72 protein-coding genes are annotated in these 91,776 nt (G+C 42.8%); 48 read left to right on the top strand and 24 right to left on the bottom strand.

The window, feature by feature from the left end; all coding sequences use genetic code 11:
• Positions 1–303: 303 nt before the first annotated feature.
• Positions 304–720, bottom strand: coding sequence for a GxxExxY protein (locus GL182_RS22605; RefSeq protein WP_163382077.1), 417 nt, complete (start codon positions 718–720; stop codon positions 304–306).
• A gap of 442 nt (positions 721–1,162) precedes the next feature.
• On the opposite strand from GL182_RS22605, the gene GL182_RS22600 reads away from it, so the two are divergent.
• From GL182_RS22600 to GL182_RS22570, 8 genes are all read left to right on the top strand, one after another.
• Positions 1,163–1,561 (top strand): (deoxy)nucleoside triphosphate pyrophosphohydrolase, encoded by a 399-nt coding sequence (locus tag GL182_RS22600; protein WP_163382075.1) that lies wholly within the window; start codon positions 1,163–1,165, stop codon positions 1,559–1,561.
• 57 nt (positions 1,562–1,618) lie between these two features.
• A complete protein-coding gene (locus GL182_RS22595) occupies positions 1,619–2,944 on the top strand; it encodes a S8 family serine peptidase (protein WP_163382073.1) in 1,326 nt (441 codons plus the stop codon).
• 5 nt (positions 2,945–2,949) lie between these two features.
• Positions 2,950–3,180, top strand: a complete 231-nt coding sequence (locus tag GL182_RS22590) for a hypothetical protein (protein WP_163382072.1) — start codon at positions 2,950–2,952, stop codon at positions 3,178–3,180.
• 170 nt (positions 3,181–3,350) lie between these two features.
• Entirely contained in the window at positions 3,351–3,593 is a 243-nt protein-coding gene (locus GL182_RS22585; protein WP_163382070.1) for a hypothetical protein, read from the top strand.
• The gene (locus GL182_RS22580; RefSeq protein WP_163382068.1) at positions 3,593–3,988 is read left to right on the top strand and encodes a type II toxin-antitoxin system VapC family toxin; all 396 of its coding nucleotides are present in this window, start codon (positions 3,593–3,595) and stop codon (positions 3,986–3,988) included. Before GL182_RS22585 ends, GL182_RS22580 begins: the two co-directional genes overlap by 1 nt.
• 751 nt (positions 3,989–4,739) lie before the next feature.
• A complete protein-coding gene (locus GL182_RS24535) occupies positions 4,740–5,045 on the top strand; it encodes a GldL-related protein (protein WP_410492724.1) in 306 nt (101 codons plus the stop codon).
• Positions 5,046–5,350: 305 nt separating this feature from the next.
• On the top strand, positions 5,351–5,650 hold the full coding sequence (locus GL182_RS22575) for a hypothetical protein (protein ID WP_163382066.1): 300 nt from the start codon (positions 5,351–5,353) through the stop codon (positions 5,648–5,650).
• Positions 5,651–5,703: 53 nt separating this feature from the next.
• Positions 5,704–7,092, top strand: coding sequence for a BNR repeat-containing protein (locus GL182_RS22570; protein ID WP_163382064.1), 1,389 nt, complete (start codon positions 5,704–5,706; stop codon positions 7,090–7,092).
• 401 nt (positions 7,093–7,493) lie between these two features.
• On the opposite strand, the gene GL182_RS22565 is transcribed toward GL182_RS22570, so the two are convergent.
• Positions 7,494–8,024 (bottom strand): CIA30 family protein, encoded by a 531-nt coding sequence (locus tag GL182_RS22565; protein WP_205603717.1) that lies wholly within the window; start codon positions 8,022–8,024, stop codon positions 7,494–7,496.
• Positions 8,025–8,411: 387 nt separating this feature from the next.
• Between GL182_RS22565 and GL182_RS22560 the strand changes: the two genes are divergently transcribed.
• From GL182_RS22560 to GL182_RS22500, 13 genes are all read left to right on the top strand, one after another.
• Positions 8,412–9,167, top strand: coding sequence for a helix-turn-helix domain-containing protein (locus GL182_RS22560; RefSeq protein ID WP_163382063.1), 756 nt, complete (start codon positions 8,412–8,414; stop codon positions 9,165–9,167).
• A 366-nt stretch (positions 9,168–9,533) separates the two neighbouring features.
• A complete protein-coding gene (locus tag GL182_RS22555) occupies positions 9,534–10,907 on the top strand; it encodes an FAD-binding oxidoreductase (RefSeq protein WP_205603716.1) in 1,374 nt (457 codons plus the stop codon).
• A 48-nt stretch (positions 10,908–10,955) separates the two neighbouring features.
• A complete protein-coding gene (locus GL182_RS22550; RefSeq protein ID WP_163382062.1) occupies positions 10,956–14,255 on the top strand; it encodes a hypothetical protein in 3,300 nt (1,099 codons plus the stop codon).
• A 41-nt stretch (positions 14,256–14,296) separates the two neighbouring features.
• Complete coding sequence (locus GL182_RS22545; RefSeq protein ID WP_163382061.1) at positions 14,297–16,000, top strand: phospholipase D-like domain-containing protein; 1,704 nt, start codon at positions 14,297–14,299, stop codon at positions 15,998–16,000.
• 62 nt (positions 16,001–16,062) lie between these two features.
• Positions 16,063–16,620, top strand: coding sequence for a hypothetical protein (locus GL182_RS22540; protein WP_163382060.1), 558 nt, complete (start codon positions 16,063–16,065; stop codon positions 16,618–16,620).
• Between the two features lie 313 nt (positions 16,621–16,933).
• On the top strand, positions 16,934–17,980 hold the full coding sequence (locus GL182_RS22535) for an alpha/beta hydrolase (RefSeq protein ID WP_163382059.1): 1,047 nt from the start codon (positions 16,934–16,936) through the stop codon (positions 17,978–17,980).
• Positions 17,981–18,088: 108 nt separating this feature from the next.
• The gene (locus GL182_RS22530) at positions 18,089–18,616 is read left to right on the top strand and encodes a nuclear transport factor 2 family protein (protein WP_163382058.1); all 528 of its coding nucleotides are present in this window, start codon (positions 18,089–18,091) and stop codon (positions 18,614–18,616) included.
• A 48-nt stretch (positions 18,617–18,664) separates the two neighbouring features.
• Positions 18,665–19,183 (top strand): VOC family protein, encoded by a 519-nt coding sequence (locus tag GL182_RS22525; protein ID WP_163382057.1) that lies wholly within the window; start codon positions 18,665–18,667, stop codon positions 19,181–19,183.
• Between the two features lie 341 nt (positions 19,184–19,524).
• Positions 19,525–19,767: a DUF4160 domain-containing protein gene (locus GL182_RS22520; protein WP_163382056.1), complete on the top strand. Its 243-nt coding sequence runs from the start codon at positions 19,525–19,527 to the stop codon at positions 19,765–19,767.
• Between the two features lie 12 nt (positions 19,768–19,779).
• On the top strand, positions 19,780–19,959 hold the full coding sequence (locus tag GL182_RS22515; RefSeq protein WP_163382055.1) for a DUF2442 domain-containing protein: 180 nt from the start codon (positions 19,780–19,782) through the stop codon (positions 19,957–19,959).
• A gap of 640 nt (positions 19,960–20,599) precedes the next feature.
• Positions 20,600–23,713 (top strand): SusC/RagA family TonB-linked outer membrane protein, encoded by a 3,114-nt coding sequence (locus GL182_RS22510; protein WP_163382054.1) that lies wholly within the window; start codon positions 20,600–20,602, stop codon positions 23,711–23,713.
• Positions 23,714–23,731: 18 nt separating this feature from the next.
• A complete protein-coding gene (locus tag GL182_RS22505; RefSeq protein ID WP_163382053.1) occupies positions 23,732–25,288 on the top strand; it encodes a RagB/SusD family nutrient uptake outer membrane protein in 1,557 nt (518 codons plus the stop codon).
• Positions 25,289–25,404: 116 nt separating this feature from the next.
• Positions 25,405–25,629 (top strand): helix-turn-helix domain-containing protein, encoded by a 225-nt coding sequence (locus tag GL182_RS22500; RefSeq protein WP_163382052.1) that lies wholly within the window; start codon positions 25,405–25,407, stop codon positions 25,627–25,629.
• 70 nt (positions 25,630–25,699) lie between these two features.
• Here GL182_RS22500 and GL182_RS22495 read toward each other — a convergent pair whose 3' ends face one another.
• Positions 25,700–26,578, bottom strand: a complete 879-nt coding sequence (locus GL182_RS22495) for a mechanosensitive ion channel family protein (protein ID WP_163382051.1) — start codon at positions 26,576–26,578, stop codon at positions 25,700–25,702.
• 13 nt (positions 26,579–26,591) lie between these two features.
• On the opposite strand from GL182_RS22495, the gene GL182_RS22490 reads away from it, so the two are divergent.
• Together GL182_RS22490 and GL182_RS22485 are read left to right on the top strand one after the other, a co-directional pair.
• Complete coding sequence (locus GL182_RS22490) at positions 26,592–26,786, top strand: hypothetical protein (protein ID WP_163382050.1); 195 nt, start codon at positions 26,592–26,594, stop codon at positions 26,784–26,786.
• Positions 26,787–27,128: 342 nt separating this feature from the next.
• The gene (locus GL182_RS22485; RefSeq protein WP_163382049.1) at positions 27,129–30,329 is read left to right on the top strand and encodes a chemotaxis protein CheB; all 3,201 of its coding nucleotides are present in this window, start codon (positions 27,129–27,131) and stop codon (positions 30,327–30,329) included.
• Between the two features lie 217 nt (positions 30,330–30,546).
• Here GL182_RS22485 and GL182_RS22480 read toward each other — a convergent pair whose 3' ends face one another.
• Positions 30,547–30,966 (bottom strand): hypothetical protein, encoded by a 420-nt coding sequence (locus GL182_RS22480; RefSeq protein ID WP_163382048.1) that lies wholly within the window; start codon positions 30,964–30,966, stop codon positions 30,547–30,549.
• 617 nt (positions 30,967–31,583) lie between these two features.
• Here GL182_RS22480 and GL182_RS22475 point away from each other — a divergent pair.
• From GL182_RS22475 to GL182_RS22460, 4 genes are all read left to right on the top strand, one after another.
• Positions 31,584–34,643, top strand: coding sequence for a SusC/RagA family TonB-linked outer membrane protein (locus GL182_RS22475; protein ID WP_163382047.1), 3,060 nt, complete (start codon positions 31,584–31,586; stop codon positions 34,641–34,643).
• Between the two features lie 2 nt (positions 34,644–34,645).
• Positions 34,646–36,247 carry a SusD/RagB family nutrient-binding outer membrane lipoprotein gene (locus tag GL182_RS22470; protein ID WP_205603715.1) on the top strand — a complete coding sequence of 534 codons (1,602 nt, stop codon included), beginning with the start codon at positions 34,646–34,648 and terminating at the stop codon, positions 36,245–36,247.
• Positions 36,248–36,603: 356 nt separating this feature from the next.
• Positions 36,604–37,578: an aldo/keto reductase gene (locus GL182_RS22465; protein ID WP_163382046.1), complete on the top strand. Its 975-nt coding sequence runs from the start codon at positions 36,604–36,606 to the stop codon at positions 37,576–37,578.
• A 196-nt stretch (positions 37,579–37,774) separates the two neighbouring features.
• The gene (locus tag GL182_RS22460) at positions 37,775–37,969 is read left to right on the top strand and encodes a hypothetical protein (RefSeq protein ID WP_163382045.1); all 195 of its coding nucleotides are present in this window, start codon (positions 37,775–37,777) and stop codon (positions 37,967–37,969) included.
• Here GL182_RS22460 and GL182_RS22455 read toward each other — a convergent pair.
• The gene (locus GL182_RS22455) at positions 37,955–39,409 is read right to left on the bottom strand and encodes a sodium:solute symporter (RefSeq protein WP_163382044.1); all 1,455 of its coding nucleotides are present in this window, start codon (positions 39,407–39,409) and stop codon (positions 37,955–37,957) included. The genes GL182_RS22460 and GL182_RS22455 overlap by 15 nt on opposite strands.
• A gap of 214 nt (positions 39,410–39,623) precedes the next feature.
• Between GL182_RS22455 and GL182_RS22450 the strand changes: the two genes are divergently transcribed.
• On the top strand, positions 39,624–42,554 hold the full coding sequence (locus tag GL182_RS22450) for a glycoside hydrolase family 3 N-terminal domain-containing protein (protein ID WP_240469933.1): 2,931 nt from the start codon (positions 39,624–39,626) through the stop codon (positions 42,552–42,554).
• A gap of 35 nt (positions 42,555–42,589) precedes the next feature.
• Here GL182_RS22450 and GL182_RS22445 read toward each other — a convergent pair whose 3' ends face one another.
• Positions 42,590–42,991 carry a response regulator gene (locus GL182_RS22445; protein WP_163382043.1) on the bottom strand — a complete coding sequence of 134 codons (402 nt, stop codon included), beginning with the start codon at positions 42,989–42,991 and terminating at the stop codon, positions 42,590–42,592.
• A gap of 323 nt (positions 42,992–43,314) precedes the next feature.
• On the opposite strand from GL182_RS22445, the gene GL182_RS22440 reads away from it, so the two are divergent.
• The gene (locus tag GL182_RS22440) at positions 43,315–43,737 is read left to right on the top strand and encodes a Dabb family protein (protein WP_163382042.1); all 423 of its coding nucleotides are present in this window, start codon (positions 43,315–43,317) and stop codon (positions 43,735–43,737) included.
• Positions 43,738–43,796: 59 nt separating this feature from the next.
• Here GL182_RS22440 and GL182_RS22435 read toward each other — a convergent pair whose 3' ends face one another.
• The 6 genes from GL182_RS22435 to GL182_RS22410 all read right to left on the bottom strand — a co-directional run bounded on the left by GL182_RS22435 (position 43,797) and on the right by GL182_RS22410 (position 52,191).
• On the bottom strand, positions 43,797–45,563 hold the full coding sequence (locus GL182_RS22435) for a capsule assembly Wzi family protein (RefSeq protein WP_163382041.1): 1,767 nt from the start codon (positions 45,561–45,563) through the stop codon (positions 43,797–43,799).
• Entirely contained in the window at positions 45,538–45,828 is a 291-nt protein-coding gene (locus GL182_RS22430; protein WP_163382040.1) for an MTH1187 family thiamine-binding protein, read from the bottom strand. Before GL182_RS22430 ends, GL182_RS22435 begins: the two co-directional genes overlap by 26 nt.
• A 3-nt stretch (positions 45,829–45,831) precedes the next feature.
• Positions 45,832–46,392 (bottom strand): aminoacyl-tRNA hydrolase, encoded by a 561-nt coding sequence (gene pth / locus GL182_RS22425; RefSeq protein ID WP_163382039.1) that lies wholly within the window; start codon positions 46,390–46,392, stop codon positions 45,832–45,834.
• 116 nt (positions 46,393–46,508) lie between these two features.
• Positions 46,509–47,099, bottom strand: coding sequence for a 50S ribosomal protein L25/general stress protein Ctc (locus GL182_RS22420; protein WP_163382038.1), 591 nt, complete (start codon positions 47,097–47,099; stop codon positions 46,509–46,511).
• Between the two features lie 24 nt (positions 47,100–47,123).
• The gene (locus GL182_RS22415) at positions 47,124–48,053 is read right to left on the bottom strand and encodes a ribose-phosphate pyrophosphokinase (RefSeq protein ID WP_163382037.1); all 930 of its coding nucleotides are present in this window, start codon (positions 48,051–48,053) and stop codon (positions 47,124–47,126) included.
• Between the two features lie 124 nt (positions 48,054–48,177).
• Positions 48,178–52,191 (bottom strand): response regulator, encoded by a 4,014-nt coding sequence (locus GL182_RS22410; protein WP_163382036.1) that lies wholly within the window; start codon positions 52,189–52,191, stop codon positions 48,178–48,180.
• Positions 52,192–52,544: 353 nt separating this feature from the next.
• On the opposite strand from GL182_RS22410, the gene GL182_RS22405 reads away from it, so the two are divergent.
• The 4 genes from GL182_RS22405 to GL182_RS22390 all read left to right on the top strand — a co-directional run bounded on the left by GL182_RS22405 (position 52,545) and on the right by GL182_RS22390 (position 55,795).
• Complete coding sequence (locus tag GL182_RS22405) at positions 52,545–53,354, top strand: endonuclease/exonuclease/phosphatase family protein (protein WP_240469932.1); 810 nt, start codon at positions 52,545–52,547, stop codon at positions 53,352–53,354.
• A 76-nt stretch (positions 53,355–53,430) separates the two neighbouring features.
• A complete protein-coding gene (locus GL182_RS22400) occupies positions 53,431–54,390 on the top strand; it encodes a glycosyl hydrolase family 18 protein (protein ID WP_205603714.1) in 960 nt (319 codons plus the stop codon).
• Positions 54,391–54,408: 18 nt separating this feature from the next.
• Complete coding sequence (locus GL182_RS22395; protein WP_163382034.1) at positions 54,409–55,368, top strand: nitrilase family protein; 960 nt, start codon at positions 54,409–54,411, stop codon at positions 55,366–55,368.
• Between the two features lie 4 nt (positions 55,369–55,372).
• Positions 55,373–55,795, top strand: a complete 423-nt coding sequence (locus GL182_RS22390) for an NUDIX domain-containing protein (RefSeq protein WP_163382033.1) — start codon at positions 55,373–55,375, stop codon at positions 55,793–55,795.
• Between the two features lie 10 nt (positions 55,796–55,805).
• Here the strand turns inward: GL182_RS22390 and rocF are convergent, their stop codons facing one another.
• Positions 55,806–56,756 carry an arginase gene (gene rocF, locus GL182_RS22385; protein WP_163382032.1) on the bottom strand — a complete coding sequence of 317 codons (951 nt, stop codon included), beginning with the start codon at positions 56,754–56,756 and terminating at the stop codon, positions 55,806–55,808.
• Between the two features lie 222 nt (positions 56,757–56,978).
• On the opposite strand from rocF, the gene GL182_RS22380 reads away from it, so the two are divergent.
• Together GL182_RS22380 and GL182_RS22375 are read left to right on the top strand one after the other, a co-directional pair.
• Positions 56,979–58,313 (top strand): aminotransferase class V-fold PLP-dependent enzyme, encoded by a 1,335-nt coding sequence (locus GL182_RS22380; RefSeq protein ID WP_163382031.1) that lies wholly within the window; start codon positions 56,979–56,981, stop codon positions 58,311–58,313.
• Positions 58,314–58,726: 413 nt separating this feature from the next.
• Positions 58,727–60,604 carry a sensor histidine kinase gene (locus GL182_RS22375; protein ID WP_163382030.1) on the top strand — a complete coding sequence of 626 codons (1,878 nt, stop codon included), beginning with the start codon at positions 58,727–58,729 and terminating at the stop codon, positions 60,602–60,604.
• A 65-nt stretch (positions 60,605–60,669) separates the two neighbouring features.
• Here GL182_RS22375 and GL182_RS22370 read toward each other — a convergent pair whose 3' ends face one another.
• Genes GL182_RS22370 through GL182_RS22360 form a run of 3 tightly spaced genes read right to left on the bottom strand, consistent with a single transcriptional unit; the run spans position 60,670 to position 65,689 of the window.
• Positions 60,670–61,971 (bottom strand): acetyl-CoA hydrolase/transferase family protein, encoded by a 1,302-nt coding sequence (locus GL182_RS22370; protein ID WP_163382029.1) that lies wholly within the window; start codon positions 61,969–61,971, stop codon positions 60,670–60,672.
• Positions 61,968–64,613 carry a cation-translocating P-type ATPase gene (locus GL182_RS22365; protein WP_163382028.1) on the bottom strand — a complete coding sequence of 882 codons (2,646 nt, stop codon included), beginning with the start codon at positions 64,611–64,613 and terminating at the stop codon, positions 61,968–61,970. Before GL182_RS22365 ends, GL182_RS22370 begins: the two co-directional genes overlap by 4 nt.
• Positions 64,610–65,689, bottom strand: coding sequence for a site-2 protease family protein (locus tag GL182_RS22360; protein WP_163382027.1), 1,080 nt, complete (start codon positions 65,687–65,689; stop codon positions 64,610–64,612). The genes GL182_RS22365 and GL182_RS22360 overlap by 4 nt, the downstream gene beginning before the upstream one ends.
• A 244-nt stretch (positions 65,690–65,933) precedes the next feature.
• Between GL182_RS22360 and GL182_RS22355 the strand changes: the two genes are divergently transcribed.
• From GL182_RS22355 to GL182_RS22340, 4 genes are read left to right on the top strand one after another with little or no spacing between them, the layout of a single operon-like run.
• The gene (locus GL182_RS22355) at positions 65,934–66,350 is read left to right on the top strand and encodes an OsmC family protein (RefSeq protein ID WP_163382026.1); all 417 of its coding nucleotides are present in this window, start codon (positions 65,934–65,936) and stop codon (positions 66,348–66,350) included.
• A complete protein-coding gene (locus GL182_RS22350; RefSeq protein ID WP_163382025.1) occupies positions 66,347–66,586 on the top strand; it encodes a hypothetical protein in 240 nt (79 codons plus the stop codon). Before GL182_RS22355 ends, GL182_RS22350 begins: the two co-directional genes overlap by 4 nt.
• A gap of 26 nt (positions 66,587–66,612) precedes the next feature.
• Positions 66,613–67,614 carry a cache domain-containing protein gene (locus GL182_RS22345; RefSeq protein WP_163382024.1) on the top strand — a complete coding sequence of 334 codons (1,002 nt, stop codon included), beginning with the start codon at positions 66,613–66,615 and terminating at the stop codon, positions 67,612–67,614.
• Positions 67,607–70,495 carry a PAS domain-containing hybrid sensor histidine kinase/response regulator gene (locus GL182_RS22340; RefSeq protein ID WP_163382023.1) on the top strand — a complete coding sequence of 963 codons (2,889 nt, stop codon included), beginning with the start codon at positions 67,607–67,609 and terminating at the stop codon, positions 70,493–70,495. The genes GL182_RS22345 and GL182_RS22340 overlap by 8 nt, the downstream gene beginning before the upstream one ends.
• 1 nt (position 70,496) lies before the next feature.
• Here the strand turns inward: GL182_RS22340 and GL182_RS22335 are convergent, their stop codons facing one another.
• From GL182_RS22335 to serA, 7 genes are all read right to left on the bottom strand, one after another.
• Complete coding sequence (locus GL182_RS22335; protein ID WP_163382022.1) at positions 70,497–71,777, bottom strand: dihydrolipoamide acetyltransferase family protein; 1,281 nt, start codon at positions 71,775–71,777, stop codon at positions 70,497–70,499.
• 83 nt (positions 71,778–71,860) lie between these two features.
• On the bottom strand, positions 71,861–73,120 hold the full coding sequence (locus GL182_RS22330; RefSeq protein WP_163382021.1) for a competence/damage-inducible protein A: 1,260 nt from the start codon (positions 73,118–73,120) through the stop codon (positions 71,861–71,863).
• Between the two features lie 99 nt (positions 73,121–73,219).
• Positions 73,220–73,726: a dihydrofolate reductase gene (locus tag GL182_RS22325; RefSeq protein WP_163382020.1), complete on the bottom strand. Its 507-nt coding sequence runs from the start codon at positions 73,724–73,726 to the stop codon at positions 73,220–73,222.
• Positions 73,727–73,748: 22 nt separating this feature from the next.
• Positions 73,749–74,702, bottom strand: a complete 954-nt coding sequence (locus tag GL182_RS22320) for a DUF4412 domain-containing protein (protein ID WP_163382019.1) — start codon at positions 74,700–74,702, stop codon at positions 73,749–73,751.
• Positions 74,703–74,785: 83 nt separating this feature from the next.
• The gene (locus tag GL182_RS22315) at positions 74,786–75,709 is read right to left on the bottom strand and encodes a universal stress protein (RefSeq protein WP_163382018.1); all 924 of its coding nucleotides are present in this window, start codon (positions 75,707–75,709) and stop codon (positions 74,786–74,788) included.
• Positions 75,710–76,499: 790 nt separating this feature from the next.
• On the bottom strand, positions 76,500–76,943 hold the full coding sequence (locus GL182_RS22310; RefSeq protein WP_163382017.1) for a DinB family protein: 444 nt from the start codon (positions 76,941–76,943) through the stop codon (positions 76,500–76,502).
• A 149-nt stretch (positions 76,944–77,092) separates the two neighbouring features.
• A complete protein-coding gene (gene serA / locus GL182_RS22305; RefSeq protein WP_163382016.1) occupies positions 77,093–78,985 on the bottom strand; it encodes a phosphoglycerate dehydrogenase in 1,893 nt (630 codons plus the stop codon).
• Positions 78,986–79,253: 268 nt separating this feature from the next.
• On the opposite strand from serA, the gene GL182_RS22300 reads away from it, so the two are divergent.
• From GL182_RS22300 to GL182_RS22265, 8 genes are all read left to right on the top strand, one after another.
• A complete protein-coding gene (locus GL182_RS22300) occupies positions 79,254–79,457 on the top strand; it encodes a hypothetical protein (protein ID WP_163382015.1) in 204 nt (67 codons plus the stop codon).
• A gap of 12 nt (positions 79,458–79,469) precedes the next feature.
• Positions 79,470–79,853 (top strand): DUF983 domain-containing protein, encoded by a 384-nt coding sequence (locus GL182_RS22295; RefSeq protein WP_240469931.1) that lies wholly within the window; start codon positions 79,470–79,472, stop codon positions 79,851–79,853.
• A 119-nt stretch (positions 79,854–79,972) separates the two neighbouring features.
• Entirely contained in the window at positions 79,973–80,650 is a 678-nt protein-coding gene (locus GL182_RS22290; RefSeq protein WP_163382013.1) for a TetR/AcrR family transcriptional regulator, read from the top strand.
• Positions 80,643–82,355, top strand: a complete 1,713-nt coding sequence (locus tag GL182_RS22285) for a peptidase domain-containing ABC transporter (RefSeq protein ID WP_163382012.1) — start codon at positions 80,643–80,645, stop codon at positions 82,353–82,355. Before GL182_RS22290 ends, GL182_RS22285 begins: the two co-directional genes overlap by 8 nt.
• 5 nt (positions 82,356–82,360) lie before the next feature.
• Complete coding sequence (locus GL182_RS22280; protein ID WP_163382011.1) at positions 82,361–83,716, top strand: HlyD family secretion protein; 1,356 nt, start codon at positions 82,361–82,363, stop codon at positions 83,714–83,716.
• The gene (locus tag GL182_RS22275) at positions 83,713–85,107 is read left to right on the top strand and encodes a TolC family protein (RefSeq protein ID WP_163382010.1); all 1,395 of its coding nucleotides are present in this window, start codon (positions 83,713–83,715) and stop codon (positions 85,105–85,107) included. The genes GL182_RS22280 and GL182_RS22275 overlap by 4 nt, the downstream gene beginning before the upstream one ends.
• Before the next feature lie 2 nt (positions 85,108–85,109).
• A complete protein-coding gene (locus GL182_RS22270; RefSeq protein WP_163382009.1) occupies positions 85,110–86,153 on the top strand; it encodes a phosphatase domain-containing protein in 1,044 nt (347 codons plus the stop codon).
• Between the two features lie 387 nt (positions 86,154–86,540).
• Positions 86,541–87,605, top strand: a complete 1,065-nt coding sequence (locus GL182_RS22265; protein ID WP_163382008.1) for a helix-turn-helix domain-containing protein — start codon at positions 86,541–86,543, stop codon at positions 87,603–87,605.
• A gap of 931 nt (positions 87,606–88,536) precedes the next feature.
• On the opposite strand, the gene GL182_RS22260 is transcribed toward GL182_RS22265, so the two are convergent.
• Positions 88,537–88,872 (bottom strand): hypothetical protein, encoded by a 336-nt coding sequence (locus GL182_RS22260; RefSeq protein WP_163382007.1) that lies wholly within the window; start codon positions 88,870–88,872, stop codon positions 88,537–88,539.
• Positions 88,873–89,233: 361 nt separating this feature from the next.
• On the opposite strand from GL182_RS22260, the gene GL182_RS22255 reads away from it, so the two are divergent.
• The coding region (locus GL182_RS22255) for an MBG domain-containing protein (protein ID WP_205603713.1) at positions 89,234–91,776 on the top strand (2,543 nt) is incomplete at its 3' end.

Below are 91,776 nucleotides of genomic sequence, written 5' to 3'. Positions count from 1 at the left end.
CCTTATGTGGTTTCTTTTAAACCAAATAAGGCATTTAAGAATACATAAGCATTATCGCAACCCCTTCCATGTCCTTATGTCCCTTATGTGGTTTTTTTAAACCATATAAGGCGTGTAAGTACACATAAGCAATATCGCAATCCCTTCCATGTCCTTATGTTCCTTATGTGGTTCCCCTTAAACCATATAAGGTCTTTATGTACATATAAGGATTTCCATGCTCCCTTTCATAAGGTCCCTTAGGTGGGTCATTTTTTTAACATATATGGTTTTCTAACAGCCAACATCCTATAAGTATCCTAATCACTCATCCTCAAGATCTCTATATAGTTCATTTACGTATGTCTTCTGGCCCTCGTTAAAGATATGGCTGGTATTAAAATTAATCAGCAGGCCTTTCGGGGAGTTTAATAATTTCATGTAGGTGATAAGCTGGGCTTCGTGAACAGGTAATACCTTTTCTACTGCCTTTAGTTCCACAACCAGAATGTTTTCAACCAAAAAATCACAACGTAATGCCGTTTCAACGGTGAGGCCTTTATAGATTGTAGGTACCGATATCTCGGACTGAAAGCGCATGTTTCTCAGACGAAACTCTTGAATCATACATTTATGGTAGACACTTTCAAAAAGCCCAGGCCCAAGGGCTTTGTGTACCTCGATAGCGGCCCCATTAACCTGATATACCAGATTGGTTAAGAAATGCTTGGTTATTCTCATTTCTTCAAAATTTTAGACCCTAATAAATTTAAATCTTTCCCCCAAAAAATAGCAAATTATCATTGGTTTTTTTTAACCATATCAGGCTTATAAGTACACATAAGCAATATCGCAACCCCTTCCATGTCCTTATGTCCCTTATGTGGTTTTCTTTTTAACCATATAAGGCATGTAAGTGCACATAAGCAATATCGCAACCCCTTCCATGCCCTTATGTTCCTTATGTGGTTCCCTTTAAACCATATAAGGTCTTTAAGTACATATAATCAGTTTCGCAACCCCTTCCATGTCCTTATGTCCCTTATGTGGTTTTTTTTTAACCATATAAGGCAGGTAAGTACACATTTGCAGTATCGCAACCCCTTCCATGTTATGTTTCTTATGTGGTAAAAATTTTAAATCATTTGAGGGTATTAAGTGCATATATACTACCTTCAACACCATGATATGGGTTACCTGTGCGGTCATCCGCAATTCACAACATCAAATCCTGGCGGTGCAACGGTCCGAAAAGATGCGCATGCCCCTCAAATGGGAATTTCCCGGAGGAAAAGTGGAAGCGGGAGAGACCGAGGAAGAAGCCCTGATCCGGGAAATTCAGGAGGAACTGGGGCTGACCATCCAACTGGAAAAAAGAATGCAGCCCGTACAGCACGATTACGGGGACCTTGCCATTTGCCTCGTGCCCTTTTGGGCCAGGATCGCTGCTGAAGCGCCGCGGCTGGCGGAGCATGCCGCTTATCGCTGGATGCCGCCAGAGCACCTGCTGGACCTGGACTGGGCAGCAGCAGATATACCGATAGTAAGACAGATTCAGGAAGCAAAGGCTTGGCTTTTTTAAGGAAAAATAGGTAACTTTTACATCGGTACCAACAAACCTCAACCAAACCCCCTTCCCATGGATCCCTACACCTCTTTCCAAATTCCTTCCGGAGATCGTCCCAAGTACACGGGCAAAAAACTGGTCATGCTTTCCCCTGATACCAATATGAAAAAGATCGATGAGGAAGCCTCAGGAGCGGCCCTTCGGCTGGCCCCCTCCAGTGCCTATCGTAGTCACGAGGAAGATTACCAGAAAGCCTTTACAGAAGGAGACGGGATCGTATTCGAGAAATTCAGGGTAGCCGTAATCAACGCCAACCACGACGAGCAGATCAAATCCCTGCTCTACTCTCAAAGAAGTTTTCAATACGAGGAACCCGAACGCTATTTGTATGCCCTGGAAGAAGCTCGTAATACTAACTTCCTGTGGCAATTGATTTGCCGCATCTTTGGAATAAAAAAAGATCCTCCCGGTGCTAACCCGGGACCGGTCCCCAAAGATCCGCCTCCTGTAGCCCCTCCCGTTTTTGACAATACCGCAGAAGCCTATTGGGGTTTAAATGCCCTCGGTGCCTTGTCTTGTTCCTTTACCGGCAAAGGGGTAAAGGTCGCGGTGTTGGATACAGGTATGTATCTGGCTCACCCGGATTTTTCGGGAAGAGAGGTCGTGGCGAAATCCTTTATACAGGGAGAAACGGTGGATGATGCGCATGGCCACGGTACCCACTGCGCTGGTATCGCCGTCGGAGGAGTTCGGGGAAGCAGCGGCATCCGCTATGGGACCGCCTCGGATGCTGGCTTGTACATAGGGAAGGTGCTTTCCAATGAGGGGGTAGGTAGTGACAGCGGTATCCTGGCAGGAATGGAATGGGCTGTGTCAGAGGGCTGCAGCGTGATCTCCATGTCCCTTGGTGCTTCGGTAGAGGAAGACAGCCGCTATTCCAATATTTACAACGAGCTTGCTGGTATAGCCATGGATATGGGTACCCTGATTATTGCGGCTGCCGGAAACGACAGCCGCCGCAGCCAGGGATTGATCCGGGCGGTCAATCATCCCGGCAACTGTCCCAATATCATGGCCGTAGGGGCTTTGGACCGCCGTTCGAATGTAGCCGATTTTTCCTGTGGGGGCCTGAACCCCGATGGAGGGCTGGTAGACATTGCCGGGCCCGGAGTAGAAATATTCAGTTCCTGGAAACTTCCCCAGGAATATGCCATCATCAGCGGTACCAGCATGGCCACCCCCTTTGTTGCGGGTGTGGCGGCGCAGTTGCGGGAAGCCTTTCCCGAAGCTACAGCCCGGGAGATATGGGATAAGCTGGTCAGCCAGGCCAGGCCTTTGCCTTTACCCGGACGCGATGTAGGTGCCGGTCTGGTACAATCTCCACAGCAAAACGAGTAACAGCCATGAAGCGAAACTTTATCGCATCTATCGAGCGCGGATCGGAGCCCCAAATAGAGCAGATCGCAAAAGACCTGCAGGACAGGGGTTGCACCATCCACCGGATTTTAAAGCTTGCCGGCATTATCAGCGGCTGCAGTTCCGGAAAGGAAAAGGACCTACAGGAACTCAAAATCCAGGGCATCCGGCACATCGAAGAAGACCGGCAGGTGCGGGCTTTGGGAGGGGAGGAGTAATCCCGGCGATGGGGTTTTTTCTACGGCTGTTTCGTGTCGAAACGGGTACCCCGGGCCATAGACCCCTTCCGCAGGCAGGTTCATTGCTAGTTTTCCGCAACACAAAAAAAGATCACGAACCTAAATTTGAATATTTTTCGTTAATTTGATGGACTTAAATTGGATTTAATATGGAAAGTAATAAGCTAGATAAAGCGGAAAATATATTTCGGATGGTTAGGAATTTGAGTGCAGATGTAAAGCTCGACCTAATAAGCAAGATCACTAATTCTCTAAAAGGGGCAAAAAAAGAAGTGAAGGATGATTCCTGGAAGAAGTTATTTGGTGCATGGGAATCTGAAGAAAGTGCTGAAGAAATCATAGAAGAGATTAGAGCAAGTAGGCATACTAACAGGCAGGTTGAGGATTTGTAATGGATTATTTGCTAGACACCAATATCTGTATCTATTTTCTTAAAGGTAGATATGGCCTCGTTGATAAAATAGAAAGATTGGGATTCGAAAATTTTTTTATTTCCGAAATTACTGTTGCAGAATTAAAATACGGGGTTGAAAAAAGTACCAACCCAGACAAGAATAGACCAGTAATTAACGAATTGATTGACAGCTTTAAACAGCTGCCAATTTATGGAGCGCTTGATATTTACGCCAAGGAAAAAGCAAGACTCAAAAATAAAGGAAATATCGTAGATGACCTGGACCTATTTATTGGTGCAACAGCGATTGAAAATAATATGGTATTAGTGACTAATAATGAAAAGCATTTTGATCGTCTCCAAAATATAAAAATTGAAAACTGGACGAAATAGTAAATTACCGCCGAGATCAATGCAAACAGGTTATTAGGCATCTACTTGTTGTTCAATCACGGCAGCCATAAGGAACTAAACGGTAGACGGATAGGTTGCCACCATCAAAGGCCAAACCCCAACATTAGATTTGAGCCAGCAGGCGGACTCCGGCAAAAAAAATTAGAATATAGATTGGCCAGGAAAGAAAACAGCTCTGGAATTGCCCACCGGATCCATGCCCTGACCTTTATACTGTCTTCCCTTGTGGCATTGATTTTTATTCAATTAAAATTTAGTTATGAGGCCATTTTTTGTGGATTGGGCATACCTCTCCCAGACAGATAACATTCAGGAGTTAATGATTGGATGGTCCAAGGGGCCAAATGGTCGGAGGAGGACTCTTTTTGGGCAAGCGCTTAAGGCTGCTTGCTGCCCATTGGGATTTTTTTGCGAAACTGCGTCTAACGCTAAATGAAGCCTGCTAAATTGATGCAGGTTGTTTTGATAGGGCTTGCTTTCTCGCCTGCCGGATTTCCCGGTCGGGCTGCTTGCCATATGCCGGATGCGAAAAAAAGAGCACCTCCCTATACCGAAAGGGCATAGTAAATGAAAACAGAAGTTGGCCTCAATGGGATTTTTTCTATATTTAGGGAGTTTTGATTTAGGTCCATAAAAGGAAACTAACTGCAATGGCTGCGGTTAGCCACTAGTTAGGGGTATTTAAAGAAACGAATCTGAAAGTAAATAAGAACACTCGAAATTGGATACTATGGAAAATCAAGACTTTAAAATTGGAATTAAAATGGTATGGTTTCTAGTAATGGGAAACTTCTTATTGACTGTGCTAGGGGCGTTAGCTAAAATTCAAGATTGGGAATTTTCGCAACTCTTTTTGACTGTTGGACTGATGCTTTTCTTCTCTACATGGATAATAATCTTAAGCGACATGGTGAAAAACAAAATCTACAATAAGACATTTTGGATTTTGACAATGTTTATTATACCTACTATTGCGACAATATTTTATCTAATCCAGAGAAACAAGCTCTTAAGACTTGGTCAGAGATTTTCATGACAGACTTTGAAAAAGGGAAAAACGACACACCAATAACTAAACATTCTTGTTTAATAGTTTTTATTTACTTATTTAAGATTTTTGGAGCGAATATATGGCAGTTCTCACTATTTAAGCATCGCTGTCCGGTTAAGCTAGCAGGTACTTTTTGTTTTCCTTCCTGATTTTGTTGAACCAGTTTGATAGGGACTCCTTTTGGTCAAAATAAATCCCTCTGCCGATCCGCCCGCCCTTTCCTGATGACATTTTACGCGCTTTTCGATGACTAAGTAAAGTTGTTCTAATCCGCTGAAATGATGATAAAAATGGCTACAAAATTACAAAGGAAATGGAAAGGCCTGGTGCTTGCCAGCCTGATTAGTTTTAGCTGTGATACCGAAGACATAGACCCGGAACCTCAGGGCGAGGTGACGCTCTCTTCTCCTACGGTCGAACAGGACGGAAGCCTGTCTCTCAATGCCACCGCAGGCTTTGAAGCCGAAATTACCGGTCTGGAGGGCAACCCATCTCTTCGTTACGAATGGTCCCTGGCAGCCGGCAGGGGCACATTGATCGTGGAAAATCAAGAAATGGGCCACCATGAAATTTACCGCCTACCGGATTAGTGCTTTGAAAAGTGAAAATAAGGCGGCATATTCAGGATCAAAACGCCTGCAATATGAACCCAGTACCTATCTCCCTCTTTCTTATCCTGATTTCACTGCCTTGTTTTGGCCAAAGTCCCCTTGTTATCGACGATACCCACAAGACCGAAACGATCGTCGAGACCATCCCCATCGATTCCGTTTGGGCAGGGCATCCGGTTGGCTTTTCCCTGCTTACCCATAAGGACAGACAGTATATCTCCTACTACAATGCCAACCGCAACATGGTCGTGGGCCAGCGAAATCTCAGCGATCCGGAATTTGACCTGCACGTAATGCCAGCCACTTCCCGGGAAACGCATGGAGGTACCAGTACCGTGCTGGGCTGGGATAGTCATAATTCGGTGACCCTCGGCATCGACAAGGAAGGATTCATCCACCTGTCGGGAAACATGCACGTCCATCCCATCACCTATTTCCGCAGCACAGAGCCAAACGATATTTCCACCCTGCAGCAGCACATGGAAATGGTGGGCGAAAATGAAAAAAGGGCCACCTACCCGCATTTTATGAACACCAAAGAGGGCGAACTGCTTTTTCATTACCGGGATGGAGGCAGTGGTAATGGCAATGAGATCTACAATATTTACAACTGCGCCGCTAAAGAATGGACCCGCCTGCTGGACACCCCGCTGACGGACGGGCAGGGCGATATGAACGCCTACCAGAGCCAGCCCACCCTGCTGAAGGACGGCTGGTACCATGTCTACTGGGTCTGGCGCGACACCCCCGATTGCTCCACCAATCATGACCTTTCCTATATGAAAAGTCCGGACTTGAAAAACTGGTACAATGCTTTCGGAGAACAGATCGCCATGCCTGCCACCCTTGACAACAAGTCCCTGATTGTGGATCCCATTCCAGTGAAAGGAGGGATCATAAACCTGGCCGCCCGGATGCTGCTGGATGAAAACAACCTGCCCGTTTTCACCTATCACAAATATGGTCCCGAAGGCAACCTGCAGTTTTACACGGCCCAATTGAAAGCCAATGGATGGAATTACCGGCAGATTACTAATTGGGATTACCGCTGGGAATTTTCCGGGAACGGCAGCATCAACAGTGAAGTACGCATCAAGGACTTTAAGAAGCGGGCTGATGGGTATTATGAATTGGGATACTGGCATATCAAGCACGGTCATGGTACGATCCTGTTGAACGATAATTTTGAAAATGTGGGGAAGGTACTGAAACCCGCACCCTTTGACGAACAGCTGGAGGTAGCAGGCACTTTCCCCGGGCTGGAGGTGCGAACCGATGGGGATATCGGGCAGGCAGCGGAAAAGGGTGTTCGGTATGTATTGAAATGGGAAACGCTGAACCGGAACCGCGACCGCCCCCGGGAAAAACCCTGGCCGGCACCCAGTCAGCTGTATCTATACAAACTAAAGCAAAACGAGTAAAGCAGGAAGGACTTAGGGAGTGGCAGTGGGCGTAGGAAAATCAGTGCCACTGCCTGTGAGCCATTGGGCCGCACGAGATTATCACACCTGTTTTAACGTTGTCTTTACAAACAGATAAAGTCGTCTTTCGATGGTCTTTAAAGAAATGATGAGTATAATTAAATTCTGATAAAAAGTTAAAGTTAGGGGAAATACCCAAGGGTATTTGGTTAGATCATTCTGCGCCAGCTTGGAGTTTCTCACACAAGGGGGACCATTTAACAGAAGCGACAAAACCCAATTGCATTAAAAAAGAGAAGTGGGAATGCTATTTATGTTGCTGCAAACAAGGTTCCCATAAGAATGCCTCTGGATTTCTTGGTAATTATCACCCTCTCAGTAAAAACTGTGCCGATATTCATTTATTGATTTCGGTCCAGTTCGATCTTTTTTATTTCCAACCGAAAATCCTCTGCCTTTTTATTTGCTATCAAAAATCGTATTTCCTGGATGGTATCGGCAGAAAAGTTGGGCAAATCCAGTTTTTCCCCACGAAATACCGGCTCCATTTCATTCAAGGGAACCTCCACGGTTTCCCAGTCCCCGGTGGTTTGGAAAGTGTATATATAAGAAGCCTTGTCTTTTAGACTGGATTTCATCCTAAATTGATAGGCCTTTCCATCCCCTTTTAATAAAATAAGTGCCTTTTTATAGCCTTTAATGGTTTTTGTGGAAAAATGATATTGCAGGGAGGCAAAGCCACCATTGTTTTCCAGGGAGACCGTTCCTTTAAAAATAGCATTACCCTCGGCGCTCCTTTCAAGCTTACTACTGGAATTACCGCCCATCACCGCATCGTTCTCGATTTCCCAAGCCGACCAGTCCTCAGAAGCACTAAAATCAAATAAAAGTAATTTGCTCACCATCATTGCTATAAATACAAGTTGCCACATTTTTCTTTCAAAGTTAAGGTATATTCCAGTAAATCAAGATCCTTAGGTAGGAATCCATGCAAATCGGGCAACAGTGGGGCATGAAACCCGGAGAGAAAATCAAAAAAAAGTGAAGGAAAAGGGAATTCTGTTATGACCAGTATCAATTACCTTTGAATTTATGGCCTTTTTTCTTATATTAATTTTAATCGTTTCAATAGAGAATCATAAGTAATAAAGAATCATTGCTAGATCTTGATTTTACTAATACTTTGAAATCATTTCTTACCCACCCGCCAGGATATGGATCTGTATGAATTACAATTATCGAATCCGAAGCTTTTCCCTCAATTTTCTGTAAAAGATACGCTCGTTTTATATTACACATGCCCCCAGCGGGATGAGATAATGCAACTCTACTCCAAGCATACCCAGATCCTTTTTACATTAAGCGGTAAACGGATTCAAAAACACGGTGATCAAATATGGGAACACAGCACTGGAAAAGGTGAATTGCTAAAAAAATGTGCTTTTTTACAGGAACTACCTGCCGATTATAGTGGATGGGACACCTTGGTATTCTATGTGAAAGATAAATACCTCCGGTTTATATTTGAGGAGTTCAGATCCTATTTGCCACTGACTGATTTACCTGAACCAGGTAAGGAAATGATCGAAACATTTGAGATTGACGATCAGATCAGGAGTTGTTATACCAGCTTCCTCCCCTACTTTGGAAATAATAAACCAATTCCGGAGAGTGTACTTGAAAATAAGTTCAAAGAGTTACTTTTTAATATTTTCTCCAACCCAAAGAACAAACATATCCTCGCATATATCCTGAAAATTGTAGATCGGTATCAAACTCCGATTTGGGAAGTGATGGAAGAGAACTATTGGTACGATTTAAAACTTCAGGATTTTGCCAACCTGGCAAACAGAAGTTTGTCCACATTTAAGCGAGATTTTAAAAAGCACTACCAAACCACCCCTGGAAAATGGCTTACAAATCGTCGCCTTCAAAGAGCAAAAGCTTTTTTGGAGACCACCGATAAAACAGTTGGCCAGGTAGTCTATGAATGCGGATTTGAAAATTTATCACATTTCAGCAGGGTTTTCAAGAAAAAATTCCATATCTCCCCTTCAGCGTTTCAGAAACACTGAACCAATAAGTAAAGATTCTGAACTTTTCGGAAAAGCCTCGAAATCGTAGCGCCTGGACGGCTAAGCAAAGATTTTGATCTTTTGAGAAAAGCCTGTATATCAATGATTTTTTAAGTTGCATATCGAAAGGAAACCAATCATTGGGAGTTTATGCCCAAGATCAACGTCGATGAGATCAACTAGGGATTGCTGTTTATAGCATGTTAGGTGATGAATACATGCCAATTATTCAGAAAGGTTGATCCATAATCCAGGGAGTTTCATTCTAAATGAAAATTTCGAAGATCAGGCTTTCCTTGATCATTCAAAGATAGAATTATCAGATTCACATAAATAAATTACAAACCATATCAAACCAGTATAACTATGAAATCTACAATATCCATCAACCTTTTGAAAGAAAAACTAAACGGAGAGATCATTCTTCCAACGGATGACAATTACGATGAGGCTCGTGCCATTTACAATGCCATGATCGACAAATATCCTTTAATCATTGTGAAATGCAAAAACAAGGATGATGTAATCACATCGGTAAATTATGCCCGGGAAGAAGGGATAGAAGTATCCATTCGCGGCGGGGGACACAGCGGCCCGGGCCTTGCACTGGTAGATGAGGGATTGGTGATCGATCTTTCCCCTATGAAAAGCATTCGGGTTAATGCTGAAAATAAAACAGTCCGAGTGGAGCCCGGCTGTACCTGGGGAGAAGTGGATGCCGCCACGCATGAGTTCGGTCTGGCAACGGTGAGCGGGGTCAATTCTACAACCGGAGTGGCAGGACTGACACTAGGGGGCGGCCATGGATACCTCACCCGTAAATATGGCCTCACCATTGATAATCTCATCAGCGCTGAAGTAGTGCTTGCCAATGGGAAAATTGTACACGCAAATGAAAAGGAAAACGCAGCTCTATTTTGGGCATTGCGTGGTGGGGGCGGCAATTTTGGAGTCGTAATTTCATTTGAATACCGGCTTCATCCCGTGAAAAATGTAATTGCAGGACCCATGTTTTGGCCGATCGATCAACTTGAAACCACGATGAAGTGGTACCGCGACTGGCTGCCTGAAATGCCTGATGATCTGTATGCTTTTTATCTGATAGCCGAAGTGGCTGCAGCTGACCCTTTTCCGGAAGAGATTCACAGTGAAAAAGTGTGTGGCCTGTTATGGTGCTATACCGGCCCGAAGGACCAGTTTAAAGGATTTGTGCAACAGGCCCGTGATGTAGCTGAGCCGCTGTTTGAATTTACGGGCGAGATGCCTTATCCGGCATTGCAATCCATGTTCGATGCACTCTATCCTTCCGGACACCAATGGTATTGGAAAGGTGATTTTGTCAAAGAACTATCTGATGAAGCCATTCAAGAACATATAAAATTTGCCGAAGTCCCTACTCCTCTATCTACCATGCATCTCTACCCGGTAGATGGTGCCGTGCATAAGGTCGGAAAGGACGAAACGGCCTGGAGTAAACGTGATGCACAGTGGTCGATGGTGATCGTGGGTGTAGATCCCGATCCTGAAAATGCTCAAAAAATAAAAACCTGGGCACGGGACTATTGGAAAGCAGTGCATCCACACACGCTTGGCGGATCCTATGTCAATTTTATGATGGAAGAAGGGCAGGATCGTGTTGAAGCATCTTACGGTGATAATTACGAACGCCTGCAGAAAGTTAAAGCCAAATATGATCCGGATAACTTCTTCCATGTGAACCAGAATATCAAACCGGGGTGATTGACCAGTATGTTAGCAAAATATATTTAAACCCTAAAGAGTAAAAAAATGATCAAAGAAATTTTCAGATTTTCAATTATTCATAATCCTCAAGCAATATCAAATGAGAGGTTAAAGGACTCCACAATCCAGATTATTGAAGAGGAGGTCAGTAACTACAAAATATTTTCCGGACTTGTAAAAATGCGCATTGAGGATAAATCCTTGGAACAAATAAAGCAATCTGCAAAAAGAGCAATGCAGACAAATGCTTTTCTCAAGAATAGGAAACAATTGAGAACAAAATTGTTCGAATTTGACGACTGGATGTTAACACAAAAGAATATTGATGTTGATGTCATAATCACTTTTTCAACACAATTATTTGAAGACTTAAAAAAATTCGTCGAAAGTATAGAATTTCAACAGGATAAGCGCCTGATTGCTGATAGTCTCATAGCTGCCTCCGTGGTGAAACCTTCTGTAGTGGGCTTACGAAGTCGCCTGATGCGGTTATGTAGACATATAGCCTTGTTGGAGTACCTGGCTAAAGAAGATGGAGAAAAGAAAACCCCGAAAAAAGTACGAAAGATAAGACGTGCTACCTTATTACTCCCCTCACAGTTATTTCCATTACCTAATCAGAACAAAGAAAGAAAAGAAAAAAATGATAAAGAGCAGGAAAAGAAAAGAGACGCACTGAAAAAACGGATTCAGGAAATTAATGACCTGAATAAAAAAATTGAAGAAAGCAGCAAAGCCATTGATGAACTTTCAAATGCCTATTCACTACACCTTCTTGAATTGAAAAAAAGCCCGAAAAGGAGGGAGGGGAAAAAAGCAAACCTTTCGGCACTTCCAACAGATAAGTTCAAAGCGCTTAGTAACACAACAAAGGATATTATCTCAAATAAAATAGGCTTAAAGGATGATATTGTGGACATTCCCTATGCCTTAGAAGCTATAGAACAAGAAATTACTCTTCAATCAAAAAAAATAAACGTCGATGGTTTTAAAGATGAACTTATGGGTGTACTGGACACCTTCGTTCTGGTTAAAAAAAAATGCGGTGCCTGTGAAGTGGTCGTGGTAGAGGAGAAGAAAAAAGAAAATAATTTTACAGGACTTACCAAAGGACATGTTAATAATATTGGAGAACAGGACTTGTTGATGGTCCGTCAGGAGCTACTTGACTATGAACCGGGCGAAATTGCCCATATTGAAAATGTTCTTAAAGGAGAATTTAAAAGCAGGCAACATCGTAAACTGGACAGAACGGAGGAAACTGTATTTGAGGAGACGGAAAGAGAGGAGGAATTTGAAAAGGACTTGGAAACCACGGATCGATTTGAATTACAGTCAGAAACATCAAAAACTATTAGTCGAGATGTGAGCAAAGAAGCTGGGATAACCACGAGTGCATCATACGGTCCGGTGAAGGTTGAAGCCCACGGGAATTATGCCAGTGATACGGCCACCGAAACCAGCAGAAGGTCGGCTTCCAATTATTCAAAAGATGTTGTCAGCCGGTCGGTACAAAAAATAAAAGAACGCGTGTTGCAACGACGTTCAAAAACCACCATAAGCGAAGTAGAGGTTATCAATAAACATAAGATTGATAACTCTCCTTCTGAAACTAATACAAATAATGGTCATATCACGGGGATTTACAAATGGGTAAATAAACTATACCAAGCACAAGTTTTCGATTATGGTAAAAGAGGTACACTGGAATTTTTAATTCCCGAACCGGCTGCATTTTACCGCTATGCCATGTCAAAAAAACCTTTAGAAGGTACAAAGGTTCCAAAACCGGATGAACCTGGCTTTTGTGAGAATGGAGTTTTTTCAAAACTTAAACCCACCGATTTGAAATTATCCAACTATATGTGCTTTGTGAGCAAGTATGGGGTAAGTGATGTTACACCACCGCCACCTGAATTTATCGTGCAATCAGGAGCCATAAGCGTACATTTTCAAGCTGAAAATAGCATACAAATGGCAGGTGACGAGACTAAGCAAGTAACAATTCCTTCAAATTATAGAGCAAAATCTGCTGAATATGTTTTAGCTGCAGGCAGATCGCATGAATCAGCAGGACCTGGGGGAACAAATGCAGCGAATTTTGGTGTGAGGGTCACATGCGGTAATAATTTGATCCTTTCAAGAACACTGACTGATCAAAGTAGAGAAACAGATGTTGGAAATGTTCAGGAAGAAAATGAGATTGTGAATGGATTGCCCATAATAACAGCTCATCCGGTTATACTAAACTTTGACTATAATTTTGATAATGAATTGTTTCTTAATAAAGGACCCAATGAAATACTACTGGATAACGAGGAAGAAGAAATAGAACTAGGAATAGCTTACTCAGCGGATATAAATTTTTATGCAATCTTAAATGTAGCCATTACCTGTGAGCGAAAACAGGAAGCTTTTCAACAATGGCAAATAGATACTTATTCGGCTATAATCAATGCCTATAATGGCTTGAAATTGGATTACGAAGAATCGTTACAGGCCCAATCATTTGAGACCGAAATTAATATTCAGGGACAAAATCCTTTGATTAACCGGGAAACAGAGAAAACTGAGTTAAAAAAACATGCCATCTCCATTTTGACAGGTCAGGAGTACGAAGGCTTTAATGCCATGTGGCAAAACTTAAACCAAGGGTTGGGTTTTCCGGAAATAGACCTGGAAGATGCGAAAGTAGAAGGCCAGTTTGTACAGTTTTTTGAACAGGCCTTCGAATGGCAGCATGCAACGTACTTGTTTTATGATTATTTCTGGGGGAGAAAAGATAACTGGATAGACACACTGCATCTGAAAGATACGGATCCATTGTTCGAAAAATTTCTGAAGGCAGGCTATGCCCGTATGTGGGTGCCCATCAGACCGGGTTTTCAAGATGTCATTGGTAATTATATAGAATCAGGTGGAGAGCCCTGGGAAACCATTGATGCTCCACAACCGGAAACAGATGCGGAAGAGGATACATTAAGCCAATATCCAACAGTGCCACTAATTGAACAACTCAAGGAGCAAATGGACAACGAGTTTATTGAAAGACCTGGTAAGATTGAAGCAGAAAAGGACAGTAATGAAATTCAAGGCAAGGACGGCACTGATTTTACTGAAGATGATATTGACCGGGAAATTTTAATTGGTCTAAAAAGCTACCGCATTATTAACGTGGATGAAGCCAATCAAAAAGTAACACTGAATAAACCATTTCCCTATGACGATGGCACATTTGGGGTATCCTTAGGAGCGACTTATGTGGGTGAATCGTGGGTGGTTGAGTTGCCGACAAGTTTGTTGTGGTTGGATGAGGAATCTAAATTAGATGTTTTTAAGGATTAAGTTTTCATTCTTTTGATATGCCGATTTCATGGAATAAAATATTGAATCAAAATGTAAACCAAACTACTCTGAATAGTAAAATTGAATATTTTGTTGAGGGGGTTGAATATTTTCAACACCTTACTAGTTCAATTCAGAAAACTACCCGGAAAGGTGACTTTATATACATATTGGGGTGGATGCTTGACATCAACTTCAATCTTGTGCCAGATGATGAAAGTACAAAATTATCTAATTTGCTATTAAATGCGGTAAAACAGGGAGTAGCCGTAAGAGTCTTGCTCTGGGATAACCCACTATACTATAAGAAAAATATTTACGCCATTAATTTTCTAAATGAACTTGCGGAAAATAACAAGAAATTTGATGTTATCGCACTTACTGATAATGTAGTGTACAGGCCGTTAGTAGCTAGTAAAGCAATAGCAAGCCTCAAATCAAAATTGCCAATCCCGAAAAATTGGTTTGGAGACTTATTTATAGAGTTATTGACATCTGTCATAGATTTACCAAGCTCATTAGCTCCGATAAAAAAATTGTTTGCAATTGATAATGTTGCATCACACCATGAAAAAGTTGTTTTAATACAAAATGCTGATGGCTTAAGGGCATATTGTGGGGGAATGGACATTAACAAAAACAGATTGTTTAGTCAATTTGATGTCCAATGTTGTATTCATTCCGATGGTGCAGAACAAATATTTAAGAAATTTAGCGTAAGATGGAAAGGTATTGAATATAAGTGGAATAATAATCCATTAACGAGGCACTTTAAACTGCCCAAAATATACTTCCCGCAGGCAATGTATAATCCAGACAACAATAATGAATATCCAATGATGGGTGTGATTGGTACTTATAATACACCTAAAAATTTCAGGAAAAACATTAATGATAGAACCGCAAAACGAACATTGTTAGCAATCATAGAAAATACAAAAGACTACATATATATTGAGGATCAGTATATTATAAGTCTGGAGATTGCGAAAGCCTTACATAAAGCCTTAAGAAAAGGTTTGAAGAAGCTAATCATCTTAACTCAAGATTCAGAACTTGCTAAACCAGATTTAATTTTCCCTTATAGAGCTAGGCGCAAGTTTTATCAAACTTTAAAATATGGGAGAATCCCAAATAGAAATACGTTAGAAAAAACTAGTTCTATTGCGGAATTTGATAAGAAAGTACGTGTGTATCAAATAGCACCTGCGCATAAACAATTTTATTCATGGAGAGAAGTCGTTCACTCAAAACTATTGATAGCTGATGATGAAATTATGACAATGGGATCATTTAATTGTAATTATAGATCACTTGAAGTAGATAGTGAAACTGGAATTGTAATTTATGAACCCAACAAGGACTCAGTGTTTTCGATTCGAAATTTTAAAAGAAAACTTTTTAGCCGGTATTATTTGGGCCCTTTAAGAAATGATAAAGAGATTGCTGATTTAATGGAAGATCCATTTAATTGGCCAGACGTAACAATCACAATTTGTCCATTAAATTTCTTTGGAGAAGATAAAGACATTGAAATAAACAAGTTTTTACGTGCATATGCGGCAAGAGAAAGCAAGATGATGGACGAAGCATCAAAAAATCCTAAGTATGATCAACTATCAAATATTCCTTCACTTAATATTATTGAGAAATGTGATGAGCTTGCAAAATATACATTAACCAAGGAATTTGAAGATTTAGTTTGGGATATCGTAGAAGCTCATTATGGACCTAAAAATTTATAAATTGTTAGATTTAGAATGTAAGGTGAAAAAAACAATGCTGTTCAACCTAAAATCAAATAACTATGGATTTTCTTTTACCTACGATATTTAGCGCAACCGTTATGGGGGCAGTGGTAACTGTACTTCTCAATTTACTTTTCAAAAAACGCTTAGAACAAATTACCCACGATATAAAAATCCAAACGGAAAAGATTGCTTTGATCCAAAAATCGCAATACACCTGGAAAGAACAGGCCATCGCAGAATTATTGGGACCCATGAATATACATTTGAACAGAACGGAAAGGGCTTTTAAAAAATTAAAAGCAAATGATCTTTACGTGGAAGCAAAAATATTAAAAGATAGCAATGAAAAAATAAGAGATATGTTATTATTAAAAAGTCATTTCATCCCGTCAGGGCTCACTGAAGATGCAGATAAATTAGTGGAGCACTATGACCGGTATCTCGAGAAATTCGAGGAAAAACGTAAACGTGAAAATCCGGATTTAGACACCCCTTTCATTTTTGTTGGACCTGACGGATTTCCATTTCCCAAAAATTCTGCTAAACGCTTTCAAGAGGAATATACCACTATGTGGGAAAAAGTGTATGGAATTCAGAATGAACCTAAAAATTAAAAGTGAATAAGATTCTACTCATTCTTCATGTCTATGGAACCATTTAAAATGATAGTTAAAATTGCTGCAAGTATTGAATTCAGTAAAAAGCTTGAAAAATTGGCCATTAATTATAGGGGATCATGGAAACAAGCTTTGGACTGATGATGGAAGAGTAATTAACGACATGTTGCCTTTTTTCGATCGCTACTTGGAATTCGAATAAACTTAACATGCTAACCGACAGCTATACGAAAATGAACCACAATTATCGGTCTTCTCATAACCATAACAATGTGACTGATAAATTTCAGTATCCTTTAAAAATTATAATATGAAAAAATTTAATCTATTCCTAACCCTTCTTCTATTTGCACATTTTGGAGTAGCACAGCAATTAGCTCCTACAATAGTAGCTGACAGTCTGTATGCTGCTTCTCTGGAAAATAAAGTTGAAGAAAATCCCACAAGAAGCATATTGGTTTATTTGCCTCCGGGATATGAAGAAAATCCAGCTAAAAGATACCCTGTGGTATATTACCTGCATGGGTTTACATCGAGTGATAGCACGAACCTGAATTGGTTTGCTACTGATAAAAAACTTGAGATTGCTTATGAAATGAATAAAATAAGACCGTTCATCCTTGTGGTTCCTAATCAGCATACCCTCTATAAGGGAAGTTTTTATACAAACTCTTCCCTTACTGGTAATTGGGCCGATTTTACTGCAATAAATCTGGTTAGCTATATCGACAGTAAATACAGGACGATACCTAATAGGGATAGTCGTGGTGTTTGTGGTTGGTCAATGGGCGGTCATGGTGCAATAAAAATGGGCATGTTTTACCCTGATGTATTTTCATCTGCATATGCCATGTCTCCCGCTATGCTCACGCTATGTTGTGACTGGGGAGCAAACAATATGGGATTTAAAGACGCACAGGAAATTCAAAAAAGGGAAGCACTGTTCGATCAAGGATTCGAGGGTACAGCGATGGTCGCCCTTGGCCGCGCTTTTTCACCCAATCCGAATAACCCACCATTTTATGCAGACATGCCCTTTTCATGGGAGCGAGATACGCTTCTTACTCACTATGATGTATTGAAAAAGTGGTATAAAAACCTGCCTTATGATATGCTCGATTCATATGCCGAAAACTTTAGTAAACTAAACGCTTTTAAGATTGACTGGGGTAAACACGATGAATTCCAATATTTGCCGATCACCTGCCGAATGTTCAGTGAAAAACTGGAAGCACTAGGCATTGAACATGATGCCGAAGAGTATATCGGTACACATTCAAGTAATTTGTGGACTCCTGATGGTCGTATGATCAATGATGTGTTTCCTTTTTTCGATCGCTACTTGGAATTCGAATAAACTGAAGGTTATAACGCTTCAGAAAATTCCAAACACCCTTAAAGGACCTACGCTTCTTATACTCAGAGTTATGGACCAAATATTATAAAACCTTAAAAATTTGAAAATATGAAGTGGTTAATCATTATAGTTATTTTACCTATTCTTGGTTGTAGTCAACAATCCGAACGATTATCAATGGGTGAAATCGAACAAATAAAAGGCGATATCATCGAGCGTTCGGAAAAGCATGCAAGTGATTTGGAAAATATGGATTATGAATCTGTTATGACATTTTATGCAGAAGACCTTATAGTCTTTGGAGATGGTTATTACTGGGGGGACTATATGACTATGGACGGAATCTGGAGAGACCTTCTTGGAGAAGGGGGCTGGAAGAAAATCTTGAAATGGGATTTACAAACCCATAAAGTTCTTGTGTTTTCAAGAGATGCTGCTTCATATTTGGTTGAATTTGACCATGAGCATTTAGATGATAAAGGTGATACAGTCCTGAGTAGCGGTTGCTTTACTTACGGAATGCAGAAAATTGATGGAGAATGGAAAGCAGTGACTGCACATGTTTCCCATACTCCTTTTAGAACGGATGATGATAAATGGTGGTCAAAATACGCACCTTCGAATAGGGATAAATAGAAATGAAACCAAAAGACCTTTTACGGCATTTTAAAAAAAAAATAGCGTATGAATAAGCAATTTAAAATTATGGGAATCCTGATTTTCGCTATATTCATAATTTATGGATTTAAGAGCCTAACCAGCCCCGTTGAGGTAATGTCTATTGGAGTTATCGTTTCAGATTTGGATGAATCCTATAAATTCTATACCGATATCATTGGGATGGTAAAAGAGGACAGGTATCACCAGTCGAGTGAAACATCTACTAAATATGGGGTTAATAGCGGAAAGGAGTTTAATATTATTAATTTGAGAATGCAGTGTGATGGTTATTCCTTAAAATACAAACTCAATAAAACCAAAGGTGACTTGCCGGAGATTCCATTTAGTAATGAAAATGAATATTATGGTTTTGAAAGAATAGGTTCAAGTTATTTCTCTATTGATGTCAAGAATGTTGAGCCTTACATTGAAAGATTAGACAAAAATCATATTAAATATAAGTTAGCCGTCCTTCCGAATGATCGGAAAATCATCCTTGTTCATGACCCTGATGGCGTGCTTTTGGAAATAAGAGGATTTTAAGTGAGCCAATGATAATAAAATGCACCATTTTGAATCAGTAATGGAAGGGAAAGTGGTAAAAATGGCAGTCCGGATTTTTGTTGGACCGAAAAGCAGTCCGTTTTTGGTGAAAATAGTACTTTTTAGGTTCAAAAATTGAGTTCCGAATCGGAATGTTAAATAAATAGCTCAGGTTTAAAAGTGTTGTCTTTTGCCATTGCAAATGGTCTTTTGAAGATTGCGTTACTCAGTTAGTGTAGATTCTCAAACAGAAGGGTGAAGTGAATACTAGCGGCAGCGGGGTCTCTTCTGTCAATCTGCGGTCGATCGCGTGACCCAATCTACAGAAGCGGTAAGCTTGCTTGGTATGCCATTCAGGTCCAACCCCTTCTAACGACCATTCTCCACCTCATTTCCATGTGGTTTACCAAGACAATGAAGCCTTGATTGACATTAAAACGTTGGAAATATTGGAAGGTCATTTGCCGAAAAGGGCCAAGACCTTAACGATTGAATGGGCAATAGAACACAGAGATGAGTTATTAGAAAATTGGCAAAAAGCCAGAAGTCGTGAGCCGCTAAATAAAATTGAACCGTTAGATTAAAATTTTATAGTTATGATAAGTATAACAAAATTTAAAATACTGGATGGTAACAAAATTTATTTTAATTTCAGTGATCAATCGGAAAAAACCATCGATTTCGCCCCGTTTATCGGAGAAGATAAGTTGAGTAAACCCCTGTCAGATCCAGATTATTTCCGAACGGTTGCGCTTTATGACCATAGGGCGAATTGAATCCGGGGACATCCAAAATTTTAAATACTTAGACTTGTAATCAGGACATCAGCCCTAAAGCATAGGAATTGATTCACAAACCTGTATTCCTTAAAACCAACTAACCCTAACGCTGCTTCCCGTTTAAATCGTATTTGAAATTTATTTTTTTATGCTTGATTTCTTTTTTATTATTAAAATTTATCCTTAAAATTACCATCTCGTCAAGCAGCAATTATACCTAAAACCGGCTATTTCTCAGAATTAGTAGATTAATTCATCATTTTAGTATTCTGGCATTCATATTCCAGCAATAGGAGGGAATTTATGCCTTGTCCTATAAATATTTTAATCCTTACATTTAAAAAATAATTTAATTGAAAAAGAATGTATAATATATTAATAAGATAAAAAATACTCTTTTCAGCAGGTATGATTTAGTATAAACAGCGTTAAAGATTATTTTTTATGCTATTTGAAGAAACTAAGTTCAAAAATAATTAATCAAATAGTTAAAATTTCAGGCCTATGTAAAAAAGTCTCATTTGTAAAAAAGGCGTAGTAAAATAGATGCCCTTTTCCACAAGCCAGGCCAACCATGCCTGAAGATCTATTTGCCTTTTAAGCGTTCACTTTTAACAAACTTAAATTCTACCACATCATGAAAAAACCACTACTCAGGGAGTATGTTTCAAGCCTTGTATTGCTGATGGCTTTACAGCTGTTCTACCCCTTTTTACCTAAAAGTCATGCCCATACCGTTTTTGAGGAACTAAACGGCTCGCTTGTTTCGCTCGAACGAAACGGCCTTGAAGGGCAGCAAATGGCCGATGTTACGATCACCGGTACCGTGTCGGACCCTAACGGAGAACCCATTCCCGGGGCAACGATTTCTTTGCCCGGAACGACCATCGGAACCGCCACCGATTTGGATGGAAACTATTCATTGACCGTACCTGAAGGCTCTGAAATTGTATTTTCCTTTATTGGTTTTGAGAGCCAGCGGGTCGCTATCGGTGATCGTTCTATCATCAATGTAACCTTGGTGGAGTCCACGTCTTCCCTGGAAGAGGTAGTGGTAGTAGGCTTTGGTACCCAAAAGAGAGCCAATGTCACCGGTGCCGTGAGTACCGTCGCAGGAGAGGATCTGGCCAGGCGTCCGGTGTTAAATACCGCAGCGGCCCTGCAGGGCACTACGCCCGGTTTGAGCATTCAGAATAATGGCGGAGCACCGGGAGATGAAAGTACCAGCATTCGTATCAGGGGTGTGGGTACCCTAAATAACTCCAACCCACTGGTTTTGGTAGACGGTGTAGAGCAATCGCTCAGCACGGTGGAACCCACCAATATTGAAACCATTACGGTGCTAAAAGATGCCGCCTCGTCGGCCATATACGGATCCAGAGCAGCCAACGGCGTGATTCTGGTGACAACAAAAAGGGGCGCAGAAAGTGGGGTCTCCATCAACTACAACAATTTTGTAGGCTGGCAAAATCCGAATTTCTTTCCCGAGCCAACAGATCCCGTGACCTGGATGAGGATGGAAAACGAGGCCCAGGCCAATGTAGGAGCAAACCCCACCTACAGCGAAGAGTATATTGAAAATGTAGCTGCCGGTACGAATCCACTCGAATTCCCTTTTGCGGACTACGAGGGAGGTATTTTTAATCCAAATGCCTTCCAGCAAAGACACTCCCTGTCGCTTTCCAGCGGTGGTGAGACGGGTAGGGTATTTGCTTCCATCAATTATGCCGACACAGATGGTATCCTCCAAAACTTCAATAATAAGCAAGTCACCATGCGTATCAATTCCGACTTGTATGCTACGGACAAGCTGACAATAAAGACCAATCTGATGTACCGGAATCGAGGCTTCAGTGGCCCTGGTTTTACAGGCCAGCGGATCACGCAGGCATTACTACACATTAACCGAAACATTGTCATGGAATACCCGGATGGGACGTATGATTTGGTATCCGGTCAATGGAATGCCCGCGCCATGGCTAAAGAGGGAGAAACCAGCCGGATCAGTGATGATGTTTTTGGTCAGTTGGGATTTGCCTATACCGTCAACGATGCCCTTTCGCTGGAAGGAAACGTGACGCTCAATACCACGGCTACCGATGGGTTTGTGTTTCAGAATAGCCTTGCCGGTATGCGGAATTACGTGACCGGTGAATTGGTAAATGTGGGGGGCTGGTTTGCCACTTCCGTGCTCACCGAAAGTCAGGAAAACCGCAGAGAGCTTAGTCAACGATTGTACCTGAATTATGACCAGTCATTTGATAAGCACAGCATTCAGGGCACGGCAGGGTATGAGGAGATTTACAACCGGTATAAAGAAATTTCCGCCTCCCGGGATAATTTTTTCAGCAATGACCTCAGGGACATTAATGCCGGAGACATCCAAAACCAAAGAACGGGAGGCTTTTCTGAAGAGTGGAGGCTACGGTCTTTCTTCGGTAGGGCTAACTATACCTATGACGACCGATACATGTTCCAGGCCAACGTCAGGTATGATGGGTCCTCCCGATTCGGAGAAGGAAACCGATGGGGTATTTTCCCTTCGTTCTCTGTGGGATGGCGGATTTCTGAAGAAAATTTCATGAGAGATCAGGGGTTATTCAGTGATTTGAGACTACGAGGATCCTGGGGACAGCTAGGAAATCAGCGGATTGGCCTCTACAGGTACCTCAATACCTACAATCTGAATAATGGTTACCAGTTTAATGATAACCTGGTACCAGGCACCGCCATCACCCGGGCCGGGAACCCCGATATTACCTGGGAAACAACCACCATGAGCAATGTAGGCTTGGATATGGGTTTTCTGGATGACCGGATCGAGGTCATCGCAGAGTATTTTTACAAATACACCGATGATATTCTGATCGAATTGCCCATACCCAGGACCATTGGATACAGTCCGCCGGTACAAAATGCGGCGGCCGTTTCCAATAAGGGCTGGGAACTGGCCATTAACTACAATAGCATCCCTACCATGGATAATGGCTTTCAATATTCAATTGGGTTAAACTTTTCGGACGTAGTTAATAAGATTGAAGACCTGAAAGGAACAGGCCCCTTTTTCCCGGACAAATTTACCGTTTGGACAGAGGGAGAATCCATCAATTCCCTGCGGGGATTGAAATCTCCGGGCATTTATCGTACTCAGGAGGATTTGGATAATTATCCTGCCACGATTTTCCCAACGGTGACGATCGGAGATATTATTTACGAAGATTTAAATGGAGACGGGGTGATTTCCCAATCCCTCTATCCCGCAGGTGATCAGTATATTATGGGGAATGAAGATCCCCGATACGAGTTTGGGGTTCGGTTTAGCGCCTCTTACAAGGGTTTTGATTTCTCCATGTTTTGGCAGGGAGTTCTTCGCCAGCAGCATTCGCTGGACGGGGCATTGATGGAAGGACCAAATTACACCAATTTCATTCCGGTGACCATGGCCAGAGAGGCCTTTCATCCGGAAAGAAATCCCAATGGTACCTGGCCCATGGTGAGATCTGGTAATTCCGCCAACTTAATGGAGTCTGATTTCTGGTTGCAAAACACCAGTTACCTTCGACTGAAAAATTTTCAGCTCGGATATACCATTCCTCAAAATCTCGTAGCCAATCTTCGGGTGTACATATCGGGTGAAAACATGCTGACCTTTACGGAAACAGAGTTGTTTGATCCGGAAACCCCCAGGGGCAGGAGTCAATTTTTCCCCCATAGCAGACTTTTCAGTGGTGGCGTAACCGTCGGATTTTAATCTAAAAAGCGAAAAGAAATGAACTTACTAAAAAATACAATAAAATATATTGGGCTGGGTTATTTGGCCTTGGGTATGTTTAGCTGCGACCAGGGGCTGGATTTGCTTCCTCCCGGGGAGGTCTCCGAACTTATTTACTGGCAGCAGGAAAAGGATGCCAGACTTGCCGTTAACGGCATCTACGTGGAACTGGATGGGCCATTGATGGTCAAGGAGCTGGACGGGGTTACCGACATTGGGTTTCGTGCTCCTTCAGGACCAGGTTCCCTTCACGATGTGTCCATGGGATCCTTTGATCCGGTCAATGCAGCCATTGGGTCTACCTGGGACAGGTATTTCCGGGGCGTGCAGCGTGCCAATAATGTCCTGGCAAATATTGATCGCATAGAGCAGGGAAATCCGGAATTATTGGCCAGGTATGAAGCGGAGGCCCGATTTCTGCGGGCCTACTTTTATACGCAGTTGAGTAGTCTTTGGGGGGATGTGCCTTTGATTCTGGAACCGCTGGAAGTGACTGCACAAGTTGGCCGAACGGCTCGCTCAGAAGTGGTCGATTTTGTCATTGCTGAATTGGATCAAATCATCCAGGGCGAGCAATTGCCGCTAAGCTATGATCAGGATATCGGGAGAGCCACTCTGGGAGCTGCCATGGCCTTAAAAGCCAGGGTGGCCTATCGCAACGAAAGGTATGCTGTCGCCAGGGATGCTGCTCAAGCCGTGATGGACTTAGGAGTTTATGACTTATACCCGAACTATGAAGAATTATTTCATTACGCCGGCCAAAATTCTTCGGAAGTGATTTTTGACAGGCAGTACACCGTGGGTGGAGATACTTATAATGCCTTCTCCTTTTCGGCAGCCTCTATCGGAGGAGGATCCATCGTGGAGCCAATTCATAATTTGTTTTTAAAGTATGGCTATAAAGGACCCGAAAACCCCGATGATCCCTTTGAAAACCTGGATCCCCGCTGGTCCTACACGAGCTACTATACCGGACAACCTATTGGCACGAGTACCTTTAATTCCCTGCCGGATAGCCCAACGGCTGACCGGGTAAGGTCCACGGAATTCTCCACCGTTCATGGATATAATCTAAAAAAATGGGTGGACTATGATGCGGATGAAGGCAACCCGAATACCGGTTCTATCAATATGATTTTAATCCGGTATGCGGACGTGCTGTTGATGTATGCGGAATCAAAAATCGAATTGAATGAAATCGATGATTCTGTCTACGAGGCAATCAATAGTGTGAGGCAACGGCCGACCGTCGAGATGCCTCCCATTACCCAGGGCAAATCACAAGAAGAGTTGAGAGCCATCATCCGGGATGAAAGAGCGGTAGAGTTGGCGTTTGAAGGCTTAAGGCTGTTTGACATGAACCGATGGGGAATCGGAGAGGACAAAATAGGTTCGGTAGAAGGGCTTTATTACTTCAATGAGGAGAGTGGAGAATGGGATACCATAAACAGTGGTCTAAATCGCAATTTCCGGCCTGAAAGGGATTATCTATGGCCGATTCCACAAGCTGAAATGGATATTAATGATGTCATCACACAAAATCCCAACTATTAGGTGCATCCAAAAATACCCTGCTAAAAGCGGGCGATAAGCTAGATTAAAAAGCCACAAATGATCCATTTGTGGCTTTTTATATTGTATGCTTCTTAGGATAGCAAGGTGTTTAAGCGATGGCAATTGTGGTAAATTTAGACCTGGTAATGGCTAAACGCAAAATGTCCCTAAATGAACTTTCAGACAAAGTCGGTTTGACCTTATCAAACCTCTCCATTTTGAAAACAGGTAAAGCAAAGGCGATACGATTTAGCACTTTAGAGTCCATTTGTAGTGTATTGAAATGCCAACCGGGTGATATCTTAGAGTTTGTTGAAGAGGAAGAAAAAACGATCTCCTGATCTGCTATGGAGATTGCTAACTCGGCGATCTAAACCCCGGAAGACAAAATCGTACTGATACAGCTCTCCGTTATTCCCCAGTGCTCCCGCCCCCAACCGGGGAAGGACCTTTCAGTTCGATTATCTTACCCGGAAGGGGGTAGCCTGCTCCTTCCAGCGCCTCCAGCACGGACAGAATGGCCTGGGAGCGTACCTGTGCATCGGTATGTTTTTTATTATAGGTATTTACCCAATAGCCTACCTGTACCAGCAAATGGCTATCACCCATTTCGGTTACAAAGGCTGAGGGTCCCTTTTTACCTGCCAAAACACCCGGTACCCCTTTTATGGTATGGAGGATAAGTTCAAGGGCTTTTCTGTAATCACTTCCGTATCCCAACCCCAATTTAAAACCATAACTCAGGTATCCGTCTATGGTGTAATTGATCAGGGGGCTTTTGATGATGGAAGCATTGGGCAGAAACACGTCTTTTCCATCCAGGGTTTTGATCTGTGTGTCCCGCAGGTTCAGGGCCCGGACATTTCCGCTAAGCCCTTGAATCTCCACCTGGTCTCCAATCTTAAAGGGCCGTTTGAAGGCCAGAAGGATGCCTGCCAGAAAGTTTTCCCCGATGTCTTTCAGTGCAAAGCCTATGATAAATGCGGTGATCCCAGCCCCTGCCAGTATACCGCTGACTACTCCGGTGAGTCCCAAAAACCGGAGCAACAATGTCAGGCCGAATATCAAAATCAGCCCCCTGATGGCAGCAGCAATGAATGCCGACAACAAAGGATCATTTGTCCTTTTGCTGAGCCGGTTGATTACCAGTTTTTTGATCCAGCGAGACAAATAAATAAAGAAGATCAAGATCAGCAAGCCAATGACCAATGTGATGGCTAGTTGTTCGACATCTGCCAGGTCCCCCATGACAATGCGCTTGAGTTTTTGGAAGGATTCCTGTAGGTTCATTTATAAGGCAATTTTGAAAAGAAAAGTAGTCAAAAATTTCTGGATATCCATACCGGAATGCCAAAGTAAGCCTTTGCTTTTTATGCCTGATCCGTTTAATCCGGATGATGTATTAGGTTTAGTTATGAAAGCTGAAATGGCAAGAAAATCAGGTAGTTTAGAATCTAGCACCGCTATGGTGAAGTTGAACACCGCAACGATTGACTGATTTTGAAGTAATTTCAGTCTGTAATAGAATTCCTAATGCATTTTCGGGTTTAATCACAGCTATTTTATTTTTTATGTTTTATATAATAAATTCCAGATGATATATGATATATCTTAAAGATTTTCTCTTCAATATTAAATTATTATAAAGAGCTAAATTCCTAATTTGATGAAATTTATTGTACATTGCATACCAGGCACCAGAAAGCAGGATCAGGCGTCGTCAAGATAAAGGACCTGAATAGGCATCCAGGGGAATTATGGGCTAACCAACCAGAAATTTCATTTGATTTTGGAATCAAATGAGTACCATGCATGGCATACTGCACCAAACCCCAACACGATGAAGAAAAACAATGAGGACCAAAACCAAGATTTTTATACCATAGCCATAGGTGCCTCCGCAGGGGGAATGGAGGCCATTCATTTGCTTTTTGACCATACCCCGGAAGACGGGGTGGCATATGTGATCATACAGCACCTTTCACCTGACCATAAAAGCTTTATGGCCGAACTCCTTGCCAAGCACAGCAAGCTGGAAATATCAGTTGCTGAAAACCAAATGCCTGTATCCCCTAACCGTGTTTACCTCATACCGAAGGGAAAAAACATGACCATCAAAGGGGGATGTTTGTTTTTGACCGATAGCCGGGCCAGCCAACCCAATACTGCCATAGACATATTCTTTGATGCATTGGCTGCTGACCAGGGGGATAAGAGCATTGCTGTGGTTCTTTCGGGCACTGGTTCGGATGGCACCAAAGGCGTAGCAGCCATCAAGCAAAATGGAGGATATGTGATCGTACAGGACCCTGAAACAGCTAAGTTTAACGGAATGCCCAGAAGTGCCATTGAATCGGGTAATGCAGATGTGGTACTGCCTCCCGAAAAAATTCCCGGTGAAATCATATCCTACCTGAAAAGAGATCTGTTAGAGAGTAATTTCGGTGAGAAAATCACCGATATCGATGAAGCCGCATTATCCAATATTCTTGATCTGATCCAGGAAAACACTCCCCTTGATTTTTCAGAGTACAAACGCCCTACCATCATTAGAAGAATCGTGAGAAGAATGACCAGGAGTAAGGTTAACTCACTGAGAGAATATGCTGACTCTTTAAAAGAAAACCCGGATGAAATCAATTTTCTTGCCAAGGAATTTCTGATAAGTGTCACTGAATTTTTCAGGGATAAGGAAGCTTTTGAGGTGATAGAAGAAAAAATTATCCCTGCCATCGTAGAAAACAAATTGCAGGTGGATACTTTGAAGGTCTGGGTAGTGGGCTGTGCTACCGGGGAGGAAGCGTATTCACTGGCCATACTAATTGCGGAACACCTTACGGCAATAAGAAAAAATCTTGAAGTAAAGATTTTTGCCAGTGATATTGACAAAGCAGCCTTGCAGCATGCTTCGAAAGGAGTCTACCCTGAGAACATCAACAGGAACGTTTCCGAGGAACGGCTCAAGAAGTACTTTTCCAGGCAAGGGGATCAATTCAAGGTAAGGGACAATATCCGGAAAATGATCATTTTTGCTGACCATGATATCGTAAAGCAACCACCCTATGGAAAGATAGATTTGATTAGCTGCAGGAACCTGCTGATCTATATCAACCCCCTTTTACAGAAGAAAATCCTCTCTTCCCTTCATTTCTGCCTGAATAAGGGTGGCTACTTATTTTTGGGTCCCAGTGAAAGTCTGGGGGATTTGAGAAAATATTTCAGTGAGGTGGACAAAAAGTGGAGAATTTTTCAAAGCGTCGAAGTTGCCCGGTATTTTCGTGATACTACTTATAGCACTCCCGGATTTGAAAACCGAATGGTCAACCCAAATTACAATGCGAGCATCCAAAAGAATACCATCAAGAGTAACCTAACGGAACTCATCAACCAAACCTTGTTGGAGGAATCCGGCTATGGGGCAGGTATATGGGTGGATACTGATTTTGAAATCATTCAGACCTGTGGAGACTATGAGAAATACCTCCTTCCAAAAATATTTAATTTCAACCTGCTTGAGATGTTGCCTGAGGAGCTTTCCATAGCCACCGCCACCACGTTACACAAAGCCGTAAAGACCGGTGGTATGGCAAAGGTAGTAGATGTAAAGGTTTCCATTAAAGGTGAACAACACCTGATCAATGTCTCGGTAAAACCTTTTCTTTCAGAGGATCCATCGGATCAAAATGTCATGCTTGTTTTATTCAGCGAGGCTGAGATGGAAAACACCTCCGACACCCCAGTTGATGTCTTTAAGATGGAAGCACAAACCAGCCAATTCATTAAAGACATGAAAGGTGAACTCGTTGAAGCCAAAGCAAAGCTACGGGAAGCCTATGATGCCCTGGCTGCTTCCAATGACAATATCTCTTCATACAACGAGGAACTGATTTCCAGTAATGAAGAAATGCAAAGCACCAATGAAGAGCTTCAGTCGGTCAATGAGGAGCTGCAAACGGTAAACAATGAATACCAGCTGAAGATAAAAGAGCTGGCCGATTTAAATGATGACTTGAATAATTACTTCAAGTCCACCATCAATGCCCAGCTCTATGTAGATAAGGATTTAATTCTCAGGAAATTCACACCCTCAGCCATCCGTCAGGTCAACCTGAAAGAAAGCGATATCGGACGACTCATCAGTGATATTTCTACCAATATTAGATTCTCTACTTTAATGGATGATATCAAACAGGTGATTGCTTCCTCAGCTACTGTTAATAAAGAAGTACAAACCCTGGAAGGAAGGTGGTACCAGATGATTGCCATGCCTTACGTCAAACAGCTTGATAATTTAAATAGTGGAGCGATAATCACATTTAATGATATCACCGAATTAAAGAAGGTGCAGGACAAACTTTCAAGAATCAATGCGGATCATGACACCTTTATTTACGCTGTTTCGCATGATTTGAAAGCCCCATTGGCCAATTTGGGGGTTCTTGTTTCCTTTTTAAAAGAGTCCATAGAATTGCCAACCAGGGAAGACCAGGAAACCATGGACGTGATCATCAAGTCAATTTCCAATCTAACGATGATTATCAAGGAGCTTTCAGATATTTCGAAAATTGAGAACGAGGTAGGCGGCTATGAAGATGTCAATATTAAGGAGCTTTTGGAGGAAGTTGAATTTAGCATGAATGACCTGATCGTGAAGTCAGACGTCACCATTCACCTGGATTTAGAAGTACCGGAAATCTCTTTTGCCAGAAAAAACTTACGCAGTATCTTATCCAATATATTAAGTAATGCCATCAAGTACAGGTCCCCTGATCGAGCCCTTGAAGTGACGATAAGGTCGGAGGAATCTGCTGACTTTACGCTACTTTCTGTACAGGACAATGGATTGGGGATACCCGAAAATAAATTAAAGAAAATCTTCGGAATGTTTCAGCGGGCGCACAATCATGTGGAAGGCAGTGGGGTAGGCTTGTACCTGGTCAAAAAGACGATCATCAATGCCGGCGGAGACATCGAAGTGGAAAGTGAACTGGGTAAAGGTAGTACCTTTAAAATTTATTTTAAGAAAGCTCCAGTGCAATAAAAGGGACATGAGAAGACAGGGGTCATTTTATCTTTGCCACCACCCACTCGGTATTTCTATGATGAAAGGACATGAGTCTGATGAAAGTTCGAAAACCTGATTTCTTACCGTCTCGTTTTTAGAAAGTAGCTTTGAGGAAACTGAAATGATTTTCCCGTCCAGTTTCCTCCTATGCTTTGTTCGTTTTTTTCCAGTGGGAAAAGGATCTTTCCATTTATTAGGAGTTGCCGTCCATTTGCCTGTCTTCGCTGATTACTTCCACTTGCAGGGTATTACCGGAAGTGCTGGTAATCTTCCACTCCTGGACATGGGTTCCACCCCAAAAGGGGACATTTACTTTAAGGATATCCCCATCCTTTTCCCAGCGGCCTTCATAGTCTGTGGTGACAATGGGTGGGGTACCACACCAGCCACTATTGGCCCTGTGGATCAATTTGCCATCGCTTAAAAAGCGGTAGCCATAGGTATTTTCCTGTAGCTGATTTACCTTCTCCATGGCAAAGCCATTTTCCTGATAGTTCAGGTTGCTCCAATTTCCCACTGGGAATGGTTCTGAACCGAGGGCAGATAGGTCTTCATTTTCCATGCAGGAAAAAAACAATAGGCCGAGCACAAAAGTAAATACGGTTGTTTTCATGGGATGTAGTTTTTTGGTTTTGATGACCAGACGCAAAATGTAGAAGTTGTGTTGAGCGAAGGCCCGGATTTTTTATTTTTCCCCGCTCGCAGGATATTTGCCTGGATTATAGGATACAGTTTTACTATAAAAATCTTGTTGCAGGCAATCTCCTGGTTATAAGATTTATATCCCCTCATTCCATCTGTTAGAGGGGAAAGCTTCTTGCTGGATTTTAATATATAGAAACGCCCCCTCATTTACTTGATTTTTTTATTTTTCCTGAAGGCCTGGTCGAAATATAATTTTTGAAAGGAATAAATTTTATTTTGACCTTAGGATTGGACTGTGACTTTAAAAATAATCTTACCAAAGAAAAGGTGTTTAATAAAAAAATTATGAAAACTCTTTTTTTTGAAATCAGATAATGCATACCTTTAGGTAATGAAACAATTGGCTGTTTTTTCGTTTAAAAATTTCCATGGTTAAAGTCCTGGCAATTAAGTTATTCCCCCGCACTAAGTTTATCAACTCAACTTAAATGTCAATGACCTGAAAGTATCAAAACCATAAGGAAAATTTTAGGTGAAATCTGGCAATTCCTTTAATCAATTTATTTCTAACCTTATTAACGAGTTATGAGAATAATTTTATCAATCATGTATGGATTGGCTTTAATGCTTTTTTTGAGCGTTCAGGCCTATTCCCAAACGCGGGTCCTGACAGGCACTGTTGTGGCTGAGGAGGATGGAACGCCTATCCCCGGTGTTACCGTCCTGGACAAGACAAATCAAACCGGTACGACCACTGATGTGGACGGAAAATATTCTATTAATGTCAATGAAAACACCGTTTTGGTATTTTCATTCATAGGCTTTTCAAATCAGGAGTTTACGGTAGGAAACCGCAGCCAACTGGATGTAGAAATGTCTGAAGATGCCAGTGAATTGAATGAGGTAGTGGTGACTGCTCTCGGTTTGACCAAGGAAAAAAGAAAACTGGGGTATGCGGTCTCGACTGTCAACAGCGATGTGATGGACAAAGCAAGGGAACCAAATGTTGCCAATTCCTTGACAGGTCAGGTCGCTGGTTTGGTGGTGAAAGGAACCAACGGTGGTCCCCAGGGATCCTCCAACATTGTGCTTCGTGGTCTTCCCAGTATTTCGGGAACAGGATCTCCTCTATTTGTTATAAATGGGGTGCCCATGGATAATTCACAAAGAGGATCAGCAGGCCAATGGGGAGGATCAGACAATGGAGATGGAATCGGTAACCTCAGCCCTGATGACATCGAGTCGATGACTGTACTTAAAGGCCAGGCAGCTTCTGCCCTCTATGGTGCAAGAGCTTCCAATGGGGTCATTTTGATAACCACCAAAACCGCTAAAAAAGGAGGGGACTGGTCACTCAGCTATAACCTGAACGTGATGACAGACCAGGGCATGGATTTCACCAACTTTCAGAATGAATATGGACAGGGTAGAGGTGGACAAAGACCACAATCCGAAGCCGATGCCCGGACTACCGGAAGATTTGCCTGGGGTGAACCCATGGGAGGCACTGTGATCGGATACGATGGTAACGAGTATCCCTATGCCCCTTCCAGTGAAAATTACATGGATTTTTACCGGACAGGCACCAATGTGACCAATTCGGTATCGGTTTCCAAAGGACTTGGAGAAGATGGTGCTTTCAGGCTTTCCATTTCGAACCTGAATTCCAACTCCATTGTACCCAACAGTGGTAACGACCGGCTGAATATCAACCTGAATGTTGACCAGAATATCACTGATAAACTCAATGTGTCTGCCATGATCAATTACATTGATCAGAAAAGCACCAACATTCCAAACCTGAGTGATGGCCCTAAAAACCCGAACAACTTTTTGTTCCTGGCTCCCAATATTGCGCCGAGTATATTTGCACCCGGCTACGATGAGGAAGGAAGAGAAATTGTTTTTAGTGATGATATATTTGTAACCAACCCCTATTTTATCACCAATAGAGGGATCAATGACAGGGGGAGAAAAAGAACAATTTCCACCCTTTCGGCCAAATATAGCTTTACGCCTAAGGTCTATGCCTTGCTCCGTATGGGAAATGATGTGTCTAACGATGACTTTTTCGGAGTAGATCCTACCGGTATTGCCTTCTCAGCAGATTTAAAAGGTAACCTCAACAGCAGAAGTTTATCCAACAGGTCCGAATTAAATGTGGATGCCTTGTTTGGTGCCGATCTGATGCTGAATGAAGATATTTCAGTAGATGCCCTTTTAGGAGGCACCTTCCGAAACAACAGGTTCGAGGAAGTGGGCGTAGGCGGATCCAGGTTCGTGATTCCCGGATTGTATTCCCCATTCAATGTAGAGGTATTTAACCGATCTTATGGGTTTAATGAGCGGGAAGTGGTTTCGGGTTTCTACTCCGTGGGATTTGGATACAGGGACTTTCTGACCTTGACTACCACGGGACGTTATGATGTATACAGTACCTTGCCGACCAACAACAACAGTATCTTCTCTCCATCGGTAACGGGAGCATTTCTGTTTGATCAGTTACTGAATATTCCTGCCCTGGATTTCGGTAAATTGAGGGCTTCTTATGCGGTGACAAGTGGCGAACCTTTCGCAGCTTACCAAACCCAGTTTTACTACAATTCAGCCAACTCTTTTAATGGAGTAGCAGCCGGATCATCTCCCTTGAGTCTGCCCAATCTTTTCTTGAAACCGTTCACTACGGACGAAATTGAATTGGGGCTGGATCTAAGTTTCCTGAATAACCGGCTGACTTTTGACGTGGCTTATTTCTCGAAAACGACCAATAACGAGATCATGAATGCAAGTTACAGTATCGCTTCAGGCTTTAACAGTGCAGTAGTAGCCACCGGATCAACCAATAATGAAGGATTGGAATTGATGGTGACCGCTATACCGGTACAGACCACGGACTTTACCTGGAAAACCTCATTCAACTTTACCAATGTGAGAAATGAGGTGCTGAGCACTAACCTGGACAACAACCCGATCAATCTGGGTCAGAACAGGGCGACCCTTGGGAATGCTGTTACGGCTTATGTTCCTGGTCTTCCTGGTCCTCAAATCAGGGCTTATGATTACCAGTACGATGCCAATGGAGACATCGTAGTAGATAATTCCGGTTTGCCGGTAAGGGGAGAGCTTAAAAATTGGGGTTCTGTATTGCCCACGCATTATGGTGGATGGAATAACGAGTTTAATTACAAAGGCGTATCCTTTTCATTTTTGGTAGATTATAACTTTGGAAACAAAGTATTGTCCGCCACTGAATTTTATTCGCACTTCAGGGGCTTGCATCAGAACACCCTTGTTGGTAGAGAAAACGGTATCACCACCAATGAAATCACGGCACCTGCTGAAAACTATTATCAGGCACTCGTGCAGAATGTGACCAGAACCAGTGTGGTCGACGGTGATTTTATCAAGCTCCGCCAATTGACTTTTGGGTACGCTTTCCCGGAAAAGTGGTTTAATTCCGTTCCTGTATTTAAGGGGTTGACAGCGTCAGTTGTGGCTAGAAACCTGGCCATATTGATGAGAAAGACCGAGAATATTGACCCTGAGGCTACATTCGGTGCCAATATCAACTACCTGGGAATTGAAGGAACCAACTTGCCGCCCACCCGATCTATTGGATTCAACTTAAATTTCAAATTGCACTAATTATGAAAAAATATATCAATTTATTTATGCTGTGCAGCTTTTTGGTCATCACTTCCTGTGATGATAGATTTGAAGAGCTAAATACAGATCCCAACAGGCCCGGTGCTGATATTTTTGATCCAAACCTCATATTGCCTGTGGCTACTTACGGATATGGAAATATGCTTACCGGGTATTCAGGTCCGATACTATTCCAGAGCATGTGGATTCAGGCTTTGGCTTCTACCTCCACAGGAGGAGCCAATTACTATTCCAATGCAGATAAATATGTGATATCCGGAAGTACCAACTCCTATATTCAGGGAGTCTGGAACAATGGTTATACCGTAGCCTCCAGGCTTAACCAGATGCAAAGCCTGGCAGAATTGAACGAACTGACCAATTTGATGGCCGTAGGAGAGATCTTCAAAGTAAGTGCACTGTCCTTTGTGTCTGATGTCTATGGCGATGTGCCTTATTCTGAGGGACTTCAGGCAGAAGAGGGGATTACGCAACCTGAATTTGATAGCCAGTCTCAGGCTTATATGGCCATGTTGACCGACCTGGAGGCTGCCCTGAATTCCCTCAATCCGGCCGCAGATCCGATCAGGAATGATGTAATTTATGATGGAGACCTATCCAAATGGAGAAAGTTTGGCTATTCCGTGATGCTGAAAATGGCCCTGCGACTTGTCAACGTAGATCCCGCAGCCGCAGAGACCTGGGTACAGAAAGCAGTAGCCGGAGGGGTTTTTGATTCTACCGATGATGATGCCTTAATTCCTTCTGACCAGGCCAATGGATATGCCAATCAAAATGCCAATGCGTTGAATGTAGTAGATGATGTCTATGAAGTCAGGTGGTCTGATAATATGATTGATTTCCTGAAGTCCACCAATGATCCGAGGCTACCTATCGTGGCAGAAGTACCACCTGCCGGTCTGGCTGCCAATAGAGATGGGGTGATTGCAGGAAACACTGATCCGGATGTTCAAATTGGTCTACCAAATGGCTATGACCTGACAGGGGGTCAGTTTGATATTTCAAATCATCCTGATTTTCCCGGCCCGACTGGTTCAGGGGGAGATGTTGCGTTGATTGGAGCTTACTCCAGGCCAACCGGAATTTACAGAGATAGAGATGCCCCCATTTTTGCCCTGACATATGCTGAAGTTCAACTCTTGCTGGCTGATGCCGCTGTTCGGGGTTTTGCTTCGGGCTCTGCATCCGATCTCTATAGCAATGGCGTAGAAGGAGCCTTTATTACACTTGGAAAATTTGGAGGTGGAAGCGTTTCTCCTGCTGATGCGACCAATTACCTGGAGTCAAATTCACTTGATCAGAGTACGACTGAAGCTGCCCTGGAAATGATTAATGAGCAGATTTGGGCCACGACCAGTATTTTTGCCAATTATGTGGAGGCCTGGAATAACTGGAAGCGAACCGGGTACCCGGAGTTGACGCCCGTAAATTTCCCTGGCAACTTCTCCTCAGGCCAGATTCCGCGTAGGCAACCCTATCCTGCCGGTGAAAGTAGTGTGAATCAGGAATCATTAAACAGTGCCATTTCCCGAATGGGAGGTGATGACTGGATCACCAGAACATGGTGGGACGGAGGAAATTAATTTCCTTTAACCCGATAGAATAAACATTTTTGGACAGGGGTTTCGATTGGTTTCGAGACCCCTGTTTTTTTGAATGTTGAATCCGTACCTTAAGCCACATTGCAGCTTTTGGTCATTACATTAGAAATTTCAGTGTATTTTTTGTTTTTAAACCGCCAATAATCCGTACCCCCTACGGTCAACATTTTTCACGCGCCACACGAGGTAATTACCTGCTCATTAAATATCCAGTAACTGTATGCTCAATAGTTTTTAGCAATAAAATCATTAAATTTATTAAAACTCTGCTCATTTTATTAAAATTGAAAGTATTTCCTTTTATCTAGTGAATCAATACTACAGGAAAAACATTTAATATGAACTACAGAAAATTTGGAAACACGGATTTAAACGTAAGTGAAATAGGATTTGGTGCATGGGCCATTGGGGGACCTGCCATGGCGGGTGATACACCCATAGGTTGGGGCACAGTGGATGATGCCACTTCCATAAAAGCACTTTTAAAGGCCCGTGAACAGGGAGTCAATTTTTTCGATACTGCAGATTTCTATGGGCTGGGACATTCTGAGGAGTTGATAGGGGAGGTGTTTTCCACAGATTCGGAAGTCGTGCTGGCTACCAAGGTGGGCCACCGGATCAATGATGATGGCAGTATTTTTATGGATTATTCCAAAAAACACATCATCGCCTCCTGTGAGGGCAGCCTGAAGCGACTCAAAAGAGAAACCATTGATTTTTATCAATTGCATACCGCCAAAGTGACAGATTTGGAGAATGGGGAAAGTATAGCAGCTTTGGAACAATTGAAAAAGCAAGGTAAGATCCGGTATTGGGGAGTCTCCCTGAATACTTTTGATCCCCATCCGGAGGCGGCGTACCTTATTGGCCGGGAGATGGGACAGGGATTTCAACTGGTACTGAATATCCTCAATCAAGAGGCTTTGCCGATCGTATCAGAGGCGGCTGGTACTGGCCATGGGGTGATCGCCAGGATGCCTTTTCAGTTTGGACTGCTTACCGGTAAATTTACCAGGGACACCCGTTTTCCCGAAGATGACCACCGCAAATTCAGGCTTCCTCCCGAAAAGCTTGATGCGTTACTGGGCGCTTTGGACCAGGTATGGCCCCTGGCGGAGAAATATGGCGTCAGCAAGGGACAGCTGGCTTTGAGTTTTGTCCTCGGTTTTGAAGGGGTTTCCACGGTGATTCCGGGTATCCGAACGCCCAAACAGGCCCTTCAAAATACTGCAGGTACCGTGAAGCTATCCAAAGAAGACCAGGCTTTTCTGAAATCCCTCTATCTTTCCACATTCAAAGCTTTAATCATATAAAAAAGCCAGCAGCTTGCCAGGATGCATTTTACTTCAGTGCCTAGGGAAGCTATGATCGGACAAATACCTGTCCGAATACGGACTTCTCCTGCGGTGCTTTATTTATGAAAGGCTCTTGATTGCGGCAAAAGGCATTTTTTATAATTTGGCATTCAATTGGAATAATGGACTCAAAAACACCACTTAAATTTTAACCATGAGCGCATTTACCGGCCTGGTGCTTTGGGCCATCCTTTTTGTTCTTTGCTGGCCCATTGCCATTTTGCTGTTATTCCTTTATCCGTTGATCTGGCTGATCCTGTTGCCATTCCGGCTATTGGGGTTTGGGGTCACCCTGACCTTATCCATGATTTTTGCCTTGTTCATGTTGCCCTTTTCACTGATGCGGTGAAAGGATATTTCTGGAACTGATCCATAAACCCAGGAAGGTGATGGCGGCATTGACCAGCAGGATTTCAAAACCGAATTGAAAGCCATTGAACCAGCTGGCAGCATTCCAATCAATCACAAAGGAGAGCGAGGGACTGATCAGGCAGATGTACGGTACCCAGCGGTCTCTGATTGTCAGCTGGTTGGTCAGCCCAAAGGCAAACAGTCCCAACAGGGGACCATAGGTGAAGCCGGCAGCTTTGAATACCGCACTTACCACACTTCGGTCATTGACTTCATTAAAAACCACGATGGTCAGAAATACCAGGAAGGTAAAGCCTATATGGATCCACCTACGGGTCTGATCCTGGTTGATGTTTTCCTTGGCTGGAAGATTCACAATATCAATACAAAATGAAGTAGTCAACGCCGTCAATGCAGAGTCTGCACTGGAAAAGGCCGCAGCCGTGATACCCAGCAAAAAGACTACGCCTGCGAGAATGCCAAAATGATTCAGGGCCAGGGTTGGGAAGAGCTCGTCAGATGCAGCCGGCAGCGCCAGGCCATTTACTCCTGAATAATGGTACAGCAAAATACCCAGTGCCAGGAAAAGCAGGTTGGAAAGGAAAAAGCTTATGGCAAACCAAAAGATATTTTTCTGGGCTTCTCCCTTATTGCGGCAGGTCAGGTTTTTCTGCATCACATTTTGGTCCAGCCCGTTCATGGCAATGGTAATGAATACCCCTCCGGCAAACATTTTGAAGAAATTTTGACTGGTATTGCCTTCCCAAACAAAGATTTTGGACAGGTCACTTTCTCCGATGATGGCAAGGATTTCACCCCCGCTTTTACCCAGCTGGTTAGCGATTACGATGATGGTAATGATAACAGCCAAAAGCAGGAAGGTGGTCTGCAGGGTGTCGGTCCAGACGATGGTTTTGATGCCACTTTTGTATGTGTATAGCCAGATCAGAAGCATGGTAGAAAAAACCGAAGCATAAAAGGGAATGCCGAAGGCATCAAAAAAGGCAATTTGCAGGACAGTGGCTGCCAGGAATAAGCGAAAGGAGGCACCTATGGTCTGGGAAATCAGAAAAATGGTAGCCCCGGAAAGGTAGGTTTTGTGGCCAAACCTGCTTTTCAGGTATTCGTAAATGGAAATCAGGTTCAGCTTATAAAATAGCGGGATCAATACCAGGGCAATCACGGCATAACCCACCATATTGCCCATCACAAATTGCAGGTAAGCCCAGTTGGTATTGCCGACCTCTCCGGGAACAGAAATAAAGGTTACTCCGGAAAGGGATGCACCGACCATTCCAAAAGCCACCAAAAACCAGGGCGATTCCCTGTTGCCGGTGTAAAACGTAAGGCTGTCAGATTTTAGGGAGGTCAGGTAACTGATCAGCAATAGAAGCGCAAAATACCCTGCAATGACGCCAAAAACCAGAAGTGGGCTCATGTTTTCCTAATTGAAATGAAAATTAACTTCCAATGATAGGCAATTTCTTTAAATCATTTTAACGGTAAGCGACAAAATTGGTATCTTTCAGGTCAATTTGATGGTATTCGAAAAAATGATAAAAATTATAAACGCAAAAAAGGTGGTGTCCTGCATCATTTCAATTTTTAAGGGTAAATACAAGTCGATCTTTTCAGGAAACATGCTTTTTTTCATGGCACTGTTTTTTCTTACGGGTCCACTCCTCCTGGCACAAGGGCAGGCGCCTCCTTTCCTGGATGAAAAATATCGGCCCTGGGCAGATTCTGTTTTGGCCAGCCTCAGTCCTGAGGAACGCATTGCTCAGCTGATCATGATTCCTGCCTATTCTAATAAGGATCAGGTTCATGTAGATTCCATATCGGGTTTGGTAAGCAAGTATGGGGTAGGGGGGATCATTTTTTTTCAGGGGGGACCAGTAAGGCAGGCCCATATGATCAATCGCTTCCAGGAGGAATCCAAGGTACCCCTGATGATCAGTCTGGACGGAGAGTGGGGTTTGCGCATGCGCCTGGATAGCACCGTGCGCTACCCATACCAAATGGCTCTGGGCGGAATCTCAGATCCGGAACTCCTGTATGAAATGGGTGCAGAAGTAGCCCGGCAGGCCAAAAGAGCAGGTATCCATGTGAATTTTGCTCCGGTGGTAGATGTAAATAACAATGCCAACAATCCGGTCATTGGTTTTCGTTCTTTCGGGGAGGAGAAGGAAAATGTGGCCATAAAATCACTGGCATACATGAGGGGCATGCAGGATCATGGAATATTGGCTTCTGCCAAGCATTTTCCCGGGCATGGAGATACGGATGCTGACTCCCATTATTCCCTGCCTGTACTCCATTTTTCCAAAAAGAGGTTACAGGAAACAGAATTATTTCCTTTTCAGCAATTAATGGATCAGGGCCTGGGCAGCATCATGGTGGCCCATATGAATATTCCTGCACTGGATGACACCCCAAATTTGGCATCAACCTTATCCAGGCCCATAGTTACTGACTTGTTGAAAAAGGAAATGGGGTTTGAAGGATTGGTATTTACTGATGCGTTGAATATGCAGGCTGTGGCCAGCTATTACCCTCCGGGCGTGGTAGATGTCAAAGCGCTTTTAGCGGGAAATGACATGCTTTTGAATACCATGGATGTACCTGCCACGATCAGGGAAGTCAAAAAGGCCCTGGAGAGAGGAGATATCAGTCAGGAAGAGATAGACCAACGAGTCCTTAAAGTGCTCCAGGCCAAGGCTTGGTTAAGCTTAGACCGACTTCAACCCGTAGACACAGATCACCTGATAGCAGATTTGAACAGCCCTAAGGCAGCGTACCTGAGCAGAAAATTAACGGAGGCCTCGCTCACCCTGTTAAGAAATGAAGATAACATACTGCCTGTAAAGGGTTTGGAAAACACCAGAATTGCATCCCTTTCCCTGGGGAGCGATGAGCTTACTGAATTTCAAAAAGGCTTGGAGCGATACAGCCCAATGGATCATTTTACATTTCCCGGCGACGGAGATATGGAGGCCATTTATGATTTAAAGCAGGAGCTTGCTGCGTATCAGCTGGTCCTGGTGGGCGTTCATGGATTAGGCATTCGGGAGGGAGGCAATGATTTTGGAATTACGCCGGAAATGAATGTATTGATCAGGGAGCTCATGGCCAATCAGGCTGTGGTTGTCAGTATTTTTGGAAATGTATATAGTTTGGATAAAATTCCAGGTTTGGAGCAGGCTTCAGGCCTGATTGCAGCCTATCAGGAAACCCCGCTGACACAGGACCTGACGGCTCAGTTAATTTTTGGGGGGATAGGGGCAAAGGGAAAACTTCCGGTGACCATTAATGAAGCTTTTGGCCTGGGAGACGGTTTGGAGACAGCAGCCGGTTTTCGTATCGGCTACACCCAGCCTGAAGGAGTGGGGATAGCCACAGAAGATTTGACGGGCATTGATTCCATGATGCAGCTGGCCATCCGTGAAAGGGCCATTCCGGGGGGACAGGTACTATTGGCAAAGGGAGGACAGGTATTTTACCACAAAGCATTTGGGTACCATACCTATGACTCCCTGCAGGAGGTGAGGTCAGGTGACCTGTATGATCTGGCCTCCATTACCAAAATCAGCACGTCGCTGGCAGCATTCATGCATTTGAAAGGTCTGGGGAAATTTGATGAAAACGAAACCCTGGGCACTTATTTACCGGCTGCAAGAGGCACCAATAAAGCGGGTTTGAAGTACAGTGATATATTGACCCACCAGGCCAGACTGCGGTCCTGGATTCCTTTCTGGATGTCCACCGTCAGGAAGAATGGAAGCTTTAAATGGTTTACCATGAAATCTGACTCTTCCCGAAGATTTCCGGTCAGGGTGGCTGATAATTTGTATATCCACCGTAAATATGATCAAAAGATTTATAAGGAGATCCTGGACTCACCTTTAAATCCTGAACCCGGATATGTGTACAGTGACCTTTCTTTTATTTTAGCCCCAAAAGTAGTGGAGGCCATCACTGGAGAGGGTTTTTATGATTACCTGGAGCGGAACCTTTACAAGCCCCTGGGAGCAGCCACGCTTACCTACAATCCATATAAAAATTATTCGCTGGACAGGGTTGTCCCTTCAGAGATAGATACAGCCTTTAGAAAGCAGTTACTTCATGCCACCGTTCATGATGAGGGGGCAGCCATGCTGGGAGGAATAAGCGGGCATGCAGGATTGTTCGGCAATGCCAACGATCTGGCCAAACTCATGCACCTCTACCTCTATGACGGTAACTATGCCAGGCAGCAGCTCATTGCCCCCGGGGTGGTTTCAGCATATTCCAGGTGTGTGTATTGTGAGTCCGGCAATTATAGGGGAATGGGTTTTGACCGACCCAATAAACCGGGAGATCCCAATGGAAATGCAGCACCAAGTGCACCGGAAAGTAGTTTTGGACATTCGGGCTTTACCGGAACCTATACCTGGATAGATCCGGAAAATGAAATAGTTTATGTTTTCCTATCTAACCGGGTTTATCCGTCAAGGGAAAACAGAAACATCTACCGCCTCAATATCAGGACAAACATACTCGAACAAGTCTATCAGGCCATGGATAAAAATCAGTCAGAAGATTGATGGGAAAGGGGTAAAATTGCTGGTCCTTTGTGAAGCTACAAGTCCAGAATACGTTTTTTCAGGAATTTAAATTTATCCAGGGTCATCGGCTTGGTGATGTAATCAACGACCAAAGGATAGTTCTTGGCCCGATCCATTTCATCCTGGTTGATAGAGGAAGAGATGACAAAAATCTTTACGGGATGGGTGAAATTTGCCTCCGAAACCCTGTCCAGGAATTGCCAGCCATTCATAATGGGCATGTTGATGTCCAGGAGGATGGCATCTGGAAGCACCACATCTTCCCGAATCCTTTTTTCAAAATCTTTCCACGCAGCTTCGCCATTCAAAAAAAAGGAGGCATCTTCTGAGAAGGAAGTGAGTGCCAAAAGTTTTTTTGCTCCAAAATTGTATAGCGGGTCATCATCCACAATGTACGTTAATCCGATCTTATCCATAAAAATTACTGATCCTTAATGCTGTTTAATATTGCTGTTTGATTGAATTGATGGCATTTACTTTTAAAAGTAAATGGTATTTATCATAATATTGGCCCAGAATAAATAAATTTTTTATAAAAGTAGCATAAATAATTGAATTTGCTGTAAATAAATAGTAGAAAGAGGGTCATTCAAAAGATAAGATTTCACCTGATTCTCCAGGTTATCAGAAAATAAACGCTGGCAAGGGAACAATAAAAATACTAATTTGCTTTAAAATGGTTTTTTTTCATTTATTTTACTTCTTAATCGTTCAATTGATAACCAAAACAAAAAACACCATGTATCGATTTTTTTCATTTGCCATGCTGGTATTGTTGGCGGCAGCCTGTCAATCCGGAAACACATCTAGTGAAACAGAAGAAAAAACCATAGAAATGGAGCAAAATGTAACCGAAAAAGCCATGTTGAGACATGTGGTCTTGCTATCCTTTAAGGAGGAATCCAGTCAGGAAGACATTAAAAAAGTAGAAGATGCTTTTATTGCTTTGCAAGATAAAATCCCTCAAATTAAGGATTTTGAATGGGGAACAAACAATAGTCCTGAGGGACTAAACAACGGGCTTACCCATTGTTTTTTGGTTACGTTTGAAAGTGAAGCAGACCGTGAAGTTTATTTACCGCATCCTGATCACCAGGCATTTGTGGAAGTTTTAAGCCCACATATGAAAGATGTAACCGTAATAGATTACTGGGCAAAATAATCAGTAAACAGCAGGCTTTCCAAACGTGAAGCCTGCTGCTTAATTTACGCTGCGCCAATTCAGAAAAGATAAGCCAGCTTGATTCGGGAATGAAAATTTAGCCGCTTGTTTCCGAAATCCCCAATTGAATTGCTTTCTACGATCCCGAAATTATAATTGTGCGATTGGATCAGCCGGATTCTGGTTGATACCAGCAATTGGCCTAGCCTTTTGTCCAAGTGGGCTCCCATGCTCAAGTCTACCCAGGGGAGTAGGTCCAGCCCGTTGGCCTTATTGAAATTGTAGAAATTATTGTCTCTGGATAGCCGCTCCAGGGAAAAGCCCCAGCTGTCCAGGCCATTTGTCCTACTGACGGTAACCCTTGCACCATTCCCACTGTGTCCGAGACCTGATCCGATTACCTGCCCTTTATGGGTAAGACCATGGACAACCTGGAAATTCTCATAGAGTCCCAATCCTCCATGGTTAAAATTAAAACTACTGCCCTCGTATTTTACCAGGTTATTGATACTATTTTCCGTCTGGGTCATTTCCAGGTTGATGTGAACCTGTTTGTTCTCCTGTAGGGGGATTATTTTACTGAATCCCAGGGTGTAGCCCCGGGCATGTTCAGGATTCAGTATCAATTCCCTCCAGTTTAATGCGTGGTCCGTACGGATAAATTCACCGTATATTTCCATTTTTACCTCTGGCAAAACCCAGCGTCCAAAGGCAGTAAAATGCTGGTCGGTTTCCCGGAACCTGGATGTTTCCAGGCCAACCCGCTCTTTCTGTAGCCCTTCAAAGATGGGGAACCAGGCCGCCCAGCCATTTTCCTCTAATTTCCTGCTGTACATCATAAAGGTTCTTCCGACCCCTAAGGACAATCCTTTTATCCATTTAGGTGAATAGCTAAGGGTAATACCAGTAAAATAGCGCCAATCATCAGGGTATGTTCTGAAACGTTCAAAACTGCTGTCACTGTAATAGGGTAATTGGGAGTTTTCCAACTTGCCCATGAAGTACTGGCCTTCAAAATGGCCTATGGCCGTTTTGGCTGGCTTTCGGGTATGTAGGGTGGCATGCAGGAATCCTTCTGCATTGTCACTGATCAACAATGCCTGCTGTATTCCGGGCCCCCACCATAGATTTTCTGTAGATACGCCGGCAGCGAAAGCGCCAAAATTTACTTTTATATGAGAGTTTCCGGGTAATGTCCTCCGAATGGGCTGCCTGCCGTGCTTTACCGGGATATCCAGCCGGCCTACAAAATTACTTATCCGGATGAAAAAAATTTCCGGTAGGGAAGGATCATATTCCTCAAAAGGAAGGTTTTGTGCATAAAGAAACTGAGGGTATAGCTGGAGGCTGACAGGTCCCCAGCTTGCCTGAAAACCCAGCTCAATCATATGCTGGAAACCTTTGGCGGGCAGAAGAGGACCCTGATTTCGGCTGTAGGGATGGGAGGAATTGAAATGTTGGCTTAGCTGCACCGGCAAAAGGCGGAATTGAAAGTTTTTACCGTCTTTAAGCAGGGCTTTTCCAAAATCCAGGTTGGTGATGCTGTCTTCCTTATAAGGTGCCTGCCCGATAACTTCAGCTTGAAGGGGTAAAAGCTGAAAACTGTGGGTAAGGGGAAACTTTCCTGCCACTTGTTGTCTTCTCAGGTAGTCCTGGATCAAGGGGTAATTTACCGGAAGGCTTTGCCCCATGATTTCTGAAAAGCAAAGTATCCAAAGCAGGATCACACCGGACAGCATTTTCTTTTCAAAAGTATCAATACGTCGACTTTTGTTGAGGCGCCGGTTCATGGGAGCATGCTTATCGATGAGGGTGGGTCTTTTCATCCATGCTCACATCCCTGTCGGCTCTGATCTGCATGCGGTAATATACCAATATTTCATCTGCTCCGGCAGCAAGTACGGCATCCTGGGCCTTCCTGGCAATGGCCATCAATTGATCTTCAGGTCCTTCCATAACGGTTTCGAAAGGGGTAACTTCATATTTCACACCGGATGCGGCGATGACGGCAATGGCTTTATCTACCAATGGGTAGCTGTCCAGGGTTTTACTTTTGGGTACAATCTGAATCCCGAGATTGATCTGAGGCATGTTTTATTGGTTGTATTGGTTCATGGTTTTTTCGAGTCCAATGGTGCAGAAAGCAGCAATCATGCTGGCTGCCCGATCCATGGCTTCAGGCAGAAGGTCCATTTCTTTTTGAGACCACCTGCCCAGCACATAGTCAATTTGTCGACCTGCGGAGAAGTCACTTCCTATACCAAACCTAAGCCTGGCATAGTCCTGCCCTCCGGTAAGTTCGGCAATATTTTTAAGCCCATTATGGCCGGCATCAGATCCCTTTGCTTTCATCCGTAATTTACCAAAAGGCAAGGCAATATCATCAACCACCACCAAAACATTTTCCTTCGGTATTTTCAATTCTTTCATCCAGTAATTGACCGCTTTTCCGCTGAGGTTCATATAGGTGGTCGGTTTGATTAAATGAATCTGCCGTCCTTTATGCTTAAAAAGTGAAGTAAATGCGAGGCGGTTGCTTTCCCAGTTTATTTTTTCCTGGTCTGCCAGTCTATCCAGGATCAGAAAGCCTACATTGTGGCGTGTCAGTTCATATTCAGGTCCGATATTGCCAAGACCTGCAATAAGGTATTTCATAGCTTATCTCAAGTTTTATTACCAATTGCCTCACCTAATGGTTTACCAAGAAAAAATCCTGCGCTGTGAAAAAACAGGGCAGGATTTGGAATGGTTTCTCAATCAATAGGAAAAGATTAAACTTCAGCTTCTTCCTCTTCACCTTTTTTGCCTCTCAATGCTCTAGGGATACCTACAGTAGCAATCGTGACGTTGGGGCTATTCAGCAATTCAAAATTTTCTACATTCAAATCACTGACTTTCACAGATTTACCCAATTCGAGGGTAGAGATGTCAACAGGTATTTCATCGGGAAGATCCTTTGCCATGCCTTTGACCAGAAGCGTCCTGGTCTTAATCTCCAATTTACCACCTTTGATGATACCGGGAGAACTTCCGAATGGCTTTACAGGGATTTCCATTTTGATGGCCTTTTCATCACTAAACGCCAAAAAATCAGCATGGAGCAATACCTCACTTACCGGATGGAACTGTGCCTCTCTGAGAATGGCTTTTACTTTGGTGCCCTCAATATTGAGGTCTACCATATGTACTTCCGGGGTATATATCAAATCTCTGAATAAAATTGCAGGCGAATGGAAATGAATCTGCTCTTTGATACCGGGACCGTAAACTACACAGGGGACATTTCCTTCTTCCCGAAGTACATCCAGGGATTTTCTGTCGAGATTTGCTCTTTTAAACCCTATAATCTCAATTGATTTCATAAATATATTTGGTTAAAATTAAAATTACTGAATGAATAATGAACTGACAGAGGTATTTCCTGTGACAGCATGAATGGCTTTGGCAAATAAATCTGCTACTGTGAGTACTTTGATCTTTGAAGATTCCTGCCTCGCCGGAATGGTATCGGTAATGACCAGTTCTGATAAAAGCGAATTTTCAATGTTATCGTAAGCCTTCCCGGATAGTACTCCGTGAGTGGCTATGGCCCTTACCGAATTGGCACCTTTGTCTAATAAGATATGAGCAGCTTTGCACATGGTACCGGCCGTGTCCACCAGGTCATCAATCAAAACCACATCTTTTCCTTCTACATCGCCGATCACTTGCATGGATGCCACTTCATTGGCCCTTTTTCTATGCTTGTCACAGACGACCATGTCCACTTCGAAATGCTTGGCATAAGCCCTGGTTCTTCCCACTCCTCCTACATCGGGAGAAGCAAATATCAGGTTACCTAAATCCAGGTTTTTCAAATAGGGCACAAATATAGCAGAACCGTTTAAATGATCCAAAGGAATGTCAAAAAATCCTTGTATCTGCCCAGCATGCAAATCGCAGGTCATGATCCTGTCTGCTCCGGCTGAAGTGAGCATGTTGGCAATCAGTTTAGCTGCAATACTTACCCTTGGCCGGTCCTTTCGGTCTTGCCGGGCATATCCAAAATAAGGAATTACCGCGCATACCTTGTAGGCACTTGCCCTTTTGGCTGCATCAATCATCAGACACAATTCCAGCAGGTTGTCGGCGGAAGGATTGGTGGACTGAATCAGGAATACGTTACAACCCCTGATAGATTCATTATAGCTGGGAGACATTTCTCCATCACTAAACTTCGCAAGGGTCAGGTTGCCCAGGGTTTGGCCGTAGGCTTTGGCAATACTTTCAGCCAAATAGGGAGTATTTGAACCTGAGAAAATTTTGGTCTCGGGCATGGTTGGATTTGTTTTTTGGTGGTTTGTTTTTTAGGAACACCAAAGGTAATAAAAAATGGCGGTTCTCTTTTCTCTCAGAGCCGATCCATTTAAGGAAGATTCCACTCAGGCCCACAGTTTCACTTTATAATTTGAATTCATCAAAATGCTCCAGTAAATAGGTAAGTTCTTTCTGTACTAGAATCCCAAGGTTGATAAGACCCTGAGGATTATCAGCATCAGCTTTTTTTTCCAACTGATCTGTTAATGGCAATAGCCTGAAAAAACCTGCAGTTGCAGCTGAACCTTTCAGTTTATGGCCCACTTCCAGCAGGATTTTTTCATCCTTATTTTTTAGTGCTTCCCTGAGCTTATCGCTACTTTCCTCCAATGTGGTGCGGGCAATTTTGAGCAATTCCCTTCCAATAGCCCTGTCTCCATCAAATAAGCTCAGCAGATGAATTTTATCAAAATGTTTGTTTCTGAAGTCCTGGGACCCTTCCATTTGCCCCTCAGCATTGGCGGCAGGCTGCCCCGGAAGCAGCCATTTGACAATCATTTTTGTCAGGCTGTCTTGTATCAGGGGTTTACTCATGTAATCATCCATTCCTGCTTCCAGGCAACGTTCCTTTTCTCCTTTTACCGTACCGGCAGTCAGGGCAATGATAGGAAGATCCTGGCCATTTTTGACCGATCGGATGGCTTTTGCTGTTTCGTATCCATTCATGATGGGCATTTGCACATCCATCAAGACCAAATCCGGCTTTTGCCGGAGGATATATTCGTAGGCCTTTAGACCGTTGTCCGCTTCTACGATTTGAATAGTAGGACTGATTTTGGATAAAATGATCTTGGATAATTTCATATTGATGGGATTGTCTTCCGCAATCAGTACTACATATTTTTTGTTGGCCAGGATGTTTTGTTGGGCTATACTATGTTCTTCCCTTTCCAGCTCTTCTGCTGCGGAGGGCTCGTTGATTTTAGTAAGTACCTGTGCTAATTGCCGGATTTTTATCGGCTTAATGATGCGATGATGGATTTTTAATGTATCCATTTTGCCTCTGTCCAATGCGTCATCATTGGAACTGCTGAGTAAAACTACCGGGACTCCGGCCAGTTTCGGTTGCTTAAAGTTTCTGATTTTCTCAGTAGTTTCGAGACCGTCCAGGAATGGCATGCGCAAATCCATAAACACCAGGTCGATGTCATTTTTCTTTTCCATTAAGGCCAATGCTGCCATTCCATTGGGAGCCTGGTAGCAGGAGATGTTTCTGGATTCCATGATTTCCTGAACCAGGTTCCGATTTGTGTCATTGTCATCCACCACCAGCACCTTTTTTATATGGTGATTTTCCGGCCACTGTTCTTCTTCTCCCCTTTCTGCCAGGAGATGAATTTCAAAATAGAAAAGGCTTCCTTTTTGGGGTTCGCTTTCAATTTGCAATTGACTGCCCATTAATTCCAATAGCTTATTTGATATGGTCAGTCCCAGTCCTGTGCCTCCAAATTTTCTTGTGGTACTGGCATCTTCCTGAGAGAAGGCCTCAAATATTTTCTTTTGTTTTTCGTAAGGAATTCCGATGCCTGTATCTCTGACAGAAAATCTAAAGAGGCTAGGAACACCTTCCCTGATGGTTTTGTCCATCATTTCCACCTTGAATTCTACCTCTCCTTTTTCGGTAAACTTTATGGCATTGGTCAGCAAATTGACCAATATCTGTCTGAGACGAACATCATCCGCATAAATGATATGGGGCAGCCCGGGAGAAAGATTAACCAGCAGTTCCAGGCCTTTGGAGTGGGCCTGATATTTGGTGATATCTGCCACCTGAGTACCCAATTCGTAAATATCGGCTCGTTCTACAGAGAGGTCCATCTTACCGGCTTCTATTTTCGAAAAATCCAGTATATCATTGATCAGATCCAAAAGCGAATGTGCCGATTGATAAACGGTACTCATGTATTGCAATTGGGTGTCAGAAAGTGGTGTTTTCATCAGTAAATCTGTGAATCCTATTACCCCATTCAAAGGCGTGCGTATTTCGTGGCTCATGTTTGCCAGGAATTCAGATTTGGCTTTGTTTGCATTTTCGGCACTTTCTTTTGCCTCTTTGAGCTGGTTTTCTATTTCTTTTCTGGAACTGACATCCTGATGTGTTCCATACATCAAGGCAGGCTTTCCGGTTTTGGTGTCCCAGGTAAAAACCTTGCCTCTGTCCAGAATCCAAACCCAATGACCGTCTTTGTGACGAAGGCGGATTTCGCTTTGGTAATGGTCTGTTTTTTTATCGAAATGTTTTTGCAGCAGGTGTTCCCGGTGAATGAAATCGTCCGGGTGGCACAGGTCATTCCACTGGCTGGAAGTGAATTGTAACAGCTCATCAATGGTGTAACCGAGCATTCCTGCATACCTGTCATTAATAATGATCTCATCGGTTTTGATGTTCCATTCCCAGGTGCCGGCATGGGTACCCCTGATGATGGCATCCAACCTCCTGCTTTTTTCCAGTAAAGCGATTTCTGCCTTCTTTCTTTCGCTGATATCGTGGGTAAGGCCAACCATTCCGGTTATTCTACCAGAATCGTCTTTTAAGGGTATTTTTGATATCAGGCAATATCTCTTTTTTCCGTTTTTTTGCTCCTGTATCACTTCCTTATTGAGGATGATATGCTCATCAAACATCACCGATTCGTCCTCTTCCCTGGCTTCCCTGGCTGTATCCGTGTTAAAGAGCTCCTCATCGGTCAAGCCTAAAACTTGTTTTTCATCCCTGAATCCCAGATAATCCAACTCTGCCTTATTTACCAAAGTTTTTTCAAAACGCGTGTTTTTTACATAGATATTGGTGGGAATATTATCGATAATGGTGCGCAGTAATGCTCTTTCCTCGGAGATATTTGTAGCGGCGGCTGCCAACTCATCATGTACCCGGATGTAGGCCGACATATCCAGGCCATTTCCTAAAATATAGGCCTCCCCCAGGTGGGATTCAAAAAGCACATTGTTAAAATGTATAGTTACCGTTACTCCTTCCTTTGATACCAATCTGCCTTTGCCATTGAAGCTTTTTTTCTGAAGGATTTCTGCCAAATATTGCTCAAACAATTCCGGTTTCTCAGCTAGGTTTTTCATGTTTAAACCCAGTATTTCTTCGGTAGCATACCCAAGCATGGCCGCCCCGGCCCGGTTGATCTGCATGATTTTCCCTTCTAAATCATGCTTTAACATCATGCCCTGTGCCTGCTCAAAAAACTCTTTGAATTCCTTTTCCTGATCCTTTATTTTTAATTCCTGCTTCTTTTTGGGACTGATATGATTGATGATGCAAATCAGCTCTTTACGGTCTTTGGAGATGGGTTCGCAGGTGAAAGCAAACCATTCTATTTTTCCACGAATCTCCAAAGGGTATTCTTTGTAAAGTTTTTCCCCCGTACCAAAAACTTCCGCAAACAGGCTTTCAAAAAGCCCTACATGGTCTGCAGGTAATCCGGTATCGCTGATTTTTTTATTTAAAAATTCTTCAGAAGTAAAGAAAAAAAGGTCTTTTCGGGCGGAAAAATATTCACGGATCACAAAATTTTTATCGATCAATAAGACCAGGTCACCTAAGTGGGTCAGCACCTTTTCCAGTTTCCGATTCAGTTTCTGTAGTTTTAATCGCTCTAGCTGTAATTGTACCAACGTCTCCACTTCCCTGGAAAGGGTTTTCAGGGCATTTGCCTGTTTGGTAGTCAGTGTTCTTGGCTTATTGTCCAATACACATAAGGTGCCCAGGTTCATTCCTGTTTCGGATTTAATCGGGTAGCCGGCATAAAATCTGATTTTCCCCTCTCCGTCTACGTAGGGGTTTTTTGCAAACCTTACGTCTTTTGAGGCATCTTCCACCTCAAACTTATCATCCTGCAGAATGGTGAACTGGCAAAAGGAATCTGATCTTTTGGTTTCATAAAGATCTAAACCTACTTTGGATTTAAACCATTGCCGGTCCTGGTCTAAAAATGTGACCAACGCAATGGGGGTTTGGCAGATTTCTGCAGCCAGCTCTGTTAATCTATCAAATGAAGATTCCGGTAGGGAATCCAGGAGTTGGGTAGCAAATAGAGCTTCCAACCTTTCAGTCTCATTTTCCGGAGTAGGGGCAGCATTGCTGTTCATGTTAAGCTTATAACTGTGAATTAAAGTTGATTTTAAATAAAAATAGGAGCATATCCTAAAAATAGTCATGTAATTTTACAAAGGATTCCTTAAAATAAGCTATTGTAAGGTGTAAAAATCAAAAAATAACATTTAAAATTCACTATTTTAGAGTTGAAAAAACAGGTTAACTTTCCATTACTTTGCAATGAAAAGAAATAAAATAACCTGGCAAGGGTTGGATGGGTTTGAATTTTGCAGGCGGCTATCAACTTTTAATTTTTTTAAAAGGCAGATAAGCGCCATAAGTAAATCTACTTTTTCGTACCGATTTAATACCTTTGACAAACCAATAATCTAATCCTGTTTTCCAAATGAAAGTTTTCCAATTTATCTTTTCTTTTTTTCTCCGTTTTCTGTTTTCAGCGGGCTTTCTCTTTGGCATGATGGCCCCTCAGGTTGCATACACCCAAAATGAGTTGAAAGTGTTGGCATATAACATTCATCATGCCAATCCCCCGTCAATACCAGACTCAATAGACCTACCGGCCATTGCTCAGGTGATTATCGAGAGCGGAGCTGATTTGGTAGCCCTGCAAGAGGTGGATGTTCATACCGAACGGTCAGGACCCGGGCTGCACCAGGCAAAGGCATTAGCGGACCTGACAGGAATGCATTTTTACTTTGAAAAATCCATTCCCTACCAGGGAGGAGAATATGGCAATGCCATTTTATCGCGGTTCCCCATTGAGAATAAGCTTGCTTTACAACTGAGCTCAGCGGAGGGGACCGAACCAAGAACCTTGTTGCTGGTGCAGGTTACCTTGCCAGATGGAGAGAAAATAAAATTTGCCTCCACCCACCTGGATTTCAGTAGCAGCACCAATGCAACCAATCAGGCAAAGGACATTACATCTTATTTGAAGGATGAGCCTTTACCGGTGATCATGGCAGGAGATTTCAATGCCCTGATTGGCTCTGACGCCATCGATGAATTGGATAGTCATTTTGAAAGAACCTGTAGGGAGAATTGCCCTCCCACCATACCGGTTGTGGATCCCAATAGGACCATAGATTTTATTTATTACAGACCAGATAATAAATTTCAGGTAAAGGAACACCGGGTGATCAGCGAAACCTACGCTTCCGATCATTTGCCCGTGCTGGCGACACTGGTTTGGTGATTCCAGAAAATTTCAACCCAAATCATTGCCTTCTAAAAGAAGGGAAGTAAATTGTATGATAAATAAATGCCAGACCATGTTCATTCGCCTATTACTTCCGTTGATTGGGTTTTTTGGCTGTACCAATATGCCTCCCGATATTAGGGTTGAGCAACCGAATTTAAGGGTTTTAGGCTATCTGTTCAGCCAGGATGACTGGGCAGGAGGGCTTGAAGAGGTAGATTGGTCTGCCTACACAGACATCAACCTGGCCTTCATTCAGCCGGACAGAGAGGGGAATTTCGCCGCCAATAATGCATATGAGCAAGTAGTGAAAACTGCCAGAGAAAATGGAGTGAGGGTTTTTATTTCTATTGGTGGAGGGTCGCCTCCGGAATATTTAGCCGATTTGATGACAGCAGAAAACAGAGACCTCTGGGTAGAAAAAATACTGGAGTTGGTGCTGGCCTATGATTTTGATGGAGTTGATGTAGATTTAGAGAACAGCCTGATCAATGAAAATTATGGACCTTTTGTAAAAGCTTTGTCTGCAGAACTAAAGCGTTCCGGGAAATTGATGACGGCAGCATTGGCCACCTGGAATGGAGATAGTATACCTGATGAGATTTTAGCACTTTATGACCACATCAACATCATGTCCTATGATGCCACCGGTCCCTGGAACCTGGATAAACCCGGACAGCATGCTCCTTTTGAAAATGCGGAAGAGGATATTCAATATTATATGGAAAAAAGGGGGGTACCAGCGAAAAAGTTACTTCTCGGCTTGCCGTTTTACGGCTATGGTTTTGGTCCCGGGGCTCCCGGAAGCCTGAGATACCGGCAGATTATCCAGGATTACCCCATGGCATACCAGCAGGATAGCCTGGTCTTTCAGGAAGGGGGTATCTTGTATTACAATGGGCCTGAACTTATCGGACGCAAAACCGCATTAGCCAGGGCAAAAGGTTTGGGAGGAGTAATGATTTGGCATATCCAGGCAGACAGCCCAGGAGAGTATTCATTGTTGGATGCTATAAAAAAAGAAATCCGGTAGCCCCTTAAATGACGATTTATGCAAGATTTGACCGTAGCCACTGCCCAATTTGAACACAAAAGCTGGGATAAAGCCTATAACCTGGCCACTATAGAGAGATTGAGCCAAAAGGCTGCCAGTGAGGGAGCGAAGGTGATTGCTTTCCATGAATGCTCCATTACCGGGTATACATTTGCCCGTAAGCTGGATAGGGAGCAAATGCTTGAGCTGGCAGAATTTGTCCCCAATGGGCCCAGTGTAACAAGGCTCATCCAAATCGCCCGGCGGCATGAAATCACCATTCTTGCAGGGCTTTTCGAGAAGGATGAGAATGGTCGCATGTATAAATGTTACGTCTGTGTTGATGGGGAGGGATTGAAAACCAAATACCATAAGCTTCATCCCTTTATCAATCCTCACCTTACCCCGGGATCAGCTTATTGTGTTTTTGAAATTCATGGATGGAAATGCGGTATATTGATTTGCTATGACAACAATATCATAGAAAATGTCCGTGCTACCAGTCTTTTGGGTGCAGATGTACTATTTATGCCACACGTAACCATGTGTACCCCCTCTTCCCGGCCAGGGGCAGGATTTGTGGATCCCCGGCTTTGGGAAAACAGACACAAAGACCCTACCTCCCTAAGGATAGAGTTTGATGGAATGAAGGGCCGGCAATGGTTGATGAAATGGCTCCCCGCAAGGGCTTATGACAATGCCATTTATGCTGTTTTTTCCAACCCGATTGGAATGGATGATGACCAGTTGAAAAATGGATGTTCGATGATTATTGATCCTTTTGGAGACATCGTGGCAGAATGCCGAAAACTGGATGATGATGTTGCCCTGGCTACGCTAAGTCCCGAAAAGCTGCAACAGGCTGGTGGGCACCGGTACAAAAATGCACGGAGACCAGCACTTTACCGGGACATTTTAGGGCAGGACCATGAGCCGGTACAGAAAGTGGCCTGGCTGTCCAAAAAGCAAAACCAATAAATTCATGCCTTTGGATATACCGGAATGTTTTTACAGGCTAAGTGTGAAGGGCCTCATCCTGGATGAGAACCGTAGATTTTTGTTGGTTAGGGAAGACAACGGAATGTGGGAATTGCCGGGTGGGGGACTGGATTTTGGTGAAACTGCCCAGGAGGGCATCCAAAGGGAGATATGGGAAGAAATGCAGCTCAAAACCAAGTCGATTGCAGGGCAACCTTGCTGCTTTTTCACGGTAAAAAACCACCACGGAGTTTTTATCGCCAATGTCATGTATATTACTGAACTGGAACACCTGCAGTTTGTTCCATCTCCGGAATGCTGTGCCGTCCGGTTTTTTTCTTCCGGGGAAGTACTTGAAGCAGCCAACATGTATCCGAATGTGAGGGAGTTTGCCAGGATATTTTCGGGCCAGAATCTGATAAAATAGGATTTGCGTTCTAGAAGTTTTGTACCAGAGATCTGGTAGTAGATTCCAGCACTTCAAAGGCATTTTCTGCCATGGCATTTTCCGTGTCCAGTGTGGGGTTGACTTCTACAATTTCCCAGGCACATACCCTTTTGTCTTTGATTAGTTCCTCGTTGAGTTGAACGGCTTCACTCACGGTAAGCCCATCAGGAACGGGAGTACCTGTTCCTTTGGAAATGGAAGTGTCCAGGCTGTCAACATCAAAGGAGATGTAAATTTGTTCGCAATTCTTTAGGATTTGCAATGCCTTAGACGCTGCCAGCTCGATGCCGGAGGCCCTCAGTTCTGCAACGGAAATATTGGTGATACCATACCGCTCTATAAGGTAGTTTTCCGGCTCTTCAGTAGATCTTACCCCTATAAATACGATATCTTCAGGCGATATTTTTGGTTGGTCTCCACCCAGGGACTTGAGTTTTTCCCAATAGGCAACCGTACCCGGAAGCGGCTCGTTTTGTTTTTGTTCCAGGTTATCTATGCCCAGACACATGGCCAGCGGCATGCCGTGCATGTTACCGGAAGGGCTGGTATAAGGAGAGTGCAGGTCAGCATGTGCATCTATCCAGATCACGCCCAGTCTTCTATCGGGATGGGCTGCTTTGATACCCATAATGGTGCCGGCTGCGGTAGAATGGTCCCCGGCTAAAACAATGGGAAATTTTCTCTTCTCCCTCAGGTCACGGATGGTAGCGTACACATGGTGGATTACCTCATAGACCCCGTCGATGTACTTGGCATAGGGGTGTTCGTTTCCCCGCCATAGGTAATCATTGGCATCCTTAACATTGACCGGATCAAATTTGGTGAAAAAGTCAGATTTTTTATCCAGACTGGCTACTTTGAGGGCATCAATACCCATGCTGGCACCCCTGGTCCCTGCCGCCAGTTCCGACCTTACCTCTACCAATTTAATGTCTCTCATTCTCTTTCTGCATAAAATATTCAAAATTCCGATAAAATGCCTCCGGAAGCAAATTTTTCCCAGTCATTAAAGGAGTAAATCTTGCAGGAGACTAACGGCAAAAACCAATATAATTGACTATTTTGCAAGCTAAGTCTGTTTTTTAAGTTATAAATTACCCTACAGCAACAAAATATGTTTTATACCTTTGTCAATAGATACCACTAACTAAATTTTATTAAAATGAAATCAGTAACGAATAGGAGAGCGTTTTTCAAAAAAGCAGCCATTCTCACCGGTGCTTTCTCTGTAAACAGCCTGTACCGGCAAGGACTTGCGGCAGATATAGCAGAAAAAAATGAATTGTATCAAGGGTTAACACCGCATAGAATGGCGGAAAATGAAGATTTTTGGGCCCTTATTCAGCAGGGTTACCCTGCAAGTTCCGCTCCTGTGCTAAACCTGAACAATGGGGGAGTTTCTCCCAGCCCTCAATTGGTGTTGGAGGCGGTAGAGCGGTATAGCCAGATGTCTAATCAGGCCCCGTCTTACTATATGTGGCGTATATTAGATCAGGGAAGGGAGCCATTGAGAGAAAAACTGGCCCTGCTGGGAGGTTGTGATCCGGAGGAGATAGCGATTAACCGAAATGCAACAGAGGCCCTGAACACGATCATTTATGGGTTGGATTTGGAAAAAGGTGATGAAGTCATTGGTTGTAAACAGGATTATCCCAATATGATGCAGGCCTGGAGCCAAAGGGAGCAGAGAGAGGGGATTGTTTACAAACAGATTTCTTTTGATTTCCCCATTGAAGATGATGAAACGATTGTCAATGCCTACCGGCAGGCCATTACTTCCCGGACCAAAATCCTCCACGTCACCCATGTAATCAATTGGGTGGGACAAATCATGCCGGTAAAGAAAATTTGTCAGATGGCCCATGAGAAAGGATTGGAAGTGATCGTAGACGGCGCCCATTCATTTGGCCTGTTGGATTTTGACATTCCGGATCTGGAAGCAGATTACTTTGGGACCAGCCTGCACAAATACCTTTCCGCTCCCATTGGGACCGGTATGCTTTGGATAAAAAAGGATAAAATTTCAAAAGTCTGGCCATTGCTTTGCAATGGAGACCCCAAGAGTCCGGATATCAGGAAATTTGAAACCCTGGGTACCCGAAGTTTTCCGTTGGAACAGGGGATAGGTGAAGCACTGAACTTTCACAACGGAATTGGCGCCAAAAGAAAAGAAGAAAGGGTGCGATACCTGAAAAACTACTGGGCTGAAAAGGCCATGACCATACCCGGGGTGAAAATTCACACTTCCCTGAAATCCGCCTACAGCTGTGCCATAGCAGGCGTTTCGGTAGAGGGTTTGACTCCCCAGGAATTGGGACAGAAGCTTTTGAACCAATATAAAATACATACCACCTCCATAAGTTATGGCAATATTAATTGTGTGAGAATTTCACCGCATGTGTATACCAGGCCAGCAGATCTGGATAGGTTTGTACTTGCTTTATCCCAACTGGCCACAGAAAAAAGCAATCATGATTTTGAGTCGAAAGGAGCTTAATGCCTGATTTTCTTGCAATTTCAGCCTTCACAACGAAACCTAATAAAAAATCCGGGTTAAAGGTATTGTTGATCGGAGGGACGGATCAGGTAGGGGGAGGCATGAGTACCAGTGAATTGACCTTACCCAGGTATTTATCAGGACCGCCTTGATACTTTCCCCTTACTGTACTTCCGCCAAAGGGATTTACCTTTGTTCATCTGCTACCCCTCCAGGTAGTGGGCTATATGCAAGGTGCTGTTTTCATGCAGCCCAATGGCTGATTAAAAATATGTTTCAATAGCATTTTTTTGCTTTTAAAATACTTTTATTTTATTAAATTTTTTTAATACAAATTTTATTTGTTTTTTTTATTGTATTATCTATTTTTGTTTGCGGTAACTTGGTTTTATTATACCATCAATTATGGCATCATGACCTATAAAAGCATCATTTTTTTACTTGCAATGACTTTTTTTTCGGAATCTCTGGTGATGGGACAGGCTTCGGGTAAGATTGAGTCTTTACTCGAGGAGGCAAAAGCCATTCAATATGACCAAAAGGAAGCGTCCCTGGATTTGATGCACCAGGCTTTGGAGCTTGGTAAAGCAAGCAATGATCCATTACTTCTGGCACAGATCCATAACCAGGCTGGTAGGGTCCATTATATATCGGGAAGCTATGATAAGGCATTGGAGCATTTTGCTCAGGCAAAGGATTTTGGGGATCAGGCCAATTCAGTAAAGGAAGTTGCTTATGCTACTAATGGAAGGGCTCTCATCCAAATGGTGGATAAGGAATACGAGGAAGCCATTCAGCAATTGGAAGAATGCCTGGCGATCAATACCATTCTTGGAGATAGTCTGGGGCGGGCAAAAATCCATTTCAATTTAGGTATTGCCTATGATGAATTGAGCGATTTTGACATGGCTATGGGGCAATTGGAAAAGGCAATGGTCTTTTTAGAGACAAATAAGGCCTCTGTTCTCAACCTTATGGTAAGAAACAGAATGGCCAGGGTACACCATGAAATGGGAGACCTCGTCAAGGCAGAGGATTTGTATACTGAAGTCTTACAGGAAGAGCTGCTGATAACCAATTGGGAGAGGTCCTTTGCCCTGACCGGATTAGCATCACTTCGCTATGACAAAGGAGAATTGGCATCTGCCCGGGATCTAGGGGAGCAGGCGCTGGCGATTGCAGAGGCTCATGGCGCCCATTGGGATTTGCAACAGGTGACAGGATTATTAAGCCGCATTTATCGTGAAATGGGTGTTTTTGATAAAGCCTATTTTCATTTGAAGTCCCACAAGGCCTATAGCGATAGCCTTTATGATGCTGCTAAAAACCGGCAGATGGCCAGGCTTCAGTTGAACCTTGCCCAGGCAGATAACCAGCGGCTGAGAGCAGAGAAGGAAAGGGACAACAACCTGATCCAGCAACATTATAAACTGATGCTTTTTTTGGGGATTTTAGTGGTTTTATTGGCAAGCTTGCTTTATTTTTTTGCCAGGCATTTACGCCTAAAAAACCATTTCAACCGTTCCCTGGAAAAGAAAAACGATGCCATACGGCAGCAAAAGGATTTAATTTCCCAGCAAAACCAATCTTTAAAGGAGTTGAATCAGGTAAGAACCAGGTTATTATCTATCATTTCCCATGATTTGAGATCTCCCATTAATGCCATCAAGCAACTTCTTGACATGAGAGGACAGGGTTTTTTTAATAAACAGGAGGAAGATGAAGTTTTCTCTCTATTATCAGATCAGGTTCAAAATACAGAGAATTTATTGGATGATTTGCTGGCCTGGGCCAATACCCAAATGGATGGTATGGATGCAAGTCCTGTTGGGGTGGACATGTCCCAAGTGGTGGACAAGGTTTTAGATCATTTAAATTTTCAGATCAGGACTAAATTTCTGGATATTCAACACCAGGTGGCGCCGGGATTTTCCAGCCGTGCATGGATAGATAAAAACCATTTTAAGATCATTGTCCAAAACCTGATCGGCAATGCAATCAAATTTACTCCCGAGTATGGTACGATACATGTTTTTTATGATGAAGATGAGCAATTTATTTATTGTCACATCAAGGATTCCGGAGTAGGTATCGATGAAGTCCATCAAGGCTTGATCAATGGGGGGAATGAGGGTCGGGTTCCATCCATGGTAGGGACAGCGAATGAAAAAGGCACCGGTTTGGGTTTGTTATTGGTCAAGCAGTTTTTAACCCTGAATGGTGGCAAAATCGATGTGCAAAGTATTGCCGGTTTAGGTACTCAATTTACCCTTCAATTAAAAAAAGCTTAAGTATCCCATGGAATTGGCTGTTGCCTTTTTATTGGGTCACTACAGCTAATTCCATAGGTTTACTTTTATCGGAGGGGGTAAGTGAAATTACCGAACCTTTCAAAAATAGCTTTGTCCAATTCTTCCTGGTGCTCAGGAGCTGCAATTTTTTTTAATTCATGTGCCCTTTGGCGTAGGTTTTTACCGTACAGGTAAGCCGATCCAAATTCTGTGACCACATAGTGCATATGGGCCCTGGTAGTCACCACTCCCGCCCCTTCTTTCAGAAAGGGGACGATTTTAGCTTTCCCTTTTTTGGTGCTTGCCCTCAAGGCCATGATGGGTTTACCATCTTCAGAAAGGGCTGCCCCTCTCATAAAATCCATTTGTCCTCCTACACCTGAATAATGGTAACTTCCAATGGAATCTGCACAAACCTGGCCGGTAAGGTCAATTTCCACACAGGAATTAATCGAAATGACCTTTGGATTTTTTCTGATTACAGCCGTATCATTGACATAGGCTGCTTCATGAAAGGAAAAGGCCGGATTGTCATGGATACTGTCATAGACTTTTTGTGTGCCGATTACAAATGAAGACACCACTTTACCTGGGTGTTTCTTTTTAAACTTGTTGGTTATCACGCCGCTTTCAAACAAATCAATAACTCCGTCAGAAAACATTTCGGTATGAATTCCCAGATCCTTGTGTTGCCCAAGGGATTTTAAAACAGCATCTGGAATACCTCCTATACCCAATTGTAGGGTGGAACCGTCATCGATCATTTCTGCTATATAATTTCCGATTTTATAATCAGCCTCATCCAGTTTGGCTGAATAATCCACCTGAGGAAGGGGTTCATTTACTTCTATGGCCACATCGATATTATTGACATGGATCTGGCCATCACCCATGGTTCTGGGCATTTGATGGTTGACCTGTGCTATGATGTACCTGGCAGTGTCTACAGCCGGCCTGGCTACATCAACGGAAGTACCCAGGGAGCAAAATCCATGACTATCCGGAGGAGATACCTGTACCATGGCTACATCAATAGGTAAAATCTGTTTTCTGAAAAGACGGCCTATTTCACTCAAAAAGATAGGCACATACCCGCCCTGCTCGCTATTTACTGCTTTTCTGACATTTTCAGAAACGAATAGCGAATTGATAAAAAAGCTTCCTTTACAAGATTCGCTGGCCAAAGGCATTTCTCCCAGGGTGGTGATGGATACAATTTCCACATGTTGCAGTTCTTCCTTTCTTCCAGCCAGCGCATGCAGTAAAACTGTTGGCGTAGCGGCACTACCATGAACAAATACCCTTTGATAACTTTCAATTTTCTTAACGGCCTCATCCGGACTCACTGTTTTTAAATTAACTTTCATTTTTTTATAAAGATTAGTTTATATAATTCGTTGATCCACAAGACAAAAGAGGATAAAAAGGCCCAGGCTAAAAATTCCAAAATGGATATGTTTTGAAATTCAAACAGGCGGGCTAGATAGGGAACCTCAATAATGAGTACCTGAATAGATACCGAAATGAACAAAGCATAATTTACCCATTTATTGGAGAATAATCCAACTTTGAAGGCAGAACCTTTTAGGTTTCGCATATTGAAAACATTGAAAAGTTGGGTAAATGCCAAAATGATAAAAACAATTGTCCTTGCCTTTTCGAGTCCTTGCGGGAGGTAATACAGAAAACCGCTCATAGCCAGACCGGTCATAAATATGGTGTTAAGGAATAACGAGGGTAGAATATCTCTATTGATGATGTTTTCTCTGGGGTTTACTGGAGGGTTCTTTAATTCATCCCCCATACCTGGTTCAGTGGCCAGGGCCTTATCACAAAAACCATCTGTTACCAGGTTGATCCAAAGGATTTGAGTGGCAGTCAGGGGTAAGGCGTATCCCATTCCGATGGCTACAATCAAAGTGAGAATTTCCGCAAAATTGGTTGTAATCAGAAAAAAACTTGTCCTTCTTGCATTGTTGAAAACGATTCTCCCCTGTTCTACGGCCGTAACGATGGTGGCGAAATTATCATCTGCCAGGACGACCAAAGAGGCCTCCCGGGCTACATCCGTACCCATGATCCCCATGGCCACCCCTACATTGGCCTGCTTCAATGCCGGAGCATCATTGACGCCATCGCCGGTCATGGCTACTAATTCACCTTGATTTTGCAGGGATTTGGCAATCTTTAGCTTCATAAGTGGGCTAAGCCTGGAGAAAATGTCTACTTCCATTATGGCTTTATCAAAATCCGCTTCCTCTAATTTGACCAGCTCTGCTTCGGTCATTACTTTTTCTTTCCCGGGCAAAACGATACCCACTGCTTTACCTATTGCCAGGGCCGTTTGGGCATGGTCACCAGTGGCCATAATCACGCGGATACCTGCTTCATGACAAGCACTTACTGCTCCGGGCACCTCAGGCCGGGGTGGATCAATCATGGCCGCAAACCCACAAAATATCATTTTCTCTTCCTCTTCGGATCCTTTCCCATTCAATGGCCTGAATGCCACTGCCAGTACCCGGTAGCTTTTTTTGGACCAGTCATCTAATTTTTCGTGGCTTAGCGTCGACTCTTTAGGCCCAAAGGGTTTGGTGCCCGCTTTACCCATGTATAGGGCTGATTTTTTCAGGATAATTTCAGGTGCTCCTATGTAAAATTTAAAAAGATGGCCTGATTTTTCTACAATAGCAGATCGGTATTTTAAACTGGTATTAAAGGGAAAGTCTTCCTGAATGGTCAGTTCTTTTTTGACACCTGCTTTTTTGGCCAGCACTGCAAAGGCAGCTTCTGTAGGGTCTCCGGTGATTTTATATTTTCCGCGTTCGTTGACCGAAATGGAGGCGTTGTTGCAATGTGCTGCAATTTCCAGCAACTGATCCATGGAAGCGATGTCTGCCGATTCTCCGGTTATTTCCCCTTTGTCCTCCCAGCCTTCTCCGGAAACGGAGACTTCATGCCCTCCAACTTGCCAAAGCTTATTGATGGTCATGGTGTTTTGGGTAAGGGTACCGGTTTTGTCGGTGACAATGGTGCTTACTGTGCCCAAACTTTCCGTAGCTGATATTTCCCGGATAATGGCATTTCGCTTGGACATTCGGTAGGAGCCGATGGCCAGCACAATGGAGAGTACTGCTGGTAATCCTTCCGGAATGGCGGATACCAATGCTGCGATGGATATCAACAGTAGCTCATTTACAGGAATTTCCTGAAAAAAGTACCCGACAAGGAATAATATGATGGCACTTAATATAGCCAGTATGGCCATTTGTTTGGCCAGTTTATCCGATTTTATCTTAAAATTTGAATCTTTGGGCGGGATGGCATATAAACTGTCTGCAATCATACCAAATTGGGTTTTCAGGCCGGTAGCGGTAACCCATGCCAGGGTGTCGCCACTGGTAAGAAAAGTGCCCTTCCAAACCATGTTTTTTCGGTCAGCCACCCCTGTTTCCGCAGGGCAGGGATTGGTGTTTTTTTCGACCGGTAAAGCTTCTCCGGTAAGTGAAGCCTCCATGGCCAGGGCATCATGGCTTTGGAAGATTACTCCATCAGCAGGCACCTGGTCACCGGCGGATAAACTCATCAAATCTCCGGGAACAAGGTCTTTGGAAGGGATAGTCAATAATTTCCCGTCGCGAATTACCGTGCATTGAGGAACGATAAAACCTTTTAGCGCCCGCATGGCATTTTCGGCCTTATATTCCTGAATAAATCCAATAGCAATATTAATACAAACAATGGCGAGGATCACAATCACATCTACCTGATGTCCTGTCAGAAAGGAAATCAGTGCGGCTATCAAAAGGATATACACCATGATGTTTTGAAATTGCTTGAATAAAATACCCCACATGAGTTTTCTGCTCTTGTCGGGGATTTCATTTAAGCCAAATTCCTGTTTTCTTTGTGCTACCGAAGTGGAGGATAAGCCGGATTCAGAGGTTTGCAGGCTTTTTATGATTTCTTCGGATGAGCAACTATGTGGATGATCGGGTATGCGGATCATCGGACCAGGGCATTTTTTACCATGATAAATTCAGAAATGTTTTCCTGATCCAGGATTCCTATGAAGTGATTCCCCTCATAAACCAGGGCCAATTTTTTATTTTCAGCGGCCATTTTTTTAAGTGCTTCCTCCAGAGGTAAATGCATTTCCAGCTTCAGGGGATTTTTATCGGTAACTTTTTCAATGCTTATCAGGGCATGCTGCTCTTGAAGACCCAGGATGATACCCTCCCTGCTAAGGGTGCCTATGGGGGAATCTTCTCGCACCACTACAAAATGAGTTGCCTGGCCATCCAGGAGCTTGTCAACTGCTTTCTGCAGCGGGGCGTCATAGGCCAAAATCGGGAATTTACTCATCAGCGCATCTCCAACATTAAATCCCTCCAAAAAAGAATGCTGTTTGGTCTGATTGACTTCAGCCTGGGCGCCCAGAAATATAAAAATCCCGATCAATACCAAAATGGGGTTGTTAAACAAGCCAAAGAAAACGAACAATATGGCCATGACCTGCCCGATACCACCCGCTATTTCTGTGGCCTTTACCCGGGACATTTTGAAGGAAAGCACTGCCCTTAACACCCTGCCTCCATCCATTGGAAAGGCAGGCAGCAGATTAAAAACAGCCAGGAAAAAATTGGCCGATGCCAAAAACAACCATATACTTGAGCCGTCCAGTTTCGGAGATTCCAAAAAATTAAAATTAATGCCGGTAAAGTATAGGATAATTGATAAAAGTAGAAAGATAACCAGATTCACCAAAGGACCCGCCAAAGCGACTTTAAGTTCTTCTTTGGGGTCTTCAGGTAATTTTTCCAGTCTGGCCAATCCTCCTATGGGCAATAAAATAATATCTTTGGTCTGAATGCCATATTTTTGTGCGGTGAGCGCATGACCAAATTCGTGTAAGATGACACATAGGAAGATTAAAAGAATAAATAACAGGGTCCAGCCTGTATCTGCCAGCGGGGTTCCTGATTGGGTGTTGGCAATAATTATCCATAACAATAGTAGTGAAAAGGTCCAGTGTATAAATACTTTAATGCCGCGGTATTTGCCTAAATAAAGGGAGAATTTCATATTTTTTCCAGATTAGAATGGGTAAAGGTCAGGGAAAGCCAATTGTAAAAATAGGATATTGCTCATGTTTTGCAAGTAGATCCGGTCCAAATAACAGAGGGGTTTTATCAGGACTGCCCAGGACAGGCCTGGAAGTTGCTTTTTTATGTTTTTTTTGTTTTTCATTCCCTATCTTTGTCAAAAAACCAGGTTTTAGTCCAAAGTTATTGTCAAAAAGTTAATTTTTATTACTTTAAGATTTATTATGAATACAAAGAAGGTCACCCTAAAAATGATCGCTGATTATGAATATGAGTCAGTAAATGCCACAGGAAATAAAGTCAACATTGACATGTATGCCGGAGAAAACAAAAAGCACCAGTCACCCATGGAGCTGTTACTTTCCGGATTGGCAGGTTGTTCTGCTGTTGATGCGGTTTTGATGATGAAGAAGAAACGAAAGCAGGTAACAGATTTTAAAATTGAAGCAGAAGGTGTCAGAAATGATGGTGTGCCTTCATTTTACAAATCCATTCACTTGTTGTTTCAATTGACCTCACCGGATGCCACCCAGGCAGAATTTGAAAAGGTGGTCCGCCTGGCCGTCGAAAAATACTGTTCTGTAGCCTCTTCTTTGAAATCTGAAATCAATTACACCGCTAAAGTGGTCAGGCCGGTATGAGGGTAGTACGGGAAACCAGTAAGGAGGGCATCAGGATCAGTTTGTTTGAATGGAACAATAAGTATTTGCTAAAATTTGATTCAGGTATGGCGGAGCAAACCTTTAAGGTTCCAGCCATAGATGTTTTGGATGAAAAAGATTTTGATCAGTTGTTTGAAGGCCAGTTTTTCGAAAATGTCAAAGAAAGATTCGACGAAATGCACCAATCGCTTCATATTGCATTGGAAAATATTTAAATTGGGATATATTTAAATATTCAAAGATGAAATATTTATTTTTCATACCAATTTTGATTTTATTGATTTCTCCGGCCTGTCAATCGGATAGAAAGGTGGAATCGGATAGTCATTTTTTGCTTTTAGATTCGGTGATTCAAAAGGTAGAGGCTGATTTAAAGCCTTTGGAAGACGATATATCTCAGTTGGCAGCTTATTCCTCTGCCTTATTTGAAAAGTCCGATAGTCTGGTACCACTTGTCAATGAGGATAAATTTCTCACGGATGATAACGGTTTTTTTTACAATGCCCTTGATAATGGAAAAGAGAGCACTGTTTTTATATCCTTGTTGGCTGAGAATAAAAACCGGTCGGTCCGGGAAGTTTTTACCACTGAATGGCTCGATGAGGCATTCCGGGAAATAACAGAAACCAGGCCTATGGTCTGCCAGGTATATTTCAATTCGTCCAGTAATTTTAGCAGGTTGTATCCTCCTTACGACCTTTTAAATTCAATTGAGCAGGACATTGATGTTACCGCTTTCAATTTTTACTACATGGCCGATGAGGTTCGGAATCCTAACAGGAAATCTGTTTGGATTGAGGAGGTTTATATTGATCCAGTGGGGAGGGGCTGGATTTTGTCCCTGATCCATCCGGTATACCATGATAATGAATTGAAGGGGGTGTTGGGTTTTGATATTACGCTATCAGATCTTATGGATTCATTTTTAGAGAATTATGATAAAAAGCTCATGTTGATCGATAGCCAGGGTACTGTAGTAGCGGGGAAGGCAGAAGCCATCGAAGCCTTAAGCCTACCTCCCCTGAAAAACCATGCCTACATTCAAACCATCAATTCTGATAGCTTCAGAAGGGAAGATTTTAATTTATTCAAGAGCAAAAGCAAAGAGGTAAGAAGAATGGCTTCCAAGTTTTTATTGGAGAAAGAAAATCACCACAGTTTTGACATGGCCGGCAGGTTGTTTCAGACCTATTGCCGGAAGATGAATATAATGGATTGGTACTTATTGGATATCCATGACTAAAAGAAAGAAAAGTAAAGGGAATAAGAACCTGAAAGAGACCAGAAAGTTTTGGTGGCTTATAGGTTTGAGTATCGTTGCGATTTTGTTTACCATCATGCTGGCATTTTTCTTTTACCGATCCTTGTCGGAAAACCTGGTGGAAAACCGAAAAGTGTTTTTAAACCGGCAGGTTGAACTGGCAGCTAACGAGGCCCAAAGAAACTTTAATAACCTGAATGAAGACCTGATTTTTTATGCCAATAATCAGGAAAGACCAGTAAATTCAAACCCCGGCCTGGAAGAAATCCCTATAGATGAAACCAGGGTGCGCAGGTTATTGAACAATTACATCAACCTTATTGACACCCTGATTATAGAGAAGGGTAACTTTAAAAAGAAATACCATGTTTCCGATGCTAATTACTTTTCAGTAAATGAATCCAATTTGGCAGTAGGAGAGGACCCTTGCCGGAATTGCTTCAGGATAAAGTCGAACCGTGGAAATGTAACTATTCTGGTAAAACTTAGTCTGGAGAAATACTTTATCAATCACCTTGCCAATTACTACCTGGGCCCCGATACCCATAAGCTGGTCTATATGGATGGGCAATTTTTTGACCCGGCAGGGAATGATGGCCGAAAGCCGATTTTGCTGGACCATTCTCTTCAAGCTGAAATAGCCAGGGAAATCGACGGAGGCCTGAGGGGTGAATATGAAGGATGGGTCCAATATGATGCTGCTGGAACAGGTAAGAATAATTTATTGATACAGTATCCCTTTTCACTGATTAGGTTAAATGCCCCTTTGGCCTTTGTCTTTTCCCAGGACAAATCCTCCATAGTATCTGGAATCTTCGGAACATACTTCTACTTTTTTCTTTCCCTCTTTGCTTTACTTTTATTATTTGTATTCTTTCTGTCAAGGTATTTTAAAGTCACCAGTGAGAACAACCTCTTGTTGGAGAAAAAATCCAAGGATTTGGATCAGCTACTGAAACAGCAAACGATTTTATTACAGCAATCCAAGGGTTTTATTTACTATCATGATGAACAATTGATCCCCTATCAGGTCAGTGACAATGTAGAAGAAGTATTGGGATACAGTCCGGAGGAATTTTTAAAATTAAATCCATCGGATTTGATGTCCGATGATTCGACTTCTTTTTTGGTCAGCAAGAAAGAAGCTATCAAAACAAAGAAAGATTTTTATTATTTTGAAGCGACCATGAATAGGAAATCTGGCGGACCTATCAGGGTGAAAATATTTGAAAAACTGATCTATAATGCAGCAGGACACTTTTCAGGGGACGTTGGGATTTGTTCTGACATTCATGATAAATACATCGCAGATCAGGAATTGATCAGGAGTGAAAACAGGCTTCGGTCCGTTTTGAATAGCCTTCCTGACATCATTTTTATTTACAATAACCAGGGTGATTTTCTTGATTATTATGTCCAGAATGATGAATTTTTGTTACAACCTCCTCAAAAATCCTTAGGGAAAAATATCAGTGATATACTTTCAGGTGATTCCGGAGAAAAGGCCATGCGGGCTTTTAAACGTGCGGTGATGACGGGCAAAATGCAAACCGAAGAACTGGATCTTTTTCTGGACATTGGTAGGAGGTTCTTTGAGGTCAGGTTTTTTAAATTGGATGAAGGACGGATGATGTCCGTGGCCAGAGATATTACCGGGCAGAAGTTGTGGGAAAAAGGATTACGGGAAGCCAAGGAAGAGGCAGAGGTGGCCAATAAGGAGAAATCTAATTTTTTGGCCAACATGAGTCATGAAATAAGGACTCCTTTGAATGGATTGCTGGGAATCACTGGATTGCTTTACAAAACGAAACTTTCCAAAGAACAAAAAGAGTTGCTTTCCATTGTTGGGGATTCGGGAGAGTCATTGCTTCATATCGTAAACGATATCCTTGATTATTCCAAGATAGAAGCGGGAAAAATGGAACTGCATCCGGTGCTGTTTAACTTGCAACAGGAGATGGAACGTATCATTAATATTTTCTCCGGAATGTTCAGGGAAAAATCATTGCAAATCCAGATGGAAATTCATGAATCACTGCCAGAGACAATCGTTTTGGATAAGGAAAAATTAGCGCAAATTTTTTTCAACATCATAGGAAATGCAGTGAAATATTCACAAAAAGGGGGAAGGATACTGGTGTCCCTCAATGGTGAGAAATTGTTTACCAACAACCTTATTATAACTTGTTCGGTGCAGGATGACGGGGTTGGAATCGATCAGAAAAAGCTTCCTGAATTAATCAAGCCATTTACCCAGGTGGGTGCATCTTCCAACGGTGAGTATAAAGGCACAGGACTTGGTTTGGCCATAGCCAATAAACTCATTGAATTGATGGGAGGGGTTTTACAAATAGAAAGTGAGTTAGGTGTAGGTTCTGTTTTCTCCTTTACCCTGATATCCCATATTAACGGAGAAGAAAACAAGTCACTAAGCGTAATATCAGGCACGAAAGAGGTCGTTGACTTTGAGAAGCTGGCCGAAGACTATCCATTAAGAATTCTGGTGGTAGAAGACAATGATATTAACCTCAAGTTTATGGTCATGCTTCTGGAGCAAATGGGATATGCTCCAGATATAGCTATGAATGGAATGGAGGCTGTAAAAATAGTAGAAGAGCACAAATTTGATCTGATTTTCATGGACAATCAGATGCCCGGTATGAATGGAATGGAAGCAACCAGGATTATCAGGACCCTTCCTCATGGGAAATTAGCAAGTATTGTAGGCTTGTCTGCTGGTGTATTCAGGGAAGATGTGGACAAAGCCCTGGAAATAGGGATGACGGATTACCTTACCAAACCAGTAAAAATTCAACAGATAATCGATAAAATTAAGGAGTGTGCCCTCACCCTATCCAGGTAATTTAAATTTTGGTATCCATATCAAAATTTTCTAGGTAATCAGCCACCTTTTTCACAAACATGCCCCCTAGCGCTCCATCTACTACCCGGTGATCATAAGAATGGGATAAAATCATCTTGTGTCGGATACCTATCAGGTCGCCTGTTGGCGTTTCGATCACAGCAGGTTTTTTGGTGATGGTCCCTACTGCCAGAATTGCCACCTGAGGTTGTACGATAATGGGAGTACCCATGATATTTCCAAATGATCCTATGTTTGAAAGGGTGTAGGTCCCTCCCTTGAGTTCATCTGCATGCAGTTTATTTTCCCTGGCACGGACAGCCAGGTCATTGATTTTTTTGGAAAGTCCTGTCAGGTTGTATTGATCTGCGTTTTTAATTACCGGAACGATCAGGTTTCCATTAGCAAGGGCCACAGCAATACCTATATTGATATTTTTTTTCTTAATGATACGGTCTCCTTCCACGGAAATATTGATCATAGGAAAGTCTCTGAGGGCTTTTGCAATGGCCATCACAAAAAATGGAGTAAAAGTGATTCCCTCACCTTCTTTTTTCCGAAACTCCTCTTTGATTTTGTTTCGGAAAAGAACAATTCCGGTAAGATCAGCTTCTACAAAAGAAGTAACGTGGGCAGAAATATTTTTGGAATCAAGCATGCGTTGCGCAATCATTTTCCGCATCCTGTCCATTTGGATGATTTCGTCCGCAGCCTCTTCTACCGGAGGGAATGTTTCACCTGCCTCTGAAACAGATGTCTTCCTTTCCTTTACGAAAGCAAGTATATCATTTTTGGTCACCCGGCCATTTTTGCCCGTCCCGGGGATTTGAGCCAATTCTTTGGGACTGATTTTCTCCGCTTTGGCTATGCTTTGAACAAGGGGAGAATAAAACCTTTCGTCCGTTGTTTTTTCTTTGGGTGAGTCGGCTCCAAGGATCAGGGAAGTAAAGGCTGGGACATCCTGCAATATTTCTTTTTCTGAAGAAGGGGGTTCCGAAACAGGCTCCGGAGGGTCATTGTTAACCTCATCCTCCAGGCGAACGCTTGTTTCAATGAGAGCAATCGGTTTTCCTACCTCCACTACTTCCCCTTCTTTGGCAAGAATAGACTTGAGTGTGCCGGCATGGGTAGCAGGGACTTCTGTATCCACTTTATCTGTAGCCACTTCCAGAACAGATTCATCCTGTTCGATTTTATCCCCTTCCTTTTTTAGCCAGGAAAGAATAGTGCCTTCCATAATGCTTTCCCCCATTTTGGGCATCACCATTTCTACTATCGCCATAGCTTATTTCATTCTTGTTGAAACCTCCTTAAATATAAAACTAAATTTAAGTCATTATTTTGCAAAGGGAATCGGTTTAAATTTTAATCTGATTTTTGTATAACGGTCTTCCTCAATAAGTTTAATGCCGCCACAGCTGTCAGGTGAATGTTTACGGTCCTGTCTTTGGTAAGTTGAAGTTTTCTGGTATGGCAGGAATGACCATCATCACAGGCGATCCAAACCAGGCCTACGGGTTTAGTCGAAGTACCTCCCCCCGGACCCGCAATGCCACTGGAGGATAGGCCGTAGTCAGCATTGAATTTTAAGCGAACCTGTTTTGCCATTTCTATGACAGTTTCCTCACTGACTGCACCTTTACTGTCCAGCATGTCTTCAGACAGTCCCAATACAGCTGCCTTGAAAGCATTGTGATAGGGTACCACCGCACCGTTGAAGTATTCACTGGATCCCGGTATTCCAGTAATTAAATGTGAGATGTATCCCCCGGAACAACTTTCTGCCAGCGCAACGGTCTTTCCTCTTTGGGCAAGCAAATGTCCTATGGCGGAGGGTAACGTATCATGGTTAAACCCGTAGACATATGGCTCAATGAGTGGAAGCAATCGATCGATCTGTTCATCGACCTCCCTGGTAATGCTTTCCTGATCGTCACCAAACCCGGTCAGTCTCAGTTTTACTTCCCCCAGAGAGGGTAGGTAGGCCAGCCGGATATGGGAAGGCAATTGGTCTTCCCAGGCAGTAATGATGTCTGAGAGCCAGCTTTCTCCGATGCCTACCGTCTTTACCAGTTTATGGTAAATTACGGGTAGTGTAAATTTTTCTTTTAACCGGGGAATCACGGCTTTTTCTATCAGGTACTTCATTTCATGGGGTACCCCTGGCATAGACATCCAGATTGTCCCCTGCTCCTCAAACCACATTCCCGGTGCCGTGCCAACGGCATTGTGAATGTATTGGCAGTTGGCTGGCAGGTAGGCCTGGTTTCGGTTGGTGGCAGTCAATTCCTTTCCCCGGCTTTCAAATAAATTTCTGACATCTTCCAGGGCTTTGGGGAATAGGGTTAATTGGGAACCAAAAAAATCAGCCAGAATATTTTTGGTCAGGTCATCTTTGGTAGGACCCAGGCCTCCAGTCATCAAAACAATAGCTGCTTTTTGAGAAGCGGCCATAAAAGCCTGCAACATGGACTCTTTGTCATCACCTACGGTTGTTTTCCTCACTACGCGGACTCCTATTTTATCCATTTCTTCGCTTAACCACTTGCTATTGGTGTCCAGGATCTGGCCATATAGCAGTTCGTCACCTATGGAAATGATTTCTGCTTTTACAGGTTGATGCATGAGGTAGGATTTTGACTTTTGTGAACCAAAATTAAAAAGTTTCCGCTTAGGGAAAGGTAATTTTTGCCTTTATTTCTCCGCATGAAGGAAAACAAGGGCTTAATGTGGACTTCCCATTCGTTTGTAGGTCACAAAGGCATGATCATATTGGTTTTTATCATCTTTCTTAATGGTTTCTTTATGTGCAATTTGCCATTCTCCGGGATCAAATTTTGGAAAAAAAGTGTCAGCGTCAGGACTGGCATCTATCTCCGTGATGATCATTTCATCAGTAAATGGAAGTGCGAGTTTGTAAATTTCCGCCCCACCTAAAATAAAGAGCTTTTCCAGTCCTTTGTCTTTACCTATTTGCAAGGCTTCCTCTATTCCATGGACTACATGATGACCCTCCGGGACTTTAAAATCCGGATTATTTGTCACCACAATGTGGGGCCTTCCCGGTAGGGGTTTGCCTAATAAAACGAAAGTTTTCCTACCCATCACCACATGATGGCCTATGGTCGTTTTTTTGAAATGTCTGAGGTCAGAAGGAAGGTGCCAGGGCAATTCTCCATTAATGCCTATGGCATCATTAGATGCCCTGGCTACAATTATTGAAACTATCAATACAGGTAATTTTTAGAACAGATTATTTGGCAGCCTTCATTGCGTTTGGATATTCTGCCAGATCAAAGTTACTGGTTTTGTTGGTATCTATCTCAATCATTTTCATTTGCGTCCTGCTTTGATCTTCTTTACTGGTAAAGTCCATTTCAAGAATATTTCCTTCCGGTAAATTATTGAAGTATTCCTGATTCTCTTCTTTCATCTTTTTCGTGATAAAGGGACTGTTTTTACTCCAAAAAGATTCCATTCCTACTATGGCGGATTGGCTTAACCAATAACTTCCCTCCATATCTTCACTCATTACCCTGTATTCATCGCAGGTGTAACCCAGGATATCCTTGGTACTGCCTGTTTTTTCGAAGGAGAAATTTTCGGCATCCATTGTGGAGGCTTCATCTTCTTCTTCCATTGCGGCTGCTCCCTCCATCATGCCTTCCCAGTCTATGGAAAAGGCCATACTGGATTTCCCATCTTCATTGTCCATGAGCATTACTGTTGCCTGGTTTTTATGATCCATTATGATCACGGCCTTTTCTGCCGTATTCTTACTTTCCGGATCAATAAATTCCATTCCGAAAAAATCCGGATTATCTGATAAAAAGGAATTGAACACAATCGGGTCCTGAGCTTTACCTTTTTCATCTGTGCTGTTTATTTCCATCACTGCCAATCCGGAAAAACTGTAGGAACTTTCTGTTTCTACATCCGTATTGATGGATCCCATGATTTTGCTAAAGTCGTAATTGCCTCCTTCCGAGCCATCAGCTGTGCTGCCCATATCTCCGTAAAGGTTACTGAAAGCTTTTTCCAATTGTCGTTGGGTGGCTTTGGCCACTTCTTTTTCCACGGTTCTTTCTACGGCCCTGGAAACGCCCTCAGAGGCTGCTCTTTTTATTCGCTTAAGCAGTTGTGCATCCGCATCCCAACTGACTAATGAAAGACAAATGATTACCAATATGGAGGTCCTAAATCTCATGTTAACGTTATTTTTGATTCAAACTTGAAGTTATGAAATATATTTACAAAGTCCTAAAAGATCTTTTTTTGTATGTGAAAAGATTAAATTTCAAGAATGTACTCTATGATACCAGCATTTTTGCCCTTTGGTCGGGTTACCAATAAGGGTACTTTATCATTCATTTGTATCAGCCGTTCTGCCATGCTACCGATAAAAAGTGCTGTAGCTGCCGTCCTTCCCTTGGCACCTATAATGATCATATCGGCCTTGATCTCCCCGGCCTTGCTGATGATATCTACCACAGGATCATCGTCTTCGTCCTTGGTATAAAGGGGTTTGATCTTGCTGGATTTGGTGTCTATTTTCCGGATAAACTTCTTATAATTGATGGTGGCGTTTTGGAGCATGATTTCACTAAATTCTTCATAAGATTTGCCCGTAAAATGGTACCCTGATGGAACCGCATATACATTTTGGCAAAAGATTTCAGATTTCCCCTCATTTTTTTCAGCGATCTCTATGGCCTCCTCCAGTGCATCCTTGGAATAATCAGAAAAGTCACTTGGAACCAATAGTTTTTTTACTTTAGGCTGGCTGTTTTCAGGTACAATCAGCAGGGAACACGATGCCCTTCTGGCTAGCCGTTGAGAAACCACCCCGGAACCGGGCAAGCTGGTTTTTCTTCCTACCAAAATCAGATCAGCAGATTTTTCATTGGCCAGTTTCAATATTTTTTTTGAGAGTTGCCCCTCCTTTACTATATAGGAGCTACTGACTTTAATATTGGGATCAAAGTTTTCGGCAACAACTTTTTTCATCTGATTTTCCCTTTCTTTCACCATATTGCTGATAAGGTTTGGGAATTCAGCCAGAATATCCTTAGGTATGGAAAGGTTGCGAATTACATTTGTGAAGTAAATTTTTTTAGATTGGTTGGTCTTTGCTATAAATGCGGCAAATTTCACCAGAGTTTCGTCCATATCGCTCTGATCCAGACAAACAATGATCTTTTTGATTTGATACATTCTTAATGATTAAATTATTGGATTACTTCAGATATAATTTATCAGAGGTATTAAATATTATTCTAAAATCAGCAAAATTTAAATTAGTAAAATTAAACTTTAAAACAATCTAATGTTCGCTGTTTTCGACCGCAATTTACAGGAAATTTTTCCAGATTGCTTTTTTCAACCCATCCATTTTTGCTTATTGACAGTCGAATCCTTTCCTGATTTGAGGTTTGCTGGAATAGATTGTATATTTGAATTAAGGTTCGGGTCAGCGACATGTTCAAACTTCACAAGTTGATTAAAATGCCGAGTGAAGCATCGCTTCAAAACCAGGCCTCATCTTTCCTTTGGAAAGACCTCGTATCCTTTTAGGATGCAGGTTAACAGTGGAAGGTTGCGGAGATGGTGCAGCTCAAATCCTGTCATATCGGAGGTTTGTAACACTCCATGATCCGGACCCTGTTAAAGGGAGACCGCCTGGCGGCCTCCCTTTTGGTGTTTTAGGGGGGAGTAAAAAGGCATGCTATTGCCTCTGCAGCTTTAGTTTGGGGATGCAAGACGATAAGTAAGCCCATGCCAACTATCCAGCATCTTTAAAATGGTGGATAATGTTATGTTTAGACAGCGGCCGTTAGTTTTTTGAGAATCCCATAAAGTCCGTTGTAGCTCAGGGGCCCATAAGTAAAATTGAGAATGAAAAAGGTCTTGAAGGAATAACCAAAGCATGGTCTTTCGGATGCTCTGGGTCAATAGGCTTTATTAAAATCTGTCCTATTGCCCAAAAAAATTATCAATCCTTCTACTACCTTTTAAACAGGATGTAATCGGAAACCAGAGGTTCCAGGCCATTCTGCCGGAAGTCTGAGGCAATCTGTCCGCGGTGATACGTGGAATGGTTGACAAGGTGAAAAAGGATGTCCCTTACGCTGTTGGTATAAACCTGGCCCTTTGAATTGCTGTATGAAATGATGGCTTCCAGGGGGTAATTATCCAATATGTTAATTGTATGGGCATGATTTTCAAGATCAATCACCCTTTCATCCTGAATCGGCCGCATCGCCCATACCCCAAAAGGAGCAGCTTTAGGGTCAATCCGGTTGTTCCAGATTTGATGGGCATTGAGGATATGGTTATACAGTTGGATGGATTTCTCAGGGGTTTTATCCTGGTGTTCCATCATCGCTTCCCATAGTCTTTGGTTGCTCTCATGCCCATAAGCAAATAAAGATTTAAAAAATGCTTTCATTGGTTCCTGGGTTTGGTGGTTTGCCAATATCCTTCACTGAAGTGAATTTTGAGACACACTTGTTTCCATAAAAATAGAAGAATAATCACAAAAAACCACAAAAAAAGGGAGACCACCTGGCAGTCTCCCCCTTTAGAATTTTTCTGGCATCAGTACAAAACCCTGAAACGTATGGTACCGTTAATGGCCTTCAGTTCGTCGATTACCTTACTACTGTAGGCTTTGTCAATATCGGTGATGACATAACCTATTTTTTCATTGGTCTTCAGGTATTGACCCACGATGTTGATTTCATAATCTGCCAATACCTTATTGATTCTGGCCATGATCCCTGGTTCGTTGAGGTGAATGTGGATCAGCCGGTGGGCATCCTGTAGAAATGGCAACTGTATATTGGGAAAGTTGACACTATTATATGTGTTTCCGGTATTGATGTATTCGATGATTTTTCCAGGAACAAACCTGGCGATGTTCTGCTGGGCTTCTAAGGTGCTGCCCCCAATATGTGGTGTCAGAATGGTATTGGGCAAGCCAATCAGTTCTGAAACGAAGGGTTCAGAATTGTTTTTTGGTTCACTTGGAAATACATCAATGCTGGCACCTGCCAGGTGACCGCTTTCCAAAGCATTCCGCAAGGCTGGTACATCCACCACATGGCCCCGGCTCAGATTGATCAGGTAAGCCCCTTTTTTCATCAAAGCCAGCTTCTCCTGGTCGATCAGCATCTCATTTTCCTTTCTCCCGTCCACATGTAAGGTAATTACATCACAGGTGCTGAGCAATTCATCGAGTGAATCGATCTTGGTGGCATTTCCCAGAGCCAATCTTTCTATGACATCGTAATAGTATACATCCAGCCCCATGCTTTCTGCCAAAACAGAAAGTTGAGAACCTATGTTTCCATAGCCGATGATCCCGAGTTTTTTGCCCCTGATTTCAAAACTTCCCGATGCACTTTTGTCCCAAACGCCCTGATGCATGCTGCTGGTCTTGTCCGTCAGCCTGCGCATTAAAAAGATGATTTCAGCTATCGCCAGTTCTACCACTGATCGGGTATTGCTAAAAGGGGCATTGAATACGGCGATGCCTTTTTCCTGGCAGGTTTCCAGGTCAATTTGATTGGTGCCGATACAAAAGGCCCCAATGGCTACCAGGCGATTGGCATTTTCCAGGACTTTTTTAGTGACCTGGGTTTTTGACCTTATGCCCAGGATGGATACTTTTTTGATTTTTTCGGCCAGCTCTTCCTCAGATAAGGCAGAACTGATGACCTCTACCTGGTATCCTTCTTCCTTCATCAGCTCAACGCCAATAGGGTGCACATTTTCCAGGAGCAAGACACTGATCCGGCTCTTTGGATAGGAAAATTTTTTATTCATTTTATTCACATATAATATTTCGTCCAGGCTGGGGGCAATATGGTCTGCTTTGGATGAAACGTTGGTTCGGTGTACATTTTCAGTAAACGCATAAAATTTATTGGCCACCCCTGAAGCTTTAATTTCATAATCGGTATAGCCGTCTCCGATCACATAGATATCTCCTTCCAGATTCAGCTTTCGGATGGTCTCAGGTTTTCCATTATTCTTGGAAAGTGGGTTATCCTTGTTGAAACCGATGATTTTACCAGAGTCTGCATACTCAAATTCATTGGCAAATACATTCTCAGGTTTAATCCCGTATTCCGTTACAATCGGCGCTACAAAATCCTTGAATCCATTGGAAATAATAAATATATCCGATGCATTTTCTTTCAAAAATTCTTTGTTGCGTTGAAACGAATCGGAAACTTTTTTTCTGAGGGCAGCTATCAGTTCGGAAATCTGTTCTTTGTTGGCATCGAGTATATCCAGCCGCTGGACAAGGCTTTCCCTGAATGTCAGCTTGCCTTCCATTCCCTGATCGGTGATGTCCTTGATTGCCTGGAGTTTTTTTGCTTTTTCAGGGTCATCCTTCAGGCTTATTTCACCTAAAATATCCAGGGCCTCAACCTTTGTAAAAGTACTGTCAAAATCAATGATGAATTTTTTTGTGACGGTCATTTTCAGCAGTTTTTTAAATGAGTTGCAAAATTAATAGATTCTAAGTGAATTTGAAGTTATTGACCCAAAATAACTTTCAGGTCTTAACGATATATAAAATAAAGAATGATTATAACTTTGTGTCCAAAAGTATTCAGGCTTTTCTGTTTTAGAGAGCATCAAAATTAAATCGGAAGGAACAATTTTTCTTTTCTGATGTTGGCACTTAAATAAAGTAAGGGATGACCCTTCAAGGCCCTGTATAGGATAAATTTTAATTATAAACCACATGCCACTAGCCATTGACAATATCAGGGTAGGCCGGGTGTACCGGCTCGTAAATTATGGAGAAATACGAATGCTGGAAATCATGGAAAGAAAAGGAAGAGAGAACTTCAGGGTCAAGGACCTGGATACTTTGGAGTACTATGATTTAGAAGAATTGTTACAATGGGGCAAAGGCAAAGACTATGACCTGGATGAAATCCGTTAAATGAATACAGCAATGAAAAAAGAAACAAGTCTTACAGCAGCCATTTTTAAAGGTAAATGCCCCAGGTGCAGAAAGGGAAATATTTTCCCTGTTTCCATGTTCAGTTTCAGGAAATTAACTGAGGTAAACCAAACTTGCCCCAGCTGTGGGGTAGATTTGGTTCCGGAACCGGATTTCTATTATGGAGCCATGTACATCAGTTATGCGCTATCCGTAGCCCTCTTTATCACCGTCATGGTTGTACTCAATTTTTTATTCAATGACCCAGAGTTGATGGTATATATTGGATCAGTGCTATTTTTCAACCTGATTTTATTGCCCCTGATGTTGCGTATTTCCAAGGTGTTATACCTTTATGGTTTAGGAAAAATCAGTTATGAGCCAGATATGGAGTAGGACAAATCCTTACTTCCAAATCTTTTTTTTAAAAATTAGTAAAATTTTCTTTCAGTAAGTAAAACTTACTTTTAGTTTGTTCGTATATTGCGCCATAAAGTTTTACTATTGAAATTCATATGGAACAGATTTTAACCAGTTTTGTTGTTCCCGTAAACAGTGAGATATACCTGAAAGATCCACTTAGTTCAGACCTGGGAAAGAAAATTATTCGTGAAAGTCCCAACCTTATTGTTATTTTGGGGTTGGAAAGTTTTAACTTCAAAAGACTATCGGAAACTGTAGGCAGTACAGAGGCGGCCATTTACCGTTATTTTGAAAATAAGCACAAGCTCCTGGTCTACCTTACCAATTGGTACTGGGGATGGTTGGAGCATAACCTTGTTTTTGCTACTTCTAATTTACATGATCCGAGGGATAAAATGAAAATAGCGATCCAACTGCTGGTGGAAGGTCCTGTCTATAAAAAAAATGAGTACATGGATATTCAAAATTTACGTTTGCTGGTCACCCAGGAATCCTACAAAGCTTTTTTGACCAAGGAGGTTGATGAGGAAAATAGCAGTGGCTTCTTCAAACAGTTTTATCGATTTACAGACAGGATTGCAGCCATTGTCGGCGAAATTAATCCTAAATACACTTACCCGAAAACCCTGGTGTCGACCTTGGTGGAATCTACTTTACTTCATGCATTTTTTTTAAAGCATATGCCAAAAATGACGGAATCCGGTCTCGTGGGAGAGCAAAAATTAGGTTTTTATTTTGATTGGGTATTTAAAACTTTGAAAGATGAATGAAAATCTGATCAATACGCCATTAAAAAGATTTTTCAGCCTGCTTAAGGATGAAAAGAAAGAGATCTACGCCATTTATTTCTATGCCATCCTCAACGGATTGGTTTCCTTGTCCCTTCCCTTAGGTATTCAGGCCATCCTCAATTTTATTCTGGGAGGGAGAATGACTTCTTCCTGGGTTTTGCTGGTGGTCATTGTAGCACTGGGGGTTATATTTGGGGGCTACCTTCAGATCAGCCAGCTTTATCTGACAGAGAAATTGCAACAGCGGGTGTTTGGCAAATCGGCCATGGAATTTGCCTACCGACTGCCCCGGATCAAAACGGAGGCCTTGCGCGGTAAATTTCCCCCAGAGCTCGTCAACAGGTTTTTTGATACCATCGTGCTTCAAAAGGGGTTATCCAAATTATTGATTGATTTCAGTACAGCTTCCCTTCAGGTATTTTTTGGTTTGATTTTACTCTCTGTCTACCATCCTTTTTTCATCATTTTTTCCTTTGCATTGGTTTTGATCCTATACCTGATATTTAAGCTGACCAGTCCCCGGGGGATGAAAGAAAGCCTGAAGGAATCCACAGCCAAATATGAGTTGGCATTTTGGCTGGAAGAGATTGCAAGGACCTTGGGTACTTTCAAGTTATCCGGATTTTCTCCACTACCCTTCAGAAAAGTAGATCAATTGGTAAGCAATTATGTCGGATTCAGGAACTCTCATTTTGCCGTTTTGATCCTGCAGTATAAAGTAATGATTGGTTTTAAGGCTGCCATCATTGTCACCCTATTGGTAGCAGGTAGTATTCTTTTAATGAACAATGAGATCAGTATAGGACAATTTGTTGCTGCCGAAATCATTATTGTATTGATCATAAATTCTGTAGAAAAGCTCATTTTAAGCTTGGAAACCGTATATGATACGCTTACAGCCACAGAAAAATTAGGCTTGATCATGGATTTGGAACTGGAACGGTCCGAGGGAGTGGATAAGGCCTTTGGACTTTCCGAATCAGGTTTGTCCTATCATTTGAGGGATTTAACCTATCATCCCAGAGACAAAAAAAATCCCAATCTTGTCAACATCAATGTAGAAATCAATCCAGGTGAAAAGGTAGTCATTACAGGAAAAAGCGGCTCAGGGAAAAGTACCTTTCTGCAATTGATGGCAGGATTGATAGAAGACTATCAGGGCAATATCATCGTCAATAAGCTACCCATGGACACCCTTTCCTTAGAAAAACTAAGATCCATGATTGGGGACAGCCTTTCCCGACAATCCATCTTTCATGGTACCATTCGCGAGAACATCACCGTTGGGAATGATGTCATTTCAGAACAAAAAATTCGTGAGATCCTTGAAATCGTAGGCTTGAAGGATTATATCTATGAGTTAAAAGATGATTTGGATACCATGTTATTGCCTGAGGGCAAGCATTTGAGCAATGCCAATATCAGTAAAATCATTCTGGCCAGGAGCCTATGCTTTGGTCCCAAATTGCTGCTTTTGGAGGAAGACCTCAGTTACCTCAATGGAGAGGAAGCCCAGATGCTGCTAGACTACATGTTTTCAGGCCCCTGGACCATGGTAGTGGTGTCTTCAGATGAAAATATTATGCGAAGAGCAGATAAAATTTTAGAATTAACCTCCGGTAGATTAACCTTTGAAGGATCATTCAATGCTTTCCAGCAGTACAATAAAAATAACAAAAGTTAACAGCCATGCTTAATATTTCTAAAAACTCTGTAAAAGGGCAAATCAATCCCTTTTTGTTTGATAGTTACCGCATGACCATTCCAAGTGATCAGAGCAGAAAGCGGGTCAGGATTCTTTTGTACATATTATTGGCTGGGTTCGTATTCCTCTTTTTACCCTGGACCCAGAATTTTCGCTCCCAGGGAATGGTAACTGCTCTTAAGCCGGAACACCGCCCACAAACCATTCATTCGGTGATACCCGGCAGGATAGAAAGGTGGTATGTTCAGGAAGGGGATTTTGTGCAGAAGGGGGATACGATTTTATTTATATCAGAGATCAAGGATCAGTATATGGATCCTGAATTACTGGAAAGGACAAGACTTCAGGTAGATGCCAAGGAGCTGTCGGTAAGGTCTTATGAGGAAAAAATCAAAGCCCAGGAACAACAACTTCAGGCGCTGAGTCAAAATAACAGGTTGCGAAAGGAACAAGCCCAGAACAAGTTGCAGCAAGCCAATTTGAGTGTGCTTTCGGACAGCATCATGCTGGAAGCAGAAAAGGTAAACCTTACTGTGGCTGAGAGGCAATATGAAAGGATGGAAACGCTGTACGAGGAAGGTTTGAAATCCCTGACCGATCTGGAAGCCAGAAGGATAAAATTGCAGGAATCGCAGGCCAAAAAAATAAGTGCTGAAAACAAACTGCTGAGTAGCAGAAATGAGGTGATATCCGCCACCCTGGAACTCAATGCCATCGACAATGATTTCAGGGACAAACTGGCGAAAGTAAATTCAGACAAGTTTTCTGCCTTGTCCAGTCAGTATGACGCTGAAGCGACGGTAAATAAATTGAGAAATGAACTCTCCAACTATACCGTGAGGTCGGGCATGTACTTTGTCCTGGCACCCCAGGACGGCTATATCACCAAAGCCATTCAGGTGGGTTTGGGAGAAACCATCAAGGAGGGAGCAGAAATCGTCAGTATCATGCCTCAAAATTACTCCTTGGCAGTTGAAATGTACATTGACCCAATTGATCTGCCGCTGGTAAAGGTGGGCAATAAGATCAGGTTTATTTTTGATGGCTGGCCTGCCATCGTTTTTTCAGGTTGGCCACAGCTCTCCAATGGCACCTTTGGTGGAAGGGTATATGCCATTGATAATTTTACCAGTACGAACAACCAATACCGCTTGTTGGTGGTGCAAGATCCGGATGAAGATCCCTGGCCGGAAGCCTTGCGGGTAGGCTCCGGAGCAGATGGTATCGCCCTGCTGAACGATGTACCGGTGTGGTATGAGATATGGCGACAAATGAATGGTTTTCCACCTGACTATTACACCCTGAAAGAAGTCAGAGAAATGAAAAATCAGCAAAAATGAAATATGCATTGATTCTATTTTGTTCCTTTTGGTTTGGGGTTTTCGGACCTTTACAAGCCCAGGAAACCCTGAACTATACCGATTTTATGGCCTGGGTCCTGGATTACCATCCTGTAGCCAGACAAGCAGACCTCAACCTGGAGTTGGGTAGGCAGGAGATAAGGATGGCCAGAGGAGGCTTTGACCCCAAGTTGTACGGCAGTATGGATGAGAAGCAATATCAGGATACAGAATATTACAACAAACGGGAAGCCGGTATTAAGGTGCCCACACTAGGAGGTGTGGAGTTTCAGGGGACGGTAGAACAAAACCAGGGTACTTACCTGAATTCAGAGCGAAATGTGCCTGAAAATGGGCTTTTTGCCGTAGGAGCCGCTGTGAATGTGGGTAAGGGACTGTTTATTGATGAAAGAAGAGCTGCCTTACAGCAAGCCAAAATTTATGCCCTGGCCAGGGAGGAAGAAAGAAAACAAACCCTGAATGACTTGTACCTGGACGCTACCGATGCCTATTGGAAATGGGCAGGAGCTTATGCGGATCTGATGGTAAGGGAAGAAGGACTACGCCTGGCTTCTATCCGGTTTGAGGGGATCAAATCCAGTTTTGAGCAGGGAGATTTACCGGCGATTGACACCGTGGAGTCATATACACAGGTATTGAACCGGACGATACAGCTACAGGAAGCTGAAAATGTTTATTTTGCCCGTACACAGGAATTGAATGTTTACCTTTGGGACAGTGATCAGAATCCACTGTTTTTAGAACCGGGCATTTTCCCCCAGGTTTTAGACGAATACGTCTCCGGTATGCCGGACATGGAGGTTTTCAGGGAACTCATCGCCAGCCATCCTGAGTTGAGGCTGCTGGACTATGATTTGAATTACCTGGAAATTGACCGAAGGTATAAAGCGGAGCAATTGAAGCCAGAGGTCAAACTCAAATACAATTTTCTTACCGAAACTTTTGGAGGGATGGAAGGAGTAGGTTTTTTGGAAAACAACTACAAATTTGGTGTTAAAATTTCTACACCCCTGCTTTTGAGAAAAGAAAGGGGCGGGTTGGGATTGACCAAAACCAAAATCAATATGGTCAACAATAAAAGAGACCTCAAATTTCAGCAGCTCAGGGCAAAACTGGAACAGGAATTCAACAACTTTCAGGTATTGAACAGACAACTGGCCACATTCAGTGATAACATCAATGGTCTGGAGCGGTTGGTGGAAGGTGAAAGAACCAAATTTGAAATGGGAGAAAGTTCCTTGTTTTTAATCAATGCAAGGGAAACCAGCTTGTTTGATGCCTTACTCGTCAATAATTCCCTGTTTGTCAAAAAGAATATTGGCTTTTCTAAAGTCAGGAATGCCGCTGGCCTGGGTTTTGAGGTACCTTGAGCATGAAACAATTGTTTGTTTTCAGGTGGCTCACCTGGCCTTTCCGTTATACTTTTTCCAAAATAAAGCGTAAAATAGGAAAACTTGATGAGGTTCGGATAGAGGTCTTTCTGGTTTTAAGTAACCGCTCGCAGGTTTTTCTGAAGGGTCGCCTGGTGGAGGCCTACACCCAAAGTCGTCCTTCCGAAGATAAAAGTGCCTTGCAAAATTTACTGGCCACCATCCGCCGGTATTCGGGCAGCAGTGTGCCGGATGCAGGACTGGGGCTTCAAATTGGAGATCAGCAAACTGACCTTACTACAGATAGTGAGGGGATTTTTGAAGTGATGATGCCACTTCCTGACAAGATGGAAGAAATCCCTGACAAGATTCAATTGTCCCTCAAGCCTGAGGAGGACCTGCAATCCAGTGAGCCGTTGGTGGAAAAAAAGATCCATTTTATTCATAAAACTTATCCCAGGGCCATTATTTCTGATATTGATGACACGATTATCGTCTCCAAAGCCACTAATCTGGGCGAAAAGTTGTGGCTATCTGTCTCTAAAAACGCCTATACCAGAAGACCCTTTCCAGGAGTAAGTGATTTTTATCGCCTGCTTTCGGCCAATGGGGAATACCCCGTTTTTTATGTGTCCAGCAGTGATTGGAATTTGTTTGAACTGATCAGAGACTTTCTCCGATACCGGGATATTCCTGTAGGACCAATTTTACTGAAGGACAGCCATGTAAATCTGAGAAACATCTGGAAATCCGGAGGAGGAAACCACGATCATAAATTGGAAAAGATTCGTTTTCTTATGGAGTTTTTTCCAGAGCAGCAATTCCTGTTGATAGGAGACAGTGGACAGCATGACCCGGAGCTATATGCAGAGGTTATTCGGGATTTTCCGGGAAGAGTGGAAGCGGTATATATACGTAGAGTAGGGAAGCAAGATCCGGACAGGGAGCGAGAGCTGGATCAACTGCTTCCTCCAAACAAAGCGGCTTGGGTAAAATCAACCCAGGAGGCCCTGCTTCATGCCCGTACCCATTTGAACGTTTCATAGGTAGATTCCCCTGGTTTTTCGGACCGAGTCCGCTGAATGGCTTCGGTATTATCCCCTGAAAAGTCGGCGGGAACAGTTTCGTTTCGATTAATACTACGAATGAACCCGATAGATAGTAAGTTGTTTTTTCTGTTGAAAAACTTTATTTTTCGGTGAATTAAGGTTTGTTAACCCTACGAATGACAAATCTTAACCTTGTAAAATGGATTTTTATGTGTGCTCATGTCCGGAGTATTGATATTTAAATTGCTTATTCTTTCATTCTCAGTGCTAAATGCCCTGGTCCTAATTTTGAATGGTAATAAAGGACAAATCAGAAATTATTATTTAGGATGGTCTCTGCTTTTTTATGGAGTGTATTTTTTGGTATTTATTTTATGGTACGAAATGGAGTTCATTCTTGTGCAGCCGCACTTGATGCGTACTTGCAGTCCCCTGGGCTTTTTAGCGGCACCGTTTTTTTATTTTTTTATCCGAAACAATGCCACGAATGTGAAAGGCTTGAAAAGGAAGGATGTTTTGCATTTTATACCTGCAGCGGTCCATTTTCTGGAATTGACTCCCTTTTATCTGATTCCCGGACCTGAAAAACTGGCTATTGCCAGAGAAGTAGTGGATTCTCCTTATCAATTGGATCTATTGGCCAGGGGGCTGATTCATCCCAATTTGGTTAACGCTGTTCGAGTTATATTGATAGCCAGCTATTTCACTCTCAGTTGTTGGATCCTGTATCGAAAGGGGTCGTTCCCGGATGGTTTCCTTACTAAATCCTGGAGTAAAAACTGGCTCTTTGTGGCCATCGTTTTGATTGGAGGAATAAATCTGGGGTATTTTGCCTTCCGAGTCGCCTTCTTTGCCGGGGTGGCGGCAGGTGCTGATTTGGGTTTTGTACAGACCTATGCTTCCTATTTGATTTTGTTTTGCATGTTGATTTTGAGTGTGTATATCCAGTTGAATCCAGAGTGGGTATTTAAGTGGAATGGGGAACCTATGAATTGGAGAGAACCGGGACAATTGTCAGGAATGCAAAAAACAGAGGGTGCAGACCCCGACCATTCAGGACAGGCAGATGAAACTACGATTGGGAATGAATCCGGGGTTCTCCTGAATGAGCAAGTAAGAGAAGCCATTGAGGCGCTTTTTTTCGAAGAACAAATCTACCGAAAGCAGGGACTTTTGGTGGGAGATCTGGCCAAAAGGCTTCAAGTGCCGGTCAGGGATTTGCCCGTGTATTTCCGCCATTACTATCGTTCTGATTTTAAAACCCTGGTAAACGAGTACCGGGTAAAGCTGGCCAAAACGAAAATAGAGGAGGGTTATTTGGACGATTATACGGTGGAATCCCTGGGGGAATATTGTGGGTTTCGCAGCCGTACTACTTTTTTCAATGCCTTCAAGAAAAAGTATGGAATGAGCCCGAACGAATATTGGAAAGTCTTTCAGGAAAATTAATGGTTTGACAAAAAAGTGGAGCCATTTTCCAGCCTTCAAGCCAAGGAGAATTTTCTTCTTTATGTTGGGTGATTTTTTGGGATTTTTATTCAAAATATATAGCGAGTCAGCTAAGGTTCCCATTTTAAAAAAGTAGCCCGTAAATGGTACGATTATCTTCGGTACAACAGCCTAAACCACTGAGCTGCTTGCAGGGTCACAGGGAACATTCTATCCGGATTTTTCACCTATTCCTTTTTTAAGAAAAATATTTTGTTTGCCCCTTTATTTTCAATTTTTGTTTTTTGCATTTTGAAAGAGGTAAAATGTTATTCTCTGGCTATTTGTTTCAAAATCAGATAATGGAACATATAAAAGCTGATAATCCATCGAAAACACTGTACTTTTCGGCAATTAATCTGTTTCTCAAAAAAACGAAATCAGTATAAAATGGAGAATTTTTACCTTTGGTCCCATCGTATGTTTAGCTATGTAAAGCCTCCTTTGGCTTCGCTTTTTATAGCCCAATTCAAGCTCCATCGACTTGGGAATGGTGGCGTGGACTATGATACAAATACGAGTGCCCCAATCTATATCACAACTATTAAAATAATACCCTCATGAAAAAAATTGTTCAATTTTCAATATTTTTCGTTTTATATCTTTCTTTATTTCGAGTCGATGCTCAGTCTTTCACTCAGTTTAGAGGGTTGGGGGCTGATAATTCCGCTGGGTCGGGATTTAAAACGATTTCAACAAATTCTGTTTTGGTGGTTAGTAATAATGCTACAGGAACTACGGGCTCTATAGTGGGGTCCGAACTATTTTCAAAACTAACAACAGCAGGAGGTACAGATGTAATCACTCTAAAGGCTGATGGCGAAAACGCCGTTTCTTTTGATGTAAATGATTTAAGTATTTCTAACTATTTAGATCCTGCTTCAGATGCAGATTACACAACAAACACAAAAATTGTTTTTAAAAATTCTGTAGGTACAGTTATTCGTACCATGACATTAAATGGCACAAAATCGCTTACATCTTCAACATCTGGAGTATCAATAGGTGCTTTTTTTGATACTAACGCCTCATTGCCAGTAACAGGAGTTTCGGAAATTGAAATAACAATTAATCCAAGTACCGTTTCTGTAGATGCTTTTACAATAAGAAATATAACATTAAGCAATATAGTATCAGGTGCAGTACCTTCAGGACCTGCGACACTTGATTTTAATAATTTAGGGATAACAAATACTATTTCTAATACCTTAGGGAAATCCACTGCCATTGGGCCACTAAATTTTGAAATAAACGCTCCAAACGCAAATGATTTGATAACTTTTAAATCAAACGAAGGAGCTGGAGGAACAGGGGCTCTTTATGATAATAATACAGATATTGGAGGTATTACAAAATGGACTATTAGCAGGCATGATGGTAGTGAATTTACTTTATCTAGCATTTACTTACAAGATGCAGGTTTTGCAAGCACCACCGGAACTTTAAAAGCGCGTAGAAATGGAGCACAAGTTGGGAGTACAGTAAATGTAAATTTTAACGGAGATATAGATGTCTCTGGGAACCCTGATTTTACGAATATTGATGAAGTATGGATTGAAGCTACAGATATAAATTTTTATTTAGATAACGTGGCTTATGTTATTCCATCTACTGTTGTAATGCCAACCGTCTCCACTTCAGCAGCAACCTCCATTACCGCCACAGGAGTTACTTTTAATGGTGAAGTTACAAATGATGGTGGTGCAACCGTAACCGAACGCGGTTTTGTGTATGCTACCAGCTCTAATCCAACCACTTCAGATACCAAAATACAAGACGGAAACGGAACGGGCGCATTTGAGGAAGCCATTACCGGCCTTACCGCAGAAACCACGTACTATGTACGCGCTTATGCCATCAATAGTGAAGGCACGAGTTATGGAGATGAGGTGAGTTTTACTACAGATGCACCTTCTGTTTTATTGAATGCTAATCCAACAATCTCGTTTTCAAACGATGATGGTTTTTCAGATTCTAAGGCAGTGGACGGTGAAGGAGGGTCTGTAAGTATTTCTGATATAGACATAGAAGTTTATCCCATAAATAGTTCTGGTACAGCTTTGACCGCTGATCCTCTGGAATATCATGATAGTGATGACTGGCCTTCATATCCGCCAATCGTTACTTATGGGGCTACCTTAGAACATTACGGATGGGCTATAAAGTCTGCCAATGGAGACAATTTCTCATTGGAGAGCTTAGATTTCATGGACTGGGGAACATGGGATGGAGCTACATTTATCATCGAGGCCTTTGATAATGGAAGCTCCAAGGATGCAGTTACATTTGCCGGGAATACCGACGAAAGTTATGTGCACCTATCTCAGTTGGGAATACTTTCCTCAGCTTTTACTAATGTTGATGAGATACGTTTTTACAAGCAGGGAGGTGATGACACCTGGACTGCGCTCAACAATATTGAGGTGAATAGTCCTGTAATTGGTGTGCTTGCCACTGTTACCACCACAGCTGCATCAGGAATTACCGCTACTTCAGCAACTCTTGGTGGCGAGGTAACCGACAACGGAGGTGCAACCGTAACCGATCGCGGGATCGTGTACAACACCACGGGTACACCTACTACATCAGACACCAAAGTACAAATCGGAGATGGCGACGGTAGCTTTTCTGATGAAATTACAGGGCTTACTGCCGAGACCGAATATTTTGTCCGTGCTTACGCCATCAACAGCGAAGGCACGAGTTATGGGACTGAGGAGAGTTTTACGACGGCTTCTTCTATTATAGTTACTACATTTTCCGGAGATCTGGAAGATGACCTGGTGTTCAAACGTCCCGAACCGGATAATAGTGATTATACCGCACAATTGCTTCCAACAGATTTTTCAGGAGTAAGTACAACGGACTACAATTATTTTATCAGAACAATTACACCGGAAGTAACGGGTGATTATTCTATAGAGGTTACCAATACAACTGGATTTAGCGATAGCTTTTTGCTAGTGTATTCCAGTTTTGACCCATCCTCCCCGCTTACTGGCCTAATGATTGCAAACGATGACCATCCAGACGGGGGTTTAAAATCGAAAATTACCAGTATAAATTTGATGGGAGGCACTACCTACAGTATCGTTATGACGAGTTACTCTTCAGGCGATGTAGGAAATGTAACATTTGAGGTATCCGGACCTAGTAGTGTTGAGGTGGAAGAGGTTGTGGATGAACCTATACTAATCCCCACAGTGGCAACTGACACTCCGTCGGAAGTTACTGCTACCTCCGCAATCCTCGGCGGTGAGGTAAGCGATGATGGAGGTGCCGCTATTAACGAAAGAGGAGTAGTGTGGGCTACCACAAGTACTCCCTTAACATCCGACAACAAAGTTACAATGGGGACCGGAGTGGGAGCATTTTCTCAAACTGTAGGTAGTCTGCCTCCCAATACAACCCTTTATGTGAGATCTTTTGCCACGAATAGTGAGGGTACAGCTTATGGATCCGAAATCTCTTTTGAGACACTTAAACACGAGCAATCCCTTACGTTTCCCGAAATTGCTTCTAAAACCTATGGCGATGAATCCTTTACACTTGGCGATGAAGAGACGGATAAAGGATTGACTGTCACCTATACGTCAGCGGATCCCACCATTATAAGCATTACTAATAATCAGGCAGTAATTTTAAAGGCAGGAACAACGACTGTCACGGCCACTCAGGAGGGAAATGATACTAACCTGGCGCTCACCCCTATTGAAAGAGAAATAGTAATTGATAAAGCCGCGTTGACCCTCACCGCCGATGATAAGAGCAAGGTTTACGGTGAGGAGAATCCAGCCCTGACCTTTAGCTATACCGGTCTGGTCAATGGGGATACGGAAGTGAGTGAGGAGCCGGGTATCAGCACGACTGCCACAGGGAGCTCTAGCGTAGGCACCTATCCGGTTACTTTAACCGGGGGCTCGGATGCGAACTATGACATCAGCCTGGCAGCCGGCGAACTGGAAGTCACACAAGCCGCCCTGACGATCACGGCAGATGACAAGTCTAAAATATACGGCGAAGCGAATCCAACATTGACGTTTACCTATACCGGTCTGGTCAATGGGGATACGGAAGTTAGCACAGAACCTGGTATCAGTACTACAGCAACGGAAAGCTCCAATGTAGGAAC

This window comes from Cyclobacterium sp. SYSU L10401, assembly GCF_010993705.1.
Taxonomy (GTDB): Bacteria; Bacteroidota; Bacteroidia; order Cytophagales; family Cyclobacteriaceae; genus Cyclobacterium.
This window is presented reverse-complemented; position numbering and strand designations above follow the sequence as displayed.

Bases quoted from the DNA above. Each gene is read 5' to 3' on its own strand.
- GL182_RS22450 (WP_240469933.1), top strand. From the start codon at position 39,624: ATGGCACTGTTTTTTCTTACGGGTCCACTCCTCCTGGCACAAGGGCAG.
- GL182_RS22360 (WP_163382027.1), bottom strand. From the start codon at position 65,689: ATGAAATTCTCCCTTTATTTAGGCAAATACCGCGGCATTAAAGTATTT.
- GL182_RS22430 (WP_163382040.1), bottom strand. From the start codon at position 45,828: ATGCCTCAGATCAATCTCGGGATTCAGATTGTACCCAAAAGTAAAACC.
- GL182_RS22420 (WP_163382038.1), bottom strand. From the start codon at position 47,099: ATGAAATCAATTGAGATTATAGGGTTTAAAAGAGCAAATCTCGACAGA.
- GL182_RS22295 (WP_240469931.1), top strand. From the start codon at position 79,470: ATGAAAAAAGAAACAAGTCTTACAGCAGCCATTTTTAAAGGTAAATGC.
- GL182_RS22565 (WP_205603717.1), bottom strand. From the start codon at position 8,024: ATGTGGCAACTTGTATTTATAGCAATGATGGTGAGCAAATTACTTTTA.
- serA (WP_163382016.1), bottom strand. From the start codon at position 78,985: ATGACCGTCACAAAAAAATTCATCATTGATTTTGACAGTACTTTTACA.
- GL182_RS22560 (WP_163382063.1), top strand. From the start codon at position 8,412: ATGCAACTCTACTCCAAGCATACCCAGATCCTTTTTACATTAAGCGGT.
- GL182_RS22340 (WP_163382023.1), top strand. From the start codon at position 67,607: ATGACTAAAAGAAAGAAAAGTAAAGGGAATAAGAACCTGAAAGAGACC.
- GL182_RS22355 (WP_163382026.1), top strand. From the start codon at position 65,934: ATGAATACAAAGAAGGTCACCCTAAAAATGATCGCTGATTATGAATAT.
- GL182_RS22315 (WP_163382018.1), bottom strand. From the start codon at position 75,709: ATGTATCAAATCAAAAAGATCATTGTTTGTCTGGATCAGAGCGATATG.
- GL182_RS22510 (WP_163382054.1), top strand. From the start codon at position 20,600: ATGAAAAAACCACTACTCAGGGAGTATGTTTCAAGCCTTGTATTGCTG.
- GL182_RS22440 (WP_163382042.1), top strand. From the start codon at position 43,315: ATGTATCGATTTTTTTCATTTGCCATGCTGGTATTGTTGGCGGCAGCC.
- GL182_RS22600 (WP_163382075.1), top strand. From the start codon at position 1,163: ATGATATGGGTTACCTGTGCGGTCATCCGCAATTCACAACATCAAATC.
- GL182_RS22400 (WP_205603714.1), top strand. From the start codon at position 53,431: ATGTTCATTCGCCTATTACTTCCGTTGATTGGGTTTTTTGGCTGTACC.
- GL182_RS22465 (WP_163382046.1), top strand. From the start codon at position 36,604: ATGAACTACAGAAAATTTGGAAACACGGATTTAAACGTAAGTGAAATA.
- GL182_RS22530 (WP_163382058.1), top strand. From the start codon at position 18,089: ATGAAGTGGTTAATCATTATAGTTATTTTACCTATTCTTGGTTGTAGT.
- GL182_RS22395 (WP_163382034.1), top strand. From the start codon at position 54,409: ATGCAAGATTTGACCGTAGCCACTGCCCAATTTGAACACAAAAGCTGG.
- GL182_RS22330 (WP_163382021.1), bottom strand. From the start codon at position 73,120: ATGCATCAACCTGTAAAAGCAGAAATCATTTCCATAGGTGACGAACTG.
- GL182_RS22470 (WP_205603715.1), top strand. From the start codon at position 34,646: ATGAAAAAATATATCAATTTATTTATGCTGTGCAGCTTTTTGGTCATC.
- GL182_RS22605 (WP_163382077.1), bottom strand. From the start codon at position 720: ATGAGAATAACCAAGCATTTCTTAACCAATCTGGTATATCAGGTTAAT.
- GL182_RS22535 (WP_163382059.1), top strand. From the start codon at position 16,934: ATGAAAAAATTTAATCTATTCCTAACCCTTCTTCTATTTGCACATTTT.
- GL182_RS22270 (WP_163382009.1), top strand. From the start codon at position 85,110: ATGAAACAATTGTTTGTTTTCAGGTGGCTCACCTGGCCTTTCCGTTAT.
- GL182_RS22485 (WP_163382049.1), top strand. From the start codon at position 27,129: ATGAAGAAAAACAATGAGGACCAAAACCAAGATTTTTATACCATAGCC.
- GL182_RS22260 (WP_163382007.1), bottom strand. From the start codon at position 88,872: ATGGCAGTGGATTTCCCTAAGGTATTAGAAATAGTATTTGTTATCCCT.
- GL182_RS22275 (WP_163382010.1), top strand. From the start codon at position 83,713: ATGAAATATGCATTGATTCTATTTTGTTCCTTTTGGTTTGGGGTTTTC.
- GL182_RS22505 (WP_163382053.1), top strand. From the start codon at position 23,732: ATGAACTTACTAAAAAATACAATAAAATATATTGGGCTGGGTTATTTG.
- GL182_RS22265 (WP_163382008.1), top strand. From the start codon at position 86,541: ATGGAGTTCATTCTTGTGCAGCCGCACTTGATGCGTACTTGCAGTCCC.
- GL182_RS22415 (WP_163382037.1), bottom strand. From the start codon at position 48,053: ATGCCCGAGACCAAAATTTTCTCAGGTTCAAATACTCCCTATTTGGCT.
- GL182_RS22480 (WP_163382048.1), bottom strand. From the start codon at position 30,966: ATGAAAACAACCGTATTTACTTTTGTGCTCGGCCTATTGTTTTTTTCC.
- rocF (WP_163382032.1), bottom strand. From the start codon at position 56,756: ATGAGAGACATTAAATTGGTAGAGGTAAGGTCGGAACTGGCGGCAGGG.
- GL182_RS22300 (WP_163382015.1), top strand. From the start codon at position 79,254: ATGCCACTAGCCATTGACAATATCAGGGTAGGCCGGGTGTACCGGCTC.
- GL182_RS22580 (WP_163382068.1), top strand. From the start codon at position 3,593: ATGGATTATTTGCTAGACACCAATATCTGTATCTATTTTCTTAAAGGT.
- GL182_RS22550 (WP_163382062.1), top strand. From the start codon at position 10,956: ATGATCAAAGAAATTTTCAGATTTTCAATTATTCATAATCCTCAAGCA.
- GL182_RS22555 (WP_205603716.1), top strand. From the start codon at position 9,534: ATGAAATCTACAATATCCATCAACCTTTTGAAAGAAAAACTAAACGGA.
- GL182_RS22595 (WP_163382073.1), top strand. From the start codon at position 1,619: ATGGATCCCTACACCTCTTTCCAAATTCCTTCCGGAGATCGTCCCAAG.
- GL182_RS22405 (WP_240469932.1), top strand. From the start codon at position 52,545: ATGAAAGTTTTCCAATTTATCTTTTCTTTTTTTCTCCGTTTTCTGTTT.
- GL182_RS22310 (WP_163382017.1), bottom strand. From the start codon at position 76,943: ATGAAAGCATTTTTTAAATCTTTATTTGCTTATGGGCATGAGAGCAAC.
- GL182_RS22410 (WP_163382036.1), bottom strand. From the start codon at position 52,191: ATGAACAGCAATGCTGCCCCTACTCCGGAAAATGAGACTGAAAGGTTG.
- GL182_RS22585 (WP_163382070.1), top strand. From the start codon at position 3,351: ATGGAAAGTAATAAGCTAGATAAAGCGGAAAATATATTTCGGATGGTT.
- GL182_RS22475 (WP_163382047.1), top strand. From the start codon at position 31,584: ATGAGAATAATTTTATCAATCATGTATGGATTGGCTTTAATGCTTTTT.
- GL182_RS22515 (WP_163382055.1), top strand. From the start codon at position 19,780: ATGATAAGTATAACAAAATTTAAAATACTGGATGGTAACAAAATTTAT.
- GL182_RS22575 (WP_163382066.1), top strand. From the start codon at position 5,351: ATGGCTACAAAATTACAAAGGAAATGGAAAGGCCTGGTGCTTGCCAGC.
- GL182_RS22380 (WP_163382031.1), top strand. From the start codon at position 56,979: ATGAAATCAGTAACGAATAGGAGAGCGTTTTTCAAAAAAGCAGCCATT.
- GL182_RS22290 (WP_163382013.1), top strand. From the start codon at position 79,973: ATGGAACAGATTTTAACCAGTTTTGTTGTTCCCGTAAACAGTGAGATA.
- GL182_RS22455 (WP_163382044.1), bottom strand. From the start codon at position 39,409: ATGAGCCCACTTCTGGTTTTTGGCGTCATTGCAGGGTATTTTGCGCTT.
- GL182_RS22345 (WP_163382024.1), top strand. From the start codon at position 66,613: ATGAAATATTTATTTTTCATACCAATTTTGATTTTATTGATTTCTCCG.
- GL182_RS22590 (WP_163382072.1), top strand. From the start codon at position 2,950: ATGAAGCGAAACTTTATCGCATCTATCGAGCGCGGATCGGAGCCCCAA.
- GL182_RS22495 (WP_163382051.1), bottom strand. From the start codon at position 26,578: ATGAACCTACAGGAATCCTTCCAAAAACTCAAGCGCATTGTCATGGGG.
- GL182_RS22540 (WP_163382060.1), top strand. From the start codon at position 16,063: ATGGATTTTCTTTTACCTACGATATTTAGCGCAACCGTTATGGGGGCA.
- GL182_RS22375 (WP_163382030.1), top strand. From the start codon at position 58,727: ATGACCTATAAAAGCATCATTTTTTTACTTGCAATGACTTTTTTTTCG.
- GL182_RS22445 (WP_163382043.1), bottom strand. From the start codon at position 42,991: ATGGATAAGATCGGATTAACGTACATTGTGGATGATGACCCGCTATAC.
- GL182_RS22365 (WP_163382028.1), bottom strand. From the start codon at position 64,613: ATGATCCGCATACCCGATCATCCACATAGTTGCTCATCCGAAGAAATC.
- GL182_RS22460 (WP_163382045.1), top strand. From the start codon at position 37,775: ATGAGCGCATTTACCGGCCTGGTGCTTTGGGCCATCCTTTTTGTTCTT.
- GL182_RS22280 (WP_163382011.1), top strand. From the start codon at position 82,361: ATGCTTAATATTTCTAAAAACTCTGTAAAAGGGCAAATCAATCCCTTT.
- GL182_RS22370 (WP_163382029.1), bottom strand. From the start codon at position 61,971: ATGAAAGTTAATTTAAAAACAGTGAGTCCGGATGAGGCCGTTAAGAAA.
- GL182_RS22390 (WP_163382033.1), top strand. From the start codon at position 55,373: ATGCCTTTGGATATACCGGAATGTTTTTACAGGCTAAGTGTGAAGGGC.
- GL182_RS22570 (WP_163382064.1), top strand. From the start codon at position 5,704: ATGAACCCAGTACCTATCTCCCTCTTTCTTATCCTGATTTCACTGCCT.
- GL182_RS22525 (WP_163382057.1), top strand. From the start codon at position 18,665: ATGAATAAGCAATTTAAAATTATGGGAATCCTGATTTTCGCTATATTC.
- GL182_RS22335 (WP_163382022.1), bottom strand. From the start codon at position 71,777: ATGGCGATAGTAGAAATGGTGATGCCCAAAATGGGGGAAAGCATTATG.
- GL182_RS24535 (WP_410492724.1), top strand. From the start codon at position 4,740: ATGGAAAATCAAGACTTTAAAATTGGAATTAAAATGGTATGGTTTCTA.
- GL182_RS22435 (WP_163382041.1), bottom strand. From the start codon at position 45,563: ATGAAAAGACCCACCCTCATCGATAAGCATGCTCCCATGAACCGGCGC.
- GL182_RS22350 (WP_163382025.1), top strand. From the start codon at position 66,347: ATGAGGGTAGTACGGGAAACCAGTAAGGAGGGCATCAGGATCAGTTTG.
- GL182_RS22320 (WP_163382019.1), bottom strand. From the start codon at position 74,702: ATGAGATTTAGGACCTCCATATTGGTAATCATTTGTCTTTCATTAGTC.
- GL182_RS22285 (WP_163382012.1), top strand. From the start codon at position 80,643: ATGAATGAAAATCTGATCAATACGCCATTAAAAAGATTTTTCAGCCTG.
- GL182_RS22500 (WP_163382052.1), top strand. From the start codon at position 25,405: ATGGCAATTGTGGTAAATTTAGACCTGGTAATGGCTAAACGCAAAATG.
- pth (WP_163382039.1), bottom strand. From the start codon at position 46,392: ATGAAATACCTTATTGCAGGTCTTGGCAATATCGGACCTGAATATGAA.